General features: G+C 60.2%; 67 protein-coding genes, 1 tRNA gene and 3 riboswitches. Of the genes, 41 read left to right on the top strand and 27 right to left on the bottom strand.

The features are described from left to right. Window positions 1-707, top strand: a 707-nt coding sequence (locus QQJ86_RS22455) for an IS110 family RNA-guided transposase (protein WP_284323209.1), incomplete at its 5' end; no start/stop codon positions are given. A gap of 454 nt (window positions 708-1,161) precedes the next feature. Here the strand turns inward: QQJ86_RS22455 and QQJ86_RS22450 are convergent. Both QQJ86_RS22450 and QQJ86_RS22445 read right to left on the bottom strand, forming a co-directional pair. Next, complete coding sequence (locus tag QQJ86_RS22450; RefSeq protein ID WP_284323208.1) at window positions 1,162-2,100, bottom strand: GGDEF domain-containing protein; 939 nt, start codon at window positions 2,098-2,100, stop codon at window positions 1,162-1,164. A gap of 21 nt (window positions 2,101-2,121) precedes the next feature. Beyond that, window positions 2,122-3,468: a beta/alpha barrel domain-containing protein gene (locus tag QQJ86_RS22445; protein ID WP_284323207.1), complete on the bottom strand. Its 1,347-nt coding sequence runs from the start codon at window positions 3,466-3,468 to the stop codon at window positions 2,122-2,124. A 359-nt stretch (window positions 3,469-3,827) separates the two neighbouring features. On the opposite strand from QQJ86_RS22445, the gene QQJ86_RS22440 reads away from it, so the two are divergent. The 9 genes from QQJ86_RS22440 (at window position 3,828) to QQJ86_RS22400 (ending at window position 18,592) form a co-directional block, all read left to right on the top strand. Further along, on the top strand, window positions 3,828-5,300 hold the full coding sequence (locus QQJ86_RS22440; protein ID WP_284323206.1) for a GGDEF domain-containing protein: 1,473 nt from the start codon (window positions 3,828-3,830) through the stop codon (window positions 5,298-5,300). Window positions 5,301-5,456: 156 nt separating this feature from the next. Continuing rightward, complete coding sequence (locus QQJ86_RS22435) at window positions 5,457-5,849, top strand: ribonuclease domain-containing protein (RefSeq protein WP_284323205.1); 393 nt, start codon at window positions 5,457-5,459, stop codon at window positions 5,847-5,849. Window positions 5,850-6,346: 497 nt separating this feature from the next. Continuing rightward, on the top strand, window positions 6,347-9,001 hold the full coding sequence (locus QQJ86_RS22430; protein ID WP_284323204.1) for a M1 family metallopeptidase: 2,655 nt from the start codon (window positions 6,347-6,349) through the stop codon (window positions 8,999-9,001). 288 nt (window positions 9,002-9,289) lie between these two features. Beyond that, entirely contained in the window at window positions 9,290-9,877 is a 588-nt protein-coding gene (locus QQJ86_RS22425) for a LemA family protein (RefSeq protein WP_284323203.1), read from the top strand. Window positions 9,878-10,215: 338 nt separating this feature from the next. After that, on the top strand, window positions 10,216-12,189 hold the full coding sequence (locus tag QQJ86_RS22420; protein WP_284323202.1) for a M48 family metallopeptidase: 1,974 nt from the start codon (window positions 10,216-10,218) through the stop codon (window positions 12,187-12,189). 143 nt (window positions 12,190-12,332) lie between these two features. Beyond that, window positions 12,333-12,737 (top strand): hypothetical protein, encoded by a 405-nt coding sequence (locus QQJ86_RS22415; RefSeq protein ID WP_284323201.1) that lies wholly within the window; start codon window positions 12,333-12,335, stop codon window positions 12,735-12,737. 73 nt (window positions 12,738-12,810) lie between these two features. Then, window positions 12,811-14,103 (top strand): TolC family protein, encoded by a 1,293-nt coding sequence (locus QQJ86_RS22410; RefSeq protein WP_284323200.1) that lies wholly within the window; start codon window positions 12,811-12,813, stop codon window positions 14,101-14,103. Continuing rightward, on the top strand, window positions 14,100-15,446 hold the full coding sequence (locus tag QQJ86_RS22405) for an efflux RND transporter periplasmic adaptor subunit (protein ID WP_284323199.1): 1,347 nt from the start codon (window positions 14,100-14,102) through the stop codon (window positions 15,444-15,446). Before QQJ86_RS22410 ends, QQJ86_RS22405 begins: the two co-directional genes overlap by 4 nt. Continuing rightward, window positions 15,443-18,592 (top strand): efflux RND transporter permease subunit, encoded by a 3,150-nt coding sequence (locus QQJ86_RS22400; RefSeq protein WP_284323198.1) that lies wholly within the window; start codon window positions 15,443-15,445, stop codon window positions 18,590-18,592. Before QQJ86_RS22405 ends, QQJ86_RS22400 begins: the two co-directional genes overlap by 4 nt. A 145-nt stretch (window positions 18,593-18,737) precedes the next feature. Here QQJ86_RS22400 and gcvP read toward each other — a convergent pair whose 3' ends face one another. Beyond that, complete coding sequence (gcvP, locus tag QQJ86_RS22395) at window positions 18,738-21,608, bottom strand: aminomethyl-transferring glycine dehydrogenase (RefSeq protein WP_284323197.1); 2,871 nt, start codon at window positions 21,606-21,608, stop codon at window positions 18,738-18,740. Window positions 21,609-21,655: 47 nt separating this feature from the next. Continuing rightward, window positions 21,656-21,747: riboswitch (glycine riboswitch) on the bottom strand. 3 nt (window positions 21,748-21,750) lie between these two features. Next, window positions 21,751-21,835, bottom strand: a riboswitch (glycine riboswitch). Between the two features lie 220 nt (window positions 21,836-22,055). Here gcvP and QQJ86_RS22390 point away from each other — a divergent pair. Beyond that, a complete protein-coding gene (locus QQJ86_RS22390; RefSeq protein WP_284323196.1) occupies window positions 22,056-22,475 on the top strand; it encodes a VOC family protein in 420 nt (139 codons plus the stop codon). Between the two features lie 450 nt (window positions 22,476-22,925). After that, window positions 22,926-23,969, top strand: a complete 1,044-nt coding sequence (locus QQJ86_RS22385; protein ID WP_284323195.1) for a hypothetical protein — start codon at window positions 22,926-22,928, stop codon at window positions 23,967-23,969. Window positions 23,970-24,116: 147 nt separating this feature from the next. Here the strand turns inward: QQJ86_RS22385 and QQJ86_RS22380 are convergent, their stop codons facing one another. Then, window positions 24,117-27,236: a WD40/YVTN/BNR-like repeat-containing protein gene (locus QQJ86_RS22380; protein WP_284323194.1), complete on the bottom strand. Its 3,120-nt coding sequence runs from the start codon at window positions 27,234-27,236 to the stop codon at window positions 24,117-24,119. A gap of 225 nt (window positions 27,237-27,461) precedes the next feature. On the opposite strand from QQJ86_RS22380, the gene QQJ86_RS22375 reads away from it, so the two are divergent. The 10 genes from QQJ86_RS22375 to QQJ86_RS22330 all read left to right on the top strand — a co-directional run bounded on the left by QQJ86_RS22375 (window position 27,462) and on the right by QQJ86_RS22330 (window position 42,295). Then, a complete protein-coding gene (locus QQJ86_RS22375; RefSeq protein WP_284323193.1) occupies window positions 27,462-29,633 on the top strand; it encodes a TonB-dependent receptor family protein in 2,172 nt (723 codons plus the stop codon). A gap of 198 nt (window positions 29,634-29,831) precedes the next feature. Next, the gene (locus tag QQJ86_RS22370; RefSeq protein WP_284323192.1) at window positions 29,832-33,056 is read left to right on the top strand and encodes a WD40/YVTN/BNR-like repeat-containing protein; all 3,225 of its coding nucleotides are present in this window, start codon (window positions 29,832-29,834) and stop codon (window positions 33,054-33,056) included. 258 nt (window positions 33,057-33,314) lie between these two features. Beyond that, a complete protein-coding gene (locus QQJ86_RS22365; RefSeq protein ID WP_284323191.1) occupies window positions 33,315-33,638 on the top strand; it encodes a type II toxin-antitoxin system RelE/ParE family toxin in 324 nt (107 codons plus the stop codon). Beyond that, the gene (locus QQJ86_RS22360; protein WP_284323190.1) at window positions 33,635-33,976 is read left to right on the top strand and encodes a helix-turn-helix transcriptional regulator; all 342 of its coding nucleotides are present in this window, start codon (window positions 33,635-33,637) and stop codon (window positions 33,974-33,976) included. The genes QQJ86_RS22365 and QQJ86_RS22360 overlap by 4 nt, the downstream gene beginning before the upstream one ends. Before the next feature lie 330 nt (window positions 33,977-34,306). After that, window positions 34,307-35,950 (top strand): OFA family MFS transporter, encoded by a 1,644-nt coding sequence (locus tag QQJ86_RS22355; protein WP_284323189.1) that lies wholly within the window; start codon window positions 34,307-34,309, stop codon window positions 35,948-35,950. Window positions 35,951-36,141: 191 nt separating this feature from the next. Then, window positions 36,142-36,642, top strand: coding sequence for a formate dehydrogenase subunit gamma (locus QQJ86_RS22350; protein ID WP_284323188.1), 501 nt, complete (start codon window positions 36,142-36,144; stop codon window positions 36,640-36,642). Then, window positions 36,639-38,225 carry a formate dehydrogenase beta subunit gene (locus QQJ86_RS22345; RefSeq protein WP_284323187.1) on the top strand — a complete coding sequence of 529 codons (1,587 nt, stop codon included), beginning with the start codon at window positions 36,639-36,641 and terminating at the stop codon, window positions 38,223-38,225. Before QQJ86_RS22350 ends, QQJ86_RS22345 begins: the two co-directional genes overlap by 4 nt. Window positions 38,226-38,362: 137 nt before the next feature. Continuing rightward, entirely contained in the window at window positions 38,363-41,242 is a 2,880-nt protein-coding gene (gene fdhF, locus QQJ86_RS22340; protein WP_284323186.1) for a formate dehydrogenase subunit alpha, read from the top strand. After that, a complete protein-coding gene (fdhD, locus tag QQJ86_RS22335; protein ID WP_284323185.1) occupies window positions 41,223-42,065 on the top strand; it encodes a formate dehydrogenase accessory sulfurtransferase FdhD in 843 nt (280 codons plus the stop codon). Before fdhF ends, fdhD begins: the two co-directional genes overlap by 20 nt. Next, a complete protein-coding gene (locus QQJ86_RS22330) occupies window positions 42,062-42,295 on the top strand; it encodes a formate dehydrogenase subunit delta (protein ID WP_284323184.1) in 234 nt (77 codons plus the stop codon). Before fdhD ends, QQJ86_RS22330 begins: the two co-directional genes overlap by 4 nt. 76 nt (window positions 42,296-42,371) lie before the next feature. Here QQJ86_RS22330 and QQJ86_RS22325 read toward each other — a convergent pair whose 3' ends face one another. The 12 genes from QQJ86_RS22325 to QQJ86_RS22270 all read right to left on the bottom strand — a co-directional run bounded on the left by QQJ86_RS22325 (window position 42,372) and on the right by QQJ86_RS22270 (window position 52,217). Then, entirely contained in the window at window positions 42,372-43,349 is a 978-nt protein-coding gene (locus tag QQJ86_RS22325) for an ABC transporter ATP-binding protein (RefSeq protein WP_284323183.1), read from the bottom strand. Further along, a complete protein-coding gene (locus QQJ86_RS22320; protein WP_284323182.1) occupies window positions 43,349-44,116 on the bottom strand; it encodes an ABC transporter permease subunit in 768 nt (255 codons plus the stop codon). Before QQJ86_RS22320 ends, QQJ86_RS22325 begins: the two co-directional genes overlap by 1 nt. 219 nt (window positions 44,117-44,335) lie before the next feature. Continuing rightward, window positions 44,336-45,196, bottom strand: coding sequence for an extracellular solute-binding protein (locus QQJ86_RS22315; protein WP_284323181.1), 861 nt, complete (start codon window positions 45,194-45,196; stop codon window positions 44,336-44,338). A gap of 119 nt (window positions 45,197-45,315) precedes the next feature. Then, window positions 45,316-45,672: a hypothetical protein gene (locus QQJ86_RS22310; RefSeq protein WP_284323180.1), complete on the bottom strand. Its 357-nt coding sequence runs from the start codon at window positions 45,670-45,672 to the stop codon at window positions 45,316-45,318. Next, on the bottom strand, window positions 45,669-46,250 hold the full coding sequence (gene mobA, locus QQJ86_RS22305; protein WP_284323179.1) for a molybdenum cofactor guanylyltransferase: 582 nt from the start codon (window positions 46,248-46,250) through the stop codon (window positions 45,669-45,671). Before mobA ends, QQJ86_RS22310 begins: the two co-directional genes overlap by 4 nt. Continuing rightward, window positions 46,222-46,737, bottom strand: coding sequence for a molybdenum cofactor biosynthesis protein MoaE (locus tag QQJ86_RS22300; protein ID WP_284323178.1), 516 nt, complete (start codon window positions 46,735-46,737; stop codon window positions 46,222-46,224). Before QQJ86_RS22300 ends, mobA begins: the two co-directional genes overlap by 29 nt. A gap of 165 nt (window positions 46,738-46,902) precedes the next feature. Beyond that, window positions 46,903-47,163, bottom strand: coding sequence for a MoaD/ThiS family protein (locus tag QQJ86_RS22295; protein ID WP_284323177.1), 261 nt, complete (start codon window positions 47,161-47,163; stop codon window positions 46,903-46,905). Continuing rightward, window positions 47,160-48,407 (bottom strand): molybdopterin molybdotransferase MoeA, encoded by a 1,248-nt coding sequence (locus QQJ86_RS22290; RefSeq protein WP_284323176.1) that lies wholly within the window; start codon window positions 48,405-48,407, stop codon window positions 47,160-47,162. Before QQJ86_RS22290 ends, QQJ86_RS22295 begins: the two co-directional genes overlap by 4 nt. Further along, window positions 48,404-49,405: a bifunctional molybdenum cofactor biosynthesis protein MoaC/MoaB gene (gene moaCB / locus QQJ86_RS22285; protein WP_284323175.1), complete on the bottom strand. Its 1,002-nt coding sequence runs from the start codon at window positions 49,403-49,405 to the stop codon at window positions 48,404-48,406. Before moaCB ends, QQJ86_RS22290 begins: the two co-directional genes overlap by 4 nt. Window positions 49,406-49,408: 3 nt before the next feature. Beyond that, a complete protein-coding gene (moaA, locus tag QQJ86_RS22280; RefSeq protein WP_284323174.1) occupies window positions 49,409-50,392 on the bottom strand; it encodes a GTP 3',8-cyclase MoaA in 984 nt (327 codons plus the stop codon). Then, window positions 50,387-50,530: riboswitch (molybdenum cofactor riboswitch) on the bottom strand. It overlaps the preceding gene by 6 nt. A gap of 68 nt (window positions 50,531-50,598) precedes the next feature. Continuing rightward, complete coding sequence (locus QQJ86_RS22275) at window positions 50,599-51,486, bottom strand: patatin-like phospholipase family protein (RefSeq protein WP_284323173.1); 888 nt, start codon at window positions 51,484-51,486, stop codon at window positions 50,599-50,601. A 35-nt stretch (window positions 51,487-51,521) separates the two neighbouring features. Beyond that, window positions 51,522-52,217, bottom strand: coding sequence for a CerR family C-terminal domain-containing protein (locus QQJ86_RS22270; RefSeq protein WP_284323172.1), 696 nt, complete (start codon window positions 52,215-52,217; stop codon window positions 51,522-51,524). 98 nt (window positions 52,218-52,315) lie between these two features. On the opposite strand from QQJ86_RS22270, the gene QQJ86_RS22265 reads away from it, so the two are divergent. From QQJ86_RS22265 to QQJ86_RS22255, 3 genes are read left to right on the top strand one after another with little or no spacing between them, the layout of a single operon-like run. Beyond that, window positions 52,316-53,443, top strand: a complete 1,128-nt coding sequence (locus QQJ86_RS22265) for an HlyD family secretion protein (protein ID WP_284323171.1) — start codon at window positions 52,316-52,318, stop codon at window positions 53,441-53,443. Beyond that, entirely contained in the window at window positions 53,436-55,007 is a 1,572-nt protein-coding gene (locus QQJ86_RS22260; protein WP_284323170.1) for an MDR family MFS transporter, read from the top strand. Before QQJ86_RS22265 ends, QQJ86_RS22260 begins: the two co-directional genes overlap by 8 nt. Window positions 55,008-55,018: 11 nt before the next feature. After that, window positions 55,019-56,467 (top strand): efflux transporter outer membrane subunit, encoded by a 1,449-nt coding sequence (locus tag QQJ86_RS22255; protein ID WP_284323169.1) that lies wholly within the window; start codon window positions 55,019-55,021, stop codon window positions 56,465-56,467. Between the two features lie 40 nt (window positions 56,468-56,507). On the opposite strand, the gene yccS is transcribed toward QQJ86_RS22255, so the two are convergent. Together yccS and QQJ86_RS22245 are read right to left on the bottom strand one after the other, a co-directional pair. Continuing rightward, complete coding sequence (yccS, locus tag QQJ86_RS22250) at window positions 56,508-58,667, bottom strand: YccS family putative transporter (RefSeq protein ID WP_284323168.1); 2,160 nt, start codon at window positions 58,665-58,667, stop codon at window positions 56,508-56,510. 176 nt (window positions 58,668-58,843) lie between these two features. Further along, complete coding sequence (locus QQJ86_RS22245) at window positions 58,844-60,016, bottom strand: acyltransferase family protein (RefSeq protein ID WP_284323167.1); 1,173 nt, start codon at window positions 60,014-60,016, stop codon at window positions 58,844-58,846. 302 nt (window positions 60,017-60,318) lie between these two features. On the opposite strand from QQJ86_RS22245, the gene QQJ86_RS22240 reads away from it, so the two are divergent. Both QQJ86_RS22240 and QQJ86_RS22235 read left to right on the top strand, forming a co-directional pair. Then, window positions 60,319-61,089 carry an ATP-binding cassette domain-containing protein gene (locus QQJ86_RS22240; RefSeq protein ID WP_284323166.1) on the top strand — a complete coding sequence of 257 codons (771 nt, stop codon included), beginning with the start codon at window positions 60,319-60,321 and terminating at the stop codon, window positions 61,087-61,089. Beyond that, window positions 61,086-62,570, top strand: coding sequence for an ABC transporter permease/substrate-binding protein (locus tag QQJ86_RS22235; protein ID WP_284323165.1), 1,485 nt, complete (start codon window positions 61,086-61,088; stop codon window positions 62,568-62,570). The genes QQJ86_RS22240 and QQJ86_RS22235 overlap by 4 nt, the downstream gene beginning before the upstream one ends. Here QQJ86_RS22235 and QQJ86_RS22230 read toward each other — a convergent pair whose 3' ends face one another. Together QQJ86_RS22230 and QQJ86_RS22225 are read right to left on the bottom strand one after the other, a co-directional pair. Continuing rightward, window positions 62,571-63,092: a hypothetical protein gene (locus QQJ86_RS22230; protein WP_284323164.1), complete on the bottom strand. Its 522-nt coding sequence runs from the start codon at window positions 63,090-63,092 to the stop codon at window positions 62,571-62,573. It abuts the gene before it with no gap. A 283-nt stretch (window positions 63,093-63,375) separates the two neighbouring features. Beyond that, the gene (locus tag QQJ86_RS22225) at window positions 63,376-63,579 is read right to left on the bottom strand and encodes a hypothetical protein (protein WP_284323163.1); all 204 of its coding nucleotides are present in this window, start codon (window positions 63,577-63,579) and stop codon (window positions 63,376-63,378) included. Window positions 63,580-64,345: 766 nt separating this feature from the next. Between QQJ86_RS22225 and QQJ86_RS22220 the strand changes: the two genes are divergently transcribed. The 7 genes from QQJ86_RS22220 (at window position 64,346) to QQJ86_RS22190 (ending at window position 69,589) form a co-directional block, all read left to right on the top strand. Further along, window positions 64,346-64,573, top strand: a complete 228-nt coding sequence (locus QQJ86_RS22220; RefSeq protein ID WP_284323162.1) for a hypothetical protein — start codon at window positions 64,346-64,348, stop codon at window positions 64,571-64,573. Window positions 64,574-64,815: 242 nt separating this feature from the next. After that, entirely contained in the window at window positions 64,816-65,064 is a 249-nt protein-coding gene (locus QQJ86_RS22215; protein ID WP_284323161.1) for a hypothetical protein, read from the top strand. 671 nt (window positions 65,065-65,735) lie between these two features. Beyond that, window positions 65,736-66,185 (top strand): PA2169 family four-helix-bundle protein, encoded by a 450-nt coding sequence (locus QQJ86_RS22210; RefSeq protein ID WP_284323160.1) that lies wholly within the window; start codon window positions 65,736-65,738, stop codon window positions 66,183-66,185. Between the two features lie 395 nt (window positions 66,186-66,580). Further along, the gene (locus tag QQJ86_RS22205; protein WP_284323159.1) at window positions 66,581-66,931 is read left to right on the top strand and encodes a response regulator; all 351 of its coding nucleotides are present in this window, start codon (window positions 66,581-66,583) and stop codon (window positions 66,929-66,931) included. A 113-nt stretch (window positions 66,932-67,044) separates the two neighbouring features. Further along, entirely contained in the window at window positions 67,045-68,895 is a 1,851-nt protein-coding gene (locus QQJ86_RS22200; RefSeq protein ID WP_284323158.1) for a CHASE3 domain-containing protein, read from the top strand. A gap of 116 nt (window positions 68,896-69,011) precedes the next feature. Beyond that, on the top strand, window positions 69,012-69,362 hold the full coding sequence (locus tag QQJ86_RS22195; RefSeq protein WP_284323157.1) for a glycine zipper 2TM domain-containing protein: 351 nt from the start codon (window positions 69,012-69,014) through the stop codon (window positions 69,360-69,362). Between the two features lie 32 nt (window positions 69,363-69,394). Further along, entirely contained in the window at window positions 69,395-69,589 is a 195-nt protein-coding gene (locus QQJ86_RS22190; RefSeq protein WP_284323156.1) for a hypothetical protein, read from the top strand. Window positions 69,590-69,626: 37 nt separating this feature from the next. Here QQJ86_RS22190 and QQJ86_RS22185 read toward each other — a convergent pair whose 3' ends face one another. Further along, on the bottom strand, window positions 69,627-69,806 hold the full coding sequence (locus QQJ86_RS22185) for a hypothetical protein (protein ID WP_284323155.1): 180 nt from the start codon (window positions 69,804-69,806) through the stop codon (window positions 69,627-69,629). A 429-nt stretch (window positions 69,807-70,235) separates the two neighbouring features. Further along, a tRNA-Val gene (locus QQJ86_RS22180) sits at window positions 70,236-70,310 on the bottom strand. 287 nt (window positions 70,311-70,597) lie between these two features. Between QQJ86_RS22180 and QQJ86_RS22175 the strand changes: the two genes are divergently transcribed. Continuing rightward, entirely contained in the window at window positions 70,598-70,927 is a 330-nt protein-coding gene (locus QQJ86_RS22175; RefSeq protein WP_284323154.1) for a lipid-A-disaccharide synthase N-terminal domain-containing protein, read from the top strand. Window positions 70,928-70,969: 42 nt separating this feature from the next. Here the strand turns inward: QQJ86_RS22175 and metH are convergent, their stop codons facing one another. From metH to QQJ86_RS22160, 3 genes are all read right to left on the bottom strand, one after another. After that, window positions 70,970-73,654, bottom strand: coding sequence for a methionine synthase (gene metH / locus QQJ86_RS22170; protein ID WP_284323153.1), 2,685 nt, complete (start codon window positions 73,652-73,654; stop codon window positions 70,970-70,972). Between the two features lie 211 nt (window positions 73,655-73,865). Then, complete coding sequence (locus tag QQJ86_RS22165) at window positions 73,866-74,951, bottom strand: homocysteine S-methyltransferase family protein (protein ID WP_284323152.1); 1,086 nt, start codon at window positions 74,949-74,951, stop codon at window positions 73,866-73,868. Between the two features lie 12 nt (window positions 74,952-74,963). Continuing rightward, on the bottom strand, window positions 74,964-75,890 hold the full coding sequence (locus QQJ86_RS22160) for an ArsR/SmtB family transcription factor (RefSeq protein ID WP_284323151.1): 927 nt from the start codon (window positions 75,888-75,890) through the stop codon (window positions 74,964-74,966). Between the two features lie 131 nt (window positions 75,891-76,021). Between QQJ86_RS22160 and QQJ86_RS22155 the strand changes: the two genes are divergently transcribed. From QQJ86_RS22155 to QQJ86_RS22145, 3 genes are all read left to right on the top strand, one after another. Beyond that, a complete protein-coding gene (locus QQJ86_RS22155) occupies window positions 76,022-76,273 on the top strand; it encodes a type II toxin-antitoxin system Phd/YefM family antitoxin (protein WP_284323150.1) in 252 nt (83 codons plus the stop codon). 12 nt (window positions 76,274-76,285) lie between these two features. Then, entirely contained in the window at window positions 76,286-76,690 is a 405-nt protein-coding gene (locus QQJ86_RS22150; protein ID WP_284323149.1) for a type II toxin-antitoxin system VapC family toxin, read from the top strand. A 90-nt stretch (window positions 76,691-76,780) separates the two neighbouring features. Further along, window positions 76,781-77,941 carry an acyl-CoA dehydrogenase family protein gene (locus tag QQJ86_RS22145; protein ID WP_284323148.1) on the top strand — a complete coding sequence of 387 codons (1,161 nt, stop codon included), beginning with the start codon at window positions 76,781-76,783 and terminating at the stop codon, window positions 77,939-77,941. 137 nt (window positions 77,942-78,078) lie between these two features. Here the strand turns inward: QQJ86_RS22145 and QQJ86_RS22140 are convergent, their stop codons facing one another. Together QQJ86_RS22140 and QQJ86_RS22135 are read right to left on the bottom strand one after the other, a co-directional pair. Continuing rightward, on the bottom strand, window positions 78,079-81,312 hold the full coding sequence (locus tag QQJ86_RS22140) for a multidrug efflux RND transporter permease subunit (RefSeq protein ID WP_284323147.1): 3,234 nt from the start codon (window positions 81,310-81,312) through the stop codon (window positions 78,079-78,081). A gap of 11 nt (window positions 81,313-81,323) precedes the next feature. Then, window positions 81,324-82,517: an efflux RND transporter periplasmic adaptor subunit gene (locus QQJ86_RS22135; RefSeq protein WP_284323146.1), complete on the bottom strand. Its 1,194-nt coding sequence runs from the start codon at window positions 82,515-82,517 to the stop codon at window positions 81,324-81,326. Between the two features lie 494 nt (window positions 82,518-83,011). On the opposite strand from QQJ86_RS22135, the gene QQJ86_RS22130 reads away from it, so the two are divergent. The 3 genes from QQJ86_RS22130 to QQJ86_RS22120 all read left to right on the top strand — a co-directional run bounded on the left by QQJ86_RS22130 (window position 83,012) and on the right by QQJ86_RS22120 (window position 89,908). Continuing rightward, entirely contained in the window at window positions 83,012-87,934 is a 4,923-nt protein-coding gene (locus QQJ86_RS22130) for an NAD-glutamate dehydrogenase (protein ID WP_284323145.1), read from the top strand. A 230-nt stretch (window positions 87,935-88,164) separates the two neighbouring features. After that, window positions 88,165-88,926, top strand: coding sequence for an NAD kinase (locus QQJ86_RS22125; RefSeq protein ID WP_284323144.1), 762 nt, complete (start codon window positions 88,165-88,167; stop codon window positions 88,924-88,926). Window positions 88,927-88,978: 52 nt separating this feature from the next. Beyond that, window positions 88,979-89,908, top strand: coding sequence for a 5'-nucleotidase (locus tag QQJ86_RS22120; RefSeq protein WP_284323143.1), 930 nt, complete (start codon window positions 88,979-88,981; stop codon window positions 89,906-89,908). Window positions 89,909-90,007: the final 99 nt, after the last annotated feature.

Raw genomic sequence — 90,007 nt, 5'->3', positions numbered from 1 at the left:
TGCCGGTCAAGACGGTGGAGCAGTTGGCCCTGCAAGCGCAGCACCGGGCACGTGCAGGCTGGGTGAGCCGACGCACGCGGGTGTGCAACCAGTTGCGCAGCGTGTTACTGGAGCAAGGTTGGGCGGCCGGACGCGGAGCCACCGCACTGAACGCGCTGGCCGATCAGGTCTTGCGTGGAGCGTGCCCCGTACCGGATGCCGTGAGAGGGCTGGTCGAGGAGTGGGTGAGCGAATGGCACAGCCTGAGCGCACGTATCAACAAGGTCGCCGAATGCCTGAAGGCACGGGTTCGCAGTGATGCAACGGCTCGGCGTTTGTGCACGATTCCGGGTATCGGCCCGATCACCGCCACCGCGATCGTTGGCAAAGGGCTCGATCCGGCCCGCTTCAAGAACAGTCGCTACTGCGCTGCCTATTTGGGTGTGGTGCCCGAGCAGCACAGCACCGGTGGACGCACCCACCTGGGCAAGATGAGTCGACGTGGTGATGCGTATTTACGCAGCTTGTTCATGGAAGGGGCTCATTCGTTGGTGCAACACCTGCGTAAGGACGCCACCGATGCCCTCTCATGCCGCATCCGACACTGGCAAGAACGCCATGGTGCAAAAGGCGCGGCGGTGCGCGTGGCCAACCACAACGTGCGCGTGGTGTGGGCCATGCTGACCCAAGAGGGTGACTATCACACGGAGGCGGCTATGTCGTGTTGACGCTTTTCCCCGAGCGAATCGCTCAACCGCTGCTGGATATCTTCGAACCCAGGTCAGACCGTCGCGCAGACAAGCCTACCAGCCTACCGGCCCTTGAGGTCTTCACGTAATCGGCCTAGCGCGAGCTCACACGATGATGGCCCGTGGCACACCTTGCCACCTTGGTGAGGCCTCATACATAGATGCAGCCGGCATTCGGGGATGAAAAAAGCGGTTGACGAAGGGGGCGAGTCCATACATAGGCTGGGGTCCAAACCCCAACAATCATACGAAAGCCCGGTACTTGCCATGATGGAAGTAACCTTCCGGCCGTCATTCTCGCGAAAGCGGGAATCCATCTTGCTCCGATGCATCCGTGAAAATGGATTCCTGCTTTCGCAGGAATGACGGCTATGAGGCAATGTGATCTTCGTGGCGATTGCGACAGTCTGCTTGGACCTAAATCAAAAACGCGCTAGTCGCTCACGATCGTATTCCGTCCACGCTGCTTCGCTTCATACAAGCGCTGATCCGTCAGCTTGATGAATGCGTGTGCCTCATCGCTACATTCGGGAATGATGGTGCCAATGCCGATGCTGGCGGTTACGTATCGGCTGATTTCGGAGCCCTCATGCGGAATATGTTCACTGGCGATCAGATCGCGGCAGCGGGAAGCGATTCGGTAGGCTTCGCTCGGATGGGTGTCAGGCAATACGGCGACAAACTCTTCTCCGCCGAATCGTGCAACGAAATCGCGTGGACGTTCGGCAGCCACAGTGATCAGTTTGGCGATGCGTTTCAGACATTGGTCGCCGTCCAGATGGCCGTAGCGGTCGTTGTATTGCTTGAAGAAATCGATATCCAGCATCAGCAGCGACAGCGGTTGCTTGTTGCGACAGGCGTTGGTCCACTCGTTTTCCAGCACCACATCGAAGCGGCGGCGATTGGCAACGCCCGTCAGGCCATCCTTGAAGGACAGTTCTTCCAGCTCGCGGCGTGCCGCTGCCAGCTGCTCCTCGGTGCGCTTGCGTTCGCTGATGTCGAACATGAAGCCAACCAGTGAATCGACTGAGCCGTCTTCATCGCGTACCACGTGCACTACATCGCGGATCCATACGTAATCGCCGTCCTTCTTCAGTGCGCGATAGTCGGCTTCGTGATCCACCCCCGCCTTGGATTGCGCTACGCAGAAATTCACCGCCCAGTCGCGGTCTTCGGCATGAATACGGTCGGCCCAATCTTGCACGCTGATCCAGCTGTCCGGCTCCCAGCCCAGCAGGTCCTCGATCTGCGGACCGATGTAAGCGAACTGCATGGTGTTCCAATCGATTTTCCATGGAATCGCGCGCGTCGATTCCAGCAACGTCTTATAGGTATCGCTGTCCAGCTCCATCTTGCTTTCGATCACGCTCATGGCATCGCTCTATGTAGTTCGTCAGGAAACGGTGGACGCATGGTCCGCGGCGGCGGAAGGTGGATTCCGTGGCTCGGAATCCCGCGCAGCACGTTCGTAGAGCTGCAGCAGTTGCGGTGGTTTGTCGTAATCGATGCGCAGCCCTGCGCGCAGGTCGCGGCGCATCAGGCAGATCATTTGGCGAGTGACCTTTTCAGGGAAATGATCCACCGTGCGACCCGTCACTTCCGACAATCGGCGGGCGATCACCTCCGGATCGCTGATCACGGCGCAGACACGGTAGCCGTACTTTCCGCCGATTGCTTCGGGCACCAGATCCATGAAGCGATCACGTTTCTGACGAAAGCCGCTGAATGTGAGGCGATAGGCATTGTGACCCAGGACGGGCAGATCGTTCGGCACCGGCGCCATGTCATCCAGCTCCTGCAAATGCGTGGCGAGCGGCAGCAACTGCTCCATGCCGTAACGCTCCACATGCGGATTGCCCAGGCGCGCAAGATTTGCAAGCAATTCGCCGATCGATGCATGACCGATGGTCGCGGCACGCTTGGGCAGTCCGCCCCATATGCCGTCCGCACCATTGAGCAACGCTTCGATCACTGATGCGTTTTCATAACCCGCACCACCATGGATATGCACCAGAACCTTGAACGGCGGTGGCAGGAATTGGCGGATCACTTTGACGTAGGCGCCCACCAGGAAGGGCAGGAACGTGCCGCGATCGTCTTCGATGGTAACGCCTTCGATCGGTTGCTCAGCCAGCAGCGCCAGCACCTTGCAGGTGTCTTCGATATTGCCTGCAAACGCATCGCAACCGTCGACGATGTTGATGAAAATGCGCGGCGCACTGCCATGGTCGCCACGAATGTTTTCCCGCAACCAACGGATGCTGGCGGGCAGGGTGCGGCAAAGCGTCGCCAGATCATACTTGCCGTACTCGCACATGCCGTCCTTGCTGAGATAGATCTCATGTACGGTGTTGGGTACGCCGTAGTCTTTCAGCTTGCGTTGCGAAGGATCTGGCGTAAAAACGCCATGCTCGATACGGCCGAGCGCCGTGAAGGCGAAGCATCCTGTCATGTCGACGCCGCGCTTATGCAGTTGGCGCATGAAGTCGTCGTCGACTTCCAACTCATCCGGCATGTCGTAGTCGAGTGTGCCGAGCGAGATGTTTTTGAAGCCGAATTCGCGCAGCTTCGGCAGAATTTTCAATTTGTCCTCGAGCGTCTGCCCGATGTTGGAGCCGACCGGGTTTTCGCGCAGCGATAGATCGATCAGATAGGGCTCGATGGCCCGCAGCTTTTCCAGTTTCGCATCCGCCTGCGCCACAATGGCGCGAGCGTTTTCCAGCGCTTGCATCGACGACATGAATCCCCCTGATTCGCTGTTGGGCCTGATAGCTGAAGCGGCGTGTGGCGGAAAACTAGTCCAGGGCGATATTCCTTTATGGACTTAATCAACCGTCGAAGGCCAATGCATGCAATGGTTATGCCCACTGTGTCACAGGCGGGAATGATGCACTGCAAGTTAGGCCTGCAATTTGCTTGATGTGTGCATGGCGCTTGCCTGCGCTGGGGTTGGCAAGTGGGTTGGACCGGTGCATTGCCATCCAGGACGGGGTTGAGCCACGAGGAATAGCTCCTTATGGGGGAACGTCCCGTGAAGTGACACAATTTGTCCATAGGCGCCGTGCTGTTGCTCCTATCCTGATTTGAGGAATTGTTCTTTTGCGCGTCACCTGGGTACTTGTCCTGTTGTTGATCGCTCACTTGGCTTTGGCGAAGTGGAGCGGCCACACCGAGGATGTATGGCCGCAACTGGCCATGTTGGCGGTGCAGGTGACGGCCGTATGGTCGGTATTTACGCGCTACCGGCGCAGCCCGTCACTGATTCGGTTGCCGTGGCTCCTGTTGGCGATGGCGGTGTCGATGCAGGTGCTGTGGGCAAGCACCAATACGTTGGCGACCATCCTTGGTGACAAAAGCGGATATCTCGCCGCGCTGGCAACCGTTCTCTCCGCCTTGTACGTAATCCCATGCATGTTCATGGTGACGCGCTCATTCGCCTTGAACGAGCCGCGTACAGTGGCGATGCTGGACCTGGTGCTGTCGTGCATGGTTGCGGTGTTGGTGTATCAGTTCTTCACCAAGCTTTTGAGTGGGCCGTTAGCATCGGACCCTTCCAGCATCTATGTGGTGCTCTACCAGGCGGATGCGATCGATTTTTCACTCGCCGCGATGGCTATCCTGCGTCTGTTTGGCGCGCGCAGCTTTCGCTGGCGGTTCTTCTACTACGCCGCCAGTGCCTATCTGCTGGTCAACGCCATCGTGGCGGCCGTTTACAACCGCATAGAATTGCATGGCTTGCCATGGTGGGCGGGATCGCTGATCGACATCCCTCACGCGCTGCTGGTGCTGGTGGCCATACGGCAGCCACCGCGCTGGTTGCGTGCGTACCATCCTTCGCTGGCGGTATCGCAAACCATTGCCTCGTTCGCGCCAATCCTGCTGTCGATGATGGTGGTGATGCTCGGCATCAGCACGTCGCGGATCAACTTCGTTCCCAGCTTGCTGGTGGGTTCCTCAGCGGTCTTGTTCTACGGGTTGCGCGTGGCGTTCATCCAGAGCCGCAGCATGGATCGGCAGCGCGCTGTCGATCTGAGTGCGTGGCGCCTTGAGCAACAGGTGGGCCGCGATCCGCTCACCGGCATTGCCAATCGCGTGACGCTCGATACGCGATTGAAAGAGGCGCTGGAAGACGGGCGCAGAACCGGAAGCTATTGCTCGCTGCTGATGATCGATATCGACTTCTTCAAGCAGTACAACGATAGCCTCGGTCATATCGCGGGCGATGCCTGCCTGGTCGAGGTAGCCGGGGCGTTGAGTCGCAGTCGGGTGCGTGCAGGGGATTTGGTCGCGCGATATGGTGGCGAGGAGTTCGTCATCGTGTTGGTCGATACCGGCGCCGAGGCTGCGCAGGAGGTGGCGCGCAGGTTGATCGATGCCATCGAGCGCTTGCAGATTGCGCATCCGGATTGTCCGCTGGGGTATGTCACGGTGAGCGTCGGGATTGCCACCCAGACGCAACAAACACAGCTGGATCCGATCATCTTTTTGGATGAAGCCGACCGCGCGCTTTATCGCGCCAAAAGCAAAGGCCGCAATCGCTACGAGCTGGCGGCTGTTTCGCAATATGGCTAGTGCGCGGAGATCTGTCGTTGGTGCGCGCATCCGAAACCCACATCGAACCTTCGCATAACACGCTGCGCACGGGTTGGTGATTCACATACACGTCGCTCCATCGTTCTAAGGCAAGGCCACAGCTGGCCAAAGCCATCCAACAACGAGGAGCGAACCATGAACCACGCAGTTCGATGCACCATCCTTGGAATCGCCATTTTTGGCGTAGCGCAGGTCGCCTTTGCGGCGGCGATTCCCGAATGCGGTCGATTGCCTGTCAGGGTGAGAGATGCGAGTCGGGACATGTCATTCTGCCTTACCGCCATTCAACCACCTGCCGGAGTGTGCGGTGGGGACGGGGTTGATGTGCAACCGTTCGGCAATAACGAAAACAGGTTGCCGCGAGCCGGCCGTGGTCAAGGTTATTACGAAGGCAAGGCTCGTCAGGACGATGGCAGTGCCGGGACCGACCGGCTGGTGTTTCTCGTGACCGACAGTGCTTCGAAAACCTACATCAACGAGAAGTACTACTCCAGCGATCACTACGAAACGTTCTGCCATTCGCCCTGATAGAGGGTAAACGTGCATGGGTGTCAGGTCCCTAAGACGTGTTCCTTTCTTTTATTCGGGCACGGATAGGGGGCCTGACACCACATGGCGTGGTCGCCTGCATAAGTATTTGTTCGCAGCATGGAAGCTGCGAAGCAACCCGTAGTGCGCAGGTTGGGGTGCATCCCAACATTGCCATGCCTGCATACATCGCTATCAATGGCGACGCCCGCCTATAACCGGTCTTCCACCCTCGGGTGCTTGTAAAAAGCCTCCGGTCCGTCGTCCCGGCGACTTTTGCTCTTCCTCGTAGAAAGGCACTGGGTCCCGGCTTTCGCCGGGACGACGGTGAGGCGAGGTTCCCGTCACCTGAAGAGGGGCATACCGCCCGAGGCTGTATCCCGAGCCTCACACCGCATGACTTCTGGCGCTGTCTGAAGCCTGAGGCAATCCGCATCATTTCGCGTATCGAGCATCGACAACGCGGTGCTGGCCTCACCAGACCCACTGGAATTTCTATGCGCAGCCTTCTGTTTTCCGCAATTGCCCTTGCACTGATCAGTGTGCCGGTCAGCGATGTGTTCTCCGCATCGTCAGCGGCCGGAGCAGAGGTCATCGGCACCACGCAGTTGCCGCGCAACGTGCGGCCTTCGCATTACGAAGTAGCGGTAACTCCGCACGTTGATACGCTGAGCTTCGACGGCAAGGCCACCGTGACGGTCGACGTGCTGCAACCGTCAACCAGCATCACGCTCAATGCGATCGATCTGAAATTCTCCTCGGCCAGCCTGGCGTCCGTGTCCGGTAAGGCGGCTTTCGGCACGCCGAAGATATCCACGAATGCGGATGCACAGACCGCAACGTTCACATTCGCCAAGCCTGTTCCCGCGGGTCGCTATCGCCTGAGCATGGCGTACACCGGCAAGATCCTGGATCAGGCTTATGGCTTGTTCGTGATCGATTACGACACCAAGGCGGGGCACAAACGCGCGCTCTACACGCAGTTCGAGAATTCCGACGCGCGCCGCTTCATTCCTTCGTGGGATGAACCGGCTTATAAGGCAACGTTCGATTTGACGGCCACCGTGCCCAGCGGCCAGATGGCGGTAAGCAACATGCCGGTCGCAAACACGGTCGATCTCAAGAATGGGCTGACGCGCGTGACGTTCCAGCAGTCGCCGAAAATGTCCACGTATCTGTTGTTCTTCGGCGCTGGCGATTTTGAACGTACAAAAACTCAATCGGATGGCACGGAAGTCGGCGTAGTCACACAGAAGGGGCTTTCCTCGCAAGCCACTTTCGCCCTGGATTCGGCCAAGACCATCCTGCACGAATACAACGATTATTTCGGTACGCCTTATCCGCTGCCCAAGCTCGACAATGTCGCGTCGCCGGGCAGCAGCCAATTCTTTGCGGCGATGGAAAACTGGGGTGCGATCTTCACCTTCGAATACGCGATGCTGCAGGACCCCGCTATTTCCACCCAGGCGGATAAGATCCAGGCGTTCAGCGACGAAGCGCACGAAATGGCGCACCAGTGGTTCGGCGATCTGGTAACGATGCGTTGGTGGGATGACCTGTGGCTCAACGAAGGCTTTGCCTCGTGGATGGCTACGCGCACCACGGAAAAGCTGCATCCCGAATGGAATGTGCAGTTGTCCACAGTGGATATTCGCGAAGCGGCAATGGGCCTGGATGCTGTCGTCACGTCGCACCCCATCGTGCAGCACGTGGATACAGTGGAGCAGGCCAAGCAGGCGTTCGACGCCATCACCTATTCCAAGGGTGAATCGGTGATTCGCATGCTGGAAGGCTATATCGGCGCAGATGCGTGGCGTGATGGCGTGCGTCGTTACATGAGGGATCATGCCTACGGCAACACCGTATCGGACGATCTGTGGCATGCCATGGAGACCGTCACGGACAAGCCGGTCACCACCATCGCGCATGACTTCACGCTGCAGCCGGGTGTGCCACTGATTCGTGTGGAATCGGAAACCTGCAAGGACGGCAACACGACGCTCGAGCTTACGCAAAGCCAGTTCACCAAAGGCATCGCGACTCGCATCATGCGTCACTGGCATGTGCCGGTGATTGCGCAGACACCCGGCCATGCACCGGTAAGCACATTGGTTGAAGATAAAGCATCGCTGGTCGTACCCGGCTGCGGGCCGGTGGTGGTCAATGCAGGGCAGAGCGGTTATTACCGCACCTTATACAGCCCGCAAGCCTTTGCCCAACTTAGCGCCAGCTACGCCAAACTCGCACCGATCGACCAGCTCGGCCTGATGGCGGATACATCCGCCTTGGGTTTGGCTGGATTGCAACCACTGTCTTCGCTGTTGGATCTGATCAAAGCCACGCCGGCCGATGCTGATCCGGCACTATGGGGCAAGATTTCCGATGAGCTGAGTACACTGAACCGCTATTACCGCGAGGGTGATCCGGGTCAGGCGCCGTTCCGCGCTTTTGCCATCGCAAAGCTCGAACCAGTTCTGCAGCGTATCGGTTGGTCGGCGAAGCCGGATGAGCCGGCAACGGTGCCGATCCTGCGTGAACAGTTGATTGTTACGCTCTCCACGCTTGGCGATAAGCAGGTAGTGGACGAAGCAAGTCGCCGCTATGCGGCACAGTCGTCCGATCCGACGGCGGTGCCAGGTGCGTTGCGCAAGGCAATTACGTTCGTGGTGGCTTATCACGCCGATGCGAACGCATGGGATGCGTTGCATGAGCAAGCGAAGGCGGAAAAGACGCCGCTGATCAAAGACGCCTTGTACGCGATGCTGGCCAGCACCGACGACGAGGCTTTCGCCAAGCGCGCCCTCGATCTCGCTTTGACCGACGAGCCGGGTGCAACCAACAGTGTGAACATGATTGCCACGGTTGCGCGTCAGCATTCCGATTTGGCCTTCGACTTTGCAGTTGTGCATCTTGCGCAGATGGACAAGCTGGTCGATGCCGGCTTGCGCACCGAGTACTACCCGGGGCTGGCTGCTTCATCGCTCAATCCCGCGATGCTCGACAAGCTGCGTTCGTTTGAGCATGCAAACATCCCATCCGACTCACGCCGCGTGGCGGATACCGTGGTGGCCGGCATTCAGTACCGCATCGGCGTGCGCAAGGATCGCTTGCCTGAGGTTGACGCGTGGCTGAAGAAAAACAGGCGTGATTAGCAATCGAATTTCAGCTGTGTCTTAAGTTTGCCCGTAGTCCCAGCACACGAGGCCGTGCTTCAAATTCGAGGCGAACGGAAAGCGCAATCTTGCCTTGCCGTCATCCCGGCGAAAGCCGGGATGACGATCGGTTTCGTGGGCGTTCGGGGCGAAGCCAGTCAGGAAAGCCATTGATGCCTGTTTTACAGGATGAGTTTTTTTCCGTGCTACGCTGTTGTGCAAGGTAAACACGGTCGGATACTGGGTTGACCAGATGACGGCGTAAGTCACGCCGCAGGGGGAAATACGATGGGCTTGTTCGTCTTTTTGGCACTGATCGTGTTGGTCGTCGTGTACATCGTCTCGCTCTATAACGGACTGGTCACGGCGCGTAACAGTTACAAGAACGCCTTTGCGCAGATCGACGTGCAACTCACGCGCCGTCACGATCTGATTCCCAACCTGGTGGAAACAGCCAAAGCGTATCTCGCGCACGAGCGTGGCACGCTGGAAGCCGTGATCCAGGCGCGCAACGCCGCTGTCAAAGGGCTGGCCGATGCCAAGCGCAACCCTGGCGATCCCGAAGCGATGGATCAGCTCGCCGCGACCCAGGACGGTCTGAACCAGAGCTTGGGGCGCTTGTTCGCCCTCAGCGAGGCTTATCCGGATCTGAAAGCCAACCAGACCATGATGCAGCTTTCCGAGGAACTCACGTCCACGGAAAATCGCGTCGCCTTCGCGCGGCAGGCTTATAACGACGCGGTGATGACGTATAACAACCGCCGCGAAGTGTTTCCATCCTCCTTCGTCGCCAACAGTTTCAGCTTTGCGCCTGCACAACTGTTGCAGGTTGAAGACGCGACGGTCCGCGAAGTGCCCAAGGTGTCGTTTAGTTGATGATCGGGTCACTTCGTCTCTAGCGCTTCGATCCTACTTAGGGATGATCTGATCTATTCCACGCACCCGGCATGACGTCCAGAAGGCCCGCAGGGTGTGTTGCGTGGCACAGGGCAGACTGGCGGTCTGTTCAAGCCGCGCGGCGCAGTCTGCGGGCCTTCTGGACGTCACCCCGTCATTTAAAATCAAGATGTTGGGGCCACACTGTATGCGCATCTCGCTGCGTCCCAGCGTCTAGACAGACAGCCAGTCTGCCTTCACCGCTGGGACGCAGCGAGATGCGCATACAGTGCGGTGACGGGTACGTGGAATAGATCAGAGCATCCCAAGGGGGCAGGATGGATTTCTTTGCCGAGCAGGCACGCGTACGCAGCAGCAGTCGCGTATTGGTGCTGTTGTTTATCGCTGCAGTGCTCGCCATCGTGTTCGCCGTGGACATGGTGGTGCTGCTGGTATTCGGGTATTCGCGGCACTTCGGCAAGCTGCTGGCGCCGCATGCGCCCCCGTTGCTCATGATCAGTACGGTTGCCGTGCTTGGCCTTATCTCGGGTTGCGCGTGGTATCGCATCCGTAGTCTCTCCGAAGGCGGTAAAGCCGTGGCCGAGGAGGTCGGTGGCCAGCCGGTGCCTCCCGACACGCAAGATCCGCGGATGCGCCAGCTGCGCAATGTCATTGAGGAAGTGGCTATCGCGTCCGGTACGCCTGTGCCGGATATTTATTTCTTGCCCGACGAACCGGGCATCAATGCGTTTGCAGCCGGTTATTCGGCTTCCGATGCCGCTATCTGCGTTACGCAAGGATGCCTGGATCATTTGACCCGCGATGAATTGCAGGGTGTGATCGCGCATGAATTCAGTCATGTGTTGAATGGCGACATGCGGCTCAACATTCGCCTGATGGGACTGTTGTTCGGCATCATGGCGTTGTCCGTCATCGGTCGTCAGCTCGCGTGGTCTGGCTCGTCTTACAGCAGCAGGGATGATGATGGCGGCGGTAGAGGCCGAGGTTTCGCGTTCGGCCTTCTGTTGCTGGCGATCGGTTCGATTGGGCATTTCTTCGGCCGCTTGATCCAGGCTGCCGTGGCGCGATCTCGAGAAGAACTTGCCGATGCATCCGCCGTGCAGTTCACCCGTCAGACGCGCGGTATTGCCGGTGCGCTGAAGAAAATCGCTGTGCTGGAAGATGGCTCGCGATTGCAAGCAGCCAGCCGTCACGAAGTGGCGCACATGATGTTTGGCGACGTGGATGACTTCAACGCGTGGTTCGCTACGCATCCGCCGTTGCTGGAGCGTATCCGCACACTTGAGCCATGGTTTCGCGAACACGAACTGGCGCAGCTGGAAGCGCAGATGCATGCATCCTCGCCCGGGGAGCAGCAAGCGGAAACCGGCAGCGATACGCCCGCAGCTACGCGGGTGTTGCCACCGCTGGAGTGGCCAGGTCAGATCGGTGCTGCGGTACTTGCCGCTCAACCCGCTGCCGCACCGCAGGTTGCCGCGCCGAAAGACAAAGTTTTAGAGCGTGCCGCAACGTTGCAGCAAGGGATTCCGACTCACTTGGACGATGCTGCCAGGCAGCCCGAATCCGCGCTTGCCTTGTCACTTGCGTTGGCCATGTCGGAGCACGCCGAGCTGCAAGAGAAGCAAAAGCGGCTGATCGCCAACGCTTTCGGTGATGACGTGCAATCCGCTGCAAGCAAGATGGCCGCAGCTAAAGCGAGCTTGCCGCCGGCATCGCGCATGCCGTTGGTCGCACTCGCTTTCCCCGCACTCAAGCAACTGCCGCAAGGACGTTTGCAGACTCTGCTGGAAACGCTCGACGTGGTCGTCAGCGTCGATCCACTGGTCGGCCTCGACGACTATTGCCTGGTGCGGCTGTTGCGCATGCATTTGCTCGAAGCGTTGAAGCCAAACCGCGCGCCCATCGACGGGCGGAAGAAACTGCCTGCATGCCGCGACGGCGTGGCACTGGTGTGCGCCGTTGTTGCAACGTATGGCAGCAACGACGACGGAGCGGCTCGCCGTGCCTGGTTGCTAGCTATGAATCAGGCGTTTCCAGGCATCCCCGCCAACTGGCAAACCTTGCCGCTGGACTGGCAAACACCATTTGACCGCGCGCTGGACGATCTGGATGACCTGATGCCGGTCGCCAAGGAAATCGTCATCCAGAGTTTGCTTGCCGCCATTCGCGCCGATGGCGTGGTCACGCCGACGGAGACGGAACTGTTGCGTGTGATCTGCGCCAGCTTGCATTGCGCCGTGCCCGTGCAGGCGGATGTCGGCGCGCAGGTTGAGGTGCAAACCCCAACATAGCCATGTCTTTTCGAGCATGTGCCTGGCATGTAACTTTTGATCACCTGTTCACGAAGGAAGCGGAATGGAAGCCCATTTGAATGCTTCCTCAGGCAATCCATCACCCACGATGCAACCATAAATGGATTAAAGTAGCGACAGCCATGCGCATCCCTCTTCGCCGCCGCCATCGTCGCATCCTGTGGATCGGGGTGGCGTTGTTTTGCCTGTTGTTCCAACAGGTAGCGATGGCTGCGTACGCCTGCTCGCTACCTGAAACGCAACGCACGATGGCGCTGACCGGCACGTGTGCGGACATGGCAGCAAACCAGGCGCACGGCCTAACGCATACGCAGAATGATCCGCGCTGCGCCGAACATTGCGCGCCCCATCAAACGGCGCAGTCCGATGCGCGGGTTCCAACAGTACCGCCGCTGACTCTTCCTTTTCTTTCTCCGCTCGCATTGGGCACGGTCGCTATCGTGCCTGAGCAAATCGCGTTACCTGATCCCGTCCAGCAGCGGCCACAGCCACCGCCTATGCTGCGCTTCTGCACGCTGCTGATTTAGCTCCCGATCGTCAAACCATCGTTGACCGTGCCTGCGCGCGCGGTTTGTCCTGGTTTTACGTTCGGAGTTCCTCATGTTTTCCCTTTACGAAGCGTTGCGCGCTCCGGCGGCGCGCCGGCTAGGCCTGCTTGCAGCCCTGGTGCTGTTCAATCCGATCTCGATACTCGTTGCCGCACCACAAGTCGCGGATCTGACGTTGGATGCCGCGACGCGTGACGCGGTAGCGCAAGCCCCCTTGTTGCAGGCTCGCCGCGAGCGTTCGACTTCGGCGCACGAAGAAGCCGCCCGCGCCGGTGCGCTGCCGGACCCGCAACTCATCACCGGCATCGACAACCTTGCTACTCAGGGGCGCGGCGCCTTCACGGCCGGTGGCGACAGCATGACCATGCGCAGCGTGGGCTTCAGCCAAGTGCTGCCTTCGCGCAGCCTCCGTCGAGCCCAGCACGCCGAGGCCGACGCGAATGCGGACGTTGCAGCCTCGTCGGTGCAAATGACAGATCTCGCCATTCGCCAGCAGACCGCTCAAGCCTGGGTCGCCGCCTGGGCTGCTGTCGAGGAGCAGCACATGCTCGGCATGCTGCGTGACGAGTGGGCCGTGGATCTGGTCGCAGCCAAGGCTCGATTGCGCGGCGGCGCTGGCACAGCTGCGGATGTGCTGGCGGTGCGCGCACAAGCGCTGGATCTGGAAAACCGTTTCGACGACGCCCGTGCGCGAGAGGTGCAGGCCAGGGCGAGCCTGACCCGTTGGCTGGGTTCGCCGGTGACCCAGCCGTTGGCAGCGCCACCCGATTTCTCGCAAGCCCCGAAAGACGAGCAAACCCTGCTCGCCCATCTTGATGATCAAGGCGAACTGCTGGACTGGCCCGGGCGTGAGCGCGCCGCGGAAGCGGCGTTGGCTGAGGCTCAAGCGGCCAAGCATCCTGAGTGGAACGTAAGCGTGAGCTACGGATCGCGCGTGCGCGGTCTTTCGGACATGGTCACGCTGCAAGTGGGCGTTAGCCTGCCTCTGTTCACCACCAACCGGCAGGATCGCGGCATCTCAGCACGCGCAGCTGATCTGGACGCAGTCCGCTCCGAGCATGAAGACGCCCGCCAACAACAAGCTGAGATCGTGCGCTCGGCGTGGGCGCAATGGCAGGCCACGGGCAGGGAGGTGCAGCGCCATCTGCAACAACTGCTGCCGCTGGCTGACGATCGCGCCAAGCTCGCATTGGCTGCTTATCGAGGTGGCGGCGACCTGCAGCCTTTGCTGGAAGCACGCCGCGATGAACTGAACCATCACCTCGATTACGCCCGCATGCTGGCCGATTACGGCCGTGCGTGGGCAACCCTGGCTTATCTGATGCCCGACGGGAGCACGCCATGAAGCGCACCGTTCTTTTCCTGTTCGTGCTAATCGCCGCTTCGATGCTGATTCTGGCCGGTTATATCGCTGGCACGTGGCATTCATCGTCGGCCACCTCCGCCGCCATGCCCGCCGGCCAAACCTCGGGCAAGCGGGTGCTCTACTGGTACGACCCGATGATTCCTGCAGAGCACCACGACCAACCCGGTTTATCGTCGATGGGCATGCAGATGATCCCCAAGTACGCGGGCGAGGAAGACAGCGGCGGCGGTGTGCGCATCGACTCCGCGACTGTGCAGAATCTCGGCGTGCGTACCGCCCTGGTCGAGCGACGCGTGCTTGATGATGCGATCAAGGTGCCCGGTACGATCACCTGGGATCTCGACGAGGCCAGCGTGGTGAGCGCACGCGTCGATGGTGTCATCACCCGGCTCGCGGTGCGTGAGCCTTATTCCTCAGTGCTCAAGGGAACGCCACTAGCCGAATTGACCGCGCCGGCCTGGAGCAGTGCCGTCGCCGAATACACAGCATTGGGCCAGACCCGTTCGCCCGATGCGCAAGCCCTGCGAAGCGCTGCGCGCGAGCGGCTCGCGGTGCTGGGCATGGAAGCTGATGACCTCCGCTCCATCGGCAGCAACGGTGGTGTGACTTTGCACGCACCACAAGATGGCGTCGTCACCCAAATTGACATGCGCGAAGGCCAGCGCGTCAACGCGGGCCAAACCTTGATGATGCTTAACGGCTTGGCCAAGGTGTGGATTGAAGCTGCGTTGCCACAAGCGCTGGCAGGTGCTGTGCGTTCTGGCACGCCGGTATCGGTGAGCACCAACGCGCTGCCCGGCCGGCGCTTTGCCGGCACCGTGCAGGCCATGCTGCCCGATCTGGATGGCAGCACGCGCACTCAGCGCGCGCGCATCGTATTGGCCAATCCGGACGGTGCCTTGAGTCCTGGCATGTTCGTGCAGGTCGGGTTGAAGCCTGCGCTTGGCGAAGCGACGCCAGTCATCCCCGATGAAGCCTTGATCGCCACCGGCGAACAGGCGCGTGTGATCGTGGCCGATGACGCCAATCACTTTCATCCGGTGGTGGTGCGTACGGGTCGCACTGCGGACGGCTATACGCAGATCCTCGCCGGATTGCAGGAAGGCCAGCGCATCGTGGTGTCCGGCCAGTTCCTGATCGATTCCGAAGCGAGCTTGTCCGGCGCACTGGAACGGTTGGGCAATCCAAAGGCTTCGTCCACCGACAAGAACAGTGATACAGCCATACCGGCCGAAGCCGGTAGCACGATGAGCATGCCGATGAACGACATGCCTGCGAAAGCGAGCAGCGCTTCCGCGATGCCGAAAGGAGAGCAGCCGTGATTGCGGCGCTGATCCGCACTGCCATCGCGCATCGGCTTCTGGTGCTGCTGGCTGCAGCCATATTGGCTCTGGCTGGCGTGTTCGCAACGCTGCACACGCCGATCGACGCGTTGCCTGATCTTTCCGATACCCAAGTGATCATCCGCACGCCATGGCCAGGCCAGTCTGCGCAAATCGTTGAAGACCAGGTGACCTATCCGCTCGCCACCACCATGCTCTCGGTGCCTGGCGCCAAAGTGGTACGCGGCTATTCCTTCTTCGGCGATTCCTACGTCTACGTCCTGTTCGACGACAGTACCGACTTGTATTGGGCGCGTTCGCGAGTGCTCGAATACCTGAGCCAGGTCCGCGATCGCTTGCCGCCCGGCGTGAGCCCTGCACTGGGACCCGATGCCACCGGCCTCGGCTGGATCTACGAATATGCACTGGTCGATCGCAGCGGCCATCACGACCTGGGGCAGCTGCGCGCGCTACAGGATTGGTTCCTGCGCTATCAACTCAAGACCGTGCCTGATGTTGCCGAAGTGGCAAGCCTGGGCGGCATGGAACGCACGTGGCAGATCGTGCCCGACCCACAGGCGCTCGCTGCGCGCGGCATAACCGTGCAGCAACTGATCGACGCCGTGCGCACGGCCAACGGCGCCAATGGTGGTTCCGTGCTCGAGCAGGGCGAGGCCGAATTGATGGTGCGCAGCGAAGGCTACCTGCGCAGTCAGCAGGATTTCGAGCAGGTGCCCATCATGGCCAACGCGAACGGTGTGCCCACACTGTTGCGCGACGTGGCCACAGTACGGCGTGGCCCCGGCTTCCGTCGTGGTGTCGCCGAGCTCGATGGGCAAGGCGAAGTCGCTGGCGGAGTAATCGTGTTGCGCTCGGGCAAGAACGCGAAGGCAGCCATCGCCGCGGTGAAAACGCGGCTGCAGGAACTCAGGCGCAGCCTGCCTGCTGGTGTCGAGATCGTGCCCACCTACGACCGCTCCGAATTGATCGACGCTGCAGTAGAAAATCTGCGCGGCAAGCTGCTGGAAGAATTCATCGTTGTCGCACTGGTCTGTGCATTGTTCCTCGGGCACCTGCGCTCCGCGCTGGTGGCAGTAGTGACTTTGCCACTGGGCGTGCTGACTGCCTTCATCGTGATGAGTGTGCAGGGCGTGTCGGCGAATCTGATGTCACTCGGCGGTATCGCCATCGCGATCGGCGCGATGGTCGATGCGGCGGTGGTGATGATCGAGAACGCGCACAAGCATCTGGAGCACTGGCGCGAAGTCCACGGACGGGAACCTCAAGGTGCTGAACGCTGGACGCTCATGGCCGAAGCCGCTTCCGAAGTGGGGCCTGCGCTATTCGTTAGCCTGCTGATCATCGCGCTTTCCTTTGTGCCGGTGTTCGCACTGCAGGGGCAGGAGGGCAAGCTGTTCAAGCCGCTGGCCTTCACCAAGACCTATGCGATGGCTGCCGCCGCAGGACTCGCGGTGACGCTAGTGCCGGTGCTGATGGGATGGCTGATCCGCGGACGCATCCGAAGCGAGAGCGAGAACCCATTGAATCGGATGTTGATCGCGATCTATCGGCCCATTCTCGATGTGGTGTTGCGCTTTCCCAAGCTCACCTTGGCGCTGGCCGGCCTGCTCATGCTCAGTGCGGCAATTCCCTTGCACCAGTTGGGCAGCGAATTCATGCCGCCGATGGATGAAGGTACTTTGCTCTACATGCCGACTGCCTTGCCGGGCTTGTCGGTGGGCAAGGCCTCGCAACTGCTGCAGATTACGGATCGCATGATCAAAACCGTGCCCGAAGTCGAGCATGTGTTCGGCAAAGCTGGTCGCGCTGAAAGCGCTACTGATCCGGCGCCCACGGAGATGTTCGAGACCACGATCACCTTCAAGCCCAAGTCGCAGTGGCGGCCGGGCATGACCATGGACAAGCTCAAGGAGGAACTGAACCGTGCAGTGAAAGTGCCGGGCCTGACCAACCTGTTCGTACCGCCGATCCGCAATCGTATCGACATGTTGGCGACCGGCATCAAGAGCCCGATCGGCATCAAGGTGCTCGGCGCCGATCCCGCGATGCTGCAGAGCGTGGCCGATCGCATCGAGACCGTTGCTCGCCACGTTCCGGGCGTCACCTCGGCAATTGCCGAACGAGTGGCCAGCGGCCGTTACCTGGATGTGCACATCCGCCGCGACGACGCGGCTCGCTATGGACTGAGCCAGCAACAGTTGCAGGAGTTGATTGCGACGGTGGTTGGCGGTGATCCGATCGGCGAGGTGATCGAGGGTCGTGAACGCTATCCGATCGTGCTGCGCTACCCACGCCAGGAACGCGATTCGGTGGCGAGTCTGCGCGATCTGCCCATCGTCGCCGCGAACGGCGCGCAACTGGTGCTGAGCCAGGTCGCCGATCTCAGTCTGAGTCCAGGTCCACCCATGCTGAAAAGCGAGAACGGCCAGCTTGCCACCTATGTCTATATCGACACGGCCAGCAGCGATCTCGGTCGAGTGGTTGCGGATCTGCAGGACACGGTCGCCAAGCAAGTGCAGTTGCCACCCGGCGTTACTCTGGCCTGGTCAGGGCAGTTCGAATACCTGGTGAGTGCAATACAGCGACTGCAATTTGTCGTGCCCGCTGCATTGGCCATCGTGTTTGCGCTGATCTTCGCGTTGTTCCGCAAAGCCAGCGAAGCGGCCGTGATCATGGCGAGTGTGCCGCTGGCCCTGGTCGGTGGACTATGGTTGATCTGGTTGCTCGGCCACTCGGTATCGGTGGCGACGATGATCGGCTTTATCGCTTTAGCCGGCGTCGCTGCCGAATTCGGCGTCGTGATGCTGCTGTACTTGCGCCATGCCTGGGAGCAGCGGCTGGCTCGCGATCCTCATGCGGATGCGAATGCACTGGATGAAGCGATTCGCGAGGGTGCTGTGCAGCGCGTGCGTCCCAAGGCGATGACGGTTGCAGTGATTCTCGCCGGTCTGTTTCCCATCCTGCTCGGCCACGGTGCTGGCTCCGAGGTCATGCAACGCATCGCTGCGCCGATGGTGGGCGGCATGCTCACTGCGCCGCTACTTTCCATGTTGGTGCTACCTGCAGCGTTTCGTTTGCTGGTTCGGCATCGCTTGCAGCGCGCTGATAAACGTAGGTTGAGTTAGCGCAGCGTAACCCAACAAATCGCCGCCAATATGGTTGGGTTACGCTGCGCTAACCCAACCATACATGGGTATGGCGCGGCGATGTCATGCAAGAAAAAAAGCCCCGCATGAAGCGGGGCTTTTTCTTATGCCATGACAGAAGCCATTACACCTCAGCTTCTTCCTTATATGCATCGATCGGAATGCACGCGCACATCACGTTCTTGTCGCCGTACACGTTATCCACGCGCGCGACCGGCGACCAGTACTTCTGCAGCTTCAAGCTGGGCAGCGGGAAGGCAGCAAGTTCGCGCGGGTAGGCGTGCGTCCACTCCGTGCCGGTCACCATGGTGGCGGTATGCGGCGCGTTCTTGAGCGGATTGTCTTCGCGATCCAGACGGCCGTCTTCGATCGCACGGATTTCATCGCGGATCTGGATCATCGCGTCGATGAAGCGGTCGAGTTCGTGCTGTGATTCGCTTTCGGTGGGTTCCACCATCAGCGTGCCGGGTACCGGGAAGCTGAGTGTCGGTGCGTGGAAGCCGAAGTCGATCAGGCGCTTGGCTACGTCTTCCGCGCTGATGCCGGTGCTGTCCTTGAGCGGGCGCAGGTCGAGAATGCACTCATGTGCCACGAGGCCGTTGCGGCCGGTGTACAGCGTCTCGTAGTGCGATGTCAGGCGCTTGGCGATGTAGTTGGCGTTGAGCAACGCCACTTGCGTAGCCTTGCGCAGACCTTCACGGCCCATCAGCGTGATGTACATCCAGCTGATCGGCAGGATGCTGGCGCTGCCGAAACTCGCCGCACTCACCATGCCGACTTTGCCTTCACCGCCGAGTGTACGTGGCAGGAAAGGAGCGAGATGCGATTTCACAGCGCACGGGCCTACACCCGGACCACCGCCGCCGTGCGGAATGCAGAAGGTCTTGTGCAGGTTGAGGTGTGAAACATCCGAGCCCCACTTGCCGGGCTTGGCCACGCCGACCAGCGCGTTCATGTTGGCGCCGTCGGTGTACACCTGGCCGCCGTGCTGATGCACGATCTCGCAGATGCGCACCACGTCTTCCTCGAACACGCCGTGCGTCGAGGGGTAGGTGATCATCAGCGCGGCGAGGCGATCGGAATATTTCTCCGCCTTCGCGCGAATGTCTTCGACGTCGACGTTGCCGTTGTTGTCGCACTTGGTAACCACCACCGTCATGCCGCACATCTGCGCGGAAGCCGGATTGGTGCCGTGTGCGGATTCGGGGATCAGGCAGATATCGCGCTGATCTTCACCGCGAGAGCGGTGATAGGCACGAATGGCGAGCAAGCCTGCGTATTCACCTTGCGCACCGGAATTCGGCTGCAGGCTTACGGCATCGTAGCCGGTGCATTCCACCAGCATCGCTTCCAGTTCTTCGATCAGCTGCTTGTAGCCCTGCGTCTGGTCGGCGGGCGCGAGCGGATGGATGCCGCCAAATTCCGGCCATGTCACCGGAATCATTTCGGCGGTGGCGTTGAGCTTCATGGTGCAGCTGCCCAGCGGGATCATGGTGCGATCCATCGCCAGGTCCTTGTCGGCCAGCGAGCGCATGTAGCGCAGCAGCTCGTGCTCGCTGTGATGCGTGTTGAACACCGGGTGTTGCAGGAAAGGTTCCTTGCGCAGCAGTGCGACCGGCAGTTCATCTTGCGTGGTGGCGTCTGCTTCGTCGATATCAACGATCTCGGCGCCGAACAGCTGTGCGAGTGCGAACACGTCGGCACGCGTGGTGGTTTCATCCAGGCTGATGCCCACACTCTGGCCGTGGATCTGGCGCAGGTTGATACCTTGGGTTACGGCCTTGGCGTGAATGGCATCGGCATCGACGTTGGTGATGTGCAGCGTATCGAAGAAATCCGTGCCCACCGTCATGCCGGCGCGACGAAGTGCGGCGGCGAGGATGGCCGCGTAACGATGCGTGCGGTGCGCGATGCGCTTCAAGCCATCCGGACCGTGGTACACCGCGTACATGCTTGCCATCACGGCCAGCAGTACCTGCGCGGTGCAGATGTTGGAGGTGGCCTTTTCGCGGCGGATGTGCTGCTCGCGCGTTTGCAAGGTGAGGCGGTAGGCCGGCTTGCCTTCCGCATCAAGCGACACGCCGATCAGACGGCCCGGCATGGAGCGCTTGTAGGCATCACGGCAGGCAAGATAAGCCGCATGCGGGCCACCGAAACCGAACGGCACGCCAAAGCGCTGGCTGTTGCCGATCACGATATCCGCGCCCCACGAGCCTGGCGAAGAGATCAGCGTCAGCGCAAGCAGATCGGTAGCTACGGCGACGATGCCACCGCGCGCGTGCACGGCATCGGCGACAGCATGATAGTCGTGGATCTGGCCGTAGGTGTTCGGGTACTGCAGCAGCACGCCGAAGCTATCGAAGCTGGAGGCTTCAGACGGTTCACCCACGTGCACTTCAATGCCAACGCCATCGGCGCGCGTATGCAGCACTTCGAGCGTTTGCGGATGCACGTCGTTGGCAACGAAGAACACGTTGCTCTTGGATTTCGCCGAACGCTTGGCCAGCGTCATCGCTTCGGCGGCGGCGGTGGCTTCGTCCAGCAACGAGGCGTTGGAGATATCCATGCCCGTTAGATCAGCCACCATGGTCTGGAAGTTGATCAGCGCTTCCATGCGGCCTTGCGAGATCTCCGCCTGATACGGCGTATAGGCCGTGTACCACGCCGGGTTCTCAAGAATATTGCGCAGGATGACGTTCGGCGTGAGCGTGCCGTTATAGCCCTGGCCGATGAAATTTTTGAATACTTTGTTCTTGCGCGCGATGACGCGGATCTTCGCCAGCGCTTCCTCTTCCGTGATGCTCTCCGGCATGGCCAGCGGCTGCTTCGATTTGATCTGGCCGGGCACGATCGCGTCGGTCATCGCTTCGAGCGAGTCGTAGCCGATCACGCGCAGCATCTGTGCGATTTCAGCGTCGTTGGGACCGATATGGCGCTCGATGAAAGCGTCGTGATGCTCGAGTTCGCGCAGCGAGGGAGAGGTGTTCTGGGTCATTGGCAGAGGCGTCCAAAGAAAACGTGCAGGCCGCACGCGGGGCGCCCCTCTGTCCTTTTGCCTGAGAGTTTGGAAGCCAGGATTTATGTGCCTGTGCTTCGTGCCCCTTCGGCGCCGGATTCAACCGGTCTCTCCAGAGTCTTGGTTCACGGCGGTATGGAGCCTGAGCGATTACGGGCGTTGCGCCTTCGGCAGCGGGGTTTTCCCGCTTCTCCCACCGTGTACGTCAAGGCGACGATTATACCTCGCGATGGAACGCGATAGTCCCCTCTCCCCTTTGGGGAGAGGGTTAGGGTGAGGGGCCAATCTTGCCTTGAAAGTTGTACATCGCGCTTAATTTAGAATCGGTGCTTCAAGGCGATGAGAATGGTTGCCGCGAGCGTGTCCCCTCACCCCAACCCTCTCCCCGAAGGGGAGAGGGGGCGGTCGTCCGCGAGAGCAAAAATCATGAACAAACCACCTTTCCGCCTCGAGCACCTCGACCACATCGTGCTGCGTGCCTACGACATTCCCACCATGCTGGCGTTCTACTGCGACGTACTCGGCTGCACGGTGGAGCGGCGCCAGGAAGAAATAGGCCTGATCCAGCTGCGTGCCGGCAAGTCGCTGATCGACCTGGTCAGCATCGACAGCAAGCTCGGGCGCCAGGGCGGCAAGGGACCGGGCACGGAGGGGCACAACATGGATCATCTGTGCCTGAGTGTGGAGGGCTACGACGAAGTCGCCATCGTGGCTCACTTGAAAGCGCATGATGTGCGCGTCGGCGGGATCGGCAGTCGCTATGGAGCCATGGGCGAGGGGCCCTCGATTTATCTCTTTGATCCGCAAGGAAACATGATCGAGTTGAAAGGGCCGCCGGCAGATTAATTGAACCGGATGCTTGCGAATGCATACGTATGCATTCGTGTGCTTTGAAAAAAGCATGGGCCATAGGTCACGAATTTAACGTTTGTGACGTGGGTCTCGTTATAATGCGCGCTCCCCAGGGCACGTGTGCCTGCTGGCCGTAGGCACGGTGCAGCGCATGATGTGTGCAGTCCCGCGAAGCAATTTCCTCGGCATTTGCGGCGGACTTCACGACGGCTTTCGATGCTTGCGGATCTTGCACGTCGCATTCGTGCGCGTGCTGGACGATCCGGGCTGTTCCTGGCGCAAGGAGTTTGAGGCATCGACCGGCTTCCCCACCGGTTGATCCGTTCACCGCGAAGGTATTCGCAGTCTGCTTGCAGCGGGCGGAGCGTGAGCTTCGCGCGCTCGGGTCGTTTGCGGCCCGGCTGCAGGCAGTCGGCTGCATCGCGTTCGCCGAGGGCGCTACAGGTGTTCGATCTTTCAAGTCGCCGCGCCGCGACAGATGTCGTCGCGCGCTTGCAGTTCGAGGGTACCGGTGTGTGTGAATCCGATTTTTCGACGCGGTCATTTGATGGCGATAACGTGAACTCGCTTACTGACGGACCGCAAGCGGCCCATATGGCTGGCATATCTGACCGCGAAGTGGGCAAGCTGCTCAACGATCTGCCGTCTGCGCATGGTTCTGCGCAGGATGGGCGCGCGTGGAAGCGCCGCTTGCACGACCCGGCCAAGCGTGCGCGTCGTGCCGCGCGCGTGGTACGCCATATCCGTTTCGTCTATTTCGCCCACGTCGACGACGACAGCTTGTTCGGTGATTACCACCATGAGCTGGTTTCGGCCGAGGTGCTGATGGATCGTGTGCTCGCTGCGCGTGCTTCGGGCATGAAAGCCGTGCATCCGCATCTGAATAGCGAAGCGGAAGAGCGGTTATTCAACCGCCCTCCGCGTGGCAGCTTCCCTCAAGTCACTCCCGAATACATTCGCTGGTACGGACGCGATGGTGCCCGCCGCAACGAGCCAATGGTGCGCGAGGAGCTGGCCATTGAGCTGATGAGTGAATACGGCTACAGCTACGCCGATGCGCTGGATATCGCGACCAACAATTCCGGTGCGCTGGCGCGCATGGATCAGGCATGGCTGCTCACGCGCGCCAAGACGCCCATCTATTGCCGTCCGTTGCATGCCACGGAGTTTCATCAACTCGCGTGCGCGATCGAAGGGGCTTATCTGGTGCCGCTGGGTGATGCGCAGGTGACGCGTGCCAACACGGAAATCGCACGGCGCGCTGCGGCGGTGCTCAGTACGGTGTTAGACGAGTTCGTGGAAGCGCCATTCCGAATTCCGGTGCTTGCCGAGGCGTTCGCGGAGTTTCACAGCGCACATCTGCTGCGCATCGCGCATGCGCGCCTTGCCGGTTTGCAGCCGATGCCGGTGACCGGCGTGCTGGGTTGGTTTTCCGCCAAGCGTGCGCGGATCTATGCGGAAGTGCAGGCGCGCTTGGCCGCGCGTTAACTCGTAGGCTGGGATGACAATCCCAGCATTCACGAAGCCGCAAAAAGCGCTGGGATTGTCATCCCAGCCTGCGCGAAAAAATCAACACGTCAGCAAGATTGTCCTCTCGCCCCAGCCCTCTCCCGGAGGGGAGAGGGGTGATGAGCGCTACAGCGCAATGGCCTTCTGCCCGGCCGCCTTCAATTTGTCATTGAGCGCGGCCAAATCATGCTGCTTCAACTGCTGCCACTCAGTGAGCGTGCTGGTCAGCGTCTGCGTCAACGTGGTGTATGAAGCCTGCGCATCCGCGCTCGGATCGGCATCGGCATCATCCACCGCGCTCAGCAGCTTTGCAAAGTTCTCAGACAAAGCACGCAAGCTATCCGTGCGACGCGGCGGTACGCCCATCGTGTTGCGCGGATCGGCATGCAGCGGCATGCCAGAGATATCCGAAACCTGCACAATCAGCGCCGCGATCTGATCATGAAGTGCGCCGCTGGCGTGTGCTTGTCTGTCATCCAGGCTTTGCAGCAATTGCTTGGCTTCCGCGCTGGCCTTGGAGGCTTGCGCGGTAGCGGTTTCCACCTTGCCGGCCAATTCGAATTCGCGCTGCATGGCGGCCACCGGCACGGTGACGCGCGGATCGGCCTTCACGACTAACGGCTGCTTGTAGCTGCGGCCATCGACCATAAGCTCCACCGTGTAGTTACCGGGCGGCGCCCACACGCCATCCTTTGCACGCTTGCGCGGCTGGTTTTCGCCCTTGGACGCATAACGCAGGTTCCAAACGAAGCGATGCATGCCGGCCGTGGTAAGCATCGGCGTGGGAACAGGCACCCATTCCGGCGCGTACTCAAGCTTGACGGGGTCGAGCATCGGCGGCTTGTCATCGCTGCTGAAGCTATGCACCTTGTTGTTCTGCGCGTCGTAGATCGTCAGCGTGACCGGACCCTTCACGTGTTCGGGCAACGCGTAGTCGATCATCGCGCCATCCGGCGGATTGGCGGCTAGCGGTTCATCCTTCGGCATCGGCGTGCCCGTGAACATCGGATGGCGTACGCGGTACGCATCGGCGGGCTTGAACAGCGTAACGGCTTGGGTGCTCGTGCCATCCGTCTGGCGCAGAGCCGTCATGTTGTCCATGATCCAGAAGCCGCGACCGTGCGTAGCGATCACCAGGTCATTCTCGTGTACGTCGATGTCGCGCACGGATGTTGAAGGCAGGTTCTGCTGCAGCGCTTGCCAATGTGCTCCGTCGTCGAACGAGACGTACATGCCTTTCTCGGTGCCAGCGTAGAGCAGGCCTTTGCGCACCGGATCTTCACGCACCACGTTGACGAAGCTGTCGGCAGGAATGCCGTTGTCGATGCGTGTCCAGTTCTTGCCGCCATCGGTGGTGCGATAGATGTAGGGCGCATCGTCGTCCAGGCGATGGCGATCGATGGCGAGATAGGCGACATCCGCGCCGAAATGCGAGGCCTCGATGCCGCCCACTTTCGACCAGGGCGTCAACGCTGTCGGCGTCACATTGTTCCAGTGTGCGCCTTCGTCGTCGGTGCGCCACACCAGTCCGTCATCCGTGCCTACCCACAGGGCTTTTGCATCGAGCGGGGAGGGCGCAATGGTGTAGATCACGCCGCGTTGCTTGTCGACGTGACTGTCGTCGGATGCAGTCGTTGCATCGAGATTGGCCGGCACGCCGGTATCGGGTTGAGTGAGGTCGGGGCTGATCGGTGCCCAGTGTTCACCGCCATCGGCGGTGCGGAACAGGCGCTGGTTCGCGAAATACAGCACTTTGTGATCGCGCTTGGAGAATTGCAGCGGCAGCGTCCACGCCGCACGGTAATGCGCAGCGGGATACGCCAGCGTGGGATCGACACTGCGCACCTGTTCGGTACGCATGTCGAGCTTGTCTACACGGCCACCGTAGACGATGTCGTGATCGTCCGGATCGGGCGCGATCATGTCGCTTTCGCCGCCGGGGGTGATCTCGTGGAATTGCTGCATGGTCACGCCGTCGCTATTGCCACTGCGGCTGGGCAGTGCGACCGCGCCAGAATCCTGCTGCGCGCCATACACCCAATACGGGAAACGATTGTCAGTGCTGACGTGATAGATCTGCGCCGTCGGCTGGTTGTACCAGCTGCTCCAGGTCGCGCCACCGTTGAGCGTGATCAGCGTGCCTTGGTCGACGCCGAGAATCTGGCGATTCGAGTTGGTCGGGTCGATCCACATTTCATGGAAATCATCGCCGGTGGGATCACCTTTCAACGCCATGAACTGCTTGCCGCCATCATCCGAGCGCAGCACGATGGTGTTCATCACATACACGCGATCGGCGTTCTTGGGATCCACAGTGAGGCGATTGAAATACCAGCCGCGCTGCCAGATGCGTTGATCATCGGTGACGTGCTTCCAATGTGCGCCGCCGTCGTCGGAACGATAAAGGCCACCTTCGCCATCTGCGGCATCGACCAGCGCATAGACGCGATTCGGTTCACTCAACGCGGTAGCCAGGCCGATGCGCCCGGGATGCGCGGCAAAACCATTGCCCTGGACCTGCGTCCAATGCGAACCGCCATCATGCGTGACATACAGGCCGCTGCCGGGGCCGTTCGACGGCGGATACACGCTCCACGGCGGCCGGCGCGTCTGCCACAGCGACGCATAGATCGTGTTCGGATCATCCGGCTTGAACGCAAGATCGATCGCACCGGTATCGTTGTCCTTGAACAGCACTTTCTCCCAGTGCTGGCCGCCGTCGGTGGAACGAAATACGCCGCGCTCTGCATTCGGGCCATAGGCATGGCCAAGCGCAGCCACGTACACCACATCGGGATTGTGCGGATCGATCAGGATGCGCCCGATCTGCCGGCTGTCTTCCAGGCCGATGCGGCTCCAGTGCTTGCCGCCATCGGTGGACTTGTACATGCCGTTGCCGTGTGCGATATCCGAGCGCATGTCGGCTTCGCCGGTGCCTACATAAACCGTGTCCTGCCGTGAGGGCGCCACCGCAAGCGCGCCGATCGAGCCCACATGCTGATCGTCGAAAATGGGCTGCCAGGTACGGCCGGCATCATTGGTTTTCCACACGCCACCGTCGACCGCACCGAAATAGAAATGCCGGTCATCACCGGGAATGCCGCTGACGGCCAACACACGGCCGCCACGGAAGGGGCCAATCAGGCGCCAGTGCAGGTCCTGGTACAACGAGGGATCGACCGTGGCGTGGGCAGCGAATGCAGTGGATAGGCCGAGGGAGAATAAAGCGAGGCGACGCAGGTGCACGGGGCGGTATCTCTTGCGGGGAGTGTTGTTTTTCGCCCTCTTCGGAACATCATTCTCCTCCCCCTGCTTGCAGGGGAGGGAGCAATGCTGCACAAAAGGAGAGGGAGCGGTCACTGCAATGTAACGCTAGAGACACGCATCCCAAAGGGTAAACCGATGGCATATAGCCAGACGCGCGCCTATGCGCGATAAAACACGGCTGCCCTACTGTTGCCTGGATGTCGCATGTCGCCGTTGCGCCGCGCCGCGTTGCCGTTTTGCCTGTTGCTTTCGCTGCTTTCCCTCTCGGCCTACGCGCAGGACGACGATCAACAAGGCGTCAATAGCCGTAAGCCCACCAACCTGCCCATGGTGAAGGTCCACGCGGACGATTGGCGCAAATACCTCAAAGCCAAGCTGCAATACCAGATGCCGGAGGTGGACGGCCCCAAGATCACCGTGACCAAGAAAACCACGGTCACGCATCTGGAAAGCCAGCCCACGGTGATCGGCAACAACCTCAACCAGGCGCTGGCACGCACGCCGGGCGTGGTGGTTTCCGAGCAACCCACGCCCACGCAGTTCAACTTCAACTATCGCGGCATCGGCAATCCGCAGGAATCGGAATACGTACTGGTGATGCAGGATGGCATCCCGATGGAGGGCGACTGGATCGGCTTCCCCACGCTGTATGCCTTTCCGCTCACGCAAAGCTTGTCAGAGGTGCAACTCATCCGCGGTGGCTCCAGCCTGCTGTACGGGCCTGAGCCGGCGCCGGTGATCAATCTGGTATCCAAGCGCCCCGCGCCCGGTACGCCACTTACGGTGAGCACCGAGAACGTCGTGGGCGAGCACGGTTTGTTCTCCAGCTACAACGTGATCGAGCGCAACCAAGGCGCGTGGGCATTCCGTGCCGATACCGGCTATGTGCACAGCGACGGCACGCGCGCAAACGACGGCTCGCAGAATCGGCAGGCTGATCTGTATCTTGCCTACAAACCGGATGATCACCAGCAGTGGTGGTTCGATTTTCATGCCATCAGCGCCGTATCCGGCGATCCGGGACGGTTGAGCTACACACAATGGCAGAATGATCCACGCACGGTGACCACGCCGTACAACCGCGACTGGGTCAACCGCGATCAACTCGTGCTGGGCCACACGCATGAATTCGGCAATCACTGGTCGCTGGAAGCCAAACTGTGGTTCACCTATCAAGACCTGGTCAGCCGTGCAGCGAAAGCACAACTGCCCGGGCAGGCACCGCCGAGCACCACCACACTGCAGGACGAAGCCTTCCGCACCTATGGCACCGATGTGCGCCTGCGCAAAAACTGGGGGCGGGGCAATGCATTCACGGTCGGCACGGTCTTGTTCCATGGCAGCGATCCGTTCCGCCAGTGGAGCACGCCAGACCTTGCCGTCGCGCGTGATGATCACAGCGGTACACAGATACTGAACCAGCGCCGCAGCTCGCAATATGCTTCGTTGTTCGCGGAGAACGTATTCCGTCTGCCGCATCGCATTCACATCGTGCCGTCCTTGCGCCTGGAACGCGAACGCGTTGCGGTGGATGAAACGGTACGTCCGCCATTCCTTTCGCGTCCGCTGATCCATGAAGCTGATGCGCGGCATAAGCCGCTGTTCGGTCTCGGCCTGGGCAACGATTTTGGTCACGGCAACGAAACCTATTTCAACGTGTCGCAAGGCTGGCGTCCGTTGCGCTTCTTCGACATTGCACCGCCTTTCAGCAACCTCCAGCAAGGGCATGCTGCGCAGCTTTCCAACTCCGTATCGTGGGAGGCCGGTGTGCATGGCGCGCCCGTCACCGGCTTGTATTACGACGTGAGCGTGTTCTGGATCAACTTCCGCAATCGCCTGGAAACGCAGTACATCAACGCGATCGACACCGTTTACGTGAACACGGGCGACACGCGCAGCCGCGGCTTTGAGGGGCAGCTCGATTACGATTTCTTCGCGCCCACGAATTACGCCACGCAGGGTCAGCACCTGGAAGCCTTCGTCAACGTCAGCTTGCTCAACGCGCGCTTCACCGCAAGCCGCATTGCGGGGCAGGTGGGCAAGACACCGGCGTTCTCGCCGGATTATCTGCTGAAAACCGGTATCACCTGGCGTAACGAGCGCGTCAAGCTGAGTCTGACCGCAGTCTCATCCGCGGCGCAATATTGGCAGGATTCCGATCAGGCCTACGGTAGCGGCCTGACCTATATGCCGGCGCGTATTCCAGCATATACAGTGGTGGATGTGGCGTCGGACTGGCAGTTGAATCATTCGTTGCGCTTGCTTGCGGGTATCAGCAATCTGGGCGATCGGCGGTACTTTGATCGCGTTTGGCAGAATGGGCTGGAGCCGGCAGTGGGGCGGACGTGGTACACGGGTTTTGCGCTTAGTTACTAAGCATTCGTTTCTGTTGGGGCAGCTATCTAAACATAATCCCGAACGACTCCATCTTGCCCGGCCGTCATTCCCGCGAAAGCGGGAATCCATCTTTGCTTTTTGCATCAGGGCAACATGGATTCCCGCTTTCGCGGGAATGACGGCAAGGAAGCATCAAGGAGCTTGGGTGGTTCACTAACTTTGCAGCGGGAGTCATCCATGTCCGTACGCTCTCTCCTCCGTCTCTCAGTCTTCACTACTGCATTGCTGCTCGCCGGCGTTGCACCGTTGCACGCAGATACGCCGTCGGTACCGAACAGCGCAAGCAACGCGCTTGAATGGCGTCAAATAGGTCCTTTCCGTGGCGGCTGGGCCACCATGGCCGCGGGCGATCCCGGTAAGGCCGACACGTTCTACATCGGCACCGCGGGCGGCGGCGTGTGGAAAACGACGGATGCAGGCCGCACTTGGCAACCGACTTTCGACACGATGCCGGCTGCATCCATCGGTGCAATCACCTTGGCGCCATCCAACCCCAACGTGATCTATGCCGGCTCCGGTCAAGTTGCTGCACGCTATGACGTGGCAGCCGGCAACGGCATGTACCGCTCCGATGACACCGGCAAAACGTGGCAGCACATCGGCCTCACGGAGAGCAAGCACATCGGCCGCATCCTGGTCGATCCACATGATGCGAACACGCTGCTGGTTGGCGTGCTCGGCCATTACTTCGGTCCGAACAAGGAACGTGGTGTTTATCGTTCCACCGACGGCGGCAAGACGTGGCAGCAAACCTTGTTCGTCGACGCCGATACGGGCGTAGTGGATCTGGCCGCTGATCCGTCCAATCCGAGCATCGTGTACGCCGCGGCGTGGCAAGTACGCAACTATCCGTGGCTATCGTACTTCCAGCCGAATGCCGGACCTGGGAGTGGCCTCTATAAATCCACTGACGGCGGCCTCACCTGGAAGCGCATCAGTGGCAACGGTTGGCCGAACGGCCAGCTGGCGCGCATCGGTATTGCCACTACAAGCGGCAATCGCGTGTACGCCGTGGTGCATTCCGCCGATCCGGGCAAGGACAGTGGCTTGTATCGTTCCGACGACGGCGGTACCACGTGGCAGGCGGTAAGCCATGAATCCTGGCTGCCGAACGATTACTTCAGCCGTACCACCGTCGATCCGCAGAACCGCGATCGCCTTTATTCGGCGGGGCAGTCCATCCGCCGCTCTGATGATGGCGGCAAGCATTGGGAAATTTTCAAAGGTGCACCGGGCGGCGATGATTACCACTTCTTGTGGATCGACCCGCGTGATTCGCAACGCATGATTGCCGCCGGCGATCAAGGTGCCGTCGTTACCGTCAATGGCGGCAAAACCTGGAGCAGTTGGTACAACCAGCCGACCGGCCAGTTCTATCACCTCGCCACCGACAATCAGTTCCCGTATTGGATTTATTCCGGGCAGCAGGATTCGGGCACGGTCGGTGTCGCCAGCCGTAGCGACTACGGCGCGCTTTCCTATCGCGACTGGCGCCCGGTTGGCGGCGATGAGCGCGATTACGATCTGCCGTATCCGGACGATCCCAACATCGTGTTCGGCTCTGGACTTGGCGGTCGCGTATCGCGCTGGGATCGCCGCACCGGCGTCGTGCAGAACGTCACCGCGTGGCCGGTAAGCAGCTACGGTATGCGTCCCACGGATTTCAAATACCACTACACGTGGATCACGCCGATCGCGTTTTCTGCCAAGGCACCTTATGCGCTTTATCTTGGTGCGCAGGTGTTGTTCCGTACCACCGACCAAGGTCAGCATTGGGAGGTCATCAGCCCCGACCTTAGCGCGAAGAAGGAAGGTGCTACCGAAGGTTGCAAAGGCAATCCCACTGCGCAGCAAGCGCGCGATTGCGGTTACGGCGTGGTCTACAGCATTGCGCCTTCGCCTTTCACCAACGACGAAATCTGGATCGGTACCGATGACGGTTCCATTCAACTCACTCGCAATGGCGGCAAGAGCTGGCAGAACGTTACACCGAAGGATCTGCCGAACTGGGGCATCGTCAGTTCGCTCGATCTTTCCGCGGTTCAGCAGGGTACTGCGTATGCGGCTGTCGATAACCATCGCCAGGACGATTTCCGTCCGCACGTGTGGCGCACGCACGACTACGGCAAAACCTGGACGGATATCTCAGCCGGTTTGCCGGAAGACGATTTCGTAAGCGTGGTGCGTACCGATACGCAGCGCGAAGGTTTGCTCTTTGCTGGTACCGATCGTGGCGTCTACGTATCGCTCGATGACGGCGCGCATTGGCAATCGCTGCAACGCAATCTGCCCACCGCTTGGGTGCGCGATCTGACAATTCACGGCAGCGATCTGATTGCTGGCACGCAGGGCAGGGCGATCTGGATACTCGACGACATTACGCCATTGCGCCAAGCCACTGCTGATGGTGCACGCAAGACCGTGCTCTACACACCTGCCGATGCCGTGCGTGTGCGCGCCAACGAAAACAAAGACACACCACTGCCGCCCGACGAGCCGCTGGGCAAGAACCCGCCTGCCGGCGCGGTCATCGATTATCAATTGGCGAGTGCGGCGAAGACCGTCACGCTGGATATTCTCGATGGCGACGGCAAAGTGGTCCGCCATTTCTCCAGCGCTGACAAGCCAGAAAATCTCCCAGCGGAACGCTATTTCCAGAAAGGGTGGCTAGGCTCACCGGAAATGCTGGGCACTAGTGCCGGTGCGCATCGATTCGTGTGGAACCTGCGTTATCCGCGTCCGCAAGCCTTGCAGTACGGCTACAGCATCGCAGCCACGTGGGACTCCGACACGCCGCTCACCCCGGAAGGCCCGCTTGCACTGCCTGGTAAATACCAGGTTGTGCTCACTGTCGACGGCAAGTCCTACCGCGCGCCGCTGAACGTCGTGGCAGACCCGCGCGTATCCATCGATCAAAACGCACTCACCGAAGGCCTCGCCTTCTCACGCGAAGTTGGTGCAGCGTTGCAGCAAGTCTGGCAAACCCACGGCGAAGTGGATGCCGTACGCAACCAGCTCGATGAAGCCGAGAAAAAACTCGGCGACGACGCCAGCCACAAATCCCAGCATGACGAGATCGAAGCTTTCCGCAAGAAAACCGGTCCGCTTGTCTCCGGCGACGGCGAAATGTCCACCAACCTCGAAGCGATGAACGATGCGCTCACCGCCATCGCCTCCGATCTGGAAGGTGCTGATCGTGCGCCAACGGATGGGCAGCGGCAGGCGTTCGCGCAATTCAAAACGAATCTCGACAAAGCGACCTCGCAATGGCAATCGATTCGTGGCGCAGACTTGGCGACGTTGAACGCCCATCTGCATGCTGCGGGAATCAAGGCGATCACTGTGCCCGCGGCGAATCAGATTCATGCCGAAGCATCGGCTGATTCGGACGACATTCCTTAATGTAGCGACACGCAAGCCCCCTCTCCCTTCGGGGAGAGGGCCAATCTCGCAAAAAGTCTTGCTCCCTCCTGAAGCTGTCATTTCCGCGAAAGCATCTCCGCTCGCGGCAATGACGATGAGGCGAAGCTCCCTCTCCCGTTACCCACAGCACCTTGCTCCTTTTCCTGATTGCAGGGAGGGGCATAGGTGAGCGCATGCTCTGTCCTCCAATTTCGAGTTGGTCGAAGACTTTTTATTAATAACAAGGATGTTATATTTGTGGCATGGCAAATCAGCTACTACAACGCAAAGGTCGCAGCTCACATAGAGGGCTGGCCGTCAGGTGTGCGTGCCAATTTCTTGCGCATTGTTGAAGTGATGGCGGAACTTGGCCCGGACATCGGCATGCCTCACACGCGGGCGATGGGAGCGGGTTTGTTCGAGGTTCGAGCAAAAGGGCGCGAAGGCATCGGGCGCGCGTTCTATTGCTCAATTGTGGGACGGCGCATCGTGATCCTGCACGCCATCATCAAGAAAACAGAAAAGACCCCGTCGCATGACCTGGACGTTGCGCGGGCCAGGTTGAAGGAGGTCAAGGCATGACGCGCGAACAATACGAGCCGGTTGCGCTGAACGTTGAGGCTACGCGCAAGCGTTGGCGCAAGGAACCCGCTTTTGCGTCAGCCTATGATGCGCTGGCTGATGAGTTTGCGGCGCTGGCCGAACTGGTGCGTGCGCGCCAACGTGCTGAGCTGACACAGGCGGATGTGGCCGAGCGCATGGGTGTGGCGCAAGCGTCGGTTGCGCGGTTAGAAGCCAGTGCAGGCAGTCGCAAACATGCTCCGTCGATGGCTACCCTGCGGCGTTATGCCGATGCAGTGGGTTGCGAGCTCCGCATAACGCTGGCGGTAAAGCGAAAAGAGAGGCATCGGGCTGTTTAGCCGCAATGCGTGGGCTGGCAGAAACATTTCGAGATGTGTGCTTCTCGCATGACTCGATGATCAAACTGACTAATTGGATCGCAACTTACGTAGTGCCTTCTCGGTGTCGGGTTATCTGCCGTTTGGCAGATCTCGGCGAGCCCCCATCAAGCACGCAACCTCCGGCCGGCAATCTGTGACACACCGCACTACAGCGCCATAGGCGAGCGTCATGCTGCCCAGCAGCAAAATTTCGCAACTGTAATCATCGATTCCACGCTTTTGCGTTAGAGTCCGTCGCATCGCCGATGCGATCGGTTTGTTGTGTCGAGTCAACCGGGGGAGAGGAGTATGACGGTGGTATCTGAAGATGCAGGGGCGTCGAAGGGAACGGCGTCCGGCTGGTTGGCGAGGGAACGCACGATTGCAGGGCCGCGTTTCAACCGCTGGCTGGTGCCGCCTGCTGCCTTGGCCATCCATCTATGCATCGGCATGGCTTATGGTTTTTCCGTGTTCTGGCTGCCAATGAGCAAGCTCGTGCCGGGCGCGGCAAGTTGCGCGAATCTCGGTTTCTTCGCGCAGTTGTTTGCAGGATCGTGCAATTGGACGGTGCCTGCGGTTACGCATATTTTCGAAACCTTCATCGCCATGCTTGGCATTTCTGCGGCTATCTGGGGTGGATGGCTGGAGCATGCCGGGCCGCGCAAGGCGGGTTTCATTTCTGCACTGTGCTGGGGTGGTGGGTTGGTGATCGGCGGCATCGGCGTATCGATGCATCAGTTGTGGCTGGTGTTTGTTGGTTGCGGTGTGCTGGGCGGCATTGGCCTGGGGTTGGGCTACATTTCGCCGGTGTCGACGCTGATCAAGTGGTTCCCCGATCGCCGCGGCCTCGCGACCGGTTTCGCGATCATGGGTTTCGGTGGTGGAGCGATGATCGGTGCGCCGATCGCGGTGGCCTTGATGGCGCGCTTTACCAACGGTGATGTACCTGGCGTGGCTAGCACGTTGATGGTGATGGGCGTGCTCTATTTCATTGCGATGTCGGCGGGTGCGTTCGGTTTTCGGGTGCCGCCGAGTGGCTGGAAGCCGGCCGGATGGAATGCGCCGGCCTCCACCAACAGTTTGATCACCACCAAGCACGTGCATCTGAACCGTGCATGGAAAACGCCGCAGTTCTGGATGCTCTGGGTTGTGTTGTGCATGAACGTGACAGCAGGCATCGGCGTGCTTGCCATGGCCAGCCCGATGTTCCAGGAGGTGTTTGGCGGACGCTTGCTGGGCGTCGATGCAGCCACGGTGCTTACCACAGCGCAGAAGGCATCGATCGCTGCTGCGGCGGCCGGCCTGGTGGGCCTGATCAGCTTGTTCAACAGCCTTGGCCGCATTTTCTGGGCATCCACGTCCGACTTCATCGGCCGCAAGACCACGTATGTGGTGTTCTTCGTGCTCGGCATCCTTTTGTATTGCAGTCTGCCGACGCTGGGGCATATGGGCTTGGCCGGCGTATTCGTGATCGCCGTGTGCGTGATCATGTCGATGTACGGCGGTGGCTTCTCCACGGTGCCGGCTTACCTGGCAGACATTTTCGGTACACAAATGGTCGGTGCCATTCACGGCCGCCTGCTGACGGCGTGGTCGGTGGCGGGCGTTGCGGGGCCGTTCCTGATCGCGGCAATACGCGAGGCGCAATTGAACGCTGGCGTCGCCAAGAATCTGGTCTATGACCGCACGCTCTACATTCTGGCCGGCTTGCTGCTGGTTGGCCTTATCGCCAATTTAATGGTCAGGCCGGTCAAGGAAGAGCACCATATGACCGAAGAGGAACTGGCACGCGAGCGCTCGCTGCAGCACGAAGCGCCTCATGTCGTGGCGAACGCCGATCAGGCGGCGCGCGGTGGGTTTGGCATCGTAGGTATCGTCGCCTGGGCGCTGGTTGGCATTCCGTTCCTGATCGGCGTGTGGATTGCGCTTAGCAAGGCTGCCGCGCTGTTTTGAGGTGTTCGATGGTTTTGATGTTCGGCTGTGCGATATCCGCTCCCTCCCCTACGTGCAGTAGGGGAGGGCTGGGGTGGGGTGAAGCGACCTCGCGATAGATTCGAGTTATGCCGCAAGCTCGTGCAACCCCACCCCAACCCTCCCCTGCCAAGCAGGGGAGGGGGCAGCCCTCCGGTAAGGACTTACTTGTTATGAAACCCGCTAAAAACGTCGCATCGTTGCCGCCGATCGATGACAAGGTCCGCGACGCCGTACTCGATGTGACTGCCCGGCTGAAGGACCAACCTGGCGCATTACTTCCCATTCTGCATGGCGTACAGGCTTCCTTGGGCTACGTGCCTGAGGAAGTCATTCCGCTGATCGCGCGCGAGATGAACCTGTCACGCGCTGACGTGCACGGTGTAGTGTCGTTCTATCACTTTTTCCGCACGCGTCCGGCGGGCAAGCGCGTCATTTATCTCTGTCGTGCGGAATCGTGCCAGTCGATGGGTGCAGCGAAACTGGAGCAACACGTGAAGCAACGGCTGGGCGTGGATTTTCACGAAACCACGACGGATGGTGCATGGACGCTGGAGCCCGTCTACTGCCTGGGCAATTGCGCATGTTCGCCCGCCATGATGGTCGATGATGAACTGAAGGGCCGCGTGACGCCCGAAAGCTTCGACGCTTGGCTGCTGTCGGAGGCGAAATGAGCATTACCGTCTACGTCCCGCGCGATGCCAGCGCCTTGTCGCTGGGTGCAGATGCCGTTGCCAAGGCCATCGGGGCAGAAGCCGCGTCGCGCAATCTAGATGTACGCATCGTGCGCAATGGTTCGCGTGGTTTGTACTGGCTGGAACCGATGGTTGAAGTGGAAACATCGGCAGGCCGCGTCGCTTACGGTCCAGTACAGCCTACCGATGTGATGGGTTTGTTTGACGCCCATTTTCTGCATGGTGGCGAAGATGTATTGAAGTTGGGACTCACCGAAGACATCTCTTGGCTGAAATCCCAGCAGCGCCTTACCTTCGCACGCATGGGCATCATCGATCCGCGCAGCCTCGACGATTACCTCGCGCACGACGGTTATCGCGGCCTTGCCGCGGCCTTGAAGATGGAGCCAGCGGCTATCGTACAGGCGGTGACGGATTCCGGCTTGCGTGGCCGTGGTGGTGCAGCGTTTCCGGCTGGCATCAAATGGAAAACTTGTCTGGACGCCGCAGCCGATCAGAAATACATCGTCTGCAATGCCGACGAAGGCGATTCGGGCACGTTCTCCGATCGCATGATCATGGAAGGCGACCCGTTCGTGCTGATCGAAGGCATGAGCATCGCAGGACTGGCCGTCGGCGCAACGCATGGTTATATCTATCTACGCATCGAATACCCGCATGCGCAGCGCGCGTTGGAAGCGGCGATCGAAGCGGCCAAGGCGCGTGGTTATCTCGGCGACAATATCTGTGGTAGCGGCAAAGCCTTCCATCTGGAAGTACGCATGGCCGCCGGCGCTTACATATGCGGTGAGGAAACCTCATTGCTGGAAAGCCTGGAAGGCAAGCGCGGGCAGGTGCGCTTCAAGCCACCGCTGCCAGCCATCCAGGGATTGTTCGGCAAGCCTACGGTGATCAACAACGTGATCACGCTGGCGACCGTGCCGATCATTCTTGATCGTGGTGCAGCGTTCTATCGCGATTACGGCATGGGTCGCTCGCGTGGCACGCTGCCGTTGCAGCTCGCCGGCAATGTGAAGCGGACGGGATTGGTGGAGCGCGCATTCGGCGTCACGCTGCGTGAGCTTATCGAGGAGTACGGCGGCGGCACCGCCAGCGGTCGCCCAGTGCGCGCCGTGCAAGTGGGCGGTCCGTTGGGTGCTTATATTCCTGCGTCACAGCTGGATACGCCGATCGACTACGAAGCCTTTGCGGCAATCGGCGGCATGGTGGGTCACGGCGGCGTAGTGGTGTTCGACGATACGGTGGACATGGCCGCACAGGCGCGTTTCGCGATGGAATTCTGTGCGATCGAGTCCTGCGGCAAATGCACACCGTGCCGTATTGGTTCGACGCGTGGTGTGGAGGTGATCGATCGCATCATTGCCGGTGACATGGCGGAGCGTGCGCGCAATGAAGTGCTGTTGCGCGATCTGTGTCAGACCATGGTGGCCGGCTCGCTATGTGCGCTGGGTGGCATGGCGCCGTTTCCGGTGCTGAGTGCGTTGGATCATTTTCATGAGGATTTTGACCGTTCGGCTCCCTCGCTTTTGAACCCTCTCCCCTTTGGGGAGAGGGTAGGGTGAGGGGAAAATCTTGCCGCAAGGTTCTGTAGGTGTGGGCAGCTGCTTGGTTGGTGTTTCCGGCAAGCCTTGGCCCCTCACCCCAACCCCTCTCCCCGAAGGGGGGAGGGGCTACGTCTCGCTGAGGAGGTAGCTTCATCATGCTGTCCATCGTCGAAATCGACCGCGGTACGCCCGCTGTCAAAACGGACAAGCACGTCACGCTGGAAATCGATGGCCGCAGTATTCGCGTGCCGGAAGGTACGTCCGTGATGCGCGCTGCCTCGCAGGCTGGCATCAATATCCCGAAGCTGTGCGCCACCGACATGCTGGAGGCGTTCGGTTCCTGCCGTTTGTGCCTGGTGGAGATTGAAGGGCGCAAGGGTTATCCCGCTTCGTGCACCACGCCGGTCACGGAGGGCATGAAGGTCAGTACGCAGACCACTAAGCTGGCGGAGATCCGTCGTGGCGTGATGGAGCTGTACATCTCTGATCACCCGCTGGATTGCTTGACCTGTCCCGCCAATGGTCATTGCGAACTGCAGGATATGGCGGGCGTCGTCGGCTTGCGCGAAGTGCGTTACGGCTACGACGGTGAGAATCATGTCTTCGCGAAAACTAAGGATGGCGAAGTCAATCCGCATTTCGTGGCTAAGGACGAATCCAATCCTTACTTCACCTTCGACCCTTCCAAGTGCATCGTCTGCTCGCGCTGCGTGCGCGCCTGCGAGGAAGTACAGGGTACCTTTGCGCTCACCATTCAAGGGCGCGGCTTCGAATCGAAAGTATCGGCCAGCCAGAACAATGCCTTCCTCGATTCCGAATGCGTGTCCTGCGGCGCCTGCGTGCAGGCTTGCCCCACCGCCACGCTGTCGGAAAATACGTTGATCGAACGCGGTCAGGCCGAACATAGCGTGATCACTACCTGCGCCTATTGCGGCGTCGGCTGCAGCTTCCGCGCCGAGATGAAGGGTGAGGAAATCGTGCGCATGGTGCCGAACAAGGATGGCCACGCCAATCATGGGCATTCCTGTGTGAAGGGGCGTTTCGCGATCGGCTATGCCACGCATCCGGATCGCATCAATACGCCGATGATCCGCAAGAAGATCACCGACCCGTGGCGCATCGCGAGCTGGGACGAGGCGATCGCGCATGTCGCCAGCGAGTTCAAGCGGCTGCAGGGCACGTATGGCAAGTTCTCCGTCGGCGGCATTACGTCCTCACGCTGCACGAACGAAGAAACCTATCTGGTACAGAAGCTGGTTCGCGCTGGCTTCGGCAACAACAATGTGGATACCTGTGCGCGCGTCTGTCATTCGCCTACCGGTTATGGACTGAAGGCGACGATGGGCGAGTCGGCCGGTACCCAGGATTTCGATTCCATCGAATACACCGACGTCGTGTTGGTGATCGGCGCCAATCCCACCGACGCGCATCCGGTGTTCGGTTCGCAGATGAAGCGTCGTCTGCGTGCGGGTGCCAAGCTGATCGTGGTCGATCCGCGCCGCATCGATCTGGTGCGCACGCCGCACATCACGGCCGATTACCATCTCAAGCTCAAGCCGGGCACCAACGTGGCCGTGCTCAATGCGCTGGCTTACGTGATCGTGACCGAAGGGCTGGTCGACGAAGCTTTTGTCACTGTACGTTGCGAGCCCGAAGCCTTCGAAAAATGGCGCACATTCGTCGCATTGGAGAAGCACAGCCCCGAAGCGACCGAAGCCGAAACCGGTGTACCCGCGGCACTGATCCGTAGCGCAGCACGCTTGTATGCCACCGGTGGCAACGCGGCCATCTACTACGGCCTGGGCGTGACCGAGCACTCGCAAGGCTCTACGGCTGTAATGGGCATCGCGAACCTTGCCATGGCTACCGGCAACATCGGCCGCGAAGGCGTGGGCGTGAATCCGCTGCGCGGGCAGAACAACGTGCAGGGTTCGTGTGACATGGGTTCGTTCCCGCATGAATTCCCAGGTTATCGCCACGTAGGTGATGCTACCGTGCGTGCATCGTTCGAAGCAGCTTGGGGCGTGCATCTGCACGACGAACCGGGTCTGCGCATTCCCAACATGTTCGAAGCAGCCATCGACGGCAGCTTCAAGGGTTTGTACATCGAAGGCGAGGACATCGCGCAATCCGATCCGAATACGCAGCACGTCACCGCCGCACTGGAGGCGATGGAATGCGTGGTGGTGCAGGATCTGTTTCTCAACGAAACGGCCAAGTTCGCGCACGTGTTCCTGCCCGGCTGTTCGTTCCTGGAAAAGGACGGCACCTTCACCAACGCCGAGCGCCGCATTTCGCGCGTGTGCAAGGTAATGGAGCCCAAGAGCGGTTATGCGGATTGGGAGGTCACCCAGCTGCTGGCCAATGCCATGGGGTATCCCATGAACTACCGGCATCCGTCCGAGATCATGGATGAGATCGCGCGGCTCACACCCACGTTCCATGGCGTGAGCTTCGATAAGATCGACCAGCTGGGCTCCATCCAGTGGCCATGCAATGAACAGCATCCGGAAGGCACGCCCGTGATGCACGTGGACGAGTTCGTGCGCGGCAAGGGCCGCTTCATGCTCACCGAATACGTGCCGACCTCGGAAAAGGTCAACGCAACCCATCCATTGATTCTTACGACCGGCCGCATCCTCAGCCAGTACAACGTGGGCGCACAGACGCGCCGCACCGCCAACGTGGCGTGGCATGAGGAGGATCGGTTGGAAATCCATCCGCATGATGCGGAGGAGCGTGGCATCAATGAGGGTGATTGGGTCGGCATCGAAAGCCGTGCCGGCCAAACCGTGTTGCGCGCGCGCATTTCCGAGCGCATGCAACCGGGCGTGGTCTATACCACCTTCCATTTTCCTGGCTCCGGCGCCAACGTCATCACCACAGAGAATTCGGACTGGGCTACCAACTGCCCCGAATACAAGGTGACAGCGGTGCAAGTAACGCGCGTCAACCAGCCATCGGCCTGGCAGAAGCGTTACGAAGCCTTTTCTCAAGCGCAGAAGGCGTTGCTGGATGCAGCCGAAACTTCCTGATCAGGGCGTTGGCTACGTGACTCGCCGCGTCGACCGCTATCGGCACGGCGAACACGAATACACCAGCGATGCCATCACCGAAGAAGTGCCTGTGGCGATGGTTTACAACGACGTACCCTTCGCCGTGATGATGGTGACGCCGCTGGACCTGGAAGATTTCGCACTGGGCTTCTCGCTTAGCGAAGGTCTGGTGGCAAAGCCCGCGGACTTGCAAACCGTCGAAGTGCGCACGCGCCTGGAAGGCATCGAACTGGCGATGCAGGTGGCTTCCGATAAAGTCGAGCAGCGCGCTGGTAACGGTGGCGAACGCCTGTTGCCCGGCCGCAGCGGTTGCGGACTGTGCGGTGCGCGCATGCTGGAAGACGCGGTGCGTCATCCCGCACCCGTAGGCACTGGGTTGCGTATCGAAGCACCTGCGTTGCAACGTGCGCTCGAATCACTGCAGGCTGCGCAACCGGTGAATAGCGCTACGGGTTCAGTACATGCAGCGGCATGGGTCGATGTCGACGGCGCCATCGTGCTGGTGCGCGAAGACGTCGGTCGCCACAACGCGCTGGACAAACTGATTGGCGCGATGGTCAAGGCACACATCGATGCGGAGCGCGGTTTTCTGCTCGTCACCAGCCGTGCCAGCTATGAAATGGTGACCAAGGCGGCCAGCGCCGGCATCACCCTGATGGCCGCGATCTCCGCGCCGACAGCGCTGGCGATTCACTTGGCCGAAAGCACGCGTATGACCCTGGTCGGTTTTGCGCGACCGGGCAGTTACGTCGTCTACACTCACCCGCAGCGGCTGCTTCACGCTGCAGGAGCTACTGCATGAATATCGAACGCCTGGTCGCGATGGCCAATGACATCGGCCGCTACTTTGCCTCCGAGCCGGATCAGGTGGTTGGCGCGGCAGGTGTGGCCGATCATTTGAAGCGGTTCTGGGAGCCGGGTATGCGCAAGCAGATTGCAGCGCATCTGGCGGCGGGTGGTGCTGGGTTGGAGCCGCTGGCAAAGAAAGGGGTTGAGCGGTTGGTGGAGATTGATAGCAAGCTGCGTGCATGAGCTTTTGTAGGTTGGGGTGCAAACCCCAACATTGCCATGCACACATACATCGCGATGTTGGGGTTTGCACCCCAACCTACGTATCCCTCTCCCACCAGCGAATTGCTTCAGCGGGTAATTGCAAAGCTACCGATTCCGGAATCGCCTTATCTTGAGGCACCGACACCCATAGTCGCCCACGCCCGCATCGCAACCCCAACTGCGTAACACGTCCGATCACCTGACGCACCTCGATCGATGCATCGATGACGTCCGACAAACCATCACGCACATCCACCACGCGAATCGCCTCCGGATCGATGGTCCAATCAACGTTCATATCCGCACCGACGCGACCATCGATGGCAAAGGCCATACCACCGTCCGGCCACACCAGCTTCGCAGCTTCGATCCGCCCGCGATGCACATTGCGATGCCCAAGCAATCGTGCCGCCGCGCCATTCACCGGATTCGCATAAACCTCGGCCGGTGAACCGATCTGGATGACGCGTCGCCCATGCATCAACACCAACCGGTCCGCAACGGCGGCCAAGTGTGGGTCATGACTCACGGCCAAAGCGGGAATGCCGAACTCGTGCACTTCGCCGATCAATTCGGCGATGACGTCGTCGCGCGTGACGGGATCGAGCGCCGAAGTAGGCTCATCCAGCAGCAGCAACTGCGGTCTGCGCGCCAGTGCGCGGGCCAATGCCACGCGTTGCTGTTGTCCGCCCGATAGCGTGGCCGGATAGCGTTCGGCGAACTCCGCCATATGCACGCGCTCCAGCAATTGCATGGCTTGTGCTCGCCGCTGTGAGCCACGCAATGCAAACGCCACGTTCTGCCATGCATTGAGGTGGGGAAACAACGCATACCCTTGCGGCAAATAGCCTACGGCACGGTGTTGAGCATCCATTCCGTCGAATGGTTCACCGCGCGCCGGTGTAAGCCCGGCAATGGCGCGCAACAACAGCGATTTGCCTTCACCGCTAGTACCAAGTAATACCGTGAAGCCTTCGACATCGAAGGCGGCATGCAAAGCAATAGGCTGCTCGATATGGTAATCGACACGCATCAGATCAAGTGCCTGCGGCGAGCGGCCAGGCCAAGCACAAGCGGTAGCGGCATGGCGATCAGGAAAAATGCCCACAGCAACGGATACACCGCGCCGAGGCCGATGTTCTGCAAGTTCACCCACAGCTTTACCGGAATACCTTGCGGGTAATACGCCACGATCAACACTGCGCCGAATTCACCCAGCGCGCGCACCCAGGCCAGTGCAATGGCGGCTGCCAACCCCAATCGCGCCAGCGGCAAGCTGACATGCAAAAAACTGCGCCATGGCGAGTGACCGAGCGTAAGCGCGATCTGTTCCAATTCGCGCGGCACGCCTTCAAACGCGGCGCGTGCAGCGATCACGTAATAGGGCAGAGCGCTGTAGAACTGCGCCAGCACGAATGCAGGGCCGGAATTGGTAAGCACCAACCCTGCGTGTTCCAGCAGGCTGCCGGCCGCTCCATAAGGACCGTAGATGGAAGCCAACAGCAGACCCATCGCCAGGGGGGGCGTGAGCAGGGCGAGTAGCAGCAATGCATCGACCAGCCACAAACCGCGCACGCGATGACGCGCCAGCCACCAGGCCAGCGGCGTGCCCAGCGCGATGATCAGGATCAGCGCGAGCAGGCTGTAGCAAAGTGATACGACGATGGCGCTCCCGTCACCTTCGGTGAAGCCGAAGCTGTGCCATGAGGTGACGAAGGCGAGGTCGATGAAGGGTGCGGCGAGCAGGAGTAGCGTCAGGAAGCTGGCAAGTGCAGGCAGGCGCATTGGACGATGGCTCATGCGTACAACTCTCGAGCTTGCCGTAACGACTCCCTCTCCCCTCCGGGGAGAGGGCTGGGGTGAGGGGGCAGCCTCGCCAGATGCTGGATCATGCGATAGAAACTTTAGTGGCCATCACGTACACAGCGGACGTTCTCCGCAAGCCTTGGCCCCTCACCCCAACCCTCTCCCCGGAGGGGAGAGGGTGCAATGTTTTCGCGAGGTTTCGCATCAACGCAATCACAACCCATTCCCACGCGGCGCACTGTATCCATGCTCGCGAAACAGCGCCTGTCCTTGCGGCCCTTGCAGGAAAGTCACGAAATCATGCCCAAGCTGAAGCTGCTGTGCATTGATCAGCACGCCGGCATAGAACACCAGCGACTGCACGCGTAATGTCTTGCCATTGTCCAGCGCAATGGAAGCGCGGTCGTACCACGACTTCTGCAACTCCGGATTGCCGAGATTGATCTCGCCGGGCAGTGCAATCGTCGGTAGATGATGCGATTGCGCAGCGCTTGCATAGCCGATGGCTGCATCGATCTGACCCGCTTCAAGCCTCGACATCAAGGACGGCTCAGTGAAGATCTGCGAAGGATTCTGCGGTGCACCGGCGATGGTTTTCAGCAGATCAGGCTGGTGGTAGTAATCCGCGGCCAACTGCAGAGTCAGCAACACGTTTGCGCCCTGCGGATCGATCGCCGGATCCGTGCGACCCAGGCGCACGCCTTGTTGGCTTAGCACCTCGTACCACTTCTTTTCTCCGCGCGACGCGGCAGCGAAATCGGCGGCAAAGCGGCTATGCGGACTGTAGACGACCACCATCTGTGTGCTGGCCACCGGCACGGCGCCGATGACCAACCCGGCCTGCTTGAGCACTTCCATGGGTCCGGGCGTGATGGTGACGAACACATCCGCCTGCAGTTGATGCGCGGCAAGCAATCGTGCCAATGCGTAGGAGCCTTGGCCGATGCCTTGATAAGTGGCTTGGTGAGTTTTGGTGAAAGCGGGACCGGCAGCGTTGTCCATGACTACGCCCATGGAGCCGGCGTAGGCGATGCGCAACACGGGGTTGGTCTGCGCAAAGGCTGTCGTCCCCATTATGCTCAACACCAGCGCTAAGAACGCCATGCAGGGTCTTTTGAAGTCTACTTTTCCCTTGCCGTCATTCCCGCGAAAGCGGGAACGACGGCGCAGAAAGGCAACCATTGCTGACTTCATCACGAAGCATCTCCTTCCGAGGATTTATGCAACCGCTTGCGAGCACTATCGCGCACATCCACATCGAACACGATCACCAACGTATCGCCGTGCGGCGTCGAGAGTGAGAATTGCAAGCCATCGCGCGAAGGCAAGCGTTGACTCAGTGCGCGCACGTCGGCCTCTGGCAAACAGATATGCCACACGGTTTGCTCGCGCCGCCAATCGATGCGAGGTGTCAGGCTGATTTGCTGCATCTCGACATGGCCGTCGGGCAGATCGGTGCGATTGACTACCGAATCACCATCCAGCAGTCGCGCCAGCTCACCTTCATCGATGCGCAATCGCAGGCTCTGGCCTTCCAGTTGCACTCTCATGTGTTCAACTCCCGCCAGGTTTCTTCCGTATTGCAGTCAATCAGTTGTGTGACTTCGGCAGCAGACAGGGAGATTTCATGTATGCCCACGCGTTCCTGCAGTGCGCGCAAGGAGCGGTAGCGTTTATCGTTTGCGGCAAGCAGAGCATCTAGCGCGTCGCGGCAATGCGAATCCAGCCGTAGACGCATGGGCAGCACGTGATCGGTGAAGCGCACGCAGCCGCTGGTGCTCGCTGCGGTGAGCAAGCGCTGCAATAACGAAGGCTGCAGCTGCGGCATGTCGACCGGAACGATCAACAGCTCGCTGTCTTCGCACGTCGCCGCGATGCCGGCGATGCCGCCCACTGGGCCAGCCTGCGGCACCGGATCGATGACACCGTGATAGTTGGGACGATCACCGCTCACTTTCACCTCGCGCACTCCGGTGGCCTGCAGTACGGCGATCTGATGTTCGATCAACGGATGCCCGTTCCATGGCAACAATGCTTTATCGCGTCCCATGCGGGAGGAAAGCCCGCCGGCCAGCACCACGCCGATGCACGGCAATGACTTAGCGGCCGTGATGGTGGTCGTGCCCATGCGCTGCTCCGCGTTTTGCCGCATCTTCGGCTTCACGCTGTTCCTCGCACAGGGAGCAACCTTCGCTCCATTCGCTGTCGCCGTCGATGTAGTGCTCCTGTTTCCAGATCGGTGCTTCGTGTTTGACTGCTTCGATGGCTAGTCGACAAGCCTTGAACGCTTCGTCGCGATGTGGCGTGCCGGCGGCGACGATCACAGCGATATCGCCGATACGCAGCTCGCCTTTGGCATGCGCGATATACAGCTTCATCGGGGCGCCGAATTTTCTGCGCGCGCGTTCACCGATCTCCTCGAACGTGCGTAGCGCCAGCGGTTCGAACAAGTCGTAACTGATGCCGGTGACGACACGGCCGAGGTTGTGCTCGCGCACCTTGCCGATGAACATGTCGATGCCACCGAAGCGTGGATCGGATACGAAGGCGAGGGCGTCGGCGGGTGTCAGTACTCCGTCGCAGATGTCGATGACGGCGGTGTGGAGGTCAGTCATACGTGTAGATGATGTCATTGAAAGCAGGATATTTTGCCTTGCCGTCATTCCCGCGAAAGCGGGAATCCATCTTTGCCTTTACCTCAGAGCAAATGGATTCTGGCTTTCGCGGGAATGACGGCAAGGAACAGTCAGCCATCGGGCAGGGTTGATCATGCATCGCACTCACCCCCCACTCACCGGCGGCAACACCGCCAGCTGCCCATTCTCCGGCAACGCGCGATGGTTATGCAGAATCTCATTCTCACTGGCGAATGCGGAGCGTTGTATCAAACCCGCGCTGATGTTCGGCGCATGCTCGCGCAAATGATCGCGTAACAATTCGCGCAGTTCGCCGATCGTGCATGGCTCAGGTGCTTCCAGCTCGATGAAGCCGCGCGGATCGGCATCGCGCAAAGCGCCGAACAAGCTGATGTGAACCTTCATGCGATGCCCTCGCAAGGCAAGGGAAACTCAAGGTGGCCCACGCCATGGACGTCGACCAGCGCGCCGGCAGGCAATGCATCGACATCTGCGGGCACCACCGCCCAGGCGTTGGCGTCGGACAGCGGACGGATGCGATAGGACTCCTGGCCTTCCAGCACCTCCAGCGCCAGACGGCCCTGGATGTCGATGTGCAGGCAGCTTTTGAGATGAAAACGCAGGCGCGGCTTCTTGCTGTACGGCTTGCTGAGCGGTACGCGGCGCGGCGTTTCCTGCGACAAACCCAGCATGACGCGCAGCGCCGGCTCCACGAAGAAACGCAGGCCAACGGCGACGGCGATCGGATTTCCCGGCAAACCGAACAGCAACACATCTCCCGGCAACTTCGCAAACAGCAGTGGTTTGCCGGGGCGTATGGCCACCTTATGGAACAGCGTTTGCGCGCCAAGGCGTTCCAGCGCCTGCGGTACGAAATCGTAGCGGCCCATGGAAACCGCACCGCTGGTCACGATGACTTTTGCGCCGGCGCTCAACGCGCGGCGCAAGGCTGCCTCGAACGCGGCGGCATCGTCGCCTACCGTTTCCACGTGCACGACGTCGGCGCCGGCAAGCGGCAAACGAGCGGCGAGGAATGGCCCGTTGGAATTGCGGATTTGTCCGGGCGCGAGCATTTGCGCGGGGTCGTCGATCAGTTCGCGACCGGTGCACAACACCGCTACGCGTGGACGCTCAGCGACCGACACGTTTCCTACACCGAGTGCGGCAAGCAGCATCAAGTGTTGCGGCTGCAGCACCGTACCGGCGGCCAGCACGTTTTCACCCTCCGCCACGTCCGAACCTGCGTTGCGCACGTTTTGTCCGGTTTCTACATCCGCAAGCAATCGGACGCGCTTACTCGATAGCCGCTCGGTTTGTTCCACCGGGATGACACGGTCGAGCCCATCCGGCAGGCGCGCACCGGTCATGATTTCCCACGCACCATTGCGAGCATGCGCAATGCCATCGCCTGCGGCCTGTTCGCCTTCGATGTCCAGCTCGATGCCGGCAGGGACGGTGGAGTTGCCGCACAAGGCAAAGCCATCCATCGCGGAATTGTCAAACGGAGGCAGGTCGGCGTCGCTGATGACGGGCGTGGCTAACACGCGCCCTAAGCATGCACGCGTCGGGCAATCTTCGGCCGGCAGCCTGGTACTCGCGCCAAGCACGATCCGCAGTGCGTCTTCATAGGCGAGCGTTTCCTGACTCATGCATGCCCTCCGCCAGCAGCCATGCTCAGAGCATGCGCGAGAATCGGCGCGAGAATGTCCATGCCTTGCGCCACTGCCTTGGCGCTGCCGGGCAAGGCAATCACCAACGTATGGCCGATCAGCACGGCATGCGCGCGACTCAGCCAGGCCATGGGCGTGTGCTGGCTGCTTTCGCTGCGGAATAGTTCGCCGATACCGTCGACATGGCGGTCTGCCACGATCGCCAGTGCTTCCGGCGTGCGATCGCGTGGACCGAGGCCGGTTCCGCCGGTGCAGAGAATCAGCTGCACACCTTGTTCGGAAAGTTCGCGCAGGCGCTCGGCCAGTGGTCCAGGTTCGTCCGGATGCAGCTCGACGTCGCTCACGTTTGCGCCAAGTTCGCGCAAGCGTTCCACCAATACCGGCCCCGATGCATCGGCATATTCGCCGCGGCTGGCGCGGTCGCTGAGCGTGATGACCGCGGCACTGACGTTATCCAGCTTTGCTACATGGCGTGGCTTGTAACGTTCGCGCTCGGCGTCGCTCATGCCCTCCGGATGCAGCCACAGCCCTTTCTTGCCGCCTTCCTTGAACAGCAGCCGCACACCGCCAAAGGAAAGCGCCGGTTCCACCGGTTTGGTGAGGTCATACAGCGTGAGCAACGCCGCACTGGCACCGGCGAGCGCTTCCATCTCCACGCCGGTGCGCGCAAACGTCGCCACTTCGCAATAGACGCGAATGGCGTGGCGCTCAGCAACGGGTTCGCAGCGCACGTCGATGTATTCCAGCGGAAGTGGATGGCATAGCGGCATCAGCTGCGAGGCGTTCTTCGCGCCTTGCAGGCCGGCGATTTCGGCCATCACCATCGCGTCGCCTTTCGGCAAGCGGCGTTCGACGATCTGCGTGAATGCATCGGCACCTGCGCTCAATTCACCGACCGCCACTGCACGGCGACCCGTAATGCGCTTGCGACGCACGTCGGCCATATGAAAATGGGCGCTTTCCCCGCGCTCGTGCATGAATCAGCCTCCGGTGGATGCGAGATGGGGTGTGATGCCGGTGCGGCCTTCGTGCAGGAAATGCCCCTGTTCCTTGCGGCCGATCTGGCCGCCGACAGCGCGCACCAGCTCTTCCAGCTGATCGTCCGACTGCAGAAGCGGACGCAACGGGATGCCGAATTCGCCGAAGAGGCACAGGCGCAGATCGCCGGTGGCGGTCACGCGCAGGCGGTTGCATCCGGCGCAGAAATCCTTGGAATAGGGCGCGATGATGCCGATTCGGCCGGCGTATTCCGCGTGGCGGTATTCGCGTGCGGGGCCTGCATCGGCAGCACGCGGCAGCAATTGCCAGCCGGCATCCAGCAATTCGGCTTCCAGTGTTTCCGCACGCACATGATGGTCGCGGAAGAATGCGAGGTTATCGCCGGTTTGCATCAGTTCGATAAAGCGCACGCCGATGTGCCGGTCGCGCAAGTAATCCAGCCATGTGGGCAACTCGCGGTCGTTGACGTCACGCATCAGGACGGCGTTGAGCTTTACCGAAGCCAGATCGGCTTCCAGTGCCATGTCTACGCCGTGCAGGATATCTTCCAACCGATCATGGCCCGTGATGCGCGCGAACGCCGCTCGGTCCAGGCTATCCACGCTGACGTTGATCGCATTGAGGCCGGCATCCATCCACTCGTGCAGGCGTTTGCTGAGCAAGGTGCCGTTGGTGGTCATCGCCAGCTTGGTAATGCCGGGCACCGCTGCAGCGGTGCGCAGGATCTCGGTGAGATCGTGCCGCACACTGGGCTCGCCACCCGTGATGCGCAGCTTGTGCATGCCAAGTTCCGTGAACCCGCGCAGCAGGCGCGTAATTTCTGGCAGCGACAGTGGCGCAGCCGCCTTCGCATCGGCGTGGTAGCCGTGCGGCAGGCAATACGTGCAACGGAAGTTGCACGCGGGAATGACCGATAACCGCAAATACGGAAACCGACGGCCGTATCGGTCAGCCAGCGGGGACATGGTGTTTGTGCTCCTTTCCAAGCCGGGGAGGCGAACGCGTTTCCACGTCCACCCTGGTGATCCTTGAGAGATCACGGGCGCCAGGCCGTATTCCGATGAGGGAACCGCAGGCTGGGCGCCTCGGAGTTGTGAGTGTTCAGTTAGTGTAACTATCCCCTGGGTGGGGAGATATGTCTATTACGGTTTTGTCACGGGCGGCTTAGCGTTTATCGAAGCAGGCCGCTTCGCAACGCGTATGCACCATCCTGCGTGCCCAGATCGTAAGCTTGGTCCACCGTTGTCTTTGGCGTGCAATCCCAGGTGGACACGGGAATGCGTTGGCTCGGCTGCCAATACGCCCGCCCCTGCCAGGTGAACAGCGGCGGCAGCTTCGGATAGTGACGGGTAAGCATCACCAGAGTCTTCGATCGTTCCGCATCGGATTGGGCAGGAATCGGCGCGTTATCGGTATAACCGCCGTCAATGGCGTGCGCACCCCCGGCAGGGCGCGCCGACATGATCGGTGGCGCCGATGCCGCGGCAATGAGCAGCGACTGCGCCGTATCGATATCGGGACAATCATTTAAAACCATGAAATCCTGCCGCAGCCCCAGCCATGCGGGAAGTCGCGGATGAATGCTGTTCCACAGGTATTTGTCCACCAGGTAGGCCAGCGTGCCCGCGGCGACGGAGCCACCCATGCCCAGCCATCGCGCCGGCCGCGTAAGGCCCACGGTAAGACGTGACGATGCGTCGCGCAGCGTGGTGAATGTGGCTGCGTTCAAGAATGCATCGACCCACGCGGGATAGATGTGCTGGTGTGCGAATTTCAGCTTGAATGCCGTCAGCGCGGACCAGTCGAAAATCCTTGGGTTGCCGGCATAGAGTTTCAGGCAGGCTTGCCGCGCTTTCTCGGTGCCTTGCACCAGAAACGAGGTAGCCACGGCAGCGCCAGCGCTGGTTCCTACCAACTGCGCGGGCAGGCGCATGCCGCGTTCCGTCAAAAAGCTCAGTGCGCCCATCTGCCACCAGCAGCGGTTGCCGCCACCGGCAAAGACCAAGGTGTCGATGGTGTTGAGGTCGAGCGAATGAATGTCAGCGATTTTGCCGAGCATGGACGTCTTCCTGCGTAAATGTCCTTGGGCGTTCTCTAGACCCGCCACGCCTGCAACAACGCGCGCGTCTGCTCGAGTACGGTCGTCTTGATCAACTCGCCTTTGGCTGCATCGATTTCCTTCCATCCCAGCACGTCCAGGCATGCGCCAGGCGGGTGGTAGAACGGCATCACCTGGCCTTTCAGTGTAAGTAGCCGGATGCGGGTTATCGAATCATTGGGGCCGACGCCGGTGATGCGCGCAAGCAAATCGGCGCTGATTTTGTTCAGCGGTTGTTTCAAGCGTCGATGCAGCAGTTTGGATGCCAGTTGCGGTTCCTCGTCGGCGAGTTCGCGCGCGACGAACAGGCGGCGGCTTGAGGCGAAGGGTTGCATGAGCACGGATTCCAGCATCACTGCCTTGATGCCGAGGAAAGCCTCGATCAAGGCATCCGTGCTGGCTTCGTTTTTCAGTGCATCACGAGCTTGCCGCATGGCCGGCTCGAAACGGGCCTTCAAGTCGTTGGCGATGTGTTCGGCGCAGGCTTGATAAAGCCCTTCCTTGTTTTCGAAGTAGTACTGCAGCGCGGGGGCATTTACGCCCGCGGCGGTGGCGATGTCACGGGTGGAGGCGCCGGCGAAACCGCGCTCGCCAAACAGCGTCACCGCCGCGGCGATGATCCGTTCACGCGTTTCGTCACCGCGTGCGTAGCCGCCGGCTGGCGGGCGGCGAAGTCGTTTGACTTGGCTCATTCGTAAATCTCTGCGGGTTTCTCCCCAAAGATACCATTTGACAAAATTATTCCAATCGGAATAAATATTCCACTCGGAATAATTTTGGGGATTAGGGCATGTCCGTACCATCAGGCGCCGTATCGAAGGATGCCGCCGCACCGTCCTCGCGCCGCTCGAACGCCGGGCGCATCTTGTTACCGGTTGGCGCGCTGCTGCTCGTCGCGGCCGTGCTCGCGCTGGGTTACTGGTGGCTGGTGGGTCGCTTCGTGCAAAGCACCGACGATGCCTATCTGCAGGCGGACAGCGTGACGGTCGCGCCCAAGGTCAGCGGCTATGTCACTGACGTATACGTGGGTGACAACGTGGCCGTGAAGCCGGGCGATCCGCTGGTGCGGCTCGATGGCCGTCAATACCAGGCCACGCTGGATCAGGCGCAGGCGACCATCGATGCGCGCCAGGCAGATATCCAGCGCGCGCAGGCCGGCATTCTGCAGCAACGCGCGGCGATCGAGCAGGCCAAAGCGCAGTTGCAGGTGGCGCAGATCAGTAGCCGTCATGCCGAGGACGAAGTGCATCGCTACGCGCCGCTGGCAACGACGGGCGCCGAAAGCGGCGATCAGTTGTCGGTGCTGACCAGCAATCGCGATCAGGCCCGCGCAACCCTGGCGGCGGATGCCGCGGCACTCGATCAGGCGCAGGCGCGAATGGCCGATCTCGATGCGCAGATTGCGCAGGCGCGTGCGCAGTTGGAAGCGGCGCAGGCGTCCGCGCGGCAGGCGCGGCTCGATCTGCAGGATACGTTGGTGCGCAGTTCACTGGCGGGCCGGGTGGGCGATCGCACAGTGCGCGTGGGGCAGTATGCGCAACCGGGCACGCGCATGATGACGATCGTGCCGGTGCAAAGCGTCTACCTCACCGCCAATTTCAAGGAAACCCAGATCGGCCGGATGCGTGCGGGCCAGGGTGCGAGCGTGCATGTGGATGCGCTGTCCGGCACGGAGCTGCATGGCGTGGTCGACAGTTTTGCGCCCGGCACGGGTTCGCAATTCGCGTTGCTGCCGCCGGAGAACGCCACCGGCAACTTCACCAAGATCGTGCAACGTGTGCCGGTGCGTATCCGCCTCGATACCGATGAGAAGACGCGCAAGTTGCTGCTGCCCGGTTTGTCGGTGACGGTGGAAGTGGATACGCGTGAGCCTGGCGAGCAGGCGTCGTCTTCCACGGCGGTCAATAGCCGTGGCTGAGACTGCCGCCGCTCATCCGGAACGCGCCAGTGCGGCCGACTGGGTCGCCGTGGCGGCGGGCGCGCTGGGCGCCTTGATGGCGACGCTCGACATCTCCATCACCAATTCGGCATTGCCGCAAATCCAGGGTGAAATCGGCGCCACCGGCACGGAAGGCACCTGGATTTCCACCGGATACCTGATGTCGGAAATCGTGATCATTCCACTGGCTGCGTGGCTGACGCGAGTGTTCGGCCTGCGCAACTTTCTGCTTGGTGGTTCGGTGCTCTTCATCCTGTTTTCGATGATGTGCGGCATGTCGCACACCTTGACGGCGATGATCATAGGCCGCATCGGCCAAGGACTGACCGGCGGCGCGATGATTCCGACCGGGCAAACCATCATCCGCAGCCGCTTGCCGATGTCGCAGTTGCCGGTGGGCATGACCATCTTCGGTTTGATCGTGTTGCTCGGCCCGTTGCTCGGCCCAGTGCTGGGCGGATGGCTGACGGAAAACATCAGCTGGAGCTGGTGCTTCTTCATCAATCTGCCGGTGTGCATGGGCTTGATTGCGCTGTTGCTGATCGGCCTGCCGTCGGATCGTCCGCATTGGGATGCGGTGAAGCAGGCGGACTGGGTCGGGATCGTTGGGCTGTCGGCTGGCCTCAGCTCGTTGACGGTGGTGCTGGAAGAAGGGCAGCGTGAACGCTGGTTCGAATCGAACATGATCGTGTGGCTCAGCCTGTTGTCGCTGGCGGGCATGGTGTTGATCGCGATCTCGCAGTTCACTGCCAAAAAGCCGGTGATGCGCCTGAGCCTGTTGCGCAATCCACGCTATGCCAGCGTGATCCTCATCGTGTCGGTGGTCGGCGGCGTGTTTTACGGGGTGATCTATCTGATCCCGCAATTCCTCGGCTTGATCGCAGGCTACAACGCGGAACAATCCGGCTGGATCATGCTGGCAGCCGGTGTGCCGGCTTTTCTGGTGATGCCCTTGCTGCCACGTTTGCTGGCGAAGGTTGATTTCCGCATCCTCGCCATCGTCGGATTGCTGTGTTTCGTGGCCAGTTGCCTGTTGGATATCCATCTCACGGCGCAAAGCGTAGGACACGATTTCCTGTGGTCGCAGTTGATTCGTGGCGCAGGCCAGATGCTGGTGTTCATGCCCTTGAATCAAGCCTCGATGGCGGCGGTATCGCGCGAAGAAGCGGGCGACGCGGCTGGCGTGTACAACATGGCGCGCAACCTCGGCGGCTCGATTGGCTTGGCGATCATCGGCACGGTAATCGATCGCCGCAATACATTTCATGTGGCGGCGATACGCGAGTCACTCACCGCGAACTCGCTGCTTGGCCAGGAGCGTATGGCAGCCTATGCGGCCAATGGGTTCGCGCGCACGGGTGATATCGCGTATTCCAAGATGCGCGCGCTCGGCCAGCTTGCGGCACAGATTCAGCAGCAAGCGCTGGTGATGACTTTTTCGGAAACCTTTTACGTGCTTGCCGTTGCGCTGGCGTGTTGCATACCGCTGGCGTTGTTGCTGAAGACGCCGCGCTATCACGCACCGGTGAGCGAGAGTCATTGAGGATGTTTGACATGTCTACAACCGGCATAAGCTCGCCGCGTGTTTTGCTTGCGGTGCTGATCACCACGCTCACAGCGTTGTCTGGCTGCACCGTCGGCCCCGATTACCACGGTGCGCCGCACGTGACCCATGCGAATGCTTTCGTGCGTACGCCAGTGACTGGTATCACCACGACGCATGCCCCCAGCCAGTGGTGGACGACGCTGGGCGATCCCAAGCTGGATGCCTTGATCGACGCGGCGCTAGCGCACAACTCGGATCTGCATGCCGCACAGGCGCGCCTGCTCGAATCACGCGCGCAGTTGCTGCAGCAGCGCGCCAAGGAACTTCCGACGGCTTCGGCGGATGCGGCGGCGTTGCGCATGCGTGAGCCGAATGTGTCCATCTTGCGGTCATCGCAATCGTCCAATACGTCGAGCGGGGGCGGTCCGCTGCAACTGTATTCGGCGGGCTTCGATGCGTCCTGGGAAATCGATCTGTTCGGCGGCACGCGCCGCGCCATCGAAACGGCATCGGCCCAGGCCGAAGCGGTGGATGCCGATCTCGCGGATACGCAGGTGACGCTTGCCGCCGAGGTAGCGCAGGCCTATATCGGTCTGCGCGATCAGCAGCGGCGTTTGGCGTTGGCCAATAAGTCCGCCGACCTGCAGCAGCAGACACTCGCATTGATACAACAGCGTCGCGCGCGTGGCGTCGGCACCGATGCAGATGTCGAGCGACAGACCACGCAGGTGGAAAACACCCGCGCGACGCTGATTCCGCTGGACGAGCAGATCACCGAATCGTTGGATCAGCTCGCGATGCTTACCGGCCAGGCGCCTGGCGCGCTGGATAGCGAATTGTCGACGCCCGCACCGTTGCCTGCGTTGCCGGCGTCAGTGCCGATCGACGATCCGGCCACGATGCTGCAGCAACGACCGGACATCCGCGCTGCCGAGCGCAGGCTTGCCGCCAGCAACGCGCAGATCGGCGAACACACAGCCGACCTGTTTCCCAAGGTGACGATGCTGGGCTTTATCGGTTCCAACGCCGGCGATCCCGGGCATCTGGCGCGGAAAAGCGCATTCACCTGGCTGGGGGTGCCCTACCTGCAATGGGATGTGTTGGATTTCGGGCGCACGCGCGGCAGCATTCGCCAGGCTGAAGCGAGTCGTGACGAAGCCATCGCCCGCTATACGCAAACCGTGCTCGGCGCGTTACAGGATGCCAACAATGCGCTGTCCCGCTACGGCCATCAGCGCGACAGCGTGCAGCGTCTGCAACAGATCGAAGTATCGGCGGATCGCTCCGCGAACTTGATGCATCAGCGTTACGAAGCCGGTGCGTCTTCGTTGATCGATCTGTTGGATACGCAGCGAGCGCAGTTCTCCGCACAGCAGAATCTTGTCGCGGGGCAGGCTGATCTGTTGAAGGATTTCGTGTCGTTGCAGAAGAGTCTTGGGCTTGGTTGGATGCGGTGAAACCTGGGAACGTCAAGCCTTAGCTCGGCATTTCCAGTACTCATTCACTGCGCATATCCTTCATCACACTCGCCAGGCGATCCCGCAAGGTCAAGATCAACGCAAGCTGCCCCAACACTAGCCGCGCTGTTTCATCCTGCACACCATCCGCATGTGGCATCGTGCTTTGTTCTGCCTCGCTGTCCGGCACTGTTGCAGGCATATTGGCGAGCAGGGCGTCGGCCAGGTGTTCCAGCTTGGTCACGATCAGGTTGCCGGCAAGCGTGACGGTGTCGCGGGCCGGGGTGCTGTCGATGGCCTGGCGATGCGCGCCAAGCGCGGAAATATGTCCCAGCATGGTGTGCGCGAGGGTGAGGAAGCGCAGCAGGTCTTCGTTGCCGCGTTGCTGTCGGCCGGGTTCGCGCAGCATGTTGGCGAGCATGCCGCTTAGGGCAGCGTCGGCGTTGTGGGCTTCGCGGCGAGCGATGCGGTAGGGGAGGTCGTCGCGCTTGCCGTGTACATATTGCGCAATGATCTGCTGCAAGTAGCGCGCGTCGTTGCGCAGGGTGTTGGACAGCACCTGATCGAGTTGACGCCCTTGCCAGTCGGGCAGCACCAGGTAGATCGACAACGCGGCGATGGCAGCACCGATCAGGGTATCGAGCAGGCGCGGCCACATTACTTCATAGCCATTGCCGGCCTGGTTGAAGCACAGCACCACGAACAGAGTGATGGACGCGGTGGCGATGGTGTATCGCCGCAGCCGCGCCGCGAAGAACGCCACGCCAGACAGCACGATCAGCAACAGCTGCCACGGTGCAGCCGGCAGCAATCGCAGCGTGGCCCAGCCGATCACCACGCCGATCACCGTGCCGGATACGCGTTGCAGCAGGCGGGAAAGCGTGGCGCCGTAGCTTGGCTGGCAGATCAGCAGCGTGGTCAGCAAGATCCAATAACCATGCTGGGGATGCACGACGCGCAGCACGCCGAACCCGGCCATCAGCGCAATGGAAAGACGGATTGCATGGCGGAAGCGCGAGGAGCGCGAGCTGAGCTGGATGGTGATGCGGTCCCAGGCTTCGGACAACGATTGCGGGCCGGGATTTTGCAGTGCGACGTCTTCGCCATCGAGTGTCATCGGCGTGTGGTCGTTCTCCAGCAGGGACTGGATGGCCGCGATATTGCGCAGCAGGGCATCGAGCGATCGCAGCAGTTGTTCGGAGGGACTCGACGGCGTGCTGCGCAGCGCGTAGATGGCGTTGCGCAGATCATTGTGTGCGGCGCTCATGTCGGTGGTCGCCGCGAGCGAGGTGCGCAGGCGCAACGCATGGGCCTGTTTACGGCACTGGCGTGCTTGCAGACGCAGGATGTGTTCACAGCGGAACAGCACATCACTGTGATAGAACGCTTCGGCCAGCTCAGCGTACGGATAATGTGAAGAACTGACGCGTTCGTGGATATCCTGCGCTTTGAAGTAGAGCTGCAGTCGCGCAGCCGTGGCGCCGCGTGGGCGACGCATGCCGATGCGGTCGATCAACACGATGCGCGTGTCGTTGAGGGCTTCCACCACTTGCTCGTTCTGCATGGCCAACGTGAGAAGCAGCGCATCGCGATCGATGCCGTGGACCGGCGTGAATAGCGCGGACTTGGTTTCCAGGTAGTCGCCGAGCGCATCGAACACGCGAGCCAGTGCGTGGCGTACGGCCAATTGCGGCGAAAGCACGCTCCACAGCAGCGAAAGGGCACCGTACCAAGCGGCGCCGGCCAGCAATTGCAAGGGCTCGATGAAGAACGATCCAGATGGATGCGGCTGATCGGTGCCGATCATCGTATAGACGGCCAAAATCAGCGTGCCGCCCGCGATGGTTGCGTAGCGCGCGCTGATCGAGCCGAGCATCACCAGCACGAAAGTCATCACGCCCAGGGTCAGGGTGAATGGCAGGGTAAGGGGCAGTAGACGCTCCACGGCAAAAGCCACGCTCGCGAAGCAGAACAGCGTGATCAGCAGGGTGGTGAGGCGGCTGCGCCAATGGTCTTCCGTTTCGGTCAGCGCACAGGCGATCACGCCAAGCATGGCCGGGATCATCGCGGCGGCATGATTGCGCCAAAGGCAATAGAGAATCACGCCGCCGAGCGCGAGCAGCACCCGCTGGCATTCGGCGAAACGATCCGAGCCGCGCAGGCGGCGCCAGTAGTGGAGAAGTGTGGCGTGGGAGAGCATGGGGGTAAGGATACATGCTGCTATGCAACATCAATCTTTCACACACCGTTTTTTTGCGACCTCTCCTCCCTCGGAGAGGTCGAGCCGGGATCGTTACAGCCCTGGCCGCTGGCGCCCACATGGCGCGAAGCCAGCGTGTTCTGGATAAAGATCAGTACGGATTTTCCGTTGTCTGATCAAGAAGGGTGCAAAGGTGTCGGCAACACGATAGGTGGCGTATTCCGATTCAGGCATCTGTTTGCGAGAGATCTGCCGTAGCGACGCAACGGGCGCTCAATAACGCGATAGTTGAGATCGGCTAGCGCCGTCATCACAGCGACGGCTGCCATGAACAGCAGCGCCGTATGCGCGAAGTCCGCATTGGCTATCTGGATACCAAGGCGGAATGCGGCTTCGCGTATGAAGTAATACGCAGGGATATGTATCAGATAGATGGCGTAGGATCGGACGCCGACCCAAACGAGTGCTTGCTTGAAGCGGCCCGTGGGAAACAAATAGTCACTGTCATAGGAGGCTAGCCATACCAACGTGGCTGACACTACCGCTATGGCACTGATTCGCCACCTCCAGTTTTGCAAATCCGGGGAGGCCAACACCGAAAGCAGTCCGAACAGCATTAGCGGGACTATCCAACGCATCCCTCCCAAGTGCAGAAGCCAACTGGGGTTGGCAACGCGATAGGCAATGCCGGATTCCGCGATGGAGAGCAATACGCCCAGGGCGATGGCGCCGTTTCGGAACGACATCAAAAGCGGAGTGCGAACAAGAAAAAGCTGAATCAGGAAGAGCACGATCATCAACGCGCCAATTCTTTTGCGCAGGCATAGCGCGAGTATGGGTAACAGAAAATAGAATTGTTCTTCCAGTGACAGGCTCCAATATACAAAGCTGGCACCATTTTCATACTGGAAGAAGGCGCCACCGAAACCGCGCGCGTTGGCAATATTCAACATACCGGCCAAAGCGGCCATCGCATTCGCATGTGGAGTGCCAAAGACACCACTTTCATTGAAGAAAATACTTGCTACGAGAATGAGCATCAGCCATAGCCAGGCAGACGGAAGCAATCGCCATACGCGACGAATCCAAAAAGCCCAGATGGTTCTTAATTGATTTCTCAGGTGATGTTGGTGTTCTAGCATCGGTGGCAAAAGGCTGCGCCCAATCACGAAGCCGGAAATCGCAAAGAACAGGTCGACCCCGGACCAATAGCTGGAATGCTGCAGGAACCGATGAAGCCAGGACAGTTCCGGATGGAACAGATTGCCTTGCAGGTGAAGGAATGCGACACCCAGGACTGCCATAGCGCGCAGGCATTCAATATCTGCATTGCGTCTTTCGGTGGTCACACTATGCTCACTGCGTTCGCACCAGGTGCTGGAAGAAATTTGCAGTGCCTACGTACCTGATGAAAGCTATGGAGGCTGACATCGGTGAATCAGGTCGATGCCATAGCTGGTGTATCCACAATGGCATCTGGGCCAGATACCACGATACTTGAAATCCGGTGCGCTGGCGTCCTTCGGAGCTTCTTTCATACGGGTTATGCCTGCCATCTTGCCTGCATTTCTAGCGATGCTAGTCGTGTTTTTTGGGGAAAGTCCTTCGGGCTGGTAGATTCAAGCTCCCTCCTCCGTCATACGTTGCCTGCATGCCATTCACCAGCAACGCCTCCACCGAAGCGTTCGAGCTCCGCGGCGTCAGCAAACGCTACGGCGTTATCCCTGCGTTGGACGATGTCACGCTGCGCTTTCCAGCCGGCAGCAACACCGCCTTGATTGGCAGCAGCGGTTCCGGAAAGTCCACTTTGCTGCGCGTATTGCTGGGGCTGGAATGGCCGGACAGCGGCGAAATATGGGTGGATGGATCGGTACTGGGACCCACACACGTCTTGGCGCTGCGCCGGCGCGTCGGCTACGTGATCCAGGAAGGCGGCCTGTTTCCGCATCTCACCGCACTGGGCAATCTCGCGCTGTTGCCGCATCACCTCGGTTGGAGTCGCGACCGCATTCGCCAGCGCGCCGAGGAACTTTCCGGGCTCACGCATCTGCCGCCAGGTGCATTGGAGCGTTATCCGGCGGAATTGTCGGGCGGCCAACGCCAACGCGTTGCATTGATGCGCGGATTGATGCTCAACCCCGACGCCTTGCTATTGGACGAACCGTTGGGCGCACTCGACCCCATCGTGCGTCACGAATTGCAGGACGAGCTGAAAGCGATCTTCGACCAGCTCGGCAAGACGGTCATTGTGGTTACGCACGATATGGCCGAAGCGGCCTGGTTTGCCGATCGGCTGGTATTAATGCGCCATGGCAAGGTCGTGCAAGATGGCCGTCTGGATGATTTGTGCCAGCGGCCTGCCGATTCCTTCGTGACACGTTTCGTGCAAGCGCAGCGCACCCTGCGTGGAGCTGCATCATGAAGCGCGCTTGGCTAGCTATCACGATGATGTTGCTGCTGATGCCAGCGTGGCTGCATGCGTCGCCAGTGCGCATCGGCTCCAAGCAGTTCACCGAATCGGTGCTCCTTGGTGAAATGGCGCGCTTGGCGGCGCGGCAGCAGGGTGTGTCGGTGGTGCATCAGCGCGAGTTAGGTGGTACTGCCATCTTGTGGAGTGCGCTTCAGCATGGCGACATCGATGCGTATCCCGAATACACCGGCACACTCACACATGAGCTGCTGAAGAACGTGCCGCCCGATGCGGATATTCCTATCCTGCGCGCTGCGCTAAAGCCGCTCGGCGTCGGCATCACCGATTCGTTGGGCTTCGATGACACCTACGCCGTCGGCATGCGCGAAGATCGCGCCAAACAGTTGGGCATTCGCAGCCTTTCGGATCTGGCGGCGCATCCCGAATTGCGCTTGGGCTTTTCCAACGAGTTCATGGCTCGCAGTGATGGCTGGCCAGGCTTGCGGCAGCGCTATGGCTTGCCGCAAACGCAGGTTCGCGGGCTGGATCACGTGCTCTCGTATCGCGCGCTGGCCAGCGGCGCCGTGGATGCGATCGATCTCTACAGTACGGATGCAGAGATCCCTTACTACCATCTGCGTACGCTTGATGATGACCGGCACTACTTTCCGCACTACGACGCGGTCTATGTGTACCGACTTGATTTGGAAGGCAGTTCGCCGGCTTTCGTCAACGTGCTGAAGAGCCTCGCCGGGCGTATCAGTGCGGATGCGATGCGTCAAATGAATGCCATGGTGAAACTGCACGGTGAAAAGGAAACCGTTGCAGCGGCGGATTTCCTCGGCGTACAACCGGATGGCGATGGCGCGAATATGTGGAAGCGGCTGTGGCTACGTACGGTGGAGCATCTGCGCCTGGTGCTGATTTCACTGATGGCGGCGGTGCTGATCGCGATCCCGCTGGGTGTGTGGTCGGCGCGTACGAAGCGGCTGGGTCACCTCATCATGGCGTTGAGCGGCGTGCTGCAGACCATCCCATCGCTGGCGATGTTCGTGTTCATGATTCCCCTTTTCGGCATCGGCACGTGGCCGGCCATCGCAGCGCTGTTTCTGTATAGCCTGCTGCCGATCGTGCGCAACACTTATGCCGGCCTTACCAGCATTCCGCCGGATCTGCGCGAGTCCGCCGCAGCCTTGGGCCTGCCACGCGGCGTGCGGCTGCGCCGCGTGGAATTGCCGATGGCGATGCGCAGCATTCTTGCGGGCATCAAGACGGCTGCTGTGATCAATGTGGGTACGGCGACTCTAGGCGCGCTGATTGGCGCGGGCGGCTACGGGCAACCTATCGTGACCGGCATCCGTCTGGACGATACGGGTTTGATTCTGGAAGGCGCCATTCCTGCCGCGTGCATGGCGCTGGTCGTGCAAGGCTTGTTCGAAGGTGTGGAGCGCTGGTTGACGCCGCGCGGTATGCGCCTGGAAGCACGGCAGTAATCACGTTTTTCCGGGAGTGCGCGTTCTCAACGTTGCGCCACCTTTGGCCGCTTCAATACTGCGTTGGACATCTTCGCGAGATGCGTGGCCGACCGAAGGCCACATCTCCGGATTTTCCTCGATGGGCTTCTTGGCATGTTGCTGCGAACGGACAGAGCTTGCGCCTGCGATATCGAGCAAGGTGCATGCGTCATCCATCGACATCTCGCCGTGCAATTCGACGATCAGCGTGGTGTGGCCGATCAAGGACGGATCGGGCAGCGGTGGCGTGCGTGATGATGCAAACAATAGCGACGGCAGACTTTTTCTTTTTTTGCGTCCGGTACTGGTGTCCATGCGCCCGGTATGGCTGGCCTTGGAAACCACGGTGGTCGGTGCGCTGGAACTGGAGGCGGAATGATCAACGCTCTCGTCGAAGCTCAGCACGATCTGTTCGCGCTGCAATCCTCGGGACAATAGCCTTTCAGCGGCGGCATTGGCCTCGAATTGCGTATCGAAACATGCGACGACTAGCTCGACCATGACGTGCCTCCGTAAGGTCGTTCGTCGGTGGCACTGTAGAACAATGCGCATAATTCGAACGTGATTGGCGACGGAGTCGATAGATGGGCGCTAGGCGGTGCATCGAGTGACGTGCACGCCGTTGGTGTGCCGATTGCGCATACTGAACAGAGCGTCTGCTTCGGCTAAATGCCTGCAGCAACGGTTTCGCAAAAATCGGAGTCGCACGAGTGGAGGATAGGCTCTCCCCCTATCCTCCACTGAGAGGAAAAGGATTTATTTAGGCGCTTGGCGTGTCGCATCGCTATCCGTCTTCGCCTGCTACCGACTCATTCATGGCCTCTGCAGCGCCCGCATCGCCATTGATCATATCGGTCCATTTAAGCTCGATGCCTTTGCGGTGAGCCTTACGCGTAATCTTGAGGCCTTGGGCATCGAGCACTACCGTGTAAGCCTGTCCTTCCACGTCGATTTCGCGCCTCAAGGGTTTATCTAGCGTGGTCGTCATGTGCGAACCTCCGGGTCGATGGAAAAATCATTAGCCGTTGTTCAATTGCACGATTACTGTGTTGAATGATTGCCCCACGAAATGGGCACGGTGTACTTGGGAAACAGCCGTTTCGCGTGGCGTAGCGATCCTGGTGCACGAGCAAAGAAAGGTATTGCGCGAACGGCACGATGGGGCGCCTGCACACTGTCGAGGCTAACTTGCAACGGGATATGTCAAGAACAAGGCAAGCAAATGTGACCGGGATGTTTTACGTGTCCTGGATTATTACCTGGGTTCAGGGGTGCGCTTGCGGTCTGCTTTCACCACAGCTTTAGCAATGCTGTGGTCGTGATTCCGTTCTACATCGGCCAACTTTTCGCTGTCATGCGGAAGCTGCAACAGAAATGATTCCATCGTCTCCTTGTCTTAACGAAGACTGGGTGGACGCTGCAACAGGATCGGGCCGAATTTTTCGCAAAGCGCCAGCACCACGGTCTCCATTGCGGCGATCTCATCTTCACTTCATAAAAACTACCCGCATTGCATTGTGCATCTGTAGCTAGATGCTCCGGTAGATTAGAGGCACCCTCGGCATGCAGATCGATCACAAGTGCGCCTACGGACCTTGCGTGTGCAAGGTGCCAGAAGCAGGGCAGTATTGCAGCGATTACTGCCTTGAGGCCGACAAACTGCCCGCGGAAGGTAAACCATGCAGTTGTGAGCACGAAGAGTGCAACGCTGAGCAGAGCGTCTGATTCGTCTACTTCTATTTTTATATCCCGACATGTTTTCTCAGCTCGATCAGTCCTGCATCGATACGATCCATCTTCTGACCGTCGACGTGATGCAGAAGGCCGACAGTGGACATCCTGGTTTGCCGCTCGGTGTTGTGCCGATAGCCCTGGAACGGTTTGCTCCCCTGCCGCAGATCAGGGGCGACAAGGTCAGTGCCCGTGGGGGAGCGGATCTGGCGTTACGATTTGTTTACAGACGGGCAGCGGTACATACGTGATGAGTATCCGTTCAGTTAAAACCCCTTCTAGCGGGGTAAATCGGGCGATTTGTTAGCTTTCATTCTGTTTTTGCAACGGTACGTTGACAATTACTGCACAAAGCCTTGCATACAAGGAGATCAAGGTGAGGCTGGTAATCGTTAAGTGAGATGCACGGCCGAGGCCGTGAGAAGCAGTCGAAGGCGGTTACGGCCCATTCGGCCAAGACGCGAAAAATCACATGTCACGTCAGGAGAAAATCATGAATCGCACGGCACTTGGTATCGCAGTCGCCTGTATTGGCTTGGCCATCGGCGGATGCAACAACCCGAACAATGGCGGCGGGGCTGCGCCAGGCAGTTCGTCTACCGCGGCTACACCGGCAGCGCCCGCTAATCCGCCTCCCGCAGCACCGGCGCCTTCGCACACCGCCATGACGCCACCGGCCAGCGGTACTGCAGCAGGCGCTGCACCTGCGCCAGCACCGGCTTCGACGGCTCCCGCGCACTAAGCGAAAAGCCAGCGCGGCCGATCCGCTTCCTCGAATGGGGAGGAGGCGGATTGGCGCGCGTATATATCGGTCCAGGTGCCGAAACGAGATGAGGCCGTGGGAGGCATCATTGCTTCCTACGGCCTCTGTCCACGGCCCACTTTCACGTGTTGGTCGGTTGACGTTTGACCACGCGCCGCAGCATCTGCAGCTTCCAAATATCGTATGTCATGGTCCCGGCTGCATGGGGGTGAGGGCGGCCGTCATTCGCGGGAACTGTCTTAGCGTTTACCACTAGCGTGCCGAACGCAGCGTCATTCGTCGTTGCTCTCAGCTGCACTGCCTTGTTGCGTTGGAACGATATCTGACGTGAGTCTCCCCCATTCCCGGGGTACAGATATCTGTACACATGCGAGGAACGTCTTCCTCTCTGCCTGCCAGGAGGAATTGCTTTCCGGTTTCGTCTTTGATCCTGCAAAAACAGTAGGTGCTTATTACCCAAGGAAACGTTGCGATGAAAGCTGCGCTTTCCCGAAGGTAGATGCTGATAAAGATGACGCTTGGCGAGGGCTAAAACGTGCAGATATTTCGCCTATAAGAAGAATTTTTACGTCTTGTAATCCACTGCTAAACAGCGGTGGATTCACTATCAGCGTACCAAGCCAGCAATGTTCTACCTGGGGAGTAAGCTTATGAACGCAGATGATGACGTCAGCATCCTCCATGGCCTGGTGGGTGCGACACTGGAAAGCTCCAGACACTATCGGAAAGTGGCGTGCAATATCGGCAATCCACGCATTCGTGCCGTGTTCGAGGATCTTTCGACGCAACGCAGGAAGGTTGCACAGACCTTGCAGCATCGGCTTGAGGCGATCAGCGATGATCGCCGGGTGGAGGGGGCGTCTGCGGTCCGTGCATGCCATGTGTTCGGTAATCTTCGTCACGCGATGGACTATGGCTACAGTGCGTTGGTTGACGAAGTGGAGCGTGGCGAAGAGCACGTCAAGGCGAAGTATGAGTGCGCCTTGGAGGACGGACGGCTCTCCTGGTTTTCGCGCACGGTGGTGCAGAGCGCATACGCTTCGGTGCGGGAAGGTTTCGACGAAATGCAAACGCTGAAACGCTATCCGCGCGCTGCGTAAAGTCACAGCGAACGGCTCGAATAGTGGTGAGCCTTGTTGTCACCGATAGGGTGGCGCAAGGAGTGTGGGCGACCGCGCCTCTTGTTGGCGTGCCGCGCGGTAAGCGCCGACAAAGATGATTCCCGCCAGCAGCAATACGAACACGATCCAGCCTATTCGCTTCAATGCACCGTTGGGGGTAAAGGCTGAACCAACCTAGACAGGTATAAGTCGCTCACTCGCGAACGCGTTTTCGTTGACGAACGAATCAGCTCATTTTGACCTTGGCTTCACATTGTCTATTTTTGTTTTCGTTATTGTGAATATTCTGGATGCATATTCATTATCCGTTGTGTTGAAGCCGAATAGGTTCAACAGATCGCCGGGAACGGCATGAGGAATCGGGTGGGGATGGCATGAAGACTGTTCTGCTCGTCGACGACAATCGGGATGTGCTCGAAGTGACCGCATTCATGCTTGAAGATGCGGGTTACGAAGTGGTGGCTGCCAGCAGTTCCGAGCAAGCGTTGCAGGTTGCTTCCGTACGCCCCGATATTGGTGTCATCGTCACCGACCTGAATCTGAAGCAGGGCATGACTGGCATCGAAATGGGCATGGCCATGCACGAGGAAGGGCTCATATGCCCCATGATCGTGATGTCCGGCGATTGCGAGCCGCCGGAAAAAGGTTTGCGCTCGTGGATGACATATCTGCCTAAGCCGTTTGATCGCAAAACCTTGCTGGCAGCTATCACCGAATACGCGTAACTCATCGTCGATGGCGTTGATACATCGGTTTGCTGGCAGGGATCGCCGTAACGATCCGGAACAAGCGCGCACGGATGCAAGCCTGCGGTCCGGTATGATCAAAGGCTTGACGTATGGAGCACGAATCGGCGCAAGTGCGCATTCGCCTGGGGCCCATCGGCGGATTCGCATTGCTGCTTTGCGTATGCGCGTTGGTGATTATCGCCGCCTCATCCAGCATGGGAGCCGACCGGTTGGTCGAGCACTCCATGCAGGTCAGGCAAACCCTCCAGCAGCTGCTTGGCACCTTGAAGGAAGCCGAAACGGCACAAGGCGGGTATCTGCTCACCGGCGATTCCGGCTACCTCGAACCGTTCGACAAGGCGAAGACACAGCTGCCTGTGCTGGAAGGTGAGCTGCGCCAGCTCACTGAAAAAAGTCCTGCGCACCAGAAGCAACTGGATGCGCTTTATCCGCTGATAGCGTCGAAGATGGACGAGCTTTCCAGCACCATCGAGCGACGGCAGGCGGGTCATACAGTGGCAGCCATGCGGTTGGTAAAGGCCAGCCTGGGGCGCAACCTGATGCGTCGTATCAAGGATCTGGGCGCTGATTTCGATCGTACTGAGCTGGATATGCTGCATGACCGCAGTGCGGTCGCTGCACTTCACCGCACGTTTCTCACGACAGTGACAATACTGGTGACGCTGCTCGCAGGCGTGCTTGGTTTCGTGGTCGTGGTGAAGGCGCGCCGTTATGCCAACGACATGCGTGACAAAAATCAGACCTTGCGAGAAGAGATCGAGCAACGCGAAGCAGCGGAATTGCAATTGCGGCAAGCCCAGAAAATGGAGGCGTTGGGTCAGCTGACCGGTGGCGTGGCGCACGACTTCAACAATATGCTCGCCATTATCGTCGGCAACCTGGAAATGCTGATCAGGCGTTTGCCCGAAAGCGAAGGCCGTCATCGCGCGCTGGCCAACAATGCCCTGACCGGTGCACAACGTGCGGCAGAACTTACCAAACGGCTGCTTGCGTTTTCGCGCCAGCAACCCTTGCAGCCCAAATCGGTCGACGTCAATCAATGCGTGCATGAGGTCTCGGTGATGTTGCGTCGCTCGCTCGGCGAGAACATCCAGATCGAAACGGTGCAAGGTGGCGAACTGTGGCGCGCCTTCATCGATAAACCGCAATTGGAGAGCGCCATTCTCAACCTGGCGGTGAATGCGCGTGACGCGATGAAGGGCGTAGGCAAGCTTACTATCGAAACTGCCAATGTCCTTCTGGACCGTGCTTATGCTGATGCGCACGACGGCGTGGCGCCAGGCCCATACGTGATGGTCGCCATGACTGACACCGGTTGCGGTATGCCCGCGGAAGTAATGAGCCGCGCCTTCGATCCCTTCTTCACCACCAAGGAAGTGGGGCAGGGTACCGGCCTTGGACTCAGCCAGGTGCACGGGTTTGCCAAGCAATCGCTTGGGCACGTGAAGATCTACAGCGAGCCTGACGTGGGAACGACGGTGAAGCTCTATCTGCCGATGGATACTTCGAAAGAAGAGGAAAAGCCAGGACTGTCTGTGGCAGAACCATCGTCCACCGTGCCGCATCGCAAGGTGCTGGTGGTGGAAGACGATGCCGATGTGCGCGCGTTCGTTGTTTCTGTGCTGCAGGACCTAGGCTACGAAGCGGTTGCCGCCGATAACGCCGAATCGGCACGCAGGGTGCTAGCTAATGATCACCGGATCGACGTCATGCTGACTGACGTGGTGATGCCGGGCGCCAATGGCAGGGAGTTGTACGACGACGTCCGCGGTGCACGGCCCGATATGACGGTGCTGTTCATGACGGGATACTCGCGGAACGCGATCATGCGTAACGGTGTGCTGGAAGCAGGAGTGCGGCTCATTTCCAAGCCTTTCACCGTCGATGAATTATCGCGCGAACTGCGTGCGGCCATCGTTGCGAATGGCGCGGTGCACTAGGTAACGCTATACGGCGTGAAAATATCCAGCCTGAATACGCTAACAAAGGTATTACGGCTGGCTCACACGTGTCGAAAAATAATACTGCTACCTCGTCTGAAGAGAGGTGCTGTCCCATGAACATGCGAATGACCGCAAGTCTCGGATTGATCGGTTGGCTGATGCTCTCGGCCACGGCCATCGCGCAGGACAATGGCGGCGCACCCGCCACTAGCCCGCACCAGGTATGTCACCGGGTTAGGGTGCAGGACCACCCGAAGGACAGCCACCAGATTGCGGGAACATTGGTTGGTGCCGCAGCAGGCGGCTTGCTCGGCAATCAGTTTGGCAGCGGCAAGGGCAAGGTGCTGACCACGGCTGGAGGTGTAGTGGCTGGGGGTTACGCGGGCAAAAAGGTGCAGGAGGCCCATCAGGCGAACAACGCTACGTATCACTATGAGGAGCGGTGCTACAACGCGCGGCAATGACTTGCTTGCGCACTTCAGTTACGGTCGATTTCATGAACCCAATGCAGAACAAATATCTGGCCGACCGCGGTACAGCGGGCAACGAATGTCGTGATCGCGGAACGCTGGTGGTGAGTTCCGACCCGGCGCTGCTGGCGACCTTGCACTGGATGGCGGATGACCATTTCGTCGGGCCGAAGCTCGAGTCGACGCTGGGTGAGCTATTGCATGAGGCAGAGTTGATTTGACGATCGCCTCGTGCAGTACGAACAGTACGAACCTTCCTTAGTTGTCCTGCCAGAGCGCTCTTGCCGTCTTCTTTGGCTGCGCACCGTCCTTTTTCCTGGTCTTGCGTGGCGTGCCGTTGTGGCGTGGCAGTCCGTCATTCATGTACGCGACGTGTTCCTGTTCGAACAGGCCGATTTTGCGTTTACGCATGGCGATGGTGGCGTTGCGGATGCTCATGATGCTTACTGAAAGGCAGAAGACAATGCTGCGCACCCTTGCAGAGGGTGCTTGAAAAGGACGCGCATGATACGTCAATGATTTTCTTCACGAGAGTTCTCGCGAAAAATGTCTGGCATGGTGGTGATCACGCACCCCTCAAGAATGATCATGCGGTATGTCAGTTCCATGAAGAACGTCTTGCACGTATCGCGTTCGGTGCATGGTTTGTTTTTGTGGTGAGGATGCGTCGGCCGTGCGCAGATCATGTGCGCACGCTGGGTTGGAGCGCTATTGGGGAGCCGGTCTGAATGAAAGCGGCCGTGTCTGCGGCCAGATCGAAAAAGGTGTGCAGTCCGAGTGGCGGGCGGTGCTCAAAGGCAGAGGGTATCTGTTGCAAGTCGCAATAAAAAAACGCCACCCGGGAGGTGGCGTTTTTCTGAAATAGGATGGTGGGCGGTACAAGGATCGAACTTGTGACACCTGCCGTGTGAAGGCAGTGCTCTACCGCTGAGCTAACCGCCCGCCGGGAACGCGAAACTATACGGATTAGGGGGCGGAACGTCAACAGCCGGGGGGCTGACGCGTTTCTCGTAGGCCAAGAGCCCGTTCAATATCTCCCCGCGGCTCGCATAGCCTCTGAGTGGCCGCCATGCGGCCGCACGGCTTGATCAGACACAGTCTGGCGCCGTGCCACGCACAACCACCCAATCACTCAGGGGCTATGCAAACCACGGGGAGATATTGAACAGGCTCTCACACCGCGGGGCGGCTAAAATGCCCCGTTCCCCTTTGCCAACCGGCCGCGTCCCATGCACTTCGATCTCTCGCACATCCTGCAATCCCTGCAGAACTTCCACGTAACACCGTGGAAGGTCATCGGCTACATGGGGACGTTGATGTTCACCGGCCGCTGGTTCGTGCAGTTGTATTACACGCGCAAATACAAGCGCGTGGTGATGCCGCTATCGTTCTGGTGGATGTCGGTAACGGGCAGTGCGCTGTTGCTGGCCTACTTTGTGTTCGGCAAGAACGATTCGGTGGGTATTCTTTCCAACTTCTTCCCGGTGTTCGTATCGGTGTACAACCTGGTGACGCATTTGCGGCATCACGGAAGGGATGAGGTTGGGGGCGAGGTGTAACCGGTTTGTCAGCGGACGGTAGGCTGGGGTTGTCACCCCAGCCTACTCTGGGTCGTAATCGAGATTAGGCGCCAGCCAACGCTCTGCTTGCTCGCGCGTCCATCCTTTGCGCTTTGCGTAATCGTCCACTTGCTCGCGCGTGACACGTCCCACTACGAAATACTGACTATTCGGGTGTGAGAAATACCAGCCGGAAACGGCTGCAGTGGGATACATCGCAAAGCCGTCAGTCAGCTGGATGCCGGCGTTGTGCGTGGCGTTGAGCAGCTCGAACAGCGTGGCTTTCTCTGTGTGATCCGGACAAGCGGGATAGCCAGGAGCAGGGCGGATGCCGCGGTACTGCTCGTCGATCAGCGCTTCGTTGTTCAGTGCCTCGTCCGGCTGGTAGCCCCAGAACTCGCGACGCACGCGTTCGTGCATGCGCTCGGCGAAGGCTTCGGCAAGGCGGTCGGCGAGTGCCTTGAGCAGGATGGCGGAGTAATCGTCATGTGCTGCTTCGAAGCGCGCCACGTGCGCTTCGATTCCGATGCCGGCCGTCACGGCGAACGCACCGATCCAGTCCTGCTTGCCGGCTTCCTTCGGCGTGATGAAATCGGCGAGGCAGAAGTCCGGGCGCTCTACGGGTTTTTCGGCTTGCTGGCGCAGATGATGAAGGTGGCGCGTTCCTTCCGTCAGCCGGATTTCAATGTCATCGCGGGTACTGAAGGCGGGCCAGAAACCGATCACTGCGCGGGCCGTCAGCCAGCGCTCGGCAATGATTTTATCGAGCATGGTCTGGGCATCGGCGAACAGCTCGCTGGCCTGCTTGCCGACTACGTCGTCTTTAAGAATGGCGGGATAGCGCCCAGCCAATTCCCATGCCTGGAAGAAGGGTGTCCAATCAATGTACGTGCGCAGTTCGGCCAAGTCGTAATCGTCGAACACGGTGATGCCGGGTTTGTTCGGTTGCGGCGGCGTGTAGTTCGCCCAGTCGCAGGTAAAACGCTGTTTGCGTGCGTGTTCCAGCGGGACCAACGTCTTGGCGGCGCCACGCTGCTTGTGGCGTTCGCGAATATCCGCGTACTCGGCGCGGATCTTCGCCATGAAGTTGTCAACCAATTCTTTGCTTACCAGCGACTGCGCTACGCCGACGGCGCGCGAGGCATCCTTCACCCACACCGTTGGAGCTTTGTAGTGCGGCTCGATCTTTAATGCCGTATGCGCGCGCGAAGTCGTGGCGCCGCCAATTAGCAGTGGAATGTGAAACTCCTGGCGCTGCATCTCGCGCGCAACCTGGCTCATTTCTTCCAGCGACGGCGTGATCAGGCCGGACAGGCCGATCAGATCGGCGTTATGTTCGCGCGCGGTATCCAGGATCTTTTGTGCAGGCACCATCACGCCCAGGTCGATCACTTCGAAGTTATTGCAGCGGAGCACTACGCCGACAATGTTTTTGCCGATGTCGTGTACGTCGCCCTTCACCGTTGCCATCACGATGGTGCCGTTGTTCTTGCCGGCGTCGCCGGTGCGCAGTTTTTCCTCTTCGATATACGGCAGCAGATAAGCCACTGCCTTCTTCATCACACGCGCAGACTTCACCACCTGCGGCAAGAACATTTTGCCGGCGCCGAACAGGTCGCCGACGATGTTCATGCCCGCCATCAGCGGGCCTTCGATCACGTCGAGTGGGCGAGTGGTTTGTTGGCGTGCTTCTTCGGTGTCTTCGTCAACGAACTGGTCGATGCCATGCACGAGTGCGTGGGCGAGGCGTTCGTGGACCGGTTTTTCGCGCCAGGCGAGGCTTTCGGTGATCGTTTCGCCTTTCTTCGCCTTGTAGCGGTCGGCGATTTCGAGCAGGCGCTCGGTCGCGTCGGGACGGAGATTGAGCACGACGTCTTCTACGCGCTCGCGCAGTTCTTCCGGTACGTCGTCATAGATCATCAACGCGCCGGCATTGACGATGCCCATGTCCATGCCGGCTTTGATGGCGTGATACAGGAACACGGAGTGAATCGCTTCGCGCACGGTGTTGTTGCCGCGGAACGAGAATGAGACGTTGGATACGCCGCCAGACACGTGGCTAAGCGGAAAGCGTTTCTTCAACTCACGTGTGGCTTCGATAAAATCCACTGCGTAGTTGTTGTGTTCTTCGATGCCGGTAGCGATGGCAAAGATGTTGGGGTCAAAGATGATGTCTTCGGGTGGGAAGTCCAGCTTTTCGGTGAGCAGTTTGTAGGCGCGCGAACTGATCTCCACCTTGCGCTCACAGGTATCGGCCTGGCCTTGCTCGTCGAATGCCATCACCACGACGGCGGCGCCGTATTCGAGCACTTTGCGCGCGTGTTCGAGGAATATGTCCTCGCCTTCTTTCATGGAGATGGAATTGACCACGCCTTTACCCTGCAGGCACCGCAGGCCGGCTTCGATCACGCTCCATTTGGACGAGTCCACCATCACCGGCACGCGCGCGATGTCCGGTTCGGCCGCGATCAGATTGAGGAAGCGCGTCATGGCGGCTTCCGAATCGATCAATCCTTCGTCCATGTTCACGTCGATGATCTGCGCACCGTTCGCCACCTGCTGGCGCGCAACTTCCACGGCTTCTTCGTAGCGATCTTCCTTGATGAGCTTTTTGAATTGCGCAGAGCCGGTGACGTTGGTGCGTTCGCCGACGTTGACGAACAGCAGATCTGGTGTGATGACCAGGGGCTCGAGGCCGGAGAGGCGGGTGTGGCGGGTGGTGTTCATGAAGGGGAATCTTGCGCCGGACAGTTCCCTCTCCCTTAGGTGAGAGGGTTGGGGTGAGGGATGAATCTTGCGGAATAGCAGCGGTAGCCTATGAGGCCGTCATTCCCGCGAAAGCGGGAATCCATGTTGCCCTGATGCAAAAGGCGAAGATGGATTCCCGCTTTCGCGGGAATGACGACCATGAAGATGAGCGGGGTACTCAGTCTTCTGCTCATGCCGCTTCTTTCTTTTCAACCGACAGAGCGCGAGGCGCATACTTACTCACCGCCTCCGCAATCGCCTTGATATGCGCAGGCGTCGTTCCACAACAGCCGCCCACCATATTGAGCAACCCATCTCGCGCAAAACCGCCGATCACCACAGCCATCTGCGCCGGTGTTTCGTCATATTCGCCGAACGCATTGGGCAAGCCAGCATTCGGATGTGTGCTGACGTAGCAATCGGAAACATTGGCCAGCGTCTGCACATGCGGGCGCAGATCGGCTGCGCCCAGTGCGCAGTTCAAGCCTACAGAAAGCGGACGGATGTGCTTGACCGAGTAATAGAACGCCTCGGCAGTCTGGCCCGATAGCGTGCGGCCGGAGCGATCGGTGATGGTGCCGGAGATCATTACTGGCACGCGGCTGCCGCGCGTGCGGAACAGCCCGCTCAACGCGAACAGTGCCGCCTTGGCGTTGAGCGTGTCGAAGATGGTTTCCACCATGATCATGTCGGCACCACCATCGAGCAGACCACTGGCGGCTTCGGTGTAGTTGTCGACCAATTCTTCGAACGTGACGTTGCGAAAACCGGGATCGTTGACGTCGGGCGACAGCGAAGCCGTGCGGCTGGTCGGGCCGAGAACGCCGATCGCAAAACGCGGTTTGGCTGGATTTTTCGCGGTATACGCATCGCAGGCGGCACGGGCGAGTGTGGCGCCTTCGCGATTCAACTCATACGCGAGATGTTCGAGATGGTAATCAGCCTGGCTGATGCGAGTGGAGTTGAAGGTGTTGGTTTCAACCAGGTCGGCACCGGCTTCCAGATAAGCTTCGTGGACGCCGCGAATGATCTCCGGCTTGGTCAAGGTGAGCAGGTCGTTGTTGCCTTTCAGATCGCACGCGCCCGGGTGATCGTGTGCGTGCGCATGCTGGCCGTCGCGGCCTTCCGCAAAGCGCTCGCCACGAAAGCCGGCTTCGTCCAGTTGATGACCTTGCAGCATTGTGCCCATGCCACCGTCAAGAATCAGGATGCGTTCGCGCAGCGCAGCTTCCAACGAAGCAACGCGATCGGCATGACGCCAGGGTAGGGTGCTCATTTGGAGGGCTCCTTAAGGTTTGCGCGCCAGCAAGCTGATCACTTCGAAATGTGGCGCCTTGCGCTCGCGGCTGAGGCGATTGCAACTGATCACATCGAGCTTGGCCTGTGTGGCCAGCTTGCGCAGATCGTGCTCGGTGAAGCCGAGGTTGCGGTGGTCGAATGGCTCTACCACGGCGCGATGATCGTGTTTGCCCAGCGTCGCGGCCAGCAATTTTCCGCCGGATCGCAGTACACGTGCTGCTTCGGCCACGGCTTTGGCGGGGTGTTCGGAATAGGTAAGCGCGTGCAGCATCAACACCAGGTCGAAGCGCCCGGCTTCCAATGTCAAGGCATGCATGTCGCCGAAGTGCACTTCCACGTTGCGGAACGGGGCAAGTCGCTTGGCCGCGGCTTCCACCACCCGTTCGCTGGCATCCACGCAAACGATCGAGCGTGCATGCGGCGCAAGCAGTTCAGCCGTGACGCCGTCGCCGGAGGCGATATCCAACACATCACCGGTTTCCAGCAACTGCAGCAGCGAGCGCGTGAGCGTTTCCCAGGTGCGGCCGGGCGAGTAATGACGCTCCATGTCGCCGGCCACCGTGTCGGCCCAGCCATGTTGATTGGCACGCTGGGCCAGGACGGCAGTCAGACGTGCGGCATCTTCGCGCAGAAGGGCGTCGTCGATGCTTTCGCGCAACGAGCGGATCAGGGCGTGCTGGCGCTCGTCGCCTTCACTGTTGGCACGGTAATAGGCCGAAACACCCGCGCGGCGATCGCGCACCAGCTCGGCTTCTTTCAGTTTGGCCAAATGGGTGGATACACGCGGCTGCGCCAAGTGCAGTACCGCAGCCAGCTCGGCCACGGTCAGCTCCTCCCGGTCAAGCAGGGCCAACAGCCGTACGCGAGTGGGGTCCGCCAGCAGGCGCAACACGCTGGAGGCGGTGGCCAGATCCATCGTGCATCCTTATATCGCGATAGAGAGATGCGTAAGGTTAGGCGCGAGATGATGAAGCGTCAAGGGTTGAAGGGCTGTGACCTGGATAGGGATGATAGACTAGTCACATGACTAGTTTGAGGGTGATCCTTATGCACACCTGGCCAGTACAAGATGCGAAAGCCCGTTTCAGCGAACTGCTCGATGCTTGCACTGTGGAAGGCGCGCAACTGATCACCCGACGCGGTGAGGAAACCGCAGTGCTGATTCCCATTGCCGAATGGCGACGACTGGTAGAGACGGCACGTCCTTCGCTAAAGGCGCTGCTTCTCTCTGATGTCGGCCGCGTAGATTTCGATCTTCCCAAACGCGGCGCACACCGTCGCCGACCGCCTTCGACCTAAGCGGGGATATGCGTGTTTTTGCTGGATACCAATATTGTTTCGGAGTTGCGCAAACCGCGTCCGCACGGTGCAGTCGTTGCATGGATTGAAGGTATTGGCGAAACCGATCTGCATTTAAGCGCCGTCACATTGGGCGAAATTCAGGCGGGTGTTGAACTCACGCGCGAACAGGATCTAAGCAAGGCTACGATCATTGAGACGTGGCTTGAACAAGTGGTTGCGACCTATAACGTGCTGCCCATGGATGTCGCTACATTCCGCTGTTGGGCCAACCTTATGCATCGGCAGTCGGATACTACGAATGAAGATGCCATGATCGCTGCTACGGCAATCGTCCATAAGCTGACGGTCGTCACTCGCAACACACGGGATTTCGAGCGCTTTCAAGTGCCATTACTTAATCCATTTTTGGGCTAGCGTTGCGCTCTGCTGCCCCGCAGCAAGGCCTGCACATCCCCCGCAGCTAAAATAAGCGGCTTTCCCCACCTTATCCCCCGGGAGCCGTTCATGGATTTCCGTTTCACCGAAGACCAGTTGTCCATCCAGTCCATCGCGCGCGATTTCGCGCAGAAGCGCATCGTCCCGGTGGCGGCCGAACTCGATGCCAAGGGCGAGTTTCCGCTGGACAACATTCGCGAAATGGGTCAGCTCGGCCTGATGGGCATCGAGGTGCCGCATGAATATGGCGGCGCGGGGCTGGATCCGATCGGCTACGCGCTGGCGGTGATCGAGATCGCCGCGGCGGATGCGGCCACCTCCACCATCATGTCGGTGAACAATTCGCTGTTCTGCAACGGCATCCTCAAGCACGGTACGGAAGAACAGAAGCAAAAGTATGTGCGTGCAATTGCGCAGGGCGATGCGATCGGTGCATACGCGCTGACGGAGCCGCAATCAGGTTCGGATGCCTCGGCCATGCACACGCGCGCATCGAAGAATGCCGATGGCGACTGGATAATCAACGGCAAGAAGAGCTGGATCACGTCCGGTCCGGTAGCGCGCTACATCGTGCTGTTTGCGATCACCACGCCGGGCATTGGCGCGAAAGGCGTGTCGGCTTTCATCATCGATACGCAGCGCCCTGGGTTCCATGCAGGCAAGACGGAGCCGAAACTTGGCATCCGTGCATCGGCGACCTGTGAAATCGAACTCAACGAGTACGTCTGCCCGAAGGACGATCTACTGGGCGAGGAAGGCAAGGGCTTTTCGATCGCGATGGGCGTACTCGACGCCGGCCGCATCGGCATCGCTTCGCAGGCGGTGGGTATCGCACGCGCTGCATACGAAGCGACGCTGCAGTGGTCGCGCGATCGCAAGGCGTTCGGTCAGCCGATCGGTACGTTCCAGATGACGCAGGCCAAGATCGCCGACATGAAGTGCAAGCTGGATGCCGCCACACTGCTGACGCTGCGTGCTGCGTGGGCGAAGGGCGAAGCGGAAAAGAACGGTGGACGTTTCGGCACTGAAGCCTCCGTTGCCAAGCTGGTCGCTTCCGAGGCGGCGATGTGGATTTCGCATCAGGCGGTGCAAATTCACGGTGGCATGGGCTATTCGAAAGAAATGCCACTGGAGCGTTACTTCCGCGACGCGAAGATCACGGAAATCTACGAAGGCACTAGCGAGATCCAGCGTTTGGTGATTGCTCGCGCGGAAACGGGCTTGCGTTGATCATGTAGGGTGGGGAGCAAGCCCCAGCTTCGACACGCGCAAGTATCGCGATGTTGGGGTTCCCCAGCTTACATAAACAGCGATAAAAAAAGCCCCGGCAGTGCCGGGGCTTTTCCGTTGACGCTTCAGCTTCCGCCTCAATGCCCGCGAGTCGGGTCCGGATCGAGGGGCTGCTGATGCTCATGGCGAGCCAGCTTGTGCGTGGTTTCGTCCATCTTGTCGCCAAGCATGCGACGCACGCTGACGTAGAACACCGGAATCAGCAGCAGGCCGAGGAAGGTGGCGAACAGCATGCCGCCGATCACGCCGGTACCGATTTCGTGGCGGGAGTTGGACCCGGCACCGGTGGACGTCACCAGCGGCAGCACGCCCAGGATGAAGGCCATCGAGGTCATTAGGATCGGGCGAAGTCGCAGGCGGGCCGCGGTGACCACGGCGTTGAACAGCGTCTGGCCTGCGGCCTGCTGCTCTACCGCGAATTCCACGATCAGGATCGCGTTCTTCGCGGCAAGACCGATCACCGTCACCATGCCGATCTTGAAATAGATGTCGTTCGGAAAGCCGCGCAGCATGGATGCGAGCACCATGCCCAAGAGGCCCAGGGGCACGACCAACAGCACCGCCACCGGAATCGACCAGCTTTCATACAGGGCTGACAAGCACAGGAACACGATGAAGATCGACAGAATCATCAACAGCGTGGCCGAGTTGCCGGCCAGCAGTTCCTGGTACGACTGGCCGGTCCAGTCAGCGCCGAAGCCGTGGGGCAGGTCGTTGCTCACAAAGCCCTGCAAGGTCCCCATGGCTTGGCCGGTGGAGTAGCCCTTATTGGAATCACCCACGATTTCGATTGCGGGGTAGCCGTTATAGCGAGTGAGCGAGGGTGCGGCCATGCTCCACGTGGAATGCACCACGCTGGACAGCGGAATCATGTTGTACGGGCCGTACGGCGAGTTCGTGCTGTTCGACGTGCTTGATGATGTACTCGACGTGGTGCTGGTACTCAGCGAGCTGGGCGTGTAGATGTGGCTAAGCGCATCCGTATCCATGCGATACGCTGCATCAGCCTGCACCATCACGCGCTTCACGCGGTCTTCGTAGATGAAGTTGTTGATGTAGACCGGCGCCAGCATCAGCTGGATGGCGGTGTACACGTCACTTACCGACAGTCCAAGTGCCCCGGACTGCACGCGGTCCACGGCGAGGTTGTACTGCGGTGCATCCGGCAGGATGTTCGGCCGGGTGCCGAACAGCACGGGGCTCTGGGACGCCTTGCCAAGCAACATGCCCATGGCCTGACCCAACTCGGCGCGCGACTGGCCGTTGCGTGCCTGCAGGTACATGTCCAGGCCACCGAACTGGCTGAGGCCGCGGATGGTCGGCAGGTTCACCACGAAGATGACCGCGTCCCGAATGCCAAAATGCAGCACGCCGTTGGCTTGGCGGATGAAATCATCAGCGGTGATCGAGCGCTCGCTCCAGTCCTTGAGCTTGATGAACACCATGCCGGCATTTTCACTGCGGCCCACGAAGCTGAAGCCGCTGATCTGGTACATGCCGACGTAATCATCTTTCAGCGGGCTGTGGTCCAGCGTGTCCTTGACCTCCTTCATGACCTGTTCGGAGCGCTCGAGGGAGGCGCCGGGCGGCAGGCTGACGATGGCCAACGCGAAGCCCTGGTCTTCGTTAGGCACGAAGCCGGTGGGTAGCTTGGTGTAGAGGAAGCCAGCCAGCATGGCGATCAGCGCGAACACGATCATCCAGCGAGGAGCGTGGCGGGCCGCACTGCCGATGTGACCTTGATAGGTGTGCGTGACCCAGTCGAAGGTCTTGTTGAACCAGCGATAGATGAAGTTCTTCTTTTCCTCGTGCGTGGGCTTGAGGATGGTCGCGCACAGTGCAGGGGTGAACGACAGCGCGAGGAACGCGGAGAAGCCCATCGATACTGCGATGGTCAGCGCGAACTGCTTGTAGATCACGCCGGTAGCGCCCGGCTGCAGGGCAGAGGGCACGAACACGGCCGCCAACACCACCGTGATGGCCACAATGGCGCCGGTGATCTGGCCCATTGCCTTGCGCGTGGCTTCCTTCGGAGGCAGGTTTTCCTCGGTCATGATGCGTTCGACGTTCTCGATCACCACGATCGCGTCGTCCACCACGATACCGATAGCCAGCACCATGCCGAACAGGGTGAGCTGGTTGATGGTGAAACCCATTGGAGCCAAGCCGATGAAGGTGCCGAGCAGAGCAACCGGAATCACCAAAGTAGGGATGATCGTGGCGCGGATGTTCTGCAGGAAGATCAGCATCACGAAGAAGACGAGGATGATCGCCTCGATCAGCGTGTGTACCACTTCATTGATCGACACGCGCACGAACGGCGTGCTGTCGTACGGCGCGAACCAGGTAACGCCCTGCGGGAAGTCCTTGGACAGTTCGTCCATCTTCGAGCGCACGGCCTCGGCCACTTGCAGCGCGTTCGCACCCGGCAGCAACTGCACACCGAAGCCGCCCACTGGCTGACCGCTCCAGGTGGAGACGAAGCCATAGGTCTGCGGACCAAATTCGATGCGTGCAATGTCCTTCATGCGCACCACGGTGCCGTCCGGATTGGCACGCAGGATGATGTTGCCGAACTGCTCGGGCGTGTTGAACAGCCCCTCGGCCGACACCGTGGCGGTGAAGCTCTGCCCGTTGGGGGCGGGATCGGAGCCCAGCGAGCCGGCAGCGAACTGCACGTTCTGGGCGGAGATCGCGCCTTCCACCTGGGAAGCCGAAAGGCCGTAACCCTGCATCTTGTCCGGGTTCAACCACACACGCATGCCGTACTCGGAGCCCACCTGGAAGGTGCTGCCCACGCCGGGAATACGGCCGATCTGGTTGATCACCTGCGAACCGACGATGTCACTGAGGCGGTTGCTGTCGATCTCCGGATTGTTGGAGATCAGACCCACGAACATCAGGAAGTCCGGGTTGGCCTTGGCCACCACCACGCCCTGCTGCGTCACCGCGGCCGGCAACTGCGGCTGCGCCAGCGACACTTTGTTCTGCACCTGCACCTGCGCGATGTCAGGGTTGGTGCCGGTGGCGAAGCTCAGCGTGATCGTGGATGTGCCGTTCGAGTTCGATGCCGAACTGAAATACAGCAGGTTATCGACGCCGGTGAGCTGCTGCTCGATCACCTTGGTGACCGTATCTTCCATGGTCTGGGCGCTGGCACCCGGGAAGGTGGCCGTTACCGTCACCTGTGGCGGCGCGATGTTGGGGTAGGACTCCACACCCATGCCCAGCACCGAAATGATGCCGACCAGGGTGATCAGAATGGCGACCACCCAAGCAAAAATGGGGCGATCGATAAAGAAACTCGGCATCAGTGTTCTCCTTACTGATGACCAGCGGCAGCAGGACCCTGGCCGGCCGGCGCCTGATCAGGCTTCCACGGGGTCGCCTTGGCGGGCGCGCCTGGCTTGACGCCCTGGACGCCCGAAACGATTACCTGGTCACCCGAGTCCAGGCCGTTGCTGACGATCCAGTCATGGCCAAGCATGGTGTCCGCCGTAACGCGCTTCTGCGCGACGTTGCCATCCTTGCCGACCACCAGGGCGTAGGCGCCGCCGGGATCACGCTGGATGCCAGCCTGCGGAATCAGGAACACCTTGTTCAGCGCACCCATGTTGGCGGTGAGTGTGACGTACATACCTGGTAGCAGGCGGCGGTCGGCGTTCGGCACCACGGCGCGCAGGTTGATCGCGCCGGTGGTCGGATTGACCGAGGTGTCGGAGAAGTTGAGCGTGCCGGGCTGATCGTACTTGGCGCCGCTGGGCAGGGTGATCTGCACTGTGGTCTTGTCCTGCGCAGCCAGCTGTACGTTGCCCTTGGCCTGAGCGTGGCGCAGCGTGTCGAGGTCGGCGGCGCTAAGGGTGAAGTTCACGTACAGCGGGTCGAGCTGGTCCACGGTGGTCAGCAAGGTGGCGTTGGCGCCCGCATCGGTAGTGCTATTGCCGACGATCGCGCCTTCGGTCACCTGTTGCTCGCCGGCCCGGCCGTCGATCGGAGAAGTTACGTCGGTGTAGCCGAGATTGACCCGGGCAGTCTGCACGTTGGCTTGGGCCTGCCTGACCGCGGCTTGTGCCGAGCGCTCGTTGGCCTCATCGGTATCCACCTGCTGGTGCGAGATGTAGCCCTGCGGCACCAGTTGGCGATCGCGGTTGGCGATGACATGGGCGTTGGTGTAGCTGGCCTGGGCGGAGGCCAGCGATGCCTCGGCGTTAGCGAGGGCGGCCTTGTAGGTTGCCGGATCGATTTGGAACAGCAACTGGCCCTGCTTCACGTCCGTGCCTTCGGTATAGACGCGCTTGAGCAGTACGCCCGATACGCGGGCGCGCACGTCGGCACTGCGATACGCGGACAGGCGACCCACCAGGTCCTTGGTCAGCGGCACGTTCTGCGACTGGGCTTCAACCACCCCTACCGTCGGCGGCGGCATCTGGGGCGGACCTTGCGTCTTGCTGCTGCAGGCAGCCAGTGCCAGCAGGCTCAGGCACAGCACCGGGGTGCGCGTTGACGTCGACTTCATGAGAACTCCATGACTTGCGTAAATCGGGATGGTGGACGGGCGTAGCTCGCCCGGCGCCCGGCTGTTCCGGCCGGAAAGGCTTACGTTTATAGGATTCGGGTTTACTTTTCCTGTGTCGATGGTCCCGCCAAGCGGACATCCGAACAAGACTATACCGGTCAGTTTACAATTTATTCTTCACGGGAATCCAGCCTTTCGCGAGGATGACTTGCGGCACGGGCGATCGATTGCCTTGTTGTGAACAAAGCAAAGGCTGGGCAGTGGCTCATCAGACCGTGCAGTGAAACCCTCATGGCCGTCGTTCCTACGCGCGCGGAAATGACGGTCATGACGCACGCACAACAGCGACATTCGATCGAGCTGCACCGCAATGGGAAGAGATTTGCACAACGCGTGTTGCTGCGCTGCCGATAGATTCAGTGCAACACGAAGCGTATCCTTTTAAGGCTTTCTGCTCCACATACCCCATCATCTCCACTTCTTAAGTAGAAGCCATGAATGCGATCCGTGCGGCCAACGACATTCCTCTTGTGTCTGTCGTATTCGAAGAGTTGAAAAAAAGCGGTTATCCGACCAAGCGCCTTGATGAGGCGCAATTTTTTATCGGCGCCTTTTTCGCGCGCATCGCCAGCACCGACGTCGACCTGCACACGCCCGCCGAGTGGGCCCAGGTGATCACCGGGTTGCTCGATTTCCTGCAGCAGCGCACACCCCAGCGCGCAGCGGTACGTGTCATCAGCGCGGCGCATACGGCGCGTAGCGCGGTGGAAATCATCACCGACGACATGCCGTTCCTGGTCGACACGACGAGCATGATCCTGTCCGAGTATTCGCAGATCCACCTGGTGCTGCATCCGGTGGTGAAGGTGAGCCGCGATGCGAGCGGCCAGCTGCAACGCATTGGCGACGATAACGGCGCGCCAGAATCCGTGATGCATTTCGAGGTGGACAGCATCCTCGACGAAACCATCCAGGCGCAGCTCAAGAAGCGTATCGAAGACGCATTGGACGATGTGCGCGCAGCCGTGCGCGACTGGCGTGCCATGGGCGAGAAGGCGCTGTCGATTGCAGCGGATCTGCCCAATCGCAAGCTGCCGCTGGATGCGGCTTCAATTCAAGAGGCGAGCGAATTCCTGCGCTGGCTGGCGGACGAAAATTTCACCTTCCTGGGCTATCGCGAATACGAAGTGGCGAAAGCCGGCGACGACGAAGTGTTGCGTCCCATCGAAGAGTCGGGCCTGGGCATTCTGCACAAGAGCGAGCGCTCGCTAGCGCCGCGTTCCTTGCGTTCGCTGGCCGCGCACGACCTGCCGCAATCCGGTTCATACGACGCGATTATCCTGACCAAGACCAATGCGCGCTCGCACGTGCATCGCGCCGGCAACATGGATTACGTGGGCGTGCTGAAGTTCGACGCCAACGGCACACCGGTTTCCGAGCAGCGCTTCCTCGGTCTGTTCACCTCCAATGCCTACATGACACGTACGCAGGACGTGCCGCTGGTGCGTCAGCGCGTGGAAGCGGTGATGGCGCGCTCGGGCCTGAAGCGTGATGCGTATTCCGGCAAAGCGTTGCGCCACATCCTGGAAACCTTGCCGCCGGAAGAGCTGTTCCAGAGCACGGAAGACGAGCTGTTCGCTACCGCCACCGGCATCCTGGAGTTGCAGCAGCGTGCCCGCACGCGGTTGTTCGTGCGCCGCGATCGCTATGGCCGCTTCTTCACCTGCCTGGCATTTGTGCCGCGCGAGCGTTTCAACACATCGGTGCGCGAGCGTATCGAAGCCATGCTGCTCGACGTGTTCCACGGCGAGAGCCTGGATTCCAACGTGCTGATGGGCGAATCCGCCTTGGCGCGTCTGCACGTCACCGTGCGTCCGCACTTGGGCGAACATCCGAAATTCAATGTGCAGGAACTGGAGGCGCGCCTGCAGCACATCGTGCGCAACTGGTACGACGGGTTGCGCGACAGCCTGATTGGCCAAGTGGGCGAGGCGCAAGGCGTGGCGTTGTTCAACCGCTTCGGCAAACTGTTGCCGGCGGGCTACATCGAAGATGTGGCGCCGGAACAAGCTGCGCTGGACGTGACCGCACTCACCACGCTCAAGAGCGACGATTCGATTCACCTGCATCTGTACGAAGACGCCCGCGACCAGAGCCTGCGTTTCAAGGTGATCCACGTCGGCGCGCCAATACCGCTGTCCGAAGCACTGCCGATGCTGGAAAACATGGGCGTGCGCATGCTGGCCGAGCATGTCTACACGTTGGAAAGCGAAGGCCGCACGCTCACCATCCACGACTTCGAGCTGAAGACAAAGCACTCGCTGAAGTTCGACCTGACGCATCTGCGCGATCGTTTCGAGCGCGGTTTCGAGGCACTGTGGCGCGGCCAGGCCGAAAGCGATGGCTTCAACAACCTCGTGCTGCTGGCGCAGGCCGACTGGCGTCAGGTCGCCATGCTGCGCGGCTACTGCAAGTACCTGCAGCAAGTTGGCATCGCGTTCTCGCAGAGCTACATGGAGGAGACGCTCAATCGTTATCCGGCGATTGCCGGGCTCCTGATTGAGCTGTTCGGCGCGAAGTTTGATCCGCGCCGCGAACTGCTTGGCGCTGCTGAGCTGGAAAAGGCCCAGGCCGATCTGCGCCGCGAGATGCAGGCGTTGATTCCGGTCGAGACTCAGAAGACCAAGCCGGAGCTGATCGAAGGGATCGTCAAGGCGCTGGCCGAGAAGCGCGACCAGCAGATCCACGAGCTGTGGCAGGCACTGAAGTCGCTGCTGGATGACGTCGCCAGCCTCGACGACGAGCGCATCGTGCTCAGCTTCATGAATACGATCCGCGCCACGTTGCGCACCAGCTTCTATCAGAAATGGGACGATGCGCATCGTCATTACATCAGCTTCAAGTTCGATTCGAAGCAGGTGCCGGACGCGCCCAAGCCGGTGCCGTATCGCGAGATCTTCGTGTACTCGCCACGCGTGGAAGGCGTGCATTTGCGCTTCGGCCCGGTGGCGCGTGGCGGTCTGCGCTGGTCGGATCGCCGTGAAGACTTCCGCACTGAAGTGCTGGGCCTGGTGAAGGCGCAGATGGTGAAGAACACCGTGATCGTGCCGGTGGGTTCGAAGGGCGGTTTCTTCGTCAAGCATCCGCCGGTGGGCGGCGATCGCGATGCACAGCTGGCGGAAGGCATTGCTTGCTATCGCCTGTTCATCAACGGGCTGCTCGACATCACCGACAACCTGGTGGAGGGCAAGGTGGTGGCACCGCACGATGTCGTGCGTCACGACGATGACGATCCGTATCTGGTGGTGGCGGCCGACAAGGGCACGGCTACGTTCTCGGATATCGCCAATGCGATCTCGATCGAACACGGCTTCTGGCTGGGCGATGCGTTCGCATCCGGCGGCTCGAATGGCTACGACCACAAGGGCATGGGCATCACCGCCAAGGGTGCGTGGGAATCGGTGAAGCGCCACTTCCGTGCACTGGGCCGCGACTGCCAGAGCGAAGATTTCACCTGCGTAGGTATCGGCGACATGTCGGGCGACGTGTTCGGCAACGGCATGCTGCTGTCGCGGCACATCCTCATGGTGGCCGCGTTCGATCATCGTCACATCTTCCTCGATCCCAAACCCGATACGGCCAAATCCTTCGTCGAGCGGGAACGCATGTTCAAGCTGCCGCGTTCGAGCTGGGATGACTACGACAAATCGCTGATCTCCACCGGCGGCGGAGTGTGGCCGCGCAGCGTGAAGTCGATTCCGATTTCGCCGGAAGTGCGTGCGGCCCTTGGCTTGCGAGCCGATGTGCAGCACATGGCGCCGAACGAATTGATGAGCGCCATTCTCAAGGCGCCGGTGGATCTGCTTTGGAACGGCGGCATCGGCACGTACGTGAAAGCGGCTAGCGAAACGCATGGCGACGTGGGCGATCGCGCCAACAACGCGCTGCGCATCAACGGCGCGGAACTGCGTTGCAAAACCGTGGGCGAGGGCGGCAATCTCGGCTTCACACAGAAGGGCCGCATCGAGGCTGCGCAGCATGGCGTGCTGCTCAATACCGACTTCATCGACAACTCCGCCGGTGTGGACACCTCCGACCACGAGGTGAACATCAAGATCCTGCTCAGCGATGCCGTGCAGCGCGGCGAGATGAGCGTCGATGATCGCAATCGCCAGCTTGCGGTCATGACGGATGAGGTCGGCGATCTAGTGCTGTGGGACAACTATCGCCAGAACCAAGCCATCACGCTGATGGAGCGTCAGTCGGTGAAGCGTCTTGGCTCGATGGCGCACTTCATCCGCACGCTGGAAAGCGAAGGCTTGCTCGATCGCCAGGTGGAAAATCTGCCCAGCGAAGCGGAGCTTACGGATCGCAAGACGCGCGGCCAGGGCATGACGCGTCCTGAACTGTCAGTGCTGTTGTCGTACGACAAGATTCGTCTGTATCAGCAGCTATTGGATTCAGACGTGCCGGAAGATCCGTTCCTGTCGAAGGAACTGGTGCGTTATTTCCCGCGTCCGTTGCACGAGAAGTACGCCGCGCACATGCAGCGCCATCGCCTGAAACGCGAAATCATCGCCACCGCGGTAACCAACTCCACCCTCAACCGTATGGGCGCCACTTTCATGATGCGCATGCAGGAAGACACGGGGCAGGGACCGGCAGCGATCGCCAAGGCGTATACAGCAGTGCGCGAAATTCTTGGCGCGCGCGAGCTGTGGGCCGAGATCGAAGCGCAGGACAGCAAGGTCGCCGAGAGCACACAGGTCGATGCGATCATGCAGGTTTGGTCGCAGCTGCGGCATCTCACGCGCTGGCTGCTCAGCCGCCCGAGCGGCACGCTGGAAATCGCTGCCAACGTCGAGCGCTATCAGTCCGCGGTGGCCGAGCTCAGCGCCACGCTTCCCGACGTGCTGACACCGGCCGGCAAAGCCGACTTCGCCACCAGCCAGGAGAAATGGGAAGGCTTGGGCCTGCCCACTGATCTCGCACTGCGTCTGGCGAAGCTTCCGGAATTGCGCGCCATGCTCGACATGGTGGAAGTGGCGCGGCAGACCGGACAGCCGATCGCCAAGGTGGCCAATGTGTTCTTCGAACTCGGCCAGGCACTGGACCTGGAATGGCTGCGCGGCCAGATCGAAGCGTTGCCGGTCGAAGGCCATTGGCATGCACAGGCACGCGGCTCGCTGCTGGACGAACTCAGTCACCAGCATCGCGCGCTGGCGATCCAGGTGTTGGGGTTGACCGGTAGCAGCAGCGACGTGTCGCCGGTGCAGGCATGGCTCAACCGCGATGACGCCACGTTGAAGTACACCCGCAGCATGCTGGCGGAGATCCTCACGCAGAATGCGGATTACCCGATTGCTTCGGTGGCGGTGCGTCGTTTGGCGCAGTTGGCGCAGGTGCCAGTGACATAAGTGGTGTTCACTCTCGCCGAACATTGCTCCCTCCCCTACGTGCAGTAGGGGAGGGCTGGGGTGGGGTGAAGTCTTCAACCTCGCGGTGAGTTCAAGCTATACGGCAAGCTGACGCGACCCCACCCCAACCCTCCCCTGCACGCAGGGGAGGGAGCATGAGCCCAAGCATAGTCAGCTCACGCTACGTATCGTAAGCTCGATCGCCTAAGCAAACAGATGGATCTCAAGCCATGCGTCTTGCGTTCGTCGCCAGCGAAACCAACATTGCCCAGCAAGCGCGCCGCAAACTCGTGGAACGCTATGGCGACGTGCCCGCTGCCGATGCAGAGGTGATCGTCGCGCTTGGCGGCGACGGTTTCATGCTGCGCACCTTGCATGCTCATCGCGCAGTTGGCATACCGGTATATGGGATGAAGCTGGGACGCGTCGGTTTTCTGATGAACAAGCATCATCTGGATGAGCTCCCCGAACGCATCGCACGTGCCCACGCGGCGGAGCTATTTCCGTTGGAGATGGAAGCGATCGATGGCGATGGCCAAACGCGCAACGCCCTCGCTTTCAACGAAGTATCCCTGTTGCGGCAGACCAACCAGGCCGCGCACGTCGAAGTGAAGCTCAATGGCATTGTGAAGCTGCCGAACCTGGTGTGCGACGGCATCCTGGTGTCCACGCCCGCCGGCTCCACCGCCTATAACCTTTCCGCACACGGTCCGATTCTTCCGCTGGACGCCAACGTGCTGGCGCTTACGCCCATCAGTCCGTTTCGTCCACGCCGCTGGCGTGGCGCAATCCTGCCGCATCGCACGCTGGTGAGTCTGCGTGTACTCGATCCCGGCAAGCGCCCAGTCAGTGCCACCGCGGATTTTCTGGAAGTGCGCAACGTGCGCTCGGTGGAAGTGCGTCAGTCCCGTGAGCAGGGTGTTCGGCTGCTGTTTGATCCGGAGCACAATCTGGAGCAGCGCATCCTGGACGAACAATTCGCGCAGGACTGATGTCGGTTGGGGTTTGCACCCCAACCTACGCTTTTGCGCTAGATTGATCCTCATGGCACGCTCGACCAAAACCACTCAGGATTCCAACACCAACGGCGATAACCAGCTGGTCGTCGCCATTTCATCGCGCGCGTTGTTCGACCTTGGTGATAGCCATGCCTTGTTCGAACGGGAAGGGCTGGATGCCTACCGCGGTTTCCAGATCGAACACGAGGACGAGATTCTGCAACCTGGTGTGGCGTTTCCGCTGGTGCAGAAACTGCTGGGCCTCAACAAGCTCGCAGGTGACGTGCCACCGGTCGAGGTCATCCTGTTGTCGCGCAATTCGGGTGACACGGGGCTGCGCATTTTCAATTCCATCCAGCATTACGGGTTGGAGATCAGCCGTGCGGCATTCACTAGCGGTGCGCCGACGTCCGACTACATTGCACCGTTCAAGACGGATCTTTTTCTTTCAGCCAATGCCGAAGATGTTGGTCGTGCGTTGAAGGCGGGCGTGGCAGCCGCAACGATTCTGCCTTCCACTGCGCCGCCGCGTGCCAGCGAGCAGCTGCGTATCGCGTTCGATGGCGATGCGGTGATCTTCGGCGATGAAGGCGAACGTGTTTCGCGCGAAGAAGGTCTGGAAGCCTTTCATCGCAACGAAACCGAGCTGGCCGAACAGCCGCTGTCGGTTGGACCGTTCCGCGGTTTTCTTACCGCGGTGCATCGCCTTCAGGCGGCGTTTCCTGCAGAGAACTCCCCCATTCGCACCGCGTTGGTTACCGCGCGTTCCGCGCCTGCGCATAAGCGCGTGATTCTTACCTTGCGCCGCTGGGGTGTGCGCATCGACGAGGCGCTGTTTCTCGGTGGGCGCGACAAAGGGCCGTTCCTGGATGCTTTTGGCGCAGATATCTTTTTCGATGACTCGCCGGCGAATGTGGAATCTGCGCGCAAGCATGTCGCGACAGGGCATGTGCCGCATGGGGTAAGCAACCCGTAATTACATGGACTCGCCCCCGCGCTAAATAAGGCCTCATGGGCCAGCGGTGGAGAGTAAAACTATCCACCGTTCTGTAACGAGCGAGGGCGAGTCCATGAA

It is taken from the genome of Dyella acidisoli (assembly GCF_030160295.1).
Lineage (GTDB): Bacteria > Pseudomonadota > Gammaproteobacteria > Xanthomonadales > Rhodanobacteraceae > Dyella_B > Dyella_B acidisoli.
This window is presented reverse-complemented; position numbering and strand designations above follow the sequence as displayed.

Coding starts and splice junctions, on each gene's coding strand:
- QQJ86_RS22450 (WP_284323208.1), bottom strand. CDS start 2,100: ATGAGCGTGATCGAAAGCAAGATGGAGCTGGACAGCGATACCTATAAG.
- QQJ86_RS22445 (WP_284323207.1), bottom strand. CDS start 3,468: ATGTCGTCGATGCAAGCGCTGGAAAACGCTCGCGCCATTGTGGCGCAG.
- QQJ86_RS22435 (WP_284323205.1), top strand. CDS start 5,457: ATGAACCACGCAGTTCGATGCACCATCCTTGGAATCGCCATTTTTGGC.
- QQJ86_RS22430 (WP_284323204.1), top strand. CDS start 6,347: ATGCGCAGCCTTCTGTTTTCCGCAATTGCCCTTGCACTGATCAGTGTG.
- QQJ86_RS22425 (WP_284323203.1), top strand. CDS start 9,290: ATGGGCTTGTTCGTCTTTTTGGCACTGATCGTGTTGGTCGTCGTGTAC.
- QQJ86_RS22420 (WP_284323202.1), top strand. CDS start 10,216: ATGGATTTCTTTGCCGAGCAGGCACGCGTACGCAGCAGCAGTCGCGTA.
- QQJ86_RS22415 (WP_284323201.1), top strand. CDS start 12,333: ATGCGCATCCCTCTTCGCCGCCGCCATCGTCGCATCCTGTGGATCGGG.
- QQJ86_RS22410 (WP_284323200.1), top strand. CDS start 12,811: ATGTTTTCCCTTTACGAAGCGTTGCGCGCTCCGGCGGCGCGCCGGCTA.
- QQJ86_RS22405 (WP_284323199.1), top strand. CDS start 14,100: ATGAAGCGCACCGTTCTTTTCCTGTTCGTGCTAATCGCCGCTTCGATG.
- gcvP (WP_284323197.1), bottom strand. CDS start 21,608: ATGACCCAGAACACCTCTCCCTCGCTGCGCGAACTCGAGCATCACGAC.
- QQJ86_RS22390 (WP_284323196.1), top strand. CDS start 22,056: ATGAACAAACCACCTTTCCGCCTCGAGCACCTCGACCACATCGTGCTG.
- QQJ86_RS22375 (WP_284323193.1), top strand. CDS start 27,462: ATGTCGCCGTTGCGCCGCGCCGCGTTGCCGTTTTGCCTGTTGCTTTCG.
- QQJ86_RS22370 (WP_284323192.1), top strand. CDS start 29,832: ATGTCCGTACGCTCTCTCCTCCGTCTCTCAGTCTTCACTACTGCATTG.
- QQJ86_RS22360 (WP_284323190.1), top strand. CDS start 33,635: ATGACGCGCGAACAATACGAGCCGGTTGCGCTGAACGTTGAGGCTACG.
- QQJ86_RS22355 (WP_284323189.1), top strand. CDS start 34,307: ATGACGGTGGTATCTGAAGATGCAGGGGCGTCGAAGGGAACGGCGTCC.
- QQJ86_RS22350 (WP_284323188.1), top strand. CDS start 36,142: ATGAAACCCGCTAAAAACGTCGCATCGTTGCCGCCGATCGATGACAAG.
- QQJ86_RS22345 (WP_284323187.1), top strand. CDS start 36,639: ATGAGCATTACCGTCTACGTCCCGCGCGATGCCAGCGCCTTGTCGCTG.
- fdhF (WP_284323186.1), top strand. CDS start 38,363: ATGCTGTCCATCGTCGAAATCGACCGCGGTACGCCCGCTGTCAAAACG.
- fdhD (WP_284323185.1), top strand. CDS start 41,223: ATGCAGCCGAAACTTCCTGATCAGGGCGTTGGCTACGTGACTCGCCGC.
- QQJ86_RS22330 (WP_284323184.1), top strand. CDS start 42,062: ATGAATATCGAACGCCTGGTCGCGATGGCCAATGACATCGGCCGCTAC.
- QQJ86_RS22325 (WP_284323183.1), bottom strand. CDS start 43,349: ATGCGTGTCGATTACCATATCGAGCAGCCTATTGCTTTGCATGCCGCC.
- QQJ86_RS22320 (WP_284323182.1), bottom strand. CDS start 44,116: ATGAGCCATCGTCCAATGCGCCTGCCTGCACTTGCCAGCTTCCTGACG.
- QQJ86_RS22315 (WP_284323181.1), bottom strand. CDS start 45,196: ATGGGGACGACAGCCTTTGCGCAGACCAACCCCGTGTTGCGCATCGCC.
- QQJ86_RS22310 (WP_284323180.1), bottom strand. CDS start 45,672: ATGAGAGTGCAACTGGAAGGCCAGAGCCTGCGATTGCGCATCGATGAA.
- mobA (WP_284323179.1), bottom strand. CDS start 46,250: ATGGGCACGACCACCATCACGGCCGCTAAGTCATTGCCGTGCATCGGC.
- QQJ86_RS22300 (WP_284323178.1), bottom strand. CDS start 46,737: ATGACTGACCTCCACACCGCCGTCATCGACATCTGCGACGGAGTACTG.
- QQJ86_RS22295 (WP_284323177.1), bottom strand. CDS start 47,163: ATGAAGGTTCACATCAGCTTGTTCGGCGCTTTGCGCGATGCCGATCCG.
- QQJ86_RS22290 (WP_284323176.1), bottom strand. CDS start 48,407: ATGAGTCAGGAAACGCTCGCCTATGAAGACGCACTGCGGATCGTGCTT.
- moaCB (WP_284323175.1), bottom strand. CDS start 49,405: ATGCACGAGCGCGGGGAAAGCGCCCATTTTCATATGGCCGACGTGCGT.
- moaA (WP_284323174.1), bottom strand. CDS start 50,392: ATGTCCCCGCTGGCTGACCGATACGGCCGTCGGTTTCCGTATTTGCGG.
- QQJ86_RS22275 (WP_284323173.1), bottom strand. CDS start 51,486: ATGCTCGGCAAAATCGCTGACATTCATTCGCTCGACCTCAACACCATC.
- QQJ86_RS22270 (WP_284323172.1), bottom strand. CDS start 52,217: ATGAGCCAAGTCAAACGACTTCGCCGCCCGCCAGCCGGCGGCTACGCA.
- QQJ86_RS22265 (WP_284323171.1), top strand. CDS start 52,316: ATGTCCGTACCATCAGGCGCCGTATCGAAGGATGCCGCCGCACCGTCC.
- QQJ86_RS22255 (WP_284323169.1), top strand. CDS start 55,019: ATGTCTACAACCGGCATAAGCTCGCCGCGTGTTTTGCTTGCGGTGCTG.
- yccS (WP_284323168.1), bottom strand. CDS start 58,667: ATGCTCTCCCACGCCACACTTCTCCACTACTGGCGCCGCCTGCGCGGC.
- QQJ86_RS22240 (WP_284323166.1), top strand. CDS start 60,319: ATGCCATTCACCAGCAACGCCTCCACCGAAGCGTTCGAGCTCCGCGGC.
- QQJ86_RS22235 (WP_284323165.1), top strand. CDS start 61,086: ATGAAGCGCGCTTGGCTAGCTATCACGATGATGTTGCTGCTGATGCCA.
- QQJ86_RS22230 (WP_284323164.1), bottom strand. CDS start 63,092: ATGGTCGAGCTAGTCGTCGCATGTTTCGATACGCAATTCGAGGCCAAT.
- QQJ86_RS22225 (WP_284323163.1), bottom strand. CDS start 63,579: ATGACGACCACGCTAGATAAACCCTTGAGGCGCGAAATCGACGTGGAA.
- QQJ86_RS22220 (WP_284323162.1), top strand. CDS start 64,346: ATGTTTTCTCAGCTCGATCAGTCCTGCATCGATACGATCCATCTTCTG.
- QQJ86_RS22215 (WP_284323161.1), top strand. CDS start 64,816: ATGAATCGCACGGCACTTGGTATCGCAGTCGCCTGTATTGGCTTGGCC.
- QQJ86_RS22210 (WP_284323160.1), top strand. CDS start 65,736: ATGAACGCAGATGATGACGTCAGCATCCTCCATGGCCTGGTGGGTGCG.
- QQJ86_RS22205 (WP_284323159.1), top strand. CDS start 66,581: ATGAAGACTGTTCTGCTCGTCGACGACAATCGGGATGTGCTCGAAGTG.
- QQJ86_RS22200 (WP_284323158.1), top strand. CDS start 67,045: ATGGAGCACGAATCGGCGCAAGTGCGCATTCGCCTGGGGCCCATCGGC.
- QQJ86_RS22195 (WP_284323157.1), top strand. CDS start 69,012: ATGAACATGCGAATGACCGCAAGTCTCGGATTGATCGGTTGGCTGATG.
- QQJ86_RS22190 (WP_284323156.1), top strand. CDS start 69,395: ATGAACCCAATGCAGAACAAATATCTGGCCGACCGCGGTACAGCGGGC.
- QQJ86_RS22185 (WP_284323155.1), bottom strand. CDS start 69,806: ATGAGCATCCGCAACGCCACCATCGCCATGCGTAAACGCAAAATCGGC.
- QQJ86_RS22175 (WP_284323154.1), top strand. CDS start 70,598: ATGCACTTCGATCTCTCGCACATCCTGCAATCCCTGCAGAACTTCCAC.
- metH (WP_284323153.1), bottom strand. CDS start 73,654: ATGAACACCACCCGCCACACCCGCCTCTCCGGCCTCGAGCCCCTGGTC.
- QQJ86_RS22165 (WP_284323152.1), bottom strand. CDS start 74,951: ATGAGCACCCTACCCTGGCGTCATGCCGATCGCGTTGCTTCGTTGGAA.
- QQJ86_RS22160 (WP_284323151.1), bottom strand. CDS start 75,890: ATGGATCTGGCCACCGCCTCCAGCGTGTTGCGCCTGCTGGCGGACCCC.
- QQJ86_RS22155 (WP_284323150.1), top strand. CDS start 76,022: ATGCACACCTGGCCAGTACAAGATGCGAAAGCCCGTTTCAGCGAACTG.
- QQJ86_RS22145 (WP_284323148.1), top strand. CDS start 76,781: ATGGATTTCCGTTTCACCGAAGACCAGTTGTCCATCCAGTCCATCGCG.
- QQJ86_RS22140 (WP_284323147.1), bottom strand. CDS start 81,312: ATGCCGAGTTTCTTTATCGATCGCCCCATTTTTGCTTGGGTGGTCGCC.
- QQJ86_RS22135 (WP_284323146.1), bottom strand. CDS start 82,517: ATGAAGTCGACGTCAACGCGCACCCCGGTGCTGTGCCTGAGCCTGCTG.
- QQJ86_RS22130 (WP_284323145.1), top strand. CDS start 83,012: ATGAATGCGATCCGTGCGGCCAACGACATTCCTCTTGTGTCTGTCGTA.
- QQJ86_RS22125 (WP_284323144.1), top strand. CDS start 88,165: ATGCGTCTTGCGTTCGTCGCCAGCGAAACCAACATTGCCCAGCAAGCG.
- QQJ86_RS22120 (WP_284323143.1), top strand. CDS start 88,979: ATGGCACGCTCGACCAAAACCACTCAGGATTCCAACACCAACGGCGAT.